The 115,343-nt window shown below is 33.9% G+C and carries 91 protein-coding genes and 1 tRNA gene (1 of these 92 running past the window's edge); 40 read left to right on the forward strand and 52 right to left on the reverse strand.

The window, feature by feature from the left end:
• Positions 1-277: 277 nt before the first annotated feature.
• The 9 genes from EMN46_RS05085 to sufB all read right to left on the reverse strand — a co-directional run bounded on the left by EMN46_RS05085 (position 278) and on the right by sufB (position 9,371).
• Entirely contained in the window at positions 278-1,270 is a 993-nt protein-coding gene (locus EMN46_RS05085; RefSeq protein ID WP_154199600.1) for a GSCFA domain-containing protein, read from the reverse strand.
• A gap of 13 nt (positions 1,271-1,283) precedes the next feature.
• Positions 1,284-2,126 (reverse strand): alpha/beta hydrolase, encoded by an 843-nt coding sequence (locus EMN46_RS05090; protein WP_154199601.1) that lies wholly within the window; start codon positions 2,124-2,126, stop codon positions 1,284-1,286.
• 12 nt (positions 2,127-2,138) lie between these two features.
• Entirely contained in the window at positions 2,139-3,071 is a 933-nt protein-coding gene (gene queG / locus EMN46_RS05095) for a tRNA epoxyqueuosine(34) reductase QueG (RefSeq protein WP_154199602.1), read from the reverse strand.
• Positions 3,072-3,283: 212 nt separating this feature from the next.
• Entirely contained in the window at positions 3,284-3,595 is a 312-nt protein-coding gene (locus EMN46_RS05100) for a metal-sulfur cluster assembly factor (protein ID WP_154199603.1), read from the reverse strand.
• A gap of 56 nt (positions 3,596-3,651) precedes the next feature.
• A complete protein-coding gene (locus EMN46_RS05105; RefSeq protein ID WP_154199604.1) occupies positions 3,652-4,077 on the reverse strand; it encodes a SufE family protein in 426 nt (141 codons plus the stop codon).
• Positions 4,078-4,205: 128 nt separating this feature from the next.
• Complete coding sequence (locus EMN46_RS05110; RefSeq protein WP_154199605.1) at positions 4,206-5,438, reverse strand: aminotransferase class V-fold PLP-dependent enzyme; 1,233 nt, start codon at positions 5,436-5,438, stop codon at positions 4,206-4,208.
• A 124-nt stretch (positions 5,439-5,562) separates the two neighbouring features.
• On the reverse strand, positions 5,563-6,918 hold the full coding sequence (gene sufD / locus EMN46_RS05115) for a Fe-S cluster assembly protein SufD (protein WP_154199606.1): 1,356 nt from the start codon (positions 6,916-6,918) through the stop codon (positions 5,563-5,565).
• 203 nt (positions 6,919-7,121) lie between these two features.
• On the reverse strand, positions 7,122-7,874 hold the full coding sequence (gene sufC / locus EMN46_RS05120) for a Fe-S cluster assembly ATPase SufC (protein WP_154199607.1): 753 nt from the start codon (positions 7,872-7,874) through the stop codon (positions 7,122-7,124).
• A 45-nt stretch (positions 7,875-7,919) separates the two neighbouring features.
• Positions 7,920-9,371, reverse strand: a complete 1,452-nt coding sequence (gene sufB / locus EMN46_RS05125; RefSeq protein WP_154199608.1) for a Fe-S cluster assembly protein SufB — start codon at positions 9,369-9,371, stop codon at positions 7,920-7,922.
• A gap of 475 nt (positions 9,372-9,846) precedes the next feature.
• Here sufB and EMN46_RS05130 point away from each other — a divergent pair, with 475 nt between their 5' ends.
• Positions 9,847-9,999: a hypothetical protein gene (locus EMN46_RS05130; RefSeq protein WP_154199609.1), complete on the forward strand. Its 153-nt coding sequence runs from the start codon at positions 9,847-9,849 to the stop codon at positions 9,997-9,999.
• A 334-nt stretch (positions 10,000-10,333) separates the two neighbouring features.
• On the opposite strand, the gene EMN46_RS05135 is transcribed toward EMN46_RS05130, so the two are convergent.
• Complete coding sequence (locus tag EMN46_RS05135; RefSeq protein WP_154199610.1) at positions 10,334-11,575, reverse strand: ammonium transporter; 1,242 nt, start codon at positions 11,573-11,575, stop codon at positions 10,334-10,336.
• Positions 11,576-11,610: 35 nt separating this feature from the next.
• Entirely contained in the window at positions 11,611-11,958 is a 348-nt protein-coding gene (locus EMN46_RS05140; protein WP_154199611.1) for a P-II family nitrogen regulator, read from the reverse strand.
• 748 nt (positions 11,959-12,706) lie between these two features.
• On the opposite strand from EMN46_RS05140, the gene EMN46_RS05145 reads away from it, so the two are divergent.
• From EMN46_RS05145 to thiL, 7 genes are all read left to right on the forward strand, one after another.
• Positions 12,707-13,432, forward strand: coding sequence for a carboxypeptidase-like regulatory domain-containing protein (locus EMN46_RS05145; protein ID WP_154199612.1), 726 nt, complete (start codon positions 12,707-12,709; stop codon positions 13,430-13,432).
• On the forward strand, positions 13,429-13,755 hold the full coding sequence (locus tag EMN46_RS05150; protein ID WP_154199613.1) for a hypothetical protein: 327 nt from the start codon (positions 13,429-13,431) through the stop codon (positions 13,753-13,755). The genes EMN46_RS05145 and EMN46_RS05150 overlap by 4 nt, the downstream gene beginning before the upstream one ends.
• Before the next feature lie 107 nt (positions 13,756-13,862).
• The gene (locus EMN46_RS05155) at positions 13,863-15,269 is read left to right on the forward strand and encodes a carboxypeptidase-like regulatory domain-containing protein (protein ID WP_154199614.1); all 1,407 of its coding nucleotides are present in this window, start codon (positions 13,863-13,865) and stop codon (positions 15,267-15,269) included.
• Between the two features lie 88 nt (positions 15,270-15,357).
• Positions 15,358-16,755 carry a carboxypeptidase-like regulatory domain-containing protein gene (locus tag EMN46_RS05160; RefSeq protein WP_154199615.1) on the forward strand — a complete coding sequence of 466 codons (1,398 nt, stop codon included), beginning with the start codon at positions 15,358-15,360 and terminating at the stop codon, positions 16,753-16,755.
• Positions 16,756-16,799: 44 nt separating this feature from the next.
• Positions 16,800-17,564, forward strand: a complete 765-nt coding sequence (locus EMN46_RS05165) for a hypothetical protein (RefSeq protein WP_154199616.1) — start codon at positions 16,800-16,802, stop codon at positions 17,562-17,564.
• 24 nt (positions 17,565-17,588) lie between these two features.
• The gene (locus tag EMN46_RS05170) at positions 17,589-18,125 is read left to right on the forward strand and encodes a TlpA disulfide reductase family protein (protein WP_154199617.1); all 537 of its coding nucleotides are present in this window, start codon (positions 17,589-17,591) and stop codon (positions 18,123-18,125) included.
• Between the two features lie 98 nt (positions 18,126-18,223).
• Positions 18,224-19,267, forward strand: coding sequence for a thiamine-phosphate kinase (gene thiL / locus EMN46_RS05175; RefSeq protein ID WP_154199618.1), 1,044 nt, complete (start codon positions 18,224-18,226; stop codon positions 19,265-19,267).
• Between the two features lie 295 nt (positions 19,268-19,562).
• Here thiL and lpxA read toward each other — a convergent pair whose 3' ends face one another.
• The 4 genes from lpxA to EMN46_RS05195 form a co-directional block, all read right to left on the reverse strand.
• A complete protein-coding gene (lpxA, locus tag EMN46_RS05180) occupies positions 19,563-20,345 on the reverse strand; it encodes an acyl-ACP--UDP-N-acetylglucosamine O-acyltransferase (RefSeq protein ID WP_154199619.1) in 783 nt (260 codons plus the stop codon).
• A gap of 90 nt (positions 20,346-20,435) precedes the next feature.
• On the reverse strand, positions 20,436-21,827 hold the full coding sequence (locus EMN46_RS05185) for a bifunctional UDP-3-O-[3-hydroxymyristoyl] N-acetylglucosamine deacetylase/3-hydroxyacyl-ACP dehydratase (protein WP_154199620.1): 1,392 nt from the start codon (positions 21,825-21,827) through the stop codon (positions 20,436-20,438).
• Positions 21,828-21,881: 54 nt separating this feature from the next.
• A complete protein-coding gene (lpxD, locus tag EMN46_RS05190) occupies positions 21,882-22,916 on the reverse strand; it encodes a UDP-3-O-(3-hydroxymyristoyl)glucosamine N-acyltransferase (RefSeq protein ID WP_154199621.1) in 1,035 nt (344 codons plus the stop codon).
• A 331-nt stretch (positions 22,917-23,247) separates the two neighbouring features.
• Complete coding sequence (locus tag EMN46_RS05195; RefSeq protein ID WP_154199622.1) at positions 23,248-24,495, reverse strand: HD domain-containing protein; 1,248 nt, start codon at positions 24,493-24,495, stop codon at positions 23,248-23,250.
• Positions 24,496-24,837: 342 nt separating this feature from the next.
• On the opposite strand from EMN46_RS05195, the gene rimP reads away from it, so the two are divergent.
• From rimP to infB, 3 genes are all read left to right on the forward strand, one after another.
• Positions 24,838-25,302, forward strand: a complete 465-nt coding sequence (gene rimP, locus EMN46_RS05200) for a ribosome assembly cofactor RimP (protein ID WP_154199623.1) — start codon at positions 24,838-24,840, stop codon at positions 25,300-25,302.
• A gap of 20 nt (positions 25,303-25,322) precedes the next feature.
• Positions 25,323-26,561 carry a transcription termination factor NusA gene (gene nusA, locus EMN46_RS05205; RefSeq protein ID WP_229130280.1) on the forward strand — a complete coding sequence of 413 codons (1,239 nt, stop codon included), beginning with the start codon at positions 25,323-25,325 and terminating at the stop codon, positions 26,559-26,561.
• A gap of 62 nt (positions 26,562-26,623) precedes the next feature.
• Entirely contained in the window at positions 26,624-29,665 is a 3,042-nt protein-coding gene (infB, locus tag EMN46_RS05210) for a translation initiation factor IF-2 (protein WP_154199625.1), read from the forward strand.
• Positions 29,666-29,943: 278 nt separating this feature from the next.
• On the opposite strand, the gene gcvH is transcribed toward infB, so the two are convergent.
• From gcvH to EMN46_RS05265, 11 genes are all read right to left on the reverse strand, one after another.
• On the reverse strand, positions 29,944-30,318 hold the full coding sequence (gene gcvH, locus EMN46_RS05215; protein WP_154199626.1) for a glycine cleavage system protein GcvH: 375 nt from the start codon (positions 30,316-30,318) through the stop codon (positions 29,944-29,946).
• 115 nt (positions 30,319-30,433) lie between these two features.
• Entirely contained in the window at positions 30,434-37,939 is a 7,506-nt protein-coding gene (gene sprA, locus EMN46_RS05220; RefSeq protein WP_154199627.1) for a cell surface protein SprA, read from the reverse strand.
• Positions 37,940-37,967: 28 nt separating this feature from the next.
• Positions 37,968-38,549, reverse strand: coding sequence for a Holliday junction branch migration protein RuvA (gene ruvA / locus EMN46_RS05225; protein ID WP_154199628.1), 582 nt, complete (start codon positions 38,547-38,549; stop codon positions 37,968-37,970).
• A gap of 40 nt (positions 38,550-38,589) precedes the next feature.
• A complete protein-coding gene (pdxA, locus tag EMN46_RS05230; protein ID WP_154199629.1) occupies positions 38,590-39,669 on the reverse strand; it encodes a 4-hydroxythreonine-4-phosphate dehydrogenase PdxA in 1,080 nt (359 codons plus the stop codon).
• 204 nt (positions 39,670-39,873) lie between these two features.
• Positions 39,874-40,254: a hypothetical protein gene (locus tag EMN46_RS05235; protein WP_154199630.1), complete on the reverse strand. Its 381-nt coding sequence runs from the start codon at positions 40,252-40,254 to the stop codon at positions 39,874-39,876.
• A gap of 45 nt (positions 40,255-40,299) precedes the next feature.
• Positions 40,300-41,316 (reverse strand): DUF4837 family protein, encoded by a 1,017-nt coding sequence (locus tag EMN46_RS05240; protein ID WP_154199631.1) that lies wholly within the window; start codon positions 41,314-41,316, stop codon positions 40,300-40,302.
• A gap of 58 nt (positions 41,317-41,374) precedes the next feature.
• Positions 41,375-42,682, reverse strand: coding sequence for a lytic transglycosylase domain-containing protein (locus EMN46_RS05245; RefSeq protein ID WP_154199632.1), 1,308 nt, complete (start codon positions 42,680-42,682; stop codon positions 41,375-41,377).
• 189 nt (positions 42,683-42,871) lie between these two features.
• Positions 42,872-43,072, reverse strand: a complete 201-nt coding sequence (locus EMN46_RS05250) for a twin-arginine translocase TatA/TatE family subunit (protein ID WP_154199633.1) — start codon at positions 43,070-43,072, stop codon at positions 42,872-42,874.
• 88 nt (positions 43,073-43,160) lie between these two features.
• Positions 43,161-44,504, reverse strand: coding sequence for an RIP metalloprotease RseP (rseP, locus tag EMN46_RS05255; RefSeq protein WP_154199634.1), 1,344 nt, complete (start codon positions 44,502-44,504; stop codon positions 43,161-43,163).
• A gap of 83 nt (positions 44,505-44,587) precedes the next feature.
• Positions 44,588-45,736, reverse strand: coding sequence for a 1-deoxy-D-xylulose-5-phosphate reductoisomerase (locus EMN46_RS05260; protein ID WP_154199635.1), 1,149 nt, complete (start codon positions 45,734-45,736; stop codon positions 44,588-44,590).
• Positions 45,737-45,791: 55 nt separating this feature from the next.
• Complete coding sequence (locus EMN46_RS05265; protein WP_154199636.1) at positions 45,792-46,664, reverse strand: M23 family metallopeptidase; 873 nt, start codon at positions 46,662-46,664, stop codon at positions 45,792-45,794.
• Positions 46,665-46,913: 249 nt separating this feature from the next.
• On the opposite strand from EMN46_RS05265, the gene EMN46_RS05270 reads away from it, so the two are divergent.
• From EMN46_RS05270 to EMN46_RS05280, 3 genes are all read left to right on the forward strand, one after another.
• Positions 46,914-47,246 (forward strand): hypothetical protein, encoded by a 333-nt coding sequence (locus EMN46_RS05270; RefSeq protein ID WP_154199637.1) that lies wholly within the window; start codon positions 46,914-46,916, stop codon positions 47,244-47,246.
• Between the two features lie 272 nt (positions 47,247-47,518).
• Positions 47,519-49,957: a TonB-dependent receptor gene (locus EMN46_RS05275; RefSeq protein WP_154199638.1), complete on the forward strand. Its 2,439-nt coding sequence runs from the start codon at positions 47,519-47,521 to the stop codon at positions 49,955-49,957.
• A gap of 140 nt (positions 49,958-50,097) precedes the next feature.
• Positions 50,098-50,853 carry a DUF4197 domain-containing protein gene (locus EMN46_RS05280; RefSeq protein WP_154199639.1) on the forward strand — a complete coding sequence of 252 codons (756 nt, stop codon included), beginning with the start codon at positions 50,098-50,100 and terminating at the stop codon, positions 50,851-50,853.
• Positions 50,854-50,921: 68 nt separating this feature from the next.
• On the opposite strand, the gene EMN46_RS19615 is transcribed toward EMN46_RS05280, so the two are convergent.
• Entirely contained in the window at positions 50,922-53,168 is a 2,247-nt protein-coding gene (locus tag EMN46_RS19615) for a hypothetical protein (protein ID WP_195715188.1), read from the reverse strand.
• A 59-nt stretch (positions 53,169-53,227) separates the two neighbouring features.
• A complete protein-coding gene (locus tag EMN46_RS05290) occupies positions 53,228-55,954 on the reverse strand; it encodes a TonB-dependent receptor (RefSeq protein WP_154199640.1) in 2,727 nt (908 codons plus the stop codon).
• A gap of 583 nt (positions 55,955-56,537) precedes the next feature.
• Between EMN46_RS05290 and EMN46_RS05295 the strand changes: the two genes are divergently transcribed.
• The 3 genes from EMN46_RS05295 to EMN46_RS05305 all read left to right on the forward strand — a co-directional run bounded on the left by EMN46_RS05295 (position 56,538) and on the right by EMN46_RS05305 (position 58,425).
• On the forward strand, positions 56,538-56,909 hold the full coding sequence (locus tag EMN46_RS05295; RefSeq protein ID WP_195715189.1) for a carboxypeptidase-like regulatory domain-containing protein: 372 nt from the start codon (positions 56,538-56,540) through the stop codon (positions 56,907-56,909).
• 9 nt (positions 56,910-56,918) lie between these two features.
• On the forward strand, positions 56,919-57,386 hold the full coding sequence (locus EMN46_RS05300; protein WP_229130281.1) for a toxin-antitoxin system YwqK family antitoxin: 468 nt from the start codon (positions 56,919-56,921) through the stop codon (positions 57,384-57,386).
• A 151-nt stretch (positions 57,387-57,537) separates the two neighbouring features.
• Positions 57,538-58,425, forward strand: coding sequence for a hypothetical protein (locus EMN46_RS05305; protein ID WP_154199642.1), 888 nt, complete (start codon positions 57,538-57,540; stop codon positions 58,423-58,425).
• An 82-nt stretch (positions 58,426-58,507) separates the two neighbouring features.
• Here the strand turns inward: EMN46_RS05305 and EMN46_RS05310 are convergent, their stop codons facing one another.
• The 4 genes from EMN46_RS05310 to EMN46_RS05325 form a co-directional block, all read right to left on the reverse strand.
• A complete protein-coding gene (locus EMN46_RS05310; RefSeq protein ID WP_195715190.1) occupies positions 58,508-59,212 on the reverse strand; it encodes an LrgB family protein in 705 nt (234 codons plus the stop codon).
• A complete protein-coding gene (locus EMN46_RS05315) occupies positions 59,212-59,547 on the reverse strand; it encodes a CidA/LrgA family protein (RefSeq protein ID WP_154199644.1) in 336 nt (111 codons plus the stop codon). Before EMN46_RS05315 ends, EMN46_RS05310 begins: the two co-directional genes overlap by 1 nt.
• Positions 59,548-59,652: 105 nt before the next feature.
• Positions 59,653-60,111, reverse strand: a complete 459-nt coding sequence (locus EMN46_RS05320) for a hypothetical protein (protein WP_154199645.1) — start codon at positions 60,109-60,111, stop codon at positions 59,653-59,655.
• A 41-nt stretch (positions 60,112-60,152) separates the two neighbouring features.
• Positions 60,153-61,052: a hypothetical protein gene (locus EMN46_RS05325; RefSeq protein ID WP_154199646.1), complete on the reverse strand. Its 900-nt coding sequence runs from the start codon at positions 61,050-61,052 to the stop codon at positions 60,153-60,155.
• Positions 61,053-61,622: 570 nt separating this feature from the next.
• Here EMN46_RS05325 and EMN46_RS05330 point away from each other — a divergent pair.
• Together EMN46_RS05330 and gltX are read left to right on the forward strand one after the other, a co-directional pair.
• Positions 61,623-62,579 carry an SPOR domain-containing protein gene (locus tag EMN46_RS05330; RefSeq protein WP_154199647.1) on the forward strand — a complete coding sequence of 319 codons (957 nt, stop codon included), beginning with the start codon at positions 61,623-61,625 and terminating at the stop codon, positions 62,577-62,579.
• Positions 62,580-62,785: 206 nt separating this feature from the next.
• A complete protein-coding gene (gene gltX, locus EMN46_RS05335) occupies positions 62,786-64,312 on the forward strand; it encodes a glutamate--tRNA ligase (protein ID WP_154199648.1) in 1,527 nt (508 codons plus the stop codon).
• Between the two features lie 72 nt (positions 64,313-64,384).
• Here the strand turns inward: gltX and EMN46_RS05340 are convergent, their stop codons facing one another.
• From EMN46_RS05340 to EMN46_RS05355, 4 genes are all read right to left on the reverse strand, one after another.
• A complete protein-coding gene (locus EMN46_RS05340) occupies positions 64,385-65,011 on the reverse strand; it encodes a lipoprotein signal peptidase (protein ID WP_154199649.1) in 627 nt (208 codons plus the stop codon).
• A 165-nt stretch (positions 65,012-65,176) separates the two neighbouring features.
• Positions 65,177-65,554 carry a TraR/DksA C4-type zinc finger protein gene (locus EMN46_RS05345; RefSeq protein WP_154199650.1) on the reverse strand — a complete coding sequence of 126 codons (378 nt, stop codon included), beginning with the start codon at positions 65,552-65,554 and terminating at the stop codon, positions 65,177-65,179.
• A 38-nt stretch (positions 65,555-65,592) separates the two neighbouring features.
• On the reverse strand, positions 65,593-69,033 hold the full coding sequence (ileS, locus tag EMN46_RS05350) for an isoleucine--tRNA ligase (RefSeq protein ID WP_154199651.1): 3,441 nt from the start codon (positions 69,031-69,033) through the stop codon (positions 65,593-65,595).
• Positions 69,034-69,423: 390 nt separating this feature from the next.
• Positions 69,424-69,861, reverse strand: a complete 438-nt coding sequence (locus EMN46_RS05355; protein WP_154199652.1) for a hypothetical protein — start codon at positions 69,859-69,861, stop codon at positions 69,424-69,426.
• Positions 69,862-70,261: 400 nt separating this feature from the next.
• On the opposite strand from EMN46_RS05355, the gene EMN46_RS05360 reads away from it, so the two are divergent.
• Positions 70,262-70,672: an OsmC family protein gene (locus EMN46_RS05360; RefSeq protein ID WP_154199653.1), complete on the forward strand. Its 411-nt coding sequence runs from the start codon at positions 70,262-70,264 to the stop codon at positions 70,670-70,672.
• Positions 70,673-70,749: 77 nt separating this feature from the next.
• Entirely contained in the window at positions 70,750-71,763 is a 1,014-nt protein-coding gene (locus tag EMN46_RS05365) for an NAD-dependent epimerase/dehydratase family protein (RefSeq protein ID WP_154199654.1), read from the forward strand.
• A gap of 58 nt (positions 71,764-71,821) precedes the next feature.
• Here the strand turns inward: EMN46_RS05365 and EMN46_RS05370 are convergent, their stop codons facing one another.
• On the reverse strand, positions 71,822-72,235 hold the full coding sequence (locus tag EMN46_RS05370) for a DM13 domain-containing protein (RefSeq protein ID WP_154199655.1): 414 nt from the start codon (positions 72,233-72,235) through the stop codon (positions 71,822-71,824).
• A 277-nt stretch (positions 72,236-72,512) separates the two neighbouring features.
• Between EMN46_RS05370 and EMN46_RS05375 the strand changes: the two genes are divergently transcribed.
• Positions 72,513-74,054: a YjjI family glycine radical enzyme gene (locus tag EMN46_RS05375; RefSeq protein WP_154199656.1), complete on the forward strand. Its 1,542-nt coding sequence runs from the start codon at positions 72,513-72,515 to the stop codon at positions 74,052-74,054.
• Positions 74,029-74,886: a YjjW family glycine radical enzyme activase gene (locus tag EMN46_RS05380; RefSeq protein WP_154199657.1), complete on the forward strand. Its 858-nt coding sequence runs from the start codon at positions 74,029-74,031 to the stop codon at positions 74,884-74,886. The genes EMN46_RS05375 and EMN46_RS05380 overlap by 26 nt, the downstream gene beginning before the upstream one ends.
• Positions 74,887-74,901: 15 nt before the next feature.
• Here EMN46_RS05380 and rnhA read toward each other — a convergent pair whose 3' ends face one another.
• The 4 genes from rnhA to EMN46_RS05400 form a co-directional block, all read right to left on the reverse strand.
• Positions 74,902-75,357, reverse strand: coding sequence for a ribonuclease HI (rnhA, locus tag EMN46_RS05385; protein WP_154199658.1), 456 nt, complete (start codon positions 75,355-75,357; stop codon positions 74,902-74,904).
• Positions 75,358-75,501: 144 nt separating this feature from the next.
• Complete coding sequence (locus EMN46_RS05390) at positions 75,502-77,682, reverse strand: S46 family peptidase (protein WP_154199659.1); 2,181 nt, start codon at positions 77,680-77,682, stop codon at positions 75,502-75,504.
• 327 nt (positions 77,683-78,009) lie between these two features.
• The gene (locus tag EMN46_RS05395) at positions 78,010-78,612 is read right to left on the reverse strand and encodes a ribonuclease HII (protein WP_154199660.1); all 603 of its coding nucleotides are present in this window, start codon (positions 78,610-78,612) and stop codon (positions 78,010-78,012) included.
• Positions 78,613-78,745: 133 nt separating this feature from the next.
• Positions 78,746-79,420: a DUF4956 domain-containing protein gene (locus EMN46_RS05400; protein WP_154199661.1), complete on the reverse strand. Its 675-nt coding sequence runs from the start codon at positions 79,418-79,420 to the stop codon at positions 78,746-78,748.
• Between the two features lie 297 nt (positions 79,421-79,717).
• Here EMN46_RS05400 and EMN46_RS05405 point away from each other — a divergent pair, with 297 nt between their 5' ends.
• Both EMN46_RS05405 and EMN46_RS05410 read left to right on the forward strand, forming a co-directional pair.
• Entirely contained in the window at positions 79,718-80,170 is a 453-nt protein-coding gene (locus EMN46_RS05405) for a DUF4268 domain-containing protein (RefSeq protein ID WP_154199662.1), read from the forward strand.
• Positions 80,171-80,224: 54 nt separating this feature from the next.
• Positions 80,225-80,806: a HutD family protein gene (locus EMN46_RS05410; protein ID WP_154199663.1), complete on the forward strand. Its 582-nt coding sequence runs from the start codon at positions 80,225-80,227 to the stop codon at positions 80,804-80,806.
• Between the two features lie 62 nt (positions 80,807-80,868).
• On the opposite strand, the gene EMN46_RS05415 is transcribed toward EMN46_RS05410, so the two are convergent.
• From EMN46_RS05415 to EMN46_RS05425, 3 genes are all read right to left on the reverse strand, one after another.
• Positions 80,869-81,216, reverse strand: coding sequence for a rhodanese-like domain-containing protein (locus tag EMN46_RS05415; RefSeq protein WP_154199664.1), 348 nt, complete (start codon positions 81,214-81,216; stop codon positions 80,869-80,871).
• 245 nt (positions 81,217-81,461) lie between these two features.
• The gene (locus tag EMN46_RS05420) at positions 81,462-81,785 is read right to left on the reverse strand and encodes a cupin domain-containing protein (RefSeq protein ID WP_154199665.1); all 324 of its coding nucleotides are present in this window, start codon (positions 81,783-81,785) and stop codon (positions 81,462-81,464) included.
• A 107-nt stretch (positions 81,786-81,892) separates the two neighbouring features.
• Positions 81,893-82,081, reverse strand: coding sequence for a ferredoxin (locus EMN46_RS05425; RefSeq protein ID WP_154199666.1), 189 nt, complete (start codon positions 82,079-82,081; stop codon positions 81,893-81,895).
• Positions 82,082-82,627: 546 nt separating this feature from the next.
• Here EMN46_RS05425 and EMN46_RS05430 point away from each other — a divergent pair.
• The 3 genes from EMN46_RS05430 to EMN46_RS05440 all read left to right on the forward strand — a co-directional run bounded on the left by EMN46_RS05430 (position 82,628) and on the right by EMN46_RS05440 (position 93,085).
• Positions 82,628-90,661: a T9SS type A sorting domain-containing protein gene (locus EMN46_RS05430; protein ID WP_154199667.1), complete on the forward strand. Its 8,034-nt coding sequence runs from the start codon at positions 82,628-82,630 to the stop codon at positions 90,659-90,661.
• A gap of 208 nt (positions 90,662-90,869) precedes the next feature.
• Positions 90,870-91,421, forward strand: a complete 552-nt coding sequence (locus tag EMN46_RS05435; RefSeq protein WP_154199668.1) for a helix-turn-helix domain-containing protein — start codon at positions 90,870-90,872, stop codon at positions 91,419-91,421.
• An 8-nt stretch (positions 91,422-91,429) separates the two neighbouring features.
• Positions 91,430-93,085, forward strand: a complete 1,656-nt coding sequence (locus EMN46_RS05440) for an AMP-binding protein (protein WP_154199669.1) — start codon at positions 91,430-91,432, stop codon at positions 93,083-93,085.
• 531 nt (positions 93,086-93,616) lie between these two features.
• Here EMN46_RS05440 and EMN46_RS05445 read toward each other — a convergent pair.
• The 3 genes from EMN46_RS05445 to EMN46_RS05455 are packed head-to-tail and all read right to left on the reverse strand — an operon-like array spanning position 93,617 to position 95,116.
• Positions 93,617-94,057, reverse strand: a complete 441-nt coding sequence (locus tag EMN46_RS05445; RefSeq protein ID WP_154199670.1) for a hypothetical protein — start codon at positions 94,055-94,057, stop codon at positions 93,617-93,619.
• On the reverse strand, positions 94,050-94,502 hold the full coding sequence (locus EMN46_RS05450) for a helix-turn-helix transcriptional regulator (protein WP_154199671.1): 453 nt from the start codon (positions 94,500-94,502) through the stop codon (positions 94,050-94,052). Before EMN46_RS05450 ends, EMN46_RS05445 begins: the two co-directional genes overlap by 8 nt.
• 5 nt (positions 94,503-94,507) lie before the next feature.
• Positions 94,508-95,116, reverse strand: coding sequence for a hypothetical protein (locus EMN46_RS05455; RefSeq protein WP_154199672.1), 609 nt, complete (start codon positions 95,114-95,116; stop codon positions 94,508-94,510).
• A 924-nt stretch (positions 95,117-96,040) separates the two neighbouring features.
• On the opposite strand from EMN46_RS05455, the gene EMN46_RS05460 reads away from it, so the two are divergent.
• The 8 genes from EMN46_RS05460 (at position 96,041) to EMN46_RS05495 (ending at position 104,325) form a co-directional block, all read left to right on the forward strand.
• Positions 96,041-97,357, forward strand: coding sequence for a tyrosine-type recombinase/integrase (locus EMN46_RS05460; protein ID WP_154199673.1), 1,317 nt, complete (start codon positions 96,041-96,043; stop codon positions 97,355-97,357).
• A 24-nt stretch (positions 97,358-97,381) separates the two neighbouring features.
• Complete coding sequence (locus EMN46_RS05465; protein ID WP_154199674.1) at positions 97,382-98,341, forward strand: hypothetical protein; 960 nt, start codon at positions 97,382-97,384, stop codon at positions 98,339-98,341.
• A 126-nt stretch (positions 98,342-98,467) separates the two neighbouring features.
• Positions 98,468-98,761: a helix-turn-helix domain-containing protein gene (locus EMN46_RS20385; RefSeq protein ID WP_154199675.1), complete on the forward strand. Its 294-nt coding sequence runs from the start codon at positions 98,468-98,470 to the stop codon at positions 98,759-98,761.
• Between the two features lie 145 nt (positions 98,762-98,906).
• Complete coding sequence (locus EMN46_RS05475; protein WP_154199676.1) at positions 98,907-99,503, forward strand: hypothetical protein; 597 nt, start codon at positions 98,907-98,909, stop codon at positions 99,501-99,503.
• Positions 99,493-100,155: a hypothetical protein gene (locus EMN46_RS05480; protein WP_154199677.1), complete on the forward strand. Its 663-nt coding sequence runs from the start codon at positions 99,493-99,495 to the stop codon at positions 100,153-100,155. The genes EMN46_RS05475 and EMN46_RS05480 overlap by 11 nt, the downstream gene beginning before the upstream one ends.
• Positions 100,156-100,887: 732 nt before the next feature.
• On the forward strand, positions 100,888-101,511 hold the full coding sequence (locus EMN46_RS05485) for a tetratricopeptide repeat protein (RefSeq protein ID WP_154199678.1): 624 nt from the start codon (positions 100,888-100,890) through the stop codon (positions 101,509-101,511).
• Between the two features lie 139 nt (positions 101,512-101,650).
• Positions 101,651-103,159 (forward strand): class I SAM-dependent DNA methyltransferase, encoded by a 1,509-nt coding sequence (locus tag EMN46_RS05490; RefSeq protein WP_154199679.1) that lies wholly within the window; start codon positions 101,651-101,653, stop codon positions 103,157-103,159.
• Positions 103,156-104,325 carry a restriction endonuclease subunit S gene (locus tag EMN46_RS05495; RefSeq protein ID WP_154199680.1) on the forward strand — a complete coding sequence of 390 codons (1,170 nt, stop codon included), beginning with the start codon at positions 103,156-103,158 and terminating at the stop codon, positions 104,323-104,325. Before EMN46_RS05490 ends, EMN46_RS05495 begins: the two co-directional genes overlap by 4 nt.
• A 78-nt stretch (positions 104,326-104,403) precedes the next feature.
• Here EMN46_RS05495 and EMN46_RS05500 read toward each other — a convergent pair whose 3' ends face one another.
• Complete coding sequence (locus EMN46_RS05500) at positions 104,404-105,480, reverse strand: endonuclease NucS domain-containing protein (RefSeq protein ID WP_154199681.1); 1,077 nt, start codon at positions 105,478-105,480, stop codon at positions 104,404-104,406.
• A 74-nt stretch (positions 105,481-105,554) separates the two neighbouring features.
• Here EMN46_RS05500 and EMN46_RS05505 point away from each other — a divergent pair, with 74 nt between their 5' ends.
• The 3 genes from EMN46_RS05505 (at position 105,555) to EMN46_RS05515 (ending at position 111,081) form a co-directional block, all read left to right on the forward strand.
• Positions 105,555-109,004 (forward strand): DEAD/DEAH box helicase family protein, encoded by a 3,450-nt coding sequence (locus tag EMN46_RS05505; RefSeq protein ID WP_154199682.1) that lies wholly within the window; start codon positions 105,555-105,557, stop codon positions 109,002-109,004.
• 54 nt (positions 109,005-109,058) lie between these two features.
• Positions 109,059-109,673: a hypothetical protein gene (locus EMN46_RS05510; RefSeq protein ID WP_154199683.1), complete on the forward strand. Its 615-nt coding sequence runs from the start codon at positions 109,059-109,061 to the stop codon at positions 109,671-109,673.
• Positions 109,674-109,770: 97 nt separating this feature from the next.
• Positions 109,771-111,081 (forward strand): SIR2 family protein, encoded by a 1,311-nt coding sequence (locus EMN46_RS05515; protein ID WP_154199684.1) that lies wholly within the window; start codon positions 109,771-109,773, stop codon positions 111,079-111,081.
• Positions 111,082-111,319: 238 nt separating this feature from the next.
• On the opposite strand, the gene EMN46_RS05520 is transcribed toward EMN46_RS05515, so the two are convergent.
• The 3 genes from EMN46_RS05520 to folB form a co-directional block, all read right to left on the reverse strand.
• Positions 111,320-112,021: a hypothetical protein gene (locus tag EMN46_RS05520; protein ID WP_154199685.1), complete on the reverse strand. Its 702-nt coding sequence runs from the start codon at positions 112,019-112,021 to the stop codon at positions 111,320-111,322.
• 367 nt (positions 112,022-112,388) lie between these two features.
• Positions 112,389-112,459: transfer RNA gene (locus tag EMN46_RS05525), tRNA-Cys, on the reverse strand.
• Between the two features lie 118 nt (positions 112,460-112,577).
• Positions 112,578-112,931 (reverse strand): dihydroneopterin aldolase, encoded by a 354-nt coding sequence (gene folB, locus EMN46_RS05530; protein WP_154199686.1) that lies wholly within the window; start codon positions 112,929-112,931, stop codon positions 112,578-112,580.
• A gap of 249 nt (positions 112,932-113,180) precedes the next feature.
• Here folB and EMN46_RS05535 point away from each other — a divergent pair, with 249 nt between their 5' ends.
• Positions 113,181-114,893 carry a glutamine--tRNA ligase/YqeY domain fusion protein gene (locus tag EMN46_RS05535; RefSeq protein ID WP_229130282.1) on the forward strand — a complete coding sequence of 571 codons (1,713 nt, stop codon included), beginning with the start codon at positions 113,181-113,183 and terminating at the stop codon, positions 114,891-114,893.
• A 422-nt stretch (positions 114,894-115,315) separates the two neighbouring features.
• Here the strand turns inward: EMN46_RS05535 and EMN46_RS05540 are convergent, their stop codons facing one another.
• Positions 115,316-115,343, reverse strand: the 3' end of a protein-coding gene (locus EMN46_RS05540) for an adenosylcobalamin-dependent ribonucleoside-diphosphate reductase (RefSeq protein WP_154199687.1). The gene runs 2,525 nt beyond the window's last position; the window shows 28 of its 2,553 coding nt (coding positions 2,526-2,553); its start codon lies off the right edge, out of view — the gene reads right to left on this strand; its stop codon occupies positions 115,316-115,318.

Consider the following 115,343-nt stretch of genomic DNA (forward strand, 5'->3'; position numbering starts at 1 on the left):
TAAGAACTTTAATTCTAAATCTACAAATCTTTTTTCGTTTATTTTTTAATTGTTTTTATCGGGTCACCCCAACGTTTTCAATACTTACAAACGATTCAAAGACCTTGCCTCTCTCTTAAAGCGAGTGCAAATATAGGGTTTTTATTTCTACACTTCCTAATGCGAAGTGAAAGTTTTTTACATTTTAATACTAATGCACTAATAAACACCATGCTCTATCTGAAAAAAAAGAGTCGGACAAGTAAGTTACAATATAAAAAGGAGAAAATCCATACCCTTAGATGAGTTTCCTTTCTAAGCTAACAATTAAATCATCTAAGTTGATACTTGGATTTAATATTAAGAATTCCTGAATTTTGGCTAAACTAGTTCTAATAAAAGTTTGATGGGAATCCGATTTCACATTAAAAGGTCTATGATTAGAGGCTAAGATAAATTTTTCAATCTGTTTTTGAACTTGTGTAGATTCTTCTGATATATAGATATCCGAAAAACGTTGCCAGATATATTTTAGAGCAACATCACTTAAGTGTAACATATCCTCAGAATAAAAACGATAATCTCGCAGCTCATCCATCACAATTTCATAAGATGGAAAATACATTACCTGATCGAACAATTCAATCAACTGATCGATTGCTAATAAAAGAGTAGCCTTGCTCAATTGATTTCCATTAGCACCATCTTTCCAATGACGAATTGGACTCACAGTGAATATGATCTTAATTTTTGGATTAAAAATTAACAACTCAACGATCAAGTCTTTATATATAGAAACAATTTCATCGACATTTAATCTATAGCGGTTAAAACCCTTAGCTGGCAACTTGTGACAATTAGATACGACATTGCCAGAACTCAACAACTCATACACCCATGAGGTACCAAATGTGATAAATAAAAAATCAGCTTCCTTCAGATTTTTTGAACTCGCCCTTATCCCCTCATTAATACCAGATAGACATTGAGATAAATCGCTATTAGAAAATTTACTGTGATGATTAAAACTAAACCACAAATCATTCTGAAAATTCAAATCATCTTCAAACAACTCACGTTCTTCCATTAACATACGCAAACTACTAGATATACTTATGGGATTATAAATAACTCCAAATGGATTAACATCAACCTGATATTTGAATGATTTTAACTTAGCACCAATATTTTCAACAAAACAAGAGCCCAACATCATCGCATTCTGCTGATACCCAAATTTAAATTCAGATCGAGGAATATTCACTTTTGTTCTAAACAAATCGTCGTTCATAGCAATCGTCGTATTATGATGAAGAAATTACATTCTTATGAATCCAAGATAAAATTAAATCAAAAACCTGATCCTTACAAAATTCATTATGCAATTCATGATAAGCTCCTTCGAATATATGTAGATGACATAAAGGACCAGCATTAGCAGCAAATTTTTGGCTTGCAATGTGAGATGTAATTTGATCGGAACCTCCATGTAATAACAATAAGTTCTTTTTAACAGGCACCAACGTGTTTAAAAGATCGTATCCTGCCTGATAAGCTTGACTAAACAAACGAAAGGAAATCCAAGGTTGAACAAGTGGATCGTTTATATAACTCTCAGAAATGAGCTTATCGTGAGTAATTAAGTCTCCATTGAGTTTCGTTTTTAAACTAAAATTTGGAATTAAATACGCTAGAAGTTTAATCAGAGGTATAACAAATTTTGACGGAGAATTCTGTGCAATCAGCCATGGAGATGATGAAATGACAGCTTTATATCGACCATTTCTTTTATGTAGATGAGTTAAAACTTCACCGCCTCCCATACTATGCCCGTAAAGAATAGTTGGGATATTTGGGAAACGATGCTCACACTCTAACAATAATAAATCAACATCGTCGAGGAAAGCATCATATGAAGGAATAACTCCTCGCTTGCCTTCTGACTGACCGTGACCTCGTTGATCAAAAGCAAGAACAGCAATATTTTTGTCTACAAATCTTTCTGCCCAATTAGCATATCGTGAACTATGCTCACCAATTCCATGTACCAAACAAATAATACAGTCGGGCGTTTGAGCGGGACTCCACACTTGATAGAACAAGTTAATATCGTCCGATGTTTTAATTAATGCCGTTTGATGAGTCATACAAATACGTTTTTATTTTTTAAGAAAATCTAAATTCCGTTTTAAGCCTTTAAATTTAGTTCTTTTAACCGCCGAATTCTTAAATAAGCTTCCAAATTGATGTGCATCCATTGCAAACCAGTCTTCTTTTGATAAAGACAGTATCTCTGGATTTGGCTTGAAAGCCTCAACAGAATGTGACTTAGCCATACGATTCCAAGGACAAACGTCTTGGCAAATATCACAACCAAACACTCGGTTTTCGAATTGACCTGCCATTTCTTCGGGAATTTCACCTTTTAATTCGATTGTAAAATATGAAATACACTTACTGCCATTTACGACTCTAGGAGAAACGATAGCATTGGTTGGACATGAGCGAATACAGCGATTGCAACCGCCACAAAAGTCGGGATACTCTTCTGTATTATAGTCCAAGGGCATATCGATAAGCAATTCGCCCAAAAACATAAATGAACCAAATTTTCTATTAAGAAGTAATGAATTTTTTCCAATCCATCCCAATCCTGCTTTTCGAGCCCAAGCATGTTCCAATATGGGAGCCGAATCGACAAAGGCACGGCCTTGTGTTTCACCAATTTCTTCGTTTATATATGCCAACAAAGCATTCAACTTCTCTTTTATCACAAAGTGATAATCTTTACCATAGGCATATTTTGCCAATACGGGAGCTTCAGAATCTTCTTGCTTATTATCAGGAAAATAATTAAGCGCAACCATCACTATGGATTTAGTATTTTCTACCAATAGTCGTGGATCGAGGCGCTTCTCAATATTATTAGCCATATACCCCATCTCACCATTATAGTCTTTATCTAACCAATCGGTAAAACGTTCTTTTTCTTCGGAGAGGAAGTCGGCTTTGGTAATACCGCAAAGATCAAAGCCAAGTTCTATGGCTTTATCTTTTATCAGTTGAGATTTTGCATTTAAAGAGAGATTCATATAGCTAAGGTAGTGATTACTATTTTCAAAAATAGAGGATTCACATAATTACAAAATTATCAAAATTTACAGACGAGCCAGTAGACAAATGGTTCTTCTCATTCGCGAGATGTATAAATATTCAATTTTATGAGGTAAACTTTCGGCATATATATTCATCAGACAAAATAATTCGGAATAAAAAAAGGACTGTAAAAACAGTCCTTTATATATTATAGAAAACCCAATTCGAGTTTTGCGTCTTCAGTCATCATATCCTTGTCCCAAGGTGGGTCAAAAGTTAAAACGACAGTCACATCGTTAATTTGTGGTAAAGCCTTAACTTTTTCATTCACTTCCTCAAGAATTTGATCGGCCATTGGACAGTTAGGTGCTGTTAAAGTCATTAAAACTTTCACCTCATCATCTTCGTAAACGTCAACTTCATATATTAATCCCAAATCGTAAACATTCACAGGGATTTCTGGATCGTAAATGGTTTTTAAGATCTCTACGATAATTTCTTCGGTTTGCTTTCTACTCATTACATTGTATTTTGAGTCCGCCTGAAGCGGATTAAAAATTAAAGAATAAATCGATATTAATTATTCATCTTTTGGTTGAATGCTAAGCCGTACATTTTAATTTGTTTTACCATTGCAACCAATCCATTTGAACGTGTTGGTGACAAATGCTGTTTTAATCCAATTTCATCGATGAAATGTAAATCTGCATTCATTATTGCCTCAGGAGTCTGATTATTGAATACTCGTATTAACAAGGCAGCAATTCCTTTTACAATAATTGCATCACTATCAGCCTCTATTTTCACAACGCCATCTTCTAACTTGGCATTAAACCAAACTTTAGATTGACACCCTTTAATTAGGTTTTGATCTGTTTGATATTGGGACTCTAACCCCGAAAGATCTGTTCCCAATTCAATTAAGTATGCATATTTATCCATCCAGTCATCAAAACCAACGAATTCTTCAATAATCTCTTCTTGTATTTCTTTTATGGTCATCTTTTTATAGATATGATATTTAAGATATTAGTTTTTGAGATTCACAGCAGATTATTCTGTCATATTTCTCATTTCTAAAGTCTAACTCTCGATTTCGCAGACAAAGTTATAATTATTTAGATAAAATCTTAAACTGTTTTAGCGCCAAACATTTTACAAACTTTTTCAATTCCTGCGATAAGCACATCAATTTCTTCTTTTGTATTATAAAAAGCAAAGGATGCACGTACAGTTCCTTCGATACCAAAATGCGTCATTACCGGTTCTGCACAATGTGTACCTGTTCTCACTGCAATTCCCATTTGATCGAGCAACATACCCATATCATAAAAATGGATTCCTTCAACTAAGAAAGAAATAAGAGACGATTTATGTTTTGCCGTTCCGTAAATCTTCATATTTGGAATAGCCTGAAATTTCTCAGTCGCGTAATCTAATAATTCTTGTTCATAAGCATCAATCACATCTAAACCAATAGCCTCAACATAGTCGATAGCTGCACCAAGTCCAATTTCAGCAATATAGTTTGGTGTTCCTGCTTCGAACTTAAATGGCAATTCGTTATAGGTGGTTTTCTCAAAAGTCACCTCTTGAATCATCTCACCTCCACCTTGCCAAGGTGGCATTTCATTTAAATATTTTTCTTTACCATATAAGACTCCAATACCTGTTGGACCATACAATTTATGCCCCGAGAATACAAGAAAATCTGCATCAAGAGCTTGAACATCGATTTTTTTATGCTGTACCGATTGTGCTGCATCTATAAGAACAGGCACATTTTTTGAGTGAGCAAAATCTATAATCTCTTTAATAGGGTTGGTCGTTCCTAATGCATTTGAGATATGATTAACAGCAAGAATTTTTGTACGATCAGTAATCAATTCAGGCAATTTCTCAAGCATCAACTCTCCATTGTCGTTGAAAGGTAAAACTTTTAGAATTGCTTTCTTTCGCTGACAGAGCATTTGCCAAGGCACTATATTTGAATGATGTTCCATTTCCGAAACAAGCACCTCATCACCTTCAGAAATATAACATTCCCCAAATGAATTGGCAACTAAATTGACACTTTCGGTTGTTCCCCTAGTGAAAATTACTTCGTGAGAATGTTCAGCATTAATAAATTTCTGAACTTTAATACGAGCATTCTCGGCTCCCTCGGTCGATTTATTACTTAAATAATGAACACCACGATGAATATTCGAGTTGTACTTATTGTAATACTCCAACATCACATCAGTTACCTGAGTTGGTGTTTGCGAGGTAGCTGCATTATCGAAATACACCAATGATTTTCCATATATCTTTTCAGATAGAATTAGAAAATCGTGACGTATTTTATTTATATCTATTGTCATTGACAAAAGGTTAAAATTGTTTTATTGCTAAATTGTTACACTGTTAAATTGCTACATTGTTCAAATTGGTAGATTGTTAACAATTCAACAATTTATCCATTTAACAACTCAATCATCTATCAATTTATTGGTGACAAGCAATTGCACATGTACTACACTTAGAAATCTTACCTCTTAATCGTTTCTCAACTAATTCATCGATACGATCTTTAAGAGCATCAATTCTAATTTTTTCGATAATCTCGTGCGCAAAAGCAAACATTAACATCATTCGAGCTTCTTCCTCGTGAATACCACGAGCACGAAGGTAAAATAAAGCATCATCATCCATTTGACCAACAGTAGCACCATGACTACATTTCACATCATCCGCATCGATAACCAACTGAGGTTTGGTGTTGATAACAGCATCGTTGGATAATAATAGATTATTATTTCGCTGATAAGCCTCTGTTTTTTGTGCATCACGACGAACATGAATCTTTCCTGTAAAAGCAGCCGTTGCCTCATCACCCATTACACCTTTAAAGTGCTCGTTACTCACACAATTAGGTTTAGCATGATCTGCAAAAGTGAAATTATCAACATGTTGATTACGATCCATCAAATACATACCGTAGGTATTATTTTCGCAATGCTCACCATCAAATATAGTGTAGTGATTGTTACGAATAATTCCACCGTATAATGATAAGATATTACTCAAAACATTTGAATTTGCTTCCTGACGGATAAACACCGAATTAAGAATTGCGGCATTCAAATGCTGATTTTGTATTGTATATAAATCGAAAATAGCATTCTTAGCGACATTAATTTCGCTTACTGTATTCGATAAGTATTTGTGCTCTGTTAAAGTATGATCGCAGAAGATTAGTTTAACCTGAGCATTTTCTTCAACAACAACTAAATTACGCTGAGTTGCCATTAAATCACGATCGGAACGTAATAGGTTAATAACCTGAATAGGCTTTTCAACAACTACATTTTTAGGAACGTAAATAAAAATACCATCTTTGGCTAAAGCTGTGTTTAACGCAACCAAACCTTCTTCGTTTGGCTTAGCATATTTCCCGTAATGCTTCTCGAATATTTCGCTATGCTTTTCAGCTGCTTCTTGCAGACTACAAACAATAACACCTTCAGGAATATCTAATTTTCTATTCTGATTGTAATACCATCCGTTAGAAAGCAATACCAAATTGGTATCTAGCTCTGGAACGTCGCAATAAAATAACTTATTTAAGTCACCCATTACAGTTCTGTATTGCAGATCGACCGTATAAGGATGATCGAAAACAGGAACTAAATTTGTGTACTTATAATTTTCGTTGGCAAGAGTTGGAACACCTAGCTTTTTGAATTGCTCAAATGCTTCCTCTCTTTTTGTATTCATGAATTTTGAAGATTTGTCGTCGAGAAGAGATTTCCCCTGCTTAAACAAATCTAAAAAATCATTATTTATAGTATCTATTGACATGATTATTTCAAATTGATAGATTGATAAATTGTTGCATTGCAAGTTTGTTATATTGTTGCATTGCTAAATTGCTGCATTACTCAATGACTACATTGATAAACTGCTAGATGGCTATATTGTTAGTCTATTACAAGACTTAATATTAAGGACGAAATAATGTTACCGTTCAACCATTAAACAATTTAACTTTATAAACAATCTAACTATTTCACTAACTCTTCCTTAATCCAATCGTACCCTTTTGCTTCCAATTCAAGAGCTAACTCTTTACCGGCAGTTTTTACAATACGTCCATCGAATAATACATGAACAACATCTGGTACAATATAATCAAGCAAACGCTGATAGTGAGTAATCACGATAGTTGAATTTTCGGGAGTCTTCAATTTATTAACACCATTGGCAACTACACGAAGTGCATCAATATCCAAACCTGAATCAGTCTCATCCAATATAGCTAACTTAGGTTCAAGCATCGCCATTTGGAAAATTTCATTTTTCTTTTTCTCTCCACCAGAGAAACCTTCGTTCACTGAACGGTTAGTTAGCTTCGAATCGATCTCAACTAAGGCTTTTTTATCTCGCATTAATTTTAAGAAATCGGAAGCTTTTAAAGGCTCCAAACCCTTATACTTACGATGCTCGTTTACAGCTGTTTTCATAAAGTTAACAGTTGAAACACCTGGAATTTCTATTGGATATTGAAAGCCAAGAAAGATACCTTCTCTAGCACGATCTTCTGGAGCTAAATCCAATAAATCCTTACCTTCGAATATAACCTCACCTTTAGTTACTTCAAACAATTCGCGTCCTGCTAATACTGCAGCTAATGTACTTTTACCTGCGCCATTAGGTCCCATGATAGCATGAACTTCACCTGGCTTTATTTCAAGATTAACCCCTTTTAGGATTTCTTTTCCGTTTATTGATGCGTGTAAATCTTTTATACTTAACATTGTTGTCTTTTTTCCGGTTATCAGTTATCAAATATCTGTTGTCGGTTATCCGACAGAGCCTTCGAGGCTAATTGCCAATAGTTTTTGTGCTTCAACAGCAAATTCCATAGGCATTTTATTAATCACCTCTTTAGCGTAACCATTAACAATTAAGCCAATAGCATCTTCAGTTGAGATACCTCGCTGGTTACAATAAAAGATCTGATCTTCACCAATTTTTGAGGTGGTTGCCTCGTGTTCAACTTTCGCCGATTTATTATGAACTTCCAAATATGGATAAGTATGTGCGCCACACTTATCGCCCAATAGAAGCGAATCACATTGTGAGAAATTTCGAGCGCCTTCGCAGTTCTTAACCACTTTTACCAATCCTCGGTAAGAGTTGTTCGATTTTCCTGCCGAAATACCTTTCGAAATAATGGTTGACTTGGTATTATTACCGATATGGATCATTTTAGTTCCTGTATCGGCTTGTTGGTGGTGATTAGTTACAGCTACTGAGTAAAACTCACTTGATGAACCATCGCCTTTTAATATTGAAGAAGGATATTTCCAAGTTACAGCAGAACCCGTTTCAACCTGAGCCCACATCAATTTAGAATTAACACCTTCGCAAATACCACGTTTGGTTACAAAATTGTAAATACCTCCAAGACCTTCTTTGTTTCCAGGATACCAGTTCTGAACCGTTGAATATTTCACTTCTGAATTATCTTTTACGATAATTTCAACAATTGCAGCATGTAGTTGGTTCTCGTCACGCATTGGTGCCGTACAACCCTCAAGGTAACTAACGTATGATTCGTCTTCGCAAACAATCAAAGTACGCTCGAACTGACCTGTGTTTTCAGCATTAATACGGAAATAAGTAGATAATTCCATTGGACAACGAACGCCTTTTGGAATATAAACGAAAGATCCGTCGGAGAATACTGCCGAGTTAAGAGCCGCAAAAAAGTTATCACGATAGGAAACAACAGATCCCATATACTTCTGAATCAAATCAGGATGATCTTGAACAGCATCGCTGAAAGAGCAGAAAATAATGCCTTTTTCAGCTAACACCTCTTTAAATGTCGTTTTTACCGATGAAGAGTCCATTACGACATCAACGGCAACATTAGATAGCAGTTTTTGCTCATCCAATGGAATACCAAGCTTATCGAAAGTCGCACGGATTTCAGGATCAACATCATCCATACTTTCCAGCTTCGCTTTTTGTACGGGAGCTGCATAGAAAATGATTTCCTGATAATCGATTGGTGGAATATCCAAATGTGCCCATTCAGGCATTTTTAAGGTCAACCAATGACGGTAAGCATTCAATCGGAATTCTAACATAAATTCCGGTTCATTTTTCTTAGACGAAATCAGACGAATAACATCTTCATTCAAACCCTTTGCAATAGAATCTGTATCGATATCACTCGAAAAACCATATTTGTAGTCACTTTGCGTAACTTCGTCCAATATCTTGTCTTGTTCTTCTTTAGCCATATATCTTATCTATATAGTAGTTAGTCCTGAGCTACTCGGCACATGATACAGAGCTTAAACACGCTTCATTCATTTACTCATTCACCCTTTAACTAACTCACAAATCTTTGTTCCTTTTTCCCTGCAAATATAAAGAAAGTATTTAGATATCTATATGTTAGACGCACAATAAAACACCACAAAGTCTTTTTCTTGATGTCATATCGAAAAACACTGAACTAACAAGAAGTAAGGAAGCTAAAAAGTAAAGACAACTGTTTCATAATTTTATCGATATTTATGCATCTGTTTTAAAAGTAATGCAAACTTCCTAATCCTTCTTTTTAAAGTCATAATTATTCAAAAAAATTTCTTCCATTTCTGTACTCCTCTTTAACTCTCAAAACACCACTAACAACAGCACAAACAACAAGTATTTTACTATTTTGATAAATCCCGCCCAATACTAAAGACATGAAACACAACAACTCCAAAAATGAAATTCGAGATTGAAGCAAGCGTTAAAAATAACTCAAAACTCCAACTCTATCCTGGATTATCGGCCGTTGCCGAAATGATTCTTGACAAAAGAGACAGTGTCCTGACTGTAAAAGAACGCAACCTGATTTTTAAAAACGATAGTATCTAAGTTGAACTACTGGACGAGAATCATAAAATAAATAAACATTTAGTAGAAGTAGGACTATCCGACGGTTTAAGAATTGAAATTACAGCAGGTTTAAATACAGATGATCATGTGAGAGTACAAAACAATTAGTTCCTTCTAGTTCGATAAAAATACACCTCCCAATAAGAGCAAGTACCATCTATCTAATTAAAAACACCAATTCTATTACACCGCAAACAGAGTTCTCACCATTACTGCTAAAAAGACCTCAACAATCACAATAGCCAATATACAAAAATGGCAAGGAACAACTAGTGAACCTTGCCATTTACAAGAAACGAGTTTAATGAAAAACCTATTGGTAAGCTTTTTCTCCATGCTCATAAACATCAAGACCTTCTTCCTCGATACGAGCAGATACTCTTAATCCTATTGTTTTATCTAATATTTTGAATATTACATACGCTGTTCCCATTGCCCATGCGGCTACTGCAACAACTCCTAGTGCTTGAATTCCTAGTAGACTGAAACCTCCACCATAGAATACGCCACCATCTGTTGCAAAAAATCCTACTAAAATTGTTCCTAAAGCTCCGTTAACTCCATGCACGGTTACTGCACCTACTGGATCATCAACTCGTAAAACTTTGTCGAAGAACTCAACACCAAACACAAGTGCTGCCCCTGCAAGTAAACCAATAATAATAGCACCAGTTGGCGATACAATATCACAACCAGCTGTAATAGCTACTAAGCCCGCTAATGAACCATTTAAACTAAGAGAAAGAGTAGGTCGTTTGTATCTCATCCAACTAATTAATAATGCTGATATTGTACCCGCAGCTGCTGATAAATTTGTTGTCATAAAAATATGAGCTATAGCAGTGGTATTTGCTGTACCATTAGCAGCTAACTGTGATCCTGCATTAAAACCAAACCATCCAAACCAAAGTATAAATACACCAAGAGCGGCGAAAGTAAGGTTGTGACCAGGAATCGCATTCACTTTTCCATTGTATTTCCCTATTCTAGGTCCAATTATGGCTGCACCAACAAGTCCCATCCATGCGCCTACCGAGTGAACTACGGTTGAACCTGCAAAGTCGTGAAAGCCAAGTTCACTTAACCATCCGCCACCCCAAATCCAGTGTCCGGATATGGGATAAACAATAGCTGTTGTAACAACACTAAATAGAACATATGCCTTAAATTCTGTACGCTCTGCAACTGCCCCAGATACAATAGTCGCGGCTGTGGCTGCAAAAACGGTTTGGAACATTAAAAAGGATAAGTCAATATCAGGTCTTACATCTTCCATAAATGGAAGTTTACCAATTAGTCCACCAATATCTGTTCCAAACATTAAAGCGTAACCAATTAGAAAAAATGTAATAGATCCCACAGCAAAATCCACAAGATTTTTCATCAGAATATTAGCTGTATTTTTTGATCGGGTAAAACCAGCCTCAGCCATAGCAAAGCCTGGTTGCATAAACATAACAAGTGCTGTTGCTATTAGTACCCAGACAATATCGAGTGAATGGCCCGTTTCGGTAACGGCTGTGGCCAACGTATTTAAAGTAAGTGTTTCTTCCATAATAAATAATTTTAATTGTAAAAATTAATTGCTGATTACTCTTCGTCATATAATGAACGATCTCCAGAATCTCCTGTTCTAATGCGGTAAGCATCCTCAACAGCGTAAACGAAGATTCTACCATCGCCAATTTCACCCGTGAAAGCATTTTCACGAATACTTACAACACAGCTATCAACATATCTATCACGTACAATAAAAGAAACCAATGTTCTTTCAATGCTACTGGTGTCATAGGTTACACCACGATAAATTCTTTCTTCTACTGATTTACCTACACCTCTAACGTCCCAGAATGATAGGTAATCAATTCCGACATCGTGAAGGCCTTTTTTCACTTCTTCAAATTTTGTTTTACGGATAATTGCTTCGATCTTTTTCATAAACTAAATGTTTTTGTCGTTTCTCAAATCAGATTCTTTTCCTTTTGTCAGCTTAAAACACCGAGATATCCCAAATAAAAGAATCTCGGATTTTGGATATAAACTAGGCGTAAATTCAACTATTGTCGAAAAATTGAAGAGAGTAATAGTTCCATTTTTACTTCGAAATTTAAAATGGTTTTATTTCGAAGACCTGAATAATAGTTTCGCATAGGGGAAAATTTAGGTTTTATATAATAGTTAGTCATAGTGGTTCTTTTTAATCTCAGCGTGTCTTAAAAAGGGGGTGTATGTTTAAAAAATGTGTTTTTTTTTAAGCATACCCCCTTATTCTTACATGCCAACACCGTAAAAGTATAAAATAAATTGGAATAACAATAAAAAATAGGGGGTAGTTGACTTAAAAATGATGTTTTTAACGCCTACAACGATTTCGAAAGGGGGGCGCAAAATTTAAAAGTGCTTTTTATTTATTCGACCCCCTAATTTAGATATGGGGTGTTAATGTAAATAATGCTGATATAATTAAGTTTTTGTATTGTCACGAAACAAACAACCGAACAGACCTTACGAGATAAATAAAATAATGTCGCTGCAGAAAATATTAATAATATTACATAACTTAGTACTAATGTTAACACAACTAACATTTAAACCATACATTTTAAACTAATTACACATTAGACGTCAACTTTTATTATGCATTAATGAGAAAACATCCACTCACAAAATCAATGAAAATATACTTATGAAATGTATACTAACAGCCAGTATAGGACTTCTTCTGAGTCTATCAGCATACAGTCAGACCTATATTGTAGAGGGCAGTGTTCGCAATCAGGATAAGGAGCCTATTCCCTATTGTAGTGTTTATATTAAGAACAAGCCACAGGCGGGAAGTATTACGAATAAAGATGGACGGTATTATATCAAGAGTAATGTTCAACCTGATTCGATCGTTTTTTCGCACATACAATACGAAACCAAAACTGCTAGCTTTGAAACTCATGAAACAAATACAATCCTCCAACAGAAAGTGAATCACATATCTGAGGTGAGTGTGAAAGCTCTTTCTGCAAAAGGCATTATGATGGCATTTTACAAACGGTTTAAAGAAAATCATTCTATAGAGCCAGTGAGGTATAAGGCTTTTACCCGAATTATTTCTATACACAAAGACGAATTGTATCTGATGGAAGAATATTACTTAGATCTCTATCAAAAGAAAACGCACAACACAGAATTCAATATTATAAAATGCCGAGCCAAGCCATTTTCAAAATATGGTCGTAAAATTTTTAAAAATTATCGTTTGATTTCACTTTCTAAAATGAGATCTGACAATATTTTTAAATACCGTGAAGACATACTTGTAAAAAGCAAATTGAAGAATTACAATTTAAAACTCAAAGGATACACCAGTATCAACCAGAGAGAAGCCTATATCATGGAATTTGAAAATAAAAAAACATGAGAGACAAAGGCAGACTGATCATCGACAGGGAAAATTTCGGTCTCGCTTCAGCTGAATTCTATGATAAAAAAATCACTTTATTCTTCAAAAACAAGCAATGGTATATCAACAACGTGATAACAGAATTTACAAGTATGACAGGTAACTGTAGCAAAAGAATCAGCATTTATGAATTACAAGATAAAACCATAAAGTTAGAAGAAAAAAGTCCTATTATGGTCGAAAAAATAAAAGAATTCCTTAGTGATTTCAATGATGAATTTTGGAAAGACTTCACTCACATCCCTTTGGATTCGGTTTATTTAAAGCAAATAAAATACTAAATATTTATAAACCCCTGAAAATCTAACATACTCAACCAGCATTCTCATTATTAACAATTAAGTCTACATAAAACTATATAACCACATAACTGACAACTCCAAACGATATGAATAAAGCCATCTTCAATACAGCATTCCTCTTGCTAATTTCACTGACAGTTACACAGGCACAAGTTCAAATCAACTCAAGAATTATCGATCAAAAAAGTAAAGCTCCCATTTCCTATGCCAATATATCCATAGCTAAAACGACTAAGGGTACTATGAGCAACAAGGACGGACAGTTCGAATTGTTTGTTGAAAATCCGCAAGCCGACACAAGAATACAAATCAGCAGTTTGGGTTATCAATCCCTTTTGCTCAATATCGACGAAATCACCAATGCGAAAACCATCGAACTAAAAGCCATTGCCTACGATCTATCGGAAGTGAAAGTAAATGCCAGCAGGTTGATGAGCGATCCTAAAAAGATACTAAAAGCCTGCATGAAAGCAGCACCCAGCTTTCGTCCCGACAAGCCCTACATAAACAAAGGCTTTTTGCGACAAAGCCACCTGCTAAACAAAAAGTATGTGAAACTGATAGAAGCAGCTCTATTTACCTACGCTACACCTGAAGAGCCCAAGCTTAAGGTTCATATTCTTGAGAAAAGAAACACTTACGACAACAGAGAAATTGATGCGGAAGCACTCGGCTTTTTTAAAAACTGGGAACACATGCGTCAAAACAAAGCACACAGACAAGCGAAAACCTACAAACCCAACAAAGAAGAGTTGCAAAAGCTGATTCGGGAAACTGATGAAAAGAGAAATTCAATCAGTAAACTTAGAAGATTGGAAACTGCCTATCAGCCGAAACTAGGTGATATGTGGCACAGCTTACATGACCTATACAAAAGCGATTTTCATCAATTCAAGCTCGATACAATTCTCGACCTAAATGGTGAAGCCATCTACAAAATAAAGATGTTACCAACAGCCAAAGAACTAAAAAATGGCATTTTTATTAGACTGGGATATTTACTTATCTCTGCAAAAGACTTCGCATTGTATGAAATAAAGTATGGGAAGGTACAAAACCCCAATAAGAACGGATTGATGATAACTGGATTTGCAAATACGTTCAAATCTAACTTCACATTAAAATACAAACGCCAGAAGGGAAAATTATACCCTTCTTATTATAAAATATTCAAGCGCGATTTCACAGGAATCTCTTCATCAATTATTGAAGGACAGATCAAACAAAAAAAATATCCCCGTATTTCAAAAGAACTCTTATTCACCGAAATCATCGAAGAGCCCAATCAGATTACACAGATGCTTCCCGAGAAATGGAATGACAAATTGTATATCCCTTCGGAGTATCATCCTGAGTTTTGGAAAAACTACAGCATACTGCTCGAAACCAAAAATGAAGCGAAACTGCGTGAAGATTTGGAGAGCGATATCGACATGAAACAACAATTCAGCAAATCGGCTGATAGTATTAGAATTAATCAAGTGAATAATTAGTCATTCTTGTAAACATTCGAATAAATCAATACGCTGAATCAAAATTTGAGAACAAATTTAAGCCCTTTTTAAAAATCTAAACCCAATAATGAAAAAGATCATACTAAATACAATCCTTCTACTCCTAATAAGCATCAGCTGCTTTGCAAACACAATAGTAAAAGGAAAACTAACAGGCTGTAATAAAAACCCAATTCCTTATGCCAATCTTGTGATAAAAAACACAACAATAGGTACGATTAGCAATCTTGATGGTTATTTCAGTATCAACATCCCTGATGAATACGAAGAGAGTTCTTTAGTGTTTTCATCCATTGGTTTTAAAACAAAGGAAATTAGAATTAAGACATTTGAGAAGAAAGATATTTGTGAAATAGAGCTTGAAATAGCTACGGTAAACTTAGATGAAGTCACAATTAAGGTAAAAGCAACCAATGCCAATGAAATTGTACAAAAGGCTTTCGATCATTACGAAGATAATTTCCCGACTAGCCCTTTTATAGGCAAAGCTTTTTTACGACACACCGAGAAAACAAAAACGAAATACAAATGGTTGGTCGATGCGGCTATTGAGGTTTATGATCCTGGATTTAATCAGCCTTCGAAAGAAATAAAACTTAATATCAAAGAAATTAAAAGAAGCATAGATAATCGAAGTTTGGATACAGCCGACATCTATTGTTTTTATTTAAGTCAAGTTAAGAACATATCCTTAAAAAAATCAGTAAAACGAAAAGACAATCTAGCAGATGAAGATCCCAAAGAGATTGAAAAGGCTATCCATTTTCAAGATAATCGATTGAGTAATCCTCGTGGTTTATTTTCAGGAGGAGTAAATGTGATTCGATACTACAAACAAAAGGATGCCATTTTCGATAAAAGAATCCTTAAAAAGCACAACTTCAAAATAGATACTGTACTATCTTATAATTCTGATGACATCTATAAAATAAAAATCACCCCAAAATCCCCATTGGTCAAGCTAAATAAACATATTGGAAAATTCCGTTTCCCAATAGGCTGGATCTATATACGGGCAAAAGATTATGCAATTATAGAACTGGAATACACACTCATTCGTAGCAAAAAAGGAGAAATATTCACTAGTCTGTATGGTTCGAAAATAGCATCCTCATTTCACATTAAATATATTGAAATTAATGGGAAAATGTATCCCAAGCATATCACATTAAATACACCAAAAGCCAATAATCTATTTAAACTAATGACAAATACCGTCCATGGTGCAAAAACAAATCCTGAAGATTATTACTACGAGAAACAGGAAATCATCTTTAACGAAATTGTAACTGACAATGCCATTTTAACTAAAAGCTTAGAAAAACCCTGGAATTCTAACTTGTTTACCCCTCGTCCGTACAATTCCGAGTTCTGGGATAAATATTCGAGCATGGTTGAGACTGAGGCTCAAAAGATATTCCGAGAAGCATTAGAAAAAGAACTCTCTAATAAAAATCGGAATTAAGCGATACAAAACCTAGCACAAGAAATCCTAAAAAAAATAAAACCATGAACAGATTTATTCAATCCATTTTAAAGACTAAAACGCTTTTTATTTTCTTCTCTGTACTTATCATCGCGTTTCTTGCAGATTTCACGTACCTCGAATACATAAATACTGAGGAAATCAATAGCGCATATCAACACGAAAAACAAGTAGAACAAGAAGCAGTGGTCTATAACGATTACGAGGATTTAATGACAGATGATTTTAAAGATGATCTTGCTGAAATAGATCTCGATGAAGTTGAGGATACAGAAACAGGTTCAGCCTATTGGGACGACATTTATTTTAACATCACTTATGTCGTGGTTCCACTAACAGCAGGATGTCTTGCGTTCTGTTTTCTGATCTTTATCGGTTTCCGTTTCACGGACGCATATTCCAAAATTTCCTTTGGAGATTTGTTTAAATCGATCCTCTTTGCCTATCTCATTTTTCCCCTAATGGATTTATTGGGGTCTATCTGGTTTGGATTGATACAAACCGATTATCAGATAGGAGATCTACGAAATGTGTATGGTTCTCTCAACCCATCTGTTCAGAGTTTCATCGAATCACCCAAAGAATACCAGTGGTACAATTATTTATTATCAGATATGAATCTTCAATCCCTCATCTTTGTGCTACTTATACCTCTCTTTCTAAAGGGCATCACTGGATACAAATACACCACTCTTTTAAAAAAAATGTGGATCCCCTTTATCGGATATTTTATTATATACTATATCCTATCCCCATATAAAGACTATTTAATGCTCATATTCGATTAAAGAGATAACATAAAAACACGCAAAATGAACAGAAAAACAGCCATACTAAGCATAGCAGTCATATTAGTAATTCTAATTGGAGTTGTTATAAAAACTCAGCAAATAAAAAGAGAGAATGAATTAGCTGAAGAAACAAAGGTAGAACTAACTCAAATACCTAAATTCAATTTTCAAGACACCTTAGGCAGACCTTTTACGCAAGCTAATTTACAAATAGGTAAACCAACACTAGTCATTCACTTTGGTAATTTTTGTCCTTACTGTCATAAGGAAACCAAAATTATCTCCCACTATTTTGGAGAATATGAAGATTTTCAATTAGTCTTTGTGACTAAAGACAAAAAGCCAAACATTATAGCCTTTATGGAGAAAAATAAACTAACCAATAAGTCAAACATCACTGTACTAAGATATGAAAACAATGAATTTGAAGAAGCATTCGGATCGAAATCATTGCCCTGTGTTTTTATTTTTAACAAACAATTTCAGCTCATAAAACATTTCGATGGAGCAGTTACAGCACGTACATTGATAAAATACACACGTGCTGCAAAAATCTAATAAAATAAACGGGATGTTCTCCATATAACAAGTCTTACCCATTCCTATTTTTTTCTCTACCTTTGCAAACAAATTCTAAATTTAGAAATCAGCGTATTATGCAGGAAAATAAGAATCAAGGAACCGATATATCTACTTTAGGTGAATTTGGTCTAATCAGACACCTAAGTGAAAATGTAAAACTAACTCAAGAAACTACTCATAAAGGTATTGGTGATGATGCTGCAGTATTAAACCAAACGGGTAAAAAAACAATTGTTACAACCGATCTTTTGGTTGAGGGTATCCACTTTGATTTGATGTACACACCACTTCGTCATCTGGGTTATAAAGCGATTGTTGTCAATCTTTCGGACGTTTATGCCATGAATGCTGAACCTAAGCAGGTAACTGTTTCTTTGGCTATTTCGAAACGTTTCACCGTAGAAGCTATCGACGAAATTTACGAAGGCATCAATATGGCTTGCGAAAAATACAATGTCGACTTAGTTGGTGGGGATACCACATCATCACTTACTGGTCTTTGCATTTCGATTACTGCCATTGGCGAAGCTGATGAAAATCAGATTACTTACAGAAGCGGTGCAAAAGTAAACGACTTAATTTGTGTTTCTGGCGATCTTGGAGCAGCTTATGCAGGTCTTCAACTTTTAGATAGAGAAAAGCGTATTTTTGATAACAATCCTGAAATTCAACCTGACTTAACAGGACACGATTACATACTTGAACGTCAGCTAAAACCAGAAGCTCGAAAAGATATTTTTGAAAGTTTACAAGACGCCAAAATCGTTCCTACTTCAATGATAGATATATCCGATGGCTTATCATCGGAATTATTCCATATTTGTAAGGCATCTGAAGTTGGTTGCCAAATTTACGAAGAGAAAATCCCCATCGATTTTGAGACACACAAAATGGCTGAAGAGTTAAATATGAACTATTCTATATTTGCTCTTAATGGTGGTGAAGATTACGAATTGCTTTTCACAGTACCTCTTGACAAACATGAAGAAATCGAGAAAATGGCCGACGTTAAAATAATTGGTCATATTTGCGATGCAAGCAAGGGAAAACACATGATTACTCGTGATAACAACGAGTTTGCTCTTCAAGCTCAAGGTTGGACAAACTTTACGGAGTAAATAAAAAAAGAGTGAAAGAGTGAAAAATAGCACCACTCCTTACTACGTTCATTTAAAGATATAATGATAGGCAGTTTCGAAAGAATCTGCCTATTTTATTTGCAAGAAATTACAAACCAATCAAATTTAATCTATAAATAAATTCACCCCTTACGGGATACATAAACCGCTATACAACAAACGCCCGTTTCACGGACGCTTACTCAAATTCAGCCTCTTCGAGGCAAATAAAAACAAAAAAGCGCTTGTTTCAATTAAGAAACAAGCGCTTTTTCTATATCTTATAAATAAGGTGCTACTCTGGGAAATACCCACGCATAATACCTCGTTTAGAATTCTTAACGAAAAGGATAATTTCATCACGCTCTGGCGATGCAAACATTTCAGCTTCAATTGCCTCAATTGCTGCATGATTATTCATTCCTTTTTGGTAAAGGTAACGGTACACATCCTGAATTTCACGAATTTTCTCGTTAGAATACTCACGACGACGTAAACCAATTGAATTTACACCTACATACGAAACAGGCTCGCGAGCCGCTTTCACAAATGGAGGAATATCTTTACGAACCAAAGATCCACCTGAAACCATAACATGAGCACCAATATGAACAAACTGATGTACAGCTACAAGACCACTTAAGATAGCGAAATCGTCAATCACAACCTCACCAGCAATTTGAGTTGCATTACCAATAATAATATTGTTACCCAATACACTATCGTGAGCAATGTGTGAATAAGCCATTAATAAACAGTTATCACCCACTACAGTTTTACCTTTTGCAACTGTTCCTCTATTAATAGTTACACATTCGCGAATAGTTGTATTATTTCCAATTTCAACGGTCGTTTTTTCGCCACGAAATTTCATATCTTGAGGTACAGCACCAATAACAGCACCAGGAAATACAGTACAGTTTTTTCCAATACGTGTTCCTTCTAAAATCGTTGCATTTGAACCAATACGCGTTCCTTCTTCAATCACTACATTTTTATCGATAGTAACAAAAGGCTCAATAACCACATTATCGGCAATTTTTGCCTCTGGATGTACGTAAGCTAAGGGTTGCTTCATTTTATATTTTTTATTTACACATCGGAAGAATAAGCACAAAAACCTTAGTCTTCTTTCCGATAGATGAAAATTTATATTCTATTTCTAAAACTACTTTTTCTTGGCAATTTGAGCTACAAATTCACCTTCAGCTACAACAGTATTCCCCACATATGCTACACCTCTCATGTTAGCAATACCACGACGAATAGGTGACAAGAAAGCCAATTTGAAAATTAGGGTATCACCAGGCATAACCTTTTTTCTAAACTTAATATTATTTTGAGTCAAGAAGTAAGTTCCATAATTCTCTGGATCATCAACCTGATTTAAAACAAGAATACCACCACATTGCGCCATAGCCTCAACCATAAGTACACCTGGCATTACAGGTTCTCCTGGAAAGTGACCAACAAAATACGGTTCATTCATAGAAACATTCTTAACCCCGACTATACTATCGCTTTGAATATCTATAATCTTGTCAACCAATAAAAACGGAGGACGATGTGGTAATAATTTCATTACCCCAATAATATCTAAAACAGGCTCTTTATTAGGATCGTAAGCCGGTACTGAATCTTTTCCCATCTCTTTTTTAATTCTACTGATTAATATTTTAGCCATCTCTGTATTAGACCCATGACCCGGGCAGGTTGCAATCACTCTACCCTTTATAAATTTACCACAAAGTGCCAAATCACCCATTACATCAAGCAATTTGTGACGTGCACATTCGTTATCAAAATACAAATCGACATTACTTAAAACACCTTCTTTTACTTCAACACTTTCGTGATTGAATAAAGCAGCAATACGATCTAATTCTTCTTGTTCCATAGGTTGATCCATAATAACAATTGCGTTATCGAGATCACCACCTTTTACAAGATTATTATTCAACAGGAATTCTAGTTCACGAACAAAAACGAAAGTACGACAGGTCGAAATTTCATCTTTATATTCGCTCAAGCCATTCATGCTTGCAAACTGGTTTCGAAGAACCTTTGAGTCGTAAGCAACCATTACATTTACATTAAAGTCAGCATCAGGAAGAATAACTAATTCAACACCTTTTGCTTCATCTTTGTAAACAATCTTATCCTTAACAACAAAGTATTCGCGAATTGCATCTTGTTCTACAATTCCAACTTCCTCAATACCTTCAACGTAGAATTTCGCACTACCATCCAAAATAGGAGGTTCAGAAGAACTAAGCTCTATCATACAGTTATCAACACCACAACCGTACAAAGCTGAAAGAGCATGCTCAATTGTTTGAACTTTACACTCTCCTTTTTGCAATACGGTTCCTCTCGATGTATCTACAACATATTTGGCACTCGCTTTAATTACAGGCTGTCCCTCAAGGTCAATTCTTTTTAATTGATACCCGTGATTCTCTGGAGCTGGTAGAAATTTAATTGAAACCTCTACTCCTGTATGTAAACCTTTCCCTGTAAGGGAAAATTCTTTTGCTAAAGTTCTTTGTTTATCAGCCATTATACTAATTCAATACTCTTATTCCTATTCTAGAGAATTCGATCCTCAAATAACTTATTTTTTCAGTTCCTTCAACTCCTTCTCCATTGTCATGATTTGCTCACGCATTTTAGGAAGGTTTTTGAATAACACATATGATTTTTGGTAAGGACCAAATTCAAAAGCCGGAGACCCTTGAATAACCATACCTACTTTTTTAATGCTTTTTCCAACACCAGATTGTGCTGCAATTTTAACTTCATCAGCAATTGACATGTGCCCTGCAAATCCAACCTGGCCACCAATCATACAATTTTTTCCAATTTTACTTGAACCTGCAACACCTGTTTGAGCTGCAATAACTGTATTCTCATCAATTTCGACATTATGAGCTACCTGAATTAGATTATCCAACTTCACTCCCTTACGGATAAATGTTGATCCCATTGTAGCTCTATCAACGCAAGTGTTTGCCCCAATTTCTACGTGATCTTCAATAACTACATTACCAACTTGTGGTACTTTCTTATAATCGTTTGCCGATGATGGAGCGAATCCAAAACCGTCACCACCTATAACTACACCCGAATGGAAAATACATTCCGCTCCAATTTCACAACCAGCGTATACTTTTACACCTGAGTTTAAAACCGTATTATCACCAATTGTCACATTATCACCAACATAAACATGAGGAAACAATTGCACATTTTTGCCAAGCTTCACATTACTACCTACATAAGCAAAAGCACCAATATAAACTTGTTCGCCAACGGTTGCAGTTTTACTCACAAAAGAGGGTTGTTCAATACCTACGTGTTTAGGCTTACTTTGCTCATACATTTCTAACAACTGGGCTAAAGCCTGATAAGCATCTTCAACACGAATTAAAGTCGCTGCAATTTTCTTATCAGCTACAAAATCTTTGTTTACTAAAACGATAGACGATTTAGTTTCATAAATATAATGAACATATTTAGGATTCGCTAAAAACGATAATGTTCCGAACTCTCCTTCTTCAATTTTGGATACATTATTTACTGAAACAGCACCGTCACCTTCGACTTCACCATTCAGAAACTCTGCAATATCATTTGCTGTAAAATTCATCTTTGTATTTTATAAACGCCTTATAAATAAACAAATACAGAGTATTTGTAATGAAGAATCATAATACTTCAATTTATAAATCACATGATTTAAAATCAAAAATAAAACTCAACATAATATCGACTTGTAATTAATTCCTCAAGTCCATTTTATATGGCAAAATTTACGCAAATCTAATAAATATTTTAAGCCTATAAAAATTTAGCCCATAAAGCCATGAACAATCACCCCAATATATATGAATTAGTTAGGTTCAAATTTTATTATAATCAAGCAATAAATAGACATGCATTTTTAAAACAAAAGCTAATAATAGTCCTAAAAATAGGCTTTACAGAGAATCTTTAAATTTTGGATAACAGATATAGTATTTCTTAACCGTTTTAGAAAGCACCGAAATATTTAACATATCAGATGCCTTACTAATATCCTGTTGACTACCATCTTTAGATAAAATATTAATTCTATCATCGTCCTTACTATATGCATTATTAGATATAGAGCTCTTAACCACTAAATAATTTAAAGCATGATTAGAACAGCCCAACTTGTTTTTAACTTGTTTTCGAATATTTGCAACATATTCTTTAGCAAAAGGTTTTTTACCAATTTCAATTTTAAATAGATGTCTATCTTTTATGGCTTTGCACAAATATGCAAGAACCTTATCAGAATGATTAGTCCAAACTTTAATTGAAACCATGATATCATTATCATCTAAGTCGGCAAAAACTTCAAGCGAATCTTTGTCTCCAACAACTTTATCCTTGCTTTTAAATTGTTCCATACCAACCTTATTATATAAAAAATAACGCAGAGCTGGTGTCCCAAATAATTCTTCACCTCTATCGGACAAATACTTAGCTCTTTTTAGAATACCCACCAACATTTCCTCAGCAGCCAAACTCGTTTTATGCAAGTAAACTTGCCAATACATCAATCTTCGTGCAATAAGAAATTTCTCAATAGAATAAATCCCCTTTGCTTCAACAGCAAGATTTCCATTAACAACATCGAGCATTTTAATTATTCGAGTCGATCCAATCGCACCCTCACTTACTCCTGTAAAAAAACTATCCCTTCTTAAATAATCTAAACGATCCATATCAAGCTGACTGGAAACAAGTTGATGCAAAAATGGCTTGTGATATTCATTTTTAAAAATCTGGATTGCTAAATCTAACCTCCCATCAAACTCCGTATTTAAACGTTCCATAAATAACTCAGACAAACATTCATGGTTTATACCATCGACAATACTATACTCTAAAGCGTGAGAAAAAGGCCCATGTCCAATATCATGCAACAAAATAGCCGTTTTTACAGCTTCAGATTCTTCTGGGCTTATATCTACACCCTTAGCCTGAAGCGATTCTAAAGCCATTTGGGTTAAGTGAGTCGCTCCTAAAACATGCTGAAAACGATTATGAATTGCCCCTGGAAAAACCAAAAAGGTCATACCTAATTGCTTAATACGCCTTAGTCGTTGAATAAAAGAATGTTCTACGAGTTCATAAGGAAGTCCTGACGGAATATCAATAAAACCATGAATAGGATCACTAAGTACTTTATGTTTCATTTCCTTTTAGTTTAAATTTAATCAAGTGACATAAATCTGCCTAGGAATTTCTTCTCAACCAATTATGCTATACTTCACTTTCCCAATACAAATAAGCAGCACAAACATATTTGTGTCATGTTATAAACAAATGTAATAAAAAGAGACATAAGCCATCTCATTTGAACTCAAAACACAACTTTTGAACTTAAGAAAAACTCATTAACAATTAGAAAACAATAATTTAGACACCTCTCATTTGCATATTAAAACAAATATATCTAATTTCGCAGCGAAAAGTAACATTTCACACGTGCTTTAGGGGACAATAAAGTCCCCTATTTTATTGAAAACAACTCCTTTATGATTGACAAAAAAACAATCCAGGAAATTATTGAAAAAGAGATCGAAAATAGCGATCTTTACTTGGTTGAAATTAAGGTTTCTTCGGACAATACTATTTCTGTGATGATTGACAGTTTAGCAGGGGTTCCGATCATTAAATGCATTGAATTGAGCCGTGCTATTGAAGGTCAATTAGATCGAGAGGTTGAAGATTTTGAATTATCAGTTTCTTCAGCAGGAATAGGACAAACTTTTCAAGTCGTACAACAATATCACAAAAATGTAGGGAAAGAAGTTGAAGTCCTTACAACAGAAGGCAATAAATTTACCGGCAAACTATTAATTGTTGGTGAAAATGGAATAGAAATAGAAGTTGAGGAATTAGTCAAAGTAGAAGGAAAGAAAAAGAAGCAGTTGAATACAAAAACGCTAGCTTTCGACTTTGATCAAATAAAATCAACAAAAGATATAATTACTTTTTAACAAGTGAATCGCTGAGTCATATGAATCTTATTGAAACTTTTTCAGAATTTAAAGAGTTAAAAAACATCGATCGTGCTACAATGATGAGTGTTTTGGAAGATGTATTCCGAAACCTTTTGTTGAAGAACTACGGTACTGATGAAAACTTTGACATCATCATTAACCCTGACAAGGGTGATTTAGAAATCTGGAGAAATCGTGTCGTAGTTAAAGATGGAGAGGTTGAAGATTCCAATCTTCAGATTCCATTATTGGAAGCTAAGAAAATTGACACAGACTATGAACTTGGTGAGGAAGTAACTGATGAAGTTAAATTCTTAGATTTTGGACGACGTTCAATTCTAACACTTCGTCAAAACCTTTCTGCTCGTATTATGGAGCTTGAAAAAGATAATATTTTCAACACCTATAAAGATCGTATAGGTGAGATTATCACTGGTGAAGTTTATCAGATTTGGAAAAAAGAGATTCTTGTTATCGATGATGAAGGTAATGAGTTGATTATGCCTAAGGCAGAACAAATACCTTCTGATTACTTCCGCAAAGGAGAAAACATAAGAGCTGTTATTGTTAGTGTAGAAGTAAAAAACAATAATCCTCTTATTATTATATCTAGAACATCTACAGTATTCCTTAAGCGCTTATTTGAACTTGAGGTTCCTGAGATTTTTGATGGCTTGATTACAATCAAAAACATAGTTCGTACTCCTGGAGAGAGAGCAAAAGTAGCCGTAGAATCTTACGATGAGCGTATTGATCCAGTTGGTGCTTGTGTGGGTATGAAAGGATCGAGAATTCATGGTATCGTACGTGAATTGAAAAACGAGAATATCGATGTTATTAATTATACAGAAAATACATCATTGTATATTTCTCGTGCTCTTAACCCAGCTAAAGTAAACTCGGTTAAAATTAATGATGAAACAAACAGAGCTGAAGTATACTTAAATCCAGAAGAAGTATCATTAGCTATTGGTAAAGGCGGTTTAAATATTAAACTTGCTGGTCAACTTACAGGATACGAAATCGACGTTTATCGCGAGAAAGTAGCCAATGAAGTTGAAGGTGATGAAGATGTAAACTTATCAGAATTTGGTGATGAGATTGAAACTTGGATCATCGAAGAATTTAAGAAAATAGGTTGCGACACTGCCCGTTCTGTGTTGGAACTTACTGCAGAGGAATTAGAAAAGAGAACAGATCTTGAAATTGAGACTATTGAAGAAGTTTTAAATATTTTGAATTCAGAATTTGAATAATCAGTTTTAATCCTCAATAATTTTAGTTTAAGATACAGACATTTAACAGTTAACTTCAGAATATGACAAAAGTCAATAACAACATAAGACTTAGTAAACTAGCTCGAGAATTCAACGTAGGTATTACTACTATCGTAGAATTTTTAAATAAAAAAGGGATTGAAATCGATTCAAACCCTAATAATAAAGTGTCCGGTGAAACCTACAATATTCTTGCAAAAGAGTATAGTTCAGATTTGAATCTGAAAAAGGAATCCGAAAAAGTAAATCTGAAGAGCACAAGAGAGAAAAAAGAACCTGTATATCTAGAAGGTTCTGAACCTGTAGTGCAAGAAAAAACTGAAAAAGTAGCTAAAGAAGAAGTGCCAAAAAGTACAGTAAAAGTAGTTGGCAAAATCGATTTAGAAGCTGTATCAAAACCTAGAAAAAAAGAAGAAGCGAAGGTAAAAGAGCCAAAAGTTGAGAAAGAGACTGTGAAGAAAGAAAAGGCTCCTGTATCTAAAGACAAAGTTGCTACACCTAAGGCTGAATCTAAAGAAAAAACTAAACAACCTTCGGAAGCTAGTGCCGAAGAACAATCTGTTAAAATGGAATCGCCTAAAAAAGAAGAAGCAAAGTCTGAAGCAAAATCTTCTGACAAAAAAGACGAATTTAAAGTCATCGGGAAAATTGATTTGAATGCAATGAATCAAAGAACTCGACCTGCTAAGAAAACTAAAGCAGAGAAAGATGTTGAAAGAAAGGAGAAACAGAAAACAGTTACTCCTCCAACTAAAAAACATGTTGGAAAATCTAAACCAACTACAGCTCCTAATCCAGCTCCAGTTGCAGATACAACTCCAACTCCTGCTCCAGCTCCAACAGCTGAAGTTAAACCTGAGAAAAAAGAAGATGAGATTTTCAAAGCATCGACTCTAAAATTAACTGGGCCTAAAGTGCTTGGAAAAATTGAGTTGCCTACTGAGAAGAAAACATCTCATGCTGATAAAGATAAAGCCAAAAATCAACGTAAGAAACGTAAGCGTATTAAGAAAGATGGCGAGAAAGTAAATGTTGCTGCTCAAAAAGGAACTAATCGACCTAGAGGTACAGGTGCTGGCGCTGCAAGAGCTGCTGCCACTGGTAGTACAAGTGGAAAACCACGTAGAGACTCTAAATTTAATAAGCTGAAAAGAAAACCAGCTGTAAAACGAGAGGTTACTGAGGAAGATGTTCAAAAGCAAATTAAAGACACTTTAGCTAGATTAACATCTAAGGGTGGAAAAACAAAGAAATCGAAACACCGTCGCGATAAACGTGACATGGTAAGTGTTAGACAGCAAGAGATTGAAGATAAGAAAGAAGCTGAAAAGAACACTATTAAGCTTACTGAATTTGTTACGGTAAGTGAACTTGCTTCGATGATGGAGGTTACTGCAACCCAAATTATTGGAACATGTATGGGACTTGGTCTTTTTGTATCAATCAATCAACGATTAGATGCTGAGACAATTTCAGTAGTTGCTGATGAGTTTGGTTTTGAAGCCGAATTCGTAAGTGTTGAAATTCAAGAGTCAATTGAAGAAGAAGTTGATAGCGAAGAAGATTTAATTTCTAGAGCTCCTATTGTTACCGTAATGGGTCACGTTGACCATGGTAAAACTTCATTACTTGACTACGTACGTCATGCGAACGTAATTAAAGGTGAAGCAGGGGGGATTACTCAGCATATTGGAGCATATAATGTAAAACTTGATGATGGAAGACGTGTTTCTTTCTTAGATACTCCAGGTCACGAAGCCTTTACAGCGATGCGTGCTCGTGGTGCACAAGTAACAGATATTGCAATTATTATTGTAGCTGCTGATGATAACGTGATGCCACAAACAATTGAGGCAATCAATCACGCTAGTGCTGCAGGTGTACCTATTGTGTTTGCGATTAATAAGATCGACAAAGATGGTGCAGATCCAGAAAGAATTAAAAGTGAACTTGCTAATATGAACTACCTAGTTGAAGAATGGGGTGGTAAATATCAATGTCAAGAAATTTCGGCTAAAAACGGTATTAATATCGAAGAGTTACTTGAAAAAGTATTACTAGAAGCTGAGATGCTTGAACTAAAAGCAAATCCAAAGAAACGTGCGATAGGTTCAGTTATTGAATCATCACTAGATAAAGGTAGAGGTTACGTAACAACGTTATTGGTTCAAGCGGGAACTCTAACAGTTGGTGATATTCTACTAGCAGGTAGTTATACTGGTCACGTTAAGGCTATGTTTAACGAGCGTGGTCAAAAAATTGACACAGTTGGTCCTTCTGAACCAGCATTAATCCTTGGTTTAAATGGTGCACCACAAGCGGGTGACAATTTTAACGTAATGGAGAGTGAAAAAGAAGCTCGTGGTATTGCAAATAAACGTGAACAATTACAACGTGAACAAGGTCTTAGAACTCAAAAACATATTACACTTGATGAAATTGGTCGTCGTATTGCAATTGGAAACTTCCAAGAGCTTAACGTGATTGTGAAAGGTGATGTGGATGGTTCTATTGAGGCACTTTCTGATTCATTAATCAAACTATCAACTGAAGAAATTCAAGTTAATGTGATTCATAAAGCCGTTGGACAAATTTCTGAGTCTGATGTTATGCTTGCAACTGCATCGAACGCGATTATTGTTGGTTTCCAAGTTAGACCATCAATTGGAGCTAGAAGAATTGCAGAGAAAGAAGAAATCGATATCAGATTGTACTCAATTATCTACGATGCTATTGAAGAATTAAAAGCAGCAATGGAAGGTATGCTTTCTCCAGATATTAAGGAAGAGATTGTGGCTACTGTTGAGGTTACTGAAACATTCGATATTTCTAAAGTCGGAACAATTGCAGGTTGTATTGTTCGTGATGGTAAGATTAAGCGTAGTTCTAAGATTCGATTAATTCGTGATGGTATTGTTATCTATTCTGGATTACTTGGTTCATTAAAACGTTTCAAAGACGATGTTAAGGAAGTTGCTAAAGGTTATGAATGTGGTTTGAATATCGATAAATTCAACGACATTAAGATTGGTGACATGGTAGAAGCTTTTGAAGAAGTAGAAGTTGCTAAGAAGCTAAAATAATAGCTCAAAACATATTTTTAAAAGAGAGGCTGTTTCAAATGAAACAGCCTCTTTTTTTTGTTCCTTTCACAAAACAAGTAGAACTATAAACTTGTCTCTATCTTTTAAGATTTAAGGTTAATAACAATCTTATAAGACTAAAATAAGCTCCTCTGAGAGACTGAATGATTAAATTCAAGGGATAATTCCCATCTTAAAACTTAAGGCTCATGTTGCGAAAATAAGGGCACAAAAAAAAGCCCTGAAAAATCAGAGCTTTATATATTGTTAGGAAACTATTAAAGTAATTCCTTGTACTGTTCTGCAGTTAATAAATCTTCAATTCCTGAAGCATCTGCAACACTAACTTTAATAATCCAACCTTCACCATAAGGATCTGAGTTTACAAGATCTGGAGTATCTTCTAATTTAGCATTGAATTCCAATACTTCACCTTTTAAAGGCATAAATAGATCAGAAACAGTTTTTACAGCTTCAATAGTTCCAAAAACTTCTTCTTTATCTAAAGACTCACCTTCAGTTTCAACTTCTATAAAAACGATATCACCTAATTCACCTTGAGCAAAATCAGTAACACCAACATAGGCTTCATCACCTTCAATACGAATCCATTCGTGGTCTTTTGTAAACTTTAAATTTTCAGGTACATTCATGACAATTATTGTTTAAGTCTAAATTTTATTTTGATCCAAATTTACATTTTTTTTCGAATTATTACCCCAACTCTTATTTCTAAATAAATTTTTGTTTATGTTATTCGACACAAATCTATTGAGCTAAAGTAAAACGCACACTCACGCCAAATTCTGTTGTTGTAGTAGGGTAAGAAAGAGAAACATATGGTTCGTTAACAATTCTATCGTAATATAAACGTAAATTAAGACGATTACTCAGTACATAATCAGCTGACATTTTAATGGTCACAACTTTCTGTCCCGAGGTTAACTGATCAACTTCATCAACAATCTTTCTAATTATTGTACTATTTTTTCGGATAGATAAGTCACCACGAAGATTTAAACTACTATTAAATTTCTTTTGACCTGAACCAGATCCAATAATTAAACCTAGATTATCGAAACGATACCCCATTCCAAAAACAAACTCACTCGATGCAACTTCAGTTAATTGCGTATTAGAAAGACTTAAAATAAGATTACGGGTTCGTTTAATTTCAAAGGTCGTGGAAAAATTATTCTTCCACATCATATCGATATTAATCAAAGGATTAAACTGTTCATTAATAGAAACTGAATTTGCCTCATAAATAGGAAGAAAATCCCCAATTAAATCAAACTTATCGCTAAAACCATATTCATCGGACGAATAGTCCAAATTATTATTATAAGAACCAATATTATAAGTAGAAGTGTATGAGTGATTCACATTAATAGATTTAAAATAACGCTTAACTAAAGGAATCTTAGATAATCCATCAAATGTGACTCTCCAATTAGGCATCATCTTAGTAATGTTTGGAAACAACTTATTATACTTGCTTCCACCACCGCCATAAGCTTTCAAGAATGCAGGAATAAGCACATCTTGCGAAGTTGAACCATACCCCTCATAGTATCCTTCTTCAGAAGAACTTTCATGATCATCATAATCTAAACCCCAACGTTTTTTTGCCAATCGGAGTGATTCCAATTTTCTGGTAGTTAAAAATTCATCAAAATACTTAGATGAATAATCTCCTGTATTTCCAATACTAAAAAATGCAGATTTCATACTCATAAAAGTCATACTAAAGTTACCCGTTAAGGTTTTATTCTTAGCATCAAAAACGGGTTGATCTAGAGTTGAAGCATCTTCATTATATATATAGAACTCATTTGTATTCTTAGAATAAGTTCTATTTGCATTCAAATTTATTTTTAAGCCTTTTACAAGTTCAATAGTTGATCTAAAAGTGAAATTTTCGGTGTGAGTCATCACATAAGGTGAATTTAAAGTAGGATCAGTAGTAATCCAACCTCTACGAGCTGCATCAGCCGCAAAACCTTTATTCTGAGCACCAACCAAGAAATTGAAACCTGGAGCTTTTGAACCATTAAAGCTTTCGCCTCCAAAGAAATTTGTTTGTGGTAAATAGCCTGGCAAAGTCGTAGAATTAGTTTCAGAGTAACCCAAAGAGATATTCCTAACACTCATTCCTAATCTCAACAAGCCTTCACCAGCTTTTACAAGAATATTATCTTTCTCTAAGACCTTTCCACTTATTCTAACACGAGCATTCTTTAATGATTTTTTTGAAATCACACGGACTCTATTCCCTGATAATGCACGATACTCAACTCTTACTTCTTTTCCTTCGAGATCGTATACTTTTACTGTAACATCCCTGGTTCCCAATTTGTGATAAACAGATTTACCCACATTAGCCTTAAATTCATCAACCTCTCCCTCATAGGTAACCTTCTCAAACTTATCGCTCCTCGTTTTATAACGTCGAGTTCCACTATATTTCTGATTGATTTTCTTTAAAAAGTTAGATGAATTATAAAGATTAACCATATTCATTTGACCATTCAATTGAATATTATTTGAATTTTGAACCGTATTTCCATGATCAAGTGTTTCATCTTCTAATATGGCACCAGCATTCCAATCGTACGATCCCGTGTAACGAGTTGTTAAGGACGTCCATTTTAAAAATGGAATCTTATTTATGGGTACCTTATAAGTAACATTAAAATTGTGATGATACTTTACATTACGTCCACCATCCATTAAATTATTCCATATGGAATCTTTCCAAATATTATAAGCATCTCGGTCTCTATCTTTATCGACAATACCATCTGGTTCATCGATACGAGATGTATTAGTTGCAGAAAAATCGAACTTAAGATTCTTAGTTAGATTGTACTTTAAGTCGTAATAACGATACCAATTAAAGTTTTTATCGTAAGTTGGTGTTATCAATAAATTTGGTTCTTCAATATTTCTAGTCTCAACTTCTCTATAGTATCTCTGTATATCAGAACGTACAGACACCTGAGTTGGCATTAAGTAAAAATTGAAATCACGAAGTAATTGTAAATATGGCGATTTAAATAATTTTGATTTCTTAAGTGGCGAATAATTCTTTGGACGAGAGCTATATGTATAATTCAATACGCCCCGAACATTCTTTTCCAAATCACGCACTTTATTCACATTACGTGAATAGGTTTCATTATACGAATAAGTTGCAGACAGATTTGAAATATCCAATAATTTAGATTTTCCATCTTGTTTCTCAATTCGAACATTGGTTAGATTAAAACTCTTACGTTTAGTATAGTCTTGAGCAATATGCTTAATGGAATCTCGTTCATTCTTATTTGCTGCTTGGTCCAATGCGACATCAAGAGGAATATCTGGATCGAGAGGATTGTACTCTGGATTCGACGTTTCTTCTGAAATAGCATAATACAATGGTATTCTCACTCCTGAATTTTCAGGGAAAAATTTACCTAATTCTAAATTCGCAGTAAAATCATACTGGAAAACATCTTCTTTATTTCTGTCATTTACACCATCTTCAATGCCTCCAAAACCAGAAGTCATTCGACTACCAGCCCAAGTTAAAGTCCCTAAATCAGCCAGCTTAGTTGTTACTCTCAAGTTAGCAGCCCATCCACCATCTTCATCAAAATCAGTCAAACGAAGTTCATTCAACCAAACTTCAACCGCTCGCCTTTCACCATCGTTACCATTATCACCTTCTTGCGGATACTTAATTCCTACCATAACAGTACGAACATTTGCCAAATTTGGATTACCCTTGATACTAATTTTATTGTTTTCAGCAACGGCTTCAGCGTTACTATCAAGTTCATTCACATTTCTGGAATAGACAGTCAATAAATCGGCAGTAGATCCAGCCTCTCGCATCTCAGTGTTTCTCATCTGCTTGATACCTGAGAATAAATCTAATTTAAAGTCAAAACGGTTTTCATCTGGCCATACAATCAATCTATCATCCGAACTTTCATTCGTATAAGAACCGAAGGGTGTCATTTTTAAAGGAATCTCATATTCATAGTAGTTGTTCTGATAATCAGAACCTATTCGAATAAAGACACTTAAATCATCATCATCATTCAACGTTAAACCATCAATATTCTCGGCATGTACATCCATTTTAAGTGTACCATACTTACGAATATCCATATTAAGCGTTTTGTATGCAGCTTTGGCATCGCCTTCCTCTAAATCTGTAACTTTTAACTGTATAGCCTGTTCATTCAATTGTAATAATTGTGGATTACTTGGATCAACAACACGATCGATACCTGGAGGCAACACATAATTCACTGGTTCTTTTTCAGCATTTTCTTCAATATTTACTGCTGAAATTTCAAACTTAGTATCTTCTGGAGATAATGATTCATCAAGACGAAGTGATTGATCATAAGTTCTCCAATCATTACGAACTAAATCCAAACTTGCAAAACGTAAAATAACCTCTTCATCAAAATTCTCCAACATCATTCTCATAAAACGAATAGACGTAAAGTCATTGATATTATCTGATTTATCGTTGTATTTTTCTAATGGAACCTTAAATTGAAACCAATTAACCGTTCCTTTTGTACCATTAGCCAAATCAACAGTACTTTCAACCTTATTCACAATAAAGTTTTTCCCCACCTGCATCTCATTCGGTTCAAGATGCACTTTATATTCGTAGTAAGATTCTGTTTCGCTTAATGTGTTATCATGATTTAAATCCTCTACATCAGGTATAGTCGTTGCCGATGTAGGATATGATTCTGGTGATAAATCAGTGGTTGGAGAGTTTCCATCTGGACCATTAAAATCTTTATATCTATCAAGAATACTAAACTCATTAGCATCATAATCGGAGCCTCTAAAGTAGTGGAAGTTATCACTCGAAGGGTCATTATTAGCATCAGCATATGCCTGTGAACCAGACCCAAGATCTGGAGAGTTTTGAATATCTAAAAGATATTTATCAAAGAATGTTCTTTCATCATCAGTACTTAAACCATCCATCCCGACATCTTGATATTTTCGAGATTCGTTATCATTATCAAAAGCGTTTACTAAAGATTGAACAAGAGGTACACGTCCCCAAACTGTTGTATCAACCAAAACGACATTACTACTTGTTGGTAATCCATTCTCAAAGCTTTTACGTGAATCTCTCAATACATCTTCCGAGATATTACCTAAATCCAGTACAATATCACCACCCTTATGTGTTTGATCGTAAACAAATGGATCCATAAGCCAAAACTCCACATAAGCAATATTTGCCGCCTCAAAATCATTGGTTTCAATCTTACGCATAATACCACCCCAACGTGATTCTGGATTCTTCAATGTTCCATCAGCATTCATACCATCCGAAATACCAGCCTGACCATCTACATCATAATTATAAGGTCCTTTCTCATCAGGATAGTAAGCTAAGTTTAATACGGAAATATTAGTAGGAACACCTGTTTCGGTTTCCTTATTAGGCCAAATTTCTTCTTCGTAAATTTCACGCACAAAGTGATTTGACAATTGTTCTTTATCTGATCTAATATGAGAAGGCGTTGTAGATGTACCTCTATTAAATAGAGGATCGATAATATACCAAGCTAACTTAGCACGGTTATAACCATAAGCCAGATCGTTATTCAATAATCCTTCGGGAAACTCTTCTGGATTATCTTGCGGTGTACTTGCTAAAACCCAAGCATTATAGTTCTTCATGTCTATTGAGGTTTCTGTTCCCTCAAAATCATCAATATATGCTGTTCCCGAACTACCAATCGCTTTATTATGTCCTGGCAATAATTGTGCAAATTCACCTTCAATGGATATTTGAGATGGTTCTTTGGTTTCAATAAACGGAAGTTTATCAACCAAATTCGTTAAGAACATTGATTCTGTTCTATAACTACCATTCAATCCCCAAATTGTATTTGAAATAGGCTCATTACCTATATTTACTTTCTGAGTTAAAGGCTGCTCAGACAAGTGCATTACGGTTGCTCCTAAATTAAAATCATCATTAAATTGATAATCCATTTGGACGCCAAGCAATGTTTTTGTTTGAATATTAAATAACGAATTACTTTCTGATGATATAGAAATAGGTGTTCCCGATTCTAGTAATGCCTGATTAATAATTTTAACACGACCCAAGGTATAGTCAACTGTATAATCGATATTCTCGACAAGTTTAATACCACCAGCTGTTACATCAACCGAACCTGGTTGAACATTAAGTGCATTCAAGGAAATTTCTGATCCTCCAGTAGACTTATAACTTCCCTTTAAAGAATATTTATTTTTTTCAGCTATTTGCTGAGCTTCATTCTGTGTTTCTGAATATAGTTCATCAAAGGCATACTCATCTGCCAAAGCATTATTCGTAATTTTCGATCGCAGATAAGAACCAAAAGGTTCTTTAGCAGGGAAAATAATACGCCCTTTTTGCGAATAAATTGTTAAGGCTTCAATAAAGTCAAACTGTCCATCGGGAGTAGGATCTAATTGTGAATTTAAATTATCGAGATTCAAAAGGCTCAATAAAATTTCATTCTTTCCCGATCCATCAGTATCTATGTAATTTAATTGCGAACCTGCTTGGTCATTCTGATATAAAACATCCAAACGGAAATCTTCAGAATTAACCTGATAAGCACCAATATTATAGATATTCTTCATCATTAACTCCCAGGTTGGAAGCGTTGGATTTAGATTTGTTCCTTTAATTAATTTAAGAATCAACGAATTAGGGGCACTAAGGCTAGTACCTAAAAGCTCACCAACTTGATAAACTTCACCATTTGCAGTATATTGATAAGCTACCGCAACAACTTCGTCAGCATTAAGCGATTGATTCAGAGAAATAAATCCCAAACGACTGTTTAAGGTATATTCTGATTCGCTAAGAAGACGAGCATTTTCAACTTTCTCATAATCTTTACCCGACGAAAAATTGGGTGCCAATGGTGATAATGTGGTTGTAACCTGATTGATATCACGAATATTTCCATATGTCGTGGTCATCTGATCGTAAACATTATTTCTTGTATTAGAAGGATAAACACCTGCTTCAGTCTCGGAGAATAAAGCCGTGTTATGAATATTTGCTTGATTTTCTCCAAGATCTACAAAACCAACAAAGTTTCTGGAATTTTCGAAATTCGAATTTTTATTTGTAATCCAAACTTCAATTTTATTAATTGTTACAGCTGAATTAACTATTGGCAAGTTGGCTAATGCTTCATCGTAATGGTCGTAAAAATACTTTGACAGAAAGAAGTGACGATTAGCTTCGTATTGATCTGCAGAAACTTCGAACTCACTTTTCTGAGCACCATTTTCCATATTAACGACCTTAGTCTCACCTTTTTGTTGAGAAAAAACAGAAGCAACAGATAATTTTCCAAATTGCAATTCGGCTTTAACACCAAACAAGTTTTGGCCTCCAGTAATTAAAGTATTCGAAATTGGCATTGAAACATTACCTGCTTCAATCTTTCTAATAATATTATCTTCCTTTCCATTATACTCCAACTTCATTTGATTCTCAAAATCAAATGTTGCCTCGGTATTGTAATTGACTTCCATCGATAAGATATCTCCTACCTTACCCGACACACTCATTTGAATTTTCTCGTTAAAATCGAAACTTGTTGTCTTTCGTAAATCCTCAGAAATAGTAGGGTTATCGACTTTAGTTGTGCTAATTCCAAAACTTAATTCGGCTGCTCCTTGTGGTTTAAAGGATATATCCAGATTCTCAAACAATTTCCCGAATACTTTAGAGCCTAAAAATGAACGTTGATCAGTACCTCTAACATTTCTATCAGACAAAACACGCTCCATCCAATAATTCCTTAGGTCATCCTGATTTTGTTGTTCTTGAAACTCTTTTTTCGACATTGAAGTTGAATTTCTATAATCCATTCCTCCAATTTGCTTCTTCAATATATACTCCCCCGTTACCGGATCATAAACTATTGTTTTTACAATATTAGATGGGTCTTTTAAGTATAAAGGCGAGTTGACTCTATCACTCTTAAGTTTAGAATCATCTTCATCGTCAAAAGCATAAGGGAGGGTTTCATCCTTTGCACTTTTCTTATTCGCTTTTATAAAAGGAGATTTGGGATTAGAAATTCGTTTTTCACTCTTAACAAGCGTTGAATCTTGCTGCATGACCTCAAACAAACAGGTGTCTGCTTTTAAGGAACTATCATGAAATGAGAATCCTATTACTAATAAAAATGATAATATGTATCGTATCAGTTTTTTCAAGAATGAGGCTTTAAAAAAAAATCAAATGTTATAATTGCTTAAGAGCTAATTTTATAAGCTCTTCAACACTTGATGTCGTATTTGTTTTAATTACTTTATCAAGAACTTTAGCAACTGTATTTTTCGCAAAACCAAGCATCACTAATGCTGATAACGCTTCTTCTCTAATTGTATTGTCTTGAGAGAATACAATTTCACCCAACTCATCTTCTTTACCAATCTTATCTTTAAGTTCAATAATAATTCGTTGAGATGTTTTAGCACCAATCCCCTTTACATCTTGTAAGGTCTTTGAATTATTAGAAAATATAGCTTTTTTAATCTCTTCAGCCGTCAAAGATGAAAGCATTACTCGAGCGGTATTTGCACCAACTCCAGACACAGAAATTAACAAACGAAAAATCTCTCTCTCTTTTAATTCTTTAAATCCGAACAATAAATGCGCATCATCACGAATTACCTGATGCAAAAACAATTGTGTCGATTTATGGCCCGAAAGTTGGGAATAAGTATTCAGTGTAATATTAACATAGTAACCCATGCCGTTATTATCTATAATAACAGCAGTAGGGGTTAATTCATATATATCGCCTTTTATATATTCAAACATGCAGATAAGTTTGGATAAGTATCTTTAAATTAAACAGCTATTATTTAATTAGCTGTCTCTTATTTTGATAATCGTTACTCGGAGCTTTTACTTTCATCGGATCTTTAGTCAATTCTTCATATTGAATTCTATTGCGATAAACATCAATAGCAAGATATAAAGCTTCTTGGAATGATTCTGGTGAAGCAACATTAGTTCCAGCAATACCATAAGCAGTTCCATGAGCTGGTGAAGTTCTTACTTTAGATAAACCGGCCGTAAAATTAACACCTGAATCAAAAGACATAGCTTTAAATGCCGTAAGACCTTGGTCGTGGTACATTGCTAAAGTTGCATCAAATTTAGAACAATCACTCGATCCAAAGAAACCATCAGCAGGATAAGGACCTAATGCCATTACACCACTTTTTCTTGCCTTCTCAATTGCTGGAATAATCACATCTATCTCCTCAGTACCAATCAAACCATGATCACCTGCATGCGGATTTAAACTAAGAACGGCTATTTTAGGTTTACGAATACCAAAATCTTGAATCAATGACTTATTCAAAATATCCAATTTCTCAAGAATCTTTTCTTCGGTAATACTTTCAGGTACCTTAGAAATAGGAATATGTCCTGTTACAACACCCACTCTAAGCTTATCGCTAATCAACAACATTAAAGATTTTCCAGAGTTAATTCTGGATTCTAGATATTCTGTATGTCCTGGGAAAACAAAAGTTTCCGACTGGATATTCTTTTTATTGATTGGAGCGGTAAGCAAAACATCAATATTTCCTTCCTTCAAATCCTTAACAGCTGCTTCTAGAGAAGCCAAAGATGCAACGCCTGCGCTTGTGGTTGATTTTCCTAATTCAACTTTTACATTCTCATCAGTACAATTGATAATATTCACTCTTTTAAAATGAGCATCTTGTGCCGATTTGATATTATTTAAACTAAAGTCTTCAATATTTAAAACTTTTTTGTGATATGCAGCAACTTTAGGAGAACCATAAATAATTGGTGTACAAATCTCCAAAATTCGATTATCCATTAAGGTCTTTATAATAACCTCGTAACCAATTCCATTTATATCACCTTGAGTTATTCCAACTTTTATCTTAGTATCCTTCATCAGTATGTATTTTATATATATCGGTCAGATTATTTTCTTTAAACAAAATTCAAGTGAATTTTCAATAAAACTTCACTGTTAGACTATATCTATCATCGTGTTTAAAAAGACAATCCAAATATGTTTTCACAAAAGTAGTAAGATTAAAGAAAACATCTATTATAATCATATCACTCTATTTTATCACCTAATAATCTAATGAATTTATAATTTATCTTGGTTTTCTTTAAAATAATTTCGAATAAGTACTTTTTTCAACTCTCGCTGAATAATCATTTCAGATAAAAGTTGATGTTTAACCATATCGGGGTACTTCAACTCATTTTTAATGATTTCTTTTTCACTTAAATCTATCTGATACAAGAGTAAAACCAAACGATGATAATCCTGACTAAGCATAAATTCAACGTGTTTATTTACCTGATCAAACAATTCACAATAAGCCCCTTCTGGCTCGCCAGAGAATTCTACCTCAAAACCAAATTGATAAAAATCCTTACTAATTTGAGCCGCAACTTGTTTCAAAATATCAACTTTGTCGCGATATTTCGAAATACTAATGTTATTATAATCTGGTAAATTCACTTATAATTAAATATTCATTTAACATCAGTCAGGCAAAACCTCGACTTATTTCTTTTTTTTCTTCTCAAGATTTTTTATTGGAGTGTATGTATACATAATAGCTTCAAGCTCTCTCAACAGTTCGCGTTTATCTTTATTGGGATTATATACATAAGCATCCATACAAATTACACGATTATTCTCTGCGTCTAAAAATGTTAGATTCACAAATGGACCTCCCATAAAATCACCATTAACTTTCCATAAACCTCTCATCTCTACAGCATAATTATTTAGAAACTCAAAATGTTTAAAGGAAATAGGAAAATTCATTTCTGTTGTCATGTAACTTCCTTTGTTTTGACCTGGAACTAAATCCTTCAACAATGCATTTCTCATCGATAAAATCGAGTTCTTATCAAAAGCCTCTTCTTCAAGGTAATCGTATGTATATATAAACATGCCTTGACTTGTTTGAGGCGTTTCTTTCTTAACCCAGAAAAAATCAGGTTCAATTTTACCAATCTCGTATCCCGATGGAAAAGACAAAGTAAACTGCTTATTTTCCTTTAAATAATCGAATATTTCCTGAACGGGAGCTTTTTTGATAACTCCAATTTTACGATTTCGTTCACCTTTAAGAAAATAGCTCAAAATTTTTGTTCTATTCGCATCAATCACTTCTATCATCTCTTTATTACTAGCAGCCTCAACATACATAAAAGACTGAGTACGTGCGTACATATCATTTTTTATAAGTAATCTCGTTTTCTTTACTGAAGGAGAAATCTTTATTTCTAAAATACTTCGCTGGGTTTTATAAACACTCGTAAAATTTTCATAATTGAGGTGATACAAATCCATTACGGATTCATCCTGGGGCATACCTACTTGAATATCGTTAAAGATTGATTTAATTGAATCACCAACAACACCCTCGTATATTGAATTACTACATAAAACAATTACTTCTCCTGATTGCCCAGTAACTGTAGGCATTAAACCTTTTGTTGTTTTCTTACAAGAACTGATGCTTGTGATAAGAATCAAAATAATAACACTTAATTTTATTGAAGATTTCATTATTAATATTTTAATTAGATTTTTTAAAACTCGTTAAAGTCCTTTATATATTCAACCATTAGAGTACACTATACTCCTTATTTTCAGATCCAAATCCAACATGAGATATTCTATTTGTATCCTCCTTTGGAACCCATACTTTTAGCCTCTGCCCAATATGCAACATATCTCCCGTAAGATTATTCCATTTCTTAATATTCGTACTAGTACATGAATACTGCATCGCAATTTTATGAAAAAACTCACCTGCTTTTACCACGTGAACAATACACTTTTTACCTCTTGTGGACGACATATTGGGTTCTATATCCTGATATAAAATTTTCGATTGATGTTCAGAATATAGTTTCGTTTCTTGTTCTTTAAACGCAAGAGCTATATCAACAGGTAGTGTCAATTTCGCTGGCAACTCAGACTTAGGAATAAAGTCGAGTTTATAAATAGGGTTTAAACGTCTTAGGTCTGAAATAGAAATTCCCAACTCTTTAGAAACAGTCTGCAAAGACAAAGCTTGTTTCACATTAACCTCCGAAAGTTTTAGGTAGGAAAACTTCATCTCATTAGGAACAATATCATGCTCCTTATTGTAGTTCATCACATAATTAACAGCAATAAATGCAGGCACATAAGTTCTGGTTTGCTCTGGTAAATAAGCAGAAATAGCCCAAAAATCAGTCTTTCCACCAGAAGCCTTTATGGCATCACGAACAACACCTGGACCACCATTATATGCAGCGATTGCTAACTGCCAATCACCAAAAATACGATAAAGATATTGTAAGTATTTACAAGCAGCTTCAGTCGATTTCACAGGATCCATTCTCTCATCAACATAAGACGAAATTTTTAGATCGAACATACGACTTGCATGATACATAAACTGCCATAGCCCAGTAGCACCAGATGGCGATTTAGCTTTTGGGTTTAATGCAGATTCTATTACAGCAATATATTTCAACTCAAGGGGTAAATCATATTTATCTAAATACTCTTCAAAAATCGGGAAATATATTTCACTCAAGCCTAGAATCTTAGCGGTTTTCTCACGATACCGTACTGAGTAAACATCTATATAACGTTTAACGATATCATTAAAATCAAGCTGAATTGGACTTGCTTCATTTAATTTTTCAATACGCCAAGAATAATCCTCATTTGTATTAACATGACGATTATTAGGACTAAGTACATCAACATTCAACTCTTTCGTACTGGGCTCATTTTCTAAATAAGTCTCTGATGTCGAATCTGCTTTCTTACTAGACCAACTTTCACTCACCTCTCCACCAGCTTGACTTACAAGAGGAAAACTCAGCAAAACTGCTGTAAATAATAGGGTTTTAATAGCTAATATAGTATATCTCATCGGGAATAATCACTTCAACAATAGGCGTAAATTTTGCCGGAATTAAGATAAGCATTTTATCCGTGTATCAGATCAAAAAACAAGCAATTATATGATAATTATAACAATTCTTAAAAACACACAGATTGACGTATAAATATCTTAAAATATGAGATATAAAAAAAGCAGGTCATAAAACCTGCTTTCTTATTATTTATCTTTCAATTTTTTTTCGTCTTCATCTTTTTCCTTTTCATCGGTATCAGTCGCTTTTTTAAACTCTTTCATACCTTGACCTAAACCTTTCATTAACTCAGGAATTTTTTTACCACCAAACAAAAGTAAAAGAGCAAATACAATAACAATAACTTGCCAAGGACCGACCATGCCGGCAATTACAAAAAGATTCATAAGTCCATTTTTAAGAATTAAATATCACAAATATAACATTTTCATATAAAGTATCAAGACACTCACCTTAAGCACTCATCATTTAGTCTTAATTAAAGGCCTTGATGATATCATTTGCATTGGCAAATATAAGAAGTCCAAATAATAAAATCATTCCTCCAACTTGAGCATATTCCATAAACTTTTCACCTGGCTTACGTCGAGTAATAATCTCGTACAATAAGAACATAACATGACCTCCATCTAATGCTGGAATAGGTAGAATATTCATAATGGCTAAAATAATTGACAAGAAAGCCGTTAAGTTCCAGAATGCATGCCAATCCCACACACCTGGAAAAATACTCGCAATAGTTCCAAAACCACCAAGTGATTTATAACCTTTAGTCTCCGAAGAAAAAATTAACTTGAACTGTTTCAAATAAGATTGTAGCTTATCAACTCCTTTATTTATACCTGCTGGAATAGCTTCTAAAAAGCTATATTTTAGTGTAGCAAATTCAAAATGATTAAAGTGTTTCATTGCAACACCCAACAAAGCATCTTCCCCTAAAACGGTAGAAATTTCTTGAGTTGCTCCATCTCGCTTAACTGTAAGTGCAACAGCTTTTCCCTTTAGTGTTTGAAGGTAAGCTAAATATTCATCTAAAAATTTAAAATCCTTTCCATTTACAAGAAGCAATTCATCACCTTTTTTAAGTCCAGCAGCTTTTGCAACCGACTCTTTAGAAAAACCTGCAACTATAAAAGGTTGCAAAGGCATTCGAGGTGCAATAACAGGGCTCATTGAAAAACCTTTGCTACTCTTATCCAACAAATCGGGAACAAAAGTAGATGGTATTGCAATATCCATCATATGACCATCACGCTCAACCTGCATGGTTTTAGGCGAGTTAAGTAGAATATTAATTAAAATATCAGAATACTTGACTTGCTTTTGATTATCAAGTTCTAAAATTTTATCTCCGTTTTGCAAACCTATACTCTGTGCCAATGAATCACACACATAACCATACTTCACATTTTCAGCAGGTAGATATTCATCTCCCCAAGCGAATAATACAGCTGTATAAATGAAAAAAGCGAGAATAAAATTCACTAAAACCCCACCTAACATAATCAACAGACGCTGATAAGCTGGTTTTGAACGAAATTCATAAGGCTCAGGAGGCAATGCCATTTGTTCCTTATCCATCGACTCATCCATCATGCCTGATATCTTCACATATCCTCCAAGAGGAATCCATCCAATACCATATTCTGTATCTCCCTTTTTGTATTTAAAAAGAGAGAACCCAGGATTAAAAAACATGTAGAATTTCTCTACTCGAGCTCCAAAAAGTTTTGCGAAAGCAAAGTGTCCTAATTCGTGTAAAACCACGAGAATTGACAAACTCAGAAGAAACTGTGATACTTTGATTAATATTTCCATTAAATTTTAATTATCTTATTTATAGGCTCAAAATAATATAGAGCATTATCCTTTATTTAAAAAATCAGGACAAGGTAAGTATTTTATAACAAAGAAGCTGCCAATAATCTCACTTCAGAATCGCTCGCAACATAATCATCGTAAACTGGCTTGGCAATAAAACTAGCTTTTTGCATACACGTTTCAATAATATCACTCATTTGAAGAAAACCAACTTGATCTTTCAAAAAAGCCTCAACCATAACTTCGTTGGCTGCATTAATGATACATGGCATATTTCCCCCCTTATTCATAGCTTCAAAAGCAAGAGCTAAATTCCTGAAATTTTTCGTATCAGCTGGCTCAAAAGTAAGCTTTGGATAATCGAGAAAATTAAATCTATCGAAACTCGTTTTCACACGCTTAGGATAAGTTAGGGCAAATTGAATAGGCACTCTCATATCAGGCAAACCCATTTGAGCTTTCATCGAAGCATCTTCGAACTGAACCAATGAATGAACTATAGATTGTGGATGAACAATCACATCAACCTGCTCTGGTTTAAGATCGAATAACCACTTGGCTTCAATCACCTCGAAGCCCTTGTTCATCATGCTGGCAGAGTCAATGGTGATTTTTGCACCCATGTCCCAATTGGGATGTTTTAAGGCTTGTTTGGAAGTAACCGATTCTAGGAATTTTCTATCTTTCCCTATAAAAGGTCCGCCCGATGCTGTTAGGTAAATTTTCTCAACAGGATTTTCGAATTCGCCAATTAAACACTGAAAAATTGCAGAATGCTCCGAATCAACGGGGTAAATATTAACGCAATTTTCAAGAGCCAATTTTTGAATAATTTCGCCTGCTACAACTAGTGTTTCCTTATTAGCAAGAGCAATATTCTTTTTGGCTTTAATCGCATTAATAGTTGGTAACAATCCGGAATAACCTACCATAGCGGTAACAACGACATCAATAGACGACATGCTAACAACCTGTGCAATAGCATCACTACCTGCATAAACTTTAATATCCTCATCCTTTAAAGCTTCCGATAGTTGTTGATATTTATCCTCACATGCAATTACAACCACATTGGGTTGGAATTTCTTTGCTTGGGCAACCAACAAGTCTACATTTGTATTTGCTGTTAAAACGTCAATAACAAACAAATCTGGGTTTGCTTCAACAACCTCTAGGGTTTGCGTTCCAATAGAACCCGTAGATCCTAAGATTGCAATATGTTTACTCATTAGTTCCTTACTTTTTTTGATTCTGATTATCCTACCAAGTGATTTCCGATAGAATTTAAAATTTGATATAATTTTCAGGATTTAAGGCTTTTCCATTATGCCATAACTCAAAATGCAAATGAGCTCCAGAAGTCAACTCACCTGAATTTCCTAGAATAGCAATAGCTTCACCTGCTCTGACAAACTCGCCTGGTTTTTTCAATAATTCCTGATTGTGCTTATATATTGATACAAGATCTTTTCCATGTTGAATCTGTATCACATAACCTGTATTTAATGTCCACTCCGCAAAAATAACGGTACCATCTAAAACAGCTGAAATTCGCTCATTCTTAGGTCCCACAATATCAACACCATAATGACCTGATTGCGCATCGTAAGGATTTGATATCATCCCTTTCATAGGCGTAAAGAAATGAATACTTGAAATTCCTCTAGCTTTATTTTCTCCAGAGATGGTCAAATTAAATTTTTCTTCAGCTTCATGTTCTTTTCTGAAAATAGAATCTTTCTCAGATTGGGTAAATTGCAAACCCTTATATTTGGGATCAACAATCGAATCGGCTTTCCTCTGAATCGTGTTTTCAAAATCATTCCCTGAAATAACATTCTTTATACCTTGAAAAAATCGATCACGTTTCTCCAATTCTAAAGTTAATGAGTCAACAGAATTCATATTCTGCTCAATGCTCCTACGCATTTTACCATCTGGGTAACCTGGAATATATTCTCGTAAAGGAGTAAAAGCAATTAAAACAGTAATAAGAGCAATCAAAACAATTAAAGAGATACCGGCAACAGTAAATACATTCAATCTAGAAAGGCGGAAAGATAAGGTTTCTTCAAAAGTACTTTCGTTTGAAATAGTTAACCGATATTTATTCCGAAGTTTATTTATGATCTTTTTTTTCTCTTTTTCTTCAGCCATACTTATATTAATTTGATAGACTTACACATCAACAGACTCCGTCAAAATTTAAAAGACAAAGTTATAAGAATTAAGCAAAATATAAGAGAAGCTATTCTAAATTAAAAACAGAAATTAAAAGATGTTTTAAAACACTTCCGCTAATATCACAAGATGTAGGTATTGTTAGGGGGTAAGAAAGCACATACATTTGCCATGTAAAAAAACACATACTGTTTGATGGAATTCTTTAGAAAAATAAAAATTGCTATGTTGATAGTGCTACTTCCTGCAATGCTTGCATTGACTGGGAATGCTATCTTCAATATGCATATCCACAAACGAGTTGATGGCACCACCTATGTTCATGCTCACCCTATGCCAGATGGCGGAGCACAAAAAGGAACAACACATTCTCACACTAATAAAGATTTTTATTCAATTCGACATATAACCAGTTTTATTTATATTGCAATTACAGCTCTATTCCTGAGTCTAATTTTCGCAAAACAACTAAGACTAGTTCATGTTGAATCCATACTTGTAAAACATGGCTTTACAGCCGTTCTTCTGTACAACAGACCTCCTCCTTTCTTGGTTTAAACATCTTGTATTTCAGATACACTCATTCTAAATAGAATTGTCAATGTATTTCCATGCTCTTTTCCTAGATTTAGAGTATAATAAACACGCCTGATAATCAATAGATTAACGTGCACACCTTCTGGATTCCAAAGACAAAACACATTATCAACTTTGTTTTACCGATCAATTTACTGGATATAAAAACCACAAGTTTTATAAGATGTTCAATTCACTATGAACTGAGTATTCGATATGCTTGTGATACATGAACCCAACAAAAAAATAACTAAATGAAACTTATAGCTAAATTAAGCCTAAGCTTATTCTTAATAGTATCCCTAACACTTATTGTTGCTGCAGAAAACAATACAGCAACAATTAAAGGAAGAGTTATAGATATTGCAACCAATAAACCGGTATCCTTTGTAAGTGTTGCTGTTAAAGGCACTTCTATTGGAGCTGTCACCAATTTCGAAGGTGAATTTGAGATAACAAATGTACCAACTGGACATTGCGAAATAATTGCAAGCTGTGTTGGTTATCGTGCAGATACAAAACAATTCGATGTTAAGCTTGGTCAACCCAACAAACTTACTTTTAAAATTAACGAAGATTTTATTGGTCTTGACCAAGTGGTTGTTACTGCTGACAGAAATCAAATTTCAAGAAAAAATGCACCTGTTGTTGTGAACTCAATAGGTTCAAAACTTCTTGAGAATACTGCAGCATCAACTATGGCTGAGGGATTAATGTTCTCTCCAGGTTTACGTGTAGAAAATGACTGCAACAACTGCGGATTCTCTCAAGTTAGAATGAATGGATTAGAAGGTCCTTACACACAAATTTTGATTAACTCTCGCCCTATTTTTAGTGGATTAGCTGGTGTTTATGGTTTGGAACAAATTCCTCCTAGTATGATTCAACGTATTGAAGTTGTTCGTGGTGGTGGATCGGCACTTTTCGGCGGAAATGCCATTGCTGGTACCATTAATATAATCACAAAAGATCCTGTAAATAATTCATTTAAAATAGGCACTAAATATAGTAGTGTTGGTACTGGCGTAAGTGCTAGCGATGAACCAGCAGGTGATATTTCTGTTGATTTCAACGGATCTATTGTTTCTGATGATAATAATTCGGGAATCTTTCTTTTCGGGATGAAACGAAATAAAAAAGCCTGGGATGCCAATAATGATGGTTTTTCTGATATTGTAGAATTAAAGAATTTAAGCGTAGGTTTCAATGCCTTTCATCGCTTAAGCGATTTGTCTAAATTAAGCATGGAATACCATGTTGTTGATGAATATCGTCGTGGTGGTGATCAATTAGATTTACCTGCTCACATGGCTTTAATTGCTGAACAAGTTGAACATGACATTAACTCAGGAAGCATATCGTTAGATCAATTTTTCTCAACCGAAAGAATAAATAAACTTTCAGTTTATGCATCGGCTCAACATATCGATAGAGATTCTTATTATGGTGCAGCCACTTTGAAAGATGATAATGGAATTGATCTTGCAGAACCAATTTACGATAACAGCGCCTATGGGGCAACTGAGGATTTAGCTATTTCAGCAGGAGCACAATTATTTTCCCATTCTGATAAATTTATATTTGCTCCAGCCGATATAACATTAGGCTTTGAGAATGTATACAATAAATTAAAAGATAAGAATCTAGCTTACATAGACTATACGACAAATTCCTTAGTACCAACAAGCATTATTGCCAACCAAAGTTCAAACACGCTTGGAGCTTATGCTCAATCAAAATGGGATTTGGGTTTTGCCACATTCCTTTTAGGTGCGAGAGTAGACTCTTACAAAATTAAAAACAGCGTTGAAGATTCTGAAATCAGCAATACAGTTGTTGTTCCAAGAGCAAACATTTTGTTTAAATTAGACGATGCCATGCAATTACGTTTAAGTTATGCTAAAGGTTATAGAGCTCCACAAATTTTCGACGAAGACTTACATATTGAAGCTTCGGCTGCTCGTCGTGTTATTCACAAATTGGCTGAAGATCTAAAAGAAGAATCTTCAAACTCATATACCGTTTCGTATGATGTAGATAAAAGCTTTGGAAAAATTCAATCCTATCTTTTGGTCGAAGGTTTTTATACCGATTTAGATGACTCATTTGTTAACGAATACAGCGACATTGACGAAGATGGAAATTTGGTAGCATATCGCACAAACTCAGACGGTGCAACTGTAAAAGGTGTCAACCTAGAATTCAAAATTGCTCCATCGTACAAACTCGATTTTCAAATGGGAATGACTTTGCAATCTAGTGAGTATAAGAAGAAGTTTGATCAAGGAGACTTAACAACAATAGAAACAGATAAAATGTTGAGAACACCTAACCAATACGGTTATTTTTCAATGAACTGGAAACCGCTTCACGAATTCACAGCAAGCCTATCTGGCAGCTACACAGGCTCTATGGATATGATTCACTTTGGTGTAGAAAAAGATGCAAACGGTGTTGCTACGGGCGATCAACTTGTGAAAAGTGATGAATTTATGGATATGGGGGTTAACTTAGCTTATCATTTCGACCTGGGTGGTGATGTGAAACTAGAATTCAATTTAGGTATGAAAAACATTTTCAACTCTTTTCAGGATGATTTTGATGAAGGAGCTTATCGAGATGCAAGTTGGGTTTATGGACCACTTAACCCAAGAACAATCTATTTTGGGATAAAATTGGGAAACTTACTATAGAGGTTCCAAACAAAAACATTGGGGATTCTATCGGTTAGAATCGGCGGAGTACAAACTTTAGAGTTTTGCTCCGCTTTATTTTTATAAAAAATCCTGATCTTTTTATAAATTGCAAGGATTACGAATCAATTGGAATGACAATGCTTAAAAAATCTATATTATTACTCAGTGTTCTTTACTTCACATCGTGTGCAGAGCTACAAACCATGGTTAATGAATATGCCACAGAACAAAATGCCCCTTTAACTTCCTTTGATGTTTCTCAAGGACTGAAAGAAGCCCTTCAATTGGGAAGCAAACACGCTTCACAAGTTTTATCGATAAAAGATGGTTTTTATAAGGATGAACTTGTTAAAATATTACTTCCACCCGAGGCGCAAACCATAAGCCAGAATATCAAAAAAATTCCTGGCGGAGAAGATATGATTGATAAAGTTGTGCTCCGACTAAACCGAGCAGCCGAAGATGCTGTAGTTGAAGCTGCACCCATTTTTGCTTCCGCAATTACTGAAATGACTATTCAAGATGCCTTTGGTATTTTAAAGGGTGATAAAAATGCAGCGACACAATATCTTAAAGCTAAAAGCTATTCAAAACTTAAGGATTTATTTATGCCTAAAATAAAAGCTTCACTTGATAAAAAACTGATTGCTAATTTATCAACTAACGAGTCGTGGAATCTTTTAACAAAATCATACAATCAGGTTGCATCTAGCTTTATTGGACAGCTCGCAGATCTAGAAACTGTAAATTCGGGGCTTGATGAATATGTTACCGACAAGGCTTTAGACGCTCTTTTTATAAAAGTAGCCGAAGAAGAATTGAAGATCAGAAATGATCCAGCGGAACGTGTTAGTTCAATTCTAAAACGGGTTTTTAGTCAGCAGGATGACTAAAAAACAAAAGGCAGATCCTGTAGATCTGCCTTTAAAACTCAACCCAACCTAACCTAACCTAACCTAACCTAATTAACTATTACAGTTCCATTATAAGCTGTGTTCAAAGCATCTGATAACCAAGATGGTTTTGAGATTCCAGCTCCAGCACCAGTTGCTTCTGTATTTTCAGTAAAACTAATTCCTGAAGAAGCTTTTTCGTCGTTACCTGTTCCCATATCAACAAAATTCACATTTGTAATTACGATATCACCTGCAGCAATTCTAGCAGCTGCATCAGTATCACTAGATGAAACGTAGAAATAAGCTTGCCCTTTATTATCGGCTAAACCTCCAATTACAACATTATCGATGTTCATTTTACCAGCACCTTCCTTTAAGTAAAATGGTTTTTCGCCCATTCCCGAAACTGTAAGGTTCTTTAGTGTCGCATTGGTCATTGGTGTAGCTGCACCATTATCACCATTATTCGATCCTTCGATTCCTGATTTCGCAGAATTTAAAGACATCCAGTTCATACCTGTTCCTCCCCATCCATCAGCAAAGTCGATTCCATCATCACCACTCTCGTATGATAATAGGTAAGAAGCATTAACAGTTCCACCGAAAAATTCCATTCCGTCGTCACCACCTTTATAAGAAACAACATACTCAACAGTTGTACCTGAACCTACTCCGAAAAGTGAAAGACCATTGAATTCTTTATCATTAGTATATTTATAACCTGTATATTCTAAACGTAGGTAAGAGATTTTACCCGAATTATCATCAGTAACATCGCCACCATAAGCTAAACCAGAAACCTCAGCACCTGCACTACCTGCATTTGATTTATTAGTTGGAGCTTTACCACAAATAACGAGTCCACCCCAAGCTTCAGCTTCGGTTTTCTCACAAGTCATTACAACAGGAGCATCTGCAGTACCATTCACAAATATTTTAGCACCTTGTTCAACAGCGATATAACGAACATCAGTATCTGTAGCAGTTGCTTCAGAAGCAATAATTACAGTTCCTGCTGGAATTGTTAAACTCGCACCTGCCTTAACAATAACTGCACCATTAAGTACATAAATGTTGTTTGCATCTAATGTCATATCAGAAACAACATCACCTTCAAAAGCAACCTTAGCTACAACAGCATCTCCAAATACAGTTGTATTTGCATCAATCGTGTTTAAAGCATCTGATACCCATTCTGGCTTATTAATTCCATTTCCTGCACCTTTTGCTTCAATATTCTCACCAACAGTTAGAATATTAACCGCTTTAGTTTGGCCAGCTTTCATATCAACAAAATTGGCATTTGTAACAACAATATCGCCAGCATTAATTCTTGCAGCAGCATCCGTATCATCGGATGAAACATAAAAGAAAGCTTGTTCTTTCTCAGCAGCTAAACCACCAATTACAATATTATTGATATTCATCATACCAGCACCTTCTTTTAGGAAAAATGGTTTTTCACCAACACCATAAATAGTTACATTCTTAAGTGTTGCATCTGTCATAGGTGTTGCAGCTCCATTGTCTCCATTGTTAGATCCTTCAATACCCGATTTAGCAGAATTCAATGAAACCCAATATTCTCCAACACCAGACCATCCGTCAGCAAAATCGATTCCATCATCACCACTATCAATCGAAACTAAGTGAGATGCATTTACGGTTCCACCAAAGAACTCCATACCATCGTCACCACCTTTATAAGAAACAACATAGTCAACAACAGTTCCAGAACCCACTCCGAACATAGAAAGTCCATTAAACTCTTTTTCGTTTGTGTATTTATAACCTGTGTATTCTAAACGTAAATACTCGATAGCACCCGAGTTATCGTTTGGTTTATCGCCACCATAAGCTAAACCAGAAACCTCAGCTCCTGCACTACCAGCATCCGACTTATTGGTTGGTGCATACCCACAAACAACTAAACCACCCCATGCTTCAGCTTCTTTCAAAACAGATGTCATAACAACTGGAGCCGAAGCAGTACCTTTAATATAAATTTTAGCACCTTGCTCTACTGCTATATATCTTACATCAGCATCGCTTGCCGAAGTTGCAGTTGCTTCAATTCTTGTTCCTGCTGGAATCGTTAAACTACCACCTTTTTTTACAACTACTGCACCTGATAGCTTATAGGTTTTTGATGCATCAAGACTAATCACTTCACCATCTTTAATTTCACCTTTGAAATCCTCAGAGTTGAATTCTCCTTCCGCTTTTGGAATTGGTTTGGAATCATCATCTTTCGAACAACTTGAAAATCCAAGTACCGCAATTGCCAATAAGGCTAATAATAACTTTTTCATTTTCTTTTTTAATTAGATTATAAAATGGATATAATATTTACTTTCTTAAATAATTTATGTTAAAACGTATAACTTAAACCCATGCTCAGGTTCGTACCTTTTTTATAGGATTTAACTAGCCAATCCTGACTAGCATTTTCTTGTATTCTATCAATATCTTGATTAAGAATATTTTTAACCGAAAAGCTTAAACCCAACTGTTTAATTTTCGATTTCAACACAAAATCAAGTGTGTGTACTGCCTTATCAACTCGATTACCTAAACTTGAATATCCAATTAGATTCAAACGATCTGATACATATCCATAAACAAAAGTTGATGTAACTGAATTCTTTCCTTCCTTCCAAGAATATTTATAAGTCAAATCAGCATTTGCAATCATTGGTGCAGCTCCTTGCAATTCCTCCTCATCCTTATTAAAGTTCGCATTGAATTGCCCTTCTGTCTGGTTAATAATTTTGTCAGCATTTAATTCTTGCTTAGTTTCCATTAAAGTCAAATTGGCACTTAAGGATAATTTCTTTGTTGATTTTGCTGTTGAGACTGAAAATAAATCTTTTTTTATTTCGAACTCTAAGCCATATAAGTAAGCCCAATCGCCAGTATTAGCGTAAGTAAATTCGTTACCTGCAGAAGCTCTTACAAATTTGTTTATGGGATCGACGATATATTTACCAAAAGCAGCTACCGAAATAAGTTCACTTGGTTTAGGGAAGAATTCCCATTTAATTTCACCATTGTAATTGGTTGAAGGTGTTAGGTAAGGGTTACCTATTGTCACGTCTGTTATGCCTTCGAAAAGGAATAATGCTGTTTCTTTAAACTGAGGAAGTGTGTATGTAATACCTGTTGCAAATCTTAAGTTCGACTTGTCATTCAAGGCATATTTTAAAGATAAGTTTGGTAGGACTTTCTGTTCTGTAAACTCTTCTTCTCCTTCACCCAAAGATGTTTTATATTCTATTTTCTGATTGACATTCTCTACACGAAAACCGATTAGGGCTAAAAATTTAGAATTAAAATTGTATTCTAAACTTGCAAAACCGGCATTTATTATTTGCTCTCCATCGTAGGTCGAAAGAGTTACAAAATTGTTTGAAAGCACTCGAAGGTCAAAAAGATCATTCTGTAAATTTTGATTATTAAAATAAGCATCCACATCTAAAACATCAACTAACTGATTTGTTTTAATCTTATGATTAAACTGAGTCGATTCAAAGGCTCTATTCTTAAACTTACCTTGGTAACCAAAAGTGATCTTCCCTTTATAGTTAGCATCATCAAAACCATTACCAAATTTATAATCCAAATTCAGATTTACCGCCAACTCATCTTCTGTTAAATCGTGAAAATATCTATTGTTATTTCCTTGATCATTAATAGCAAAAACCTTTTCATAATCATCCTCTCCCTCTAAGGTATTGTGTCTTCTGTCTGGTACAATATTATTCACCGTATTATAAGCAACACCCCAATTTAAATCTAAATTCTTTTTAAGAATATGCTCTCCAAGAAGCTGATTAACAAGAACTGTGTTTCGCTCATACTCTGAACGTCTCACATAAGCACCAACCTCAGCCAAATCGAAAATAGTTCCTCGCAAATTTTTAAGTGATTGCTCAGATGTATTTAATAATATTGAATTATAAAAAATCTTATTGGAAGCCCAATTGTAATTAAGATTCAACATACCCGTTGTTTGAGTATTATAATTAAACTGTTCACCTTTTAAATCGGTTCGTACATAATCACTGCCATTAACTTTTCGTTGTAATAAATCGCTATAGGCATATTCATTCTCGAACGAAAGGCTAGCAAAAACATTTAGATCAGAATTCTCGAACTTAAAACTTTTCCCTCCTGATAAAGAGATATCAATTTTAGGATAAACGGTCTTTTCTTCAGGATTCCAAGTACTTTCAAAATCGTAAACACTTAAATCTTGTGGATAATCAAAATCATCAAAGCCTAATACTCCAGGTCCATCGCCTAAATAAAACTTATCAGCATCGGCTAAACTTAAATTATAACCCGATTTCAAGCCTATCTTTAAAAAACTGTCTCCCGAATGAACTTTAGAGATAACATTGATATTTGCTCCTGCAAAATCACCATTTAAGTAGGCAGTAGAAACCTTCTCTACATCAATAAACTCGATAATATCTGTAGTAAATAAACCTAGATCAATATTTTTCAACTCTGCGTTATTCGAAGGTAAGGGCAAACCATTTAAAGTTGTTGAGTTATAACGATCACCTAAGCCACGAACACTTAAACCTCTATTTCCTTCTTGTTTACTTACACCTGAAATTTTACTGGCTGCCGAAGCAGCATCAGATATACCTTGAATTGCTAACTGCTGAGCACCAATAGATTGTTTCATCACCGATGATTTCTTCTGGTCCATTAACAATACTAAAGCTGATTCTCGCTTAGCCTTAGCAATCACCACTACATCATTCAGTTCAACCGATGAAGCGCCCATTTCAAAATTGATAACTAGTACATCACCTTCACTAGTTTCGATATTTTCTTTAACGACTTTCTCATATGAGATAAAAGAACATACTAGATTAATTGTTCCTACAGGTACATTATTAAGTATATAGTTACCATCAAAATCGGTTACTGTTCCAATTGTTGTTCCTTCCACATAAACCGAAGCTCCTATTAAGGTCTCTCCTAATTTAACGTCTTTCACATTTCCGGTTATGCTTGTTGTTTGAGCAATCGCAGTCAGAAAGAATAAGTTTAATAATATAAGTATGAATACTTGCTTTGTCATTTCGTCTTTAATAAATCTATTTGTATTTCTATTTCTTGTTCACTATGCGATTTTAGACAAGAAAGACGACAATCATGTTAAATTATTCTTAAGTGAAAATCATCAAAACAGAAAGATCATATTAAATACATGTTAGGGGAAAGTGATTTGTTAAGCCAAGCTAAATTTCATGTTAATCGACAAGAGAAGAACCAATGCTACGAACATTCTCAACACAAACAAATGCGGCAAATACAGAGACCATATTAATGTAAAGACACTAAAATTATCAATTTAGACATTGCAATGTGATAGATGGATATTTCTTGTTTTTTATCGTTCAAACACGTTGATCAAACTTACTCAAAGAGGTCTGTATTAAGCATGAATAGGGCTTTTATAAAATCAGACCATAAATATGAGTCTCTATTTTTAACCACTTAATAATTACTTAACACATTGGTAAGTTTATTTTAATCAATCTAGATAAGCATTCATTTACTTTTGGTCATGTAAAACAGAGCAAAATAATTACACCCTGTTTTATTAATTAACAATGCTCAATCAAAAAAGCATAGATATATAAACATTAAATTTTAATATGATGAAAAAAATTGTATTCCTTTTTACAGCATTTCTTATTTTAGGATTAACTTCTCAAGCAAAGAATTTAATAACACCTAATGGTGACAAAAATGTAGAATCATCAGAGATAGCTTCATTAAATACGACTAACCTTTCGGGTATCGTTTTAGACAATGAAACAGGAGAAGCTTTAACTGGAGTTGCCATTCATTTTGAAGGTTCGAATGAAATTGTTTACACCGATTTTGATGGTAATTTTGAAATAAACAACATCGTTCCTGGAAACTACAATATCTTATATAACTATATCTCATATAGTGACAATAAGCTAAAAGATGTTAATGTAAACGGACAGAATAATGTCATCCGTTTGGTTCTAAAAAAAGATTAATTTTTACCGATGAAAAAAAGATTTAGCTTAATCCTTTGTTTCCTAATATGCATGATGGCAAATCAGGTATTCTCTCAATCGATAAAGGAAATTGAAGGACTATATTATAGTGTTGATGGTAATTTATATACAGGAACCTATACCGAATTCTACGAAAATGGGAATAAGAGAATTGAGATGAATTTGCTAGAAGGGAAGCGTAATGGAAAAATCACACTCTTCTTCAAAAATGAAATCAAAAAAGAAGTTCGCTCCTATATGAAAGGCTTAATGGATGGTACCTGGGTTACTTGGAACGATGAATCTACTAAAATTGCAGAAGCACGTTATAAGAGAAACAAGAAACATGGTAAATGGTATATTTGGGATGCACAAGGCGTAAAAAGATACGAGATGGAATATAATGAGGGAGAAAAGATTGGTACTTGGCTAATTTGGGACAAAAATGGCAAACTCATAAAAGAACGAAAATTCTAACAATTTTCTATTGTGGGGAGTTTTAGTAGTGCTCCTTAAGTCGCTTAATCGAAAGATTAGGCGATTTTTTTGCAATTTAAAGCATCCTTGTTCGTTTAAACAGTAAAATCCATTAAATTTGGTGTCACCATAAACGATAAAAGTAATTTAAATGAGCACAGATTTGAATACCGAAAAGAAAGACAAGATTTACAAAATCGTATTAATCTCATTGGGAGTTATCCTACTTACCGTATCTATCCTTTTTCTTAAAACATATAGAGAAAATAGACAGTATATATCAGAAATAAAAATTGAAAAAGCTGATCTAGAAATTGAATTAAGAAGCTTATCTCAAAATTACGATTCACTACAAACAAGTAACGATACTTTAAACCAATTACTTGTTACCGAGAAAGATAAAATTGACGAATTATTAGAGAGAATGCGAGTTTTCAGAAATAATTCATATTTCGAAATCAATAAATACAAAAAAGAAGTTGGAACACTTAAAGGTGTACTACGTAGTTATGTGATTCAAATTGATTCTTTAAACAGCAAGAATAAAGAGTTAAATGCTGAAAATATTCGCGTTAAGAAACAAATTTCTTGGGTAAAAGAGCGTAATGACAAATTGGAGAGCACAACTAAAAATATGAAGGAACTCATATCTAAAGCATCAGCTCTAGAGGCTACAGACATTGAATGTTCACCAATAAACAAAAAAGGTAGAACCGTAAAAAAACTATCAAAAACAGTCAAACTTAAAACAAGTTTCAAACTCAGAAAAAATATAACGATTACTCCAGGACTAAAAACAATCTACATTAGAATTGCTCGTCCTGATGAAGTCATTCTAAGTAATTCCGAAGGTTTATTATTCGAATACGAAAACACACAAATGGCATTTTCTGCCAAACGTGATATTGAATTTGAAGGTAATGAACTTGAAGTATCTATTTTTTGGGATAATGACGATAGCCTAATTAAGGGAGAATACACATTAGATTTATTCTCAGAAGGTGTTCATATCGGAAACTCAAGCTTTATTTTAAAATAAGAAATAGAAGCTAAAATAACATAAATGTCCTATCTCTTAAGTATTGAGGTAGGATATTTTTACATCTGCTAACTACAAGGAACTAGTATAAAAGCAGAAGAAGAAATTTAATTACCCAAGGTGCAAAAATAGCCGTAACAACACCATTCAAGGCCATTCCCAATCCACCAAAAGCACTAAAATCAGGACCTCTTTCACTAATACTAGCTGCACCTAAAGCATGTGAAGTTGCTCCCAAGCTTAATCCTACAGATTTGGGATCATTCACACCTATCAAACTCAAGTATGTTTGTCCGAATATGGCTCCCAGTACGCCAACAATAATTACAAAAGCAACCGTTAAGGATGGAATACCTCCCATTTCCTTCGACACTTCAATTGCTATGGGCATCGTAACTGATTTTGGAGCAAGAGATATCATTGTAACTTTTGAAGCTCCAAATAAATAAGCCGTCATAAATACTGAGATAATTCCTGTTAAACTACCAGCTAACATGGATAAAACAATCTTCCTAAAGTCTGCTTTTATTTCTTCTAAGAAACTATACAAAGCATAACCCAATGCAACTACTGACGGTGCTAACCAGAAACTTATAACCTGAGTATTTCGCTCGTAATCTGCATAAGACGTATCTGTAAAGAGTAAAAATAGAATAACAACTGAAACTGTAATTAAAATTGGATTTAAGAGCGGTGATTTGTACCTCTTCTGTAATTTTTTCGAGAGAATAAACACGATCAAAGTTAGGCACACATGAACCAAAGGTGAATTGATAAGTTCTTTCATTAGGATCTTTTTTTCATGATTAAACCAACTACTGTCATGACCAATAAAGCACTCACAACAATGGCAATAGAGATAGGCAACCATTCTTGACTTAAGACATGGTAATGACACATTAAACCAACTCCTGCAGGAATAAAAAACAAAGCCATATTATTCAACAAAAAATCAGCAACTTCTTTAACATCCCTCGTTTTAATCAGCTTAAACTCCAAAGCTACAACAAGTAGAAGCATTCCTATAATACTCCCAGAAAGTGGTAGATGTGTATAAAAAGAAATCAACTCACCCAATAGCCAAAGTCCTAAAAATATGGCAACTTGTTTTATTAAAATCATATACAAAAGTAGTCTTTTCTTATTCTCTCGAACTCATTTAAATAAAAAATCCACCTTACCAGGTGGATTAATGTATCTTTTAAAAAAATATGATTTATAGTATTCCTATTTAAAGAGTGTACGTGAACCAAAAGCACGAAAACCAACTAACATGGAAACGCATCCACTTTCAGTATCTTCGGGATTTTGATTTTGATCTACAATAACTCGAATAATAAACTCATCGGTACTTTCTACCGAAAAATCCCAAGATTTTGTAAACTCCTCATCTTTATTATCATACAATATATTATACTCAACATCTAAAAGTTGGAATCTTAATTTTCCAAGTTGATTTTCTCCTTCAACCAAAACTCTATATTCCTGATCTGCATAAAACGTTAACTGTAACTCAGCCGTTTCCCCTTCAGACAAAACGGTATTATTTAATTGTCCATTAAAAGTATAAGGGCTCAATAAGGGGATACAATTTTTCTTTGTAAACTCATTACACTGAGAAAAGGCAAAACTTGAAATACAAGATAATGCTATAATTAAAGTGATATATCTGTAAATTTTACTCATCCTTAAGATTATTATTTATCATTAAGACTTATTAAACAACTCTACATTTCAGTAATTAATGTTCGAATTCGATCATTAATAGTCTTCACATCTTTCAATATATAAGGAGGCACTTTAAGCTTCACCTTATTTCCAATAACTGTTTTTCCTTTTTTAGAAATCAATTTGGTTTTACCCGATTTTTCCTGTCCAATTTCCTTAAATTTCTCATCCAATTTCCTCAAATCAGGTAATAAATCTTGAACTCTTCTCTCATTGGAAAATTGTTCCATAAGAGCTAATAAATTCTTCACCGAATAGCGCTGTTCAACAATTAACTTGACCATATCGCTTTGAGGATCTTCAGGATTTAAAATATTGGTTGCCAAATAAAGCGTCTCAATCCAACCACCAAAAATAATCAGAGCAGCTGTACTTCCTCGTTTATTTTCCTTTAGATAACTATCGGAATCGGTAAACATTTCAGTAATAATTCTCAATAAAGAATCTTGATTCTGAAGATTCTTCTCAAGGCGTTTAGAAATTTTACGTTCGCCTTCTTCAGGAATACCCAATTCACGAGTGAATTTTTTAACAACAACCAAAAATTTAGCAGCATCTTGATATTGCTCGTATATACGTATATAACTTAAATCTGCGCCATAAACTCCCATATTTAAAGCCTTATCAGCTTGTGTCAAGTAGTTTTCTGAATTCGAACTCGGATTCAACAGATCTGGATGATAAGGTAAATTCATTTTTTGAATAATACCAGTTACCTCAACAGGAGACGGTACATTATAGAAAATACTCTTAACCTTTTTAAAGCTTTGTGTAGAATCAATAACCTCATGCTTCAAATCAGAAGAACTAGCTTTAGGTTTATTTTGACAGGCTTGCGAAGCAACTGAAAGACCTAACAAAATTAAGAAATAAGACAAACGAAAGCTAATTTTAAGCATAGTAGAATGTATTTTTGACTTTTGACAATATTAACTCAATAAAAATAACCCATTTATCTCAATTTTTCAATTCCTGATCAATATATTTTAAGTATTCGTAAAAGAATAACACGTTTTACCTAGCCATATACATGACATCACAGCTAATTTAAGATGTAAATAAAAATACTTACTAAGCATCACAGTTCACAATAAATCAATTTAAACATATCGTAATTAGATTAAGATTTGATAATTATTTTCATTTCAGAAACCCATTTTATTCAATCTTTAATAGCTGATAATTGACTCAAAAAAAATTAAAACACTAAACCCTATATATTAAAGACACTAAACATAACAATACAAATATTCATGCATACACTAAAAATAAACATCTTTCTACTTGATTATATAACTCTTCATTTACTACAGAATCGGCATTAAAAAATAAAAAAAGCGACATTATTGTTTTTGTTCATAATAATATCAAAAAAACTTTCACTTTTTTACTTTTGATTACTAAGCTTTTAGTATATTTCTGCTGCTAATCAATTTTAATTAGAAGCTAGAATTTTTATCTTTGTTTATATGCTAGAAATATCAAGATATATTAAGGATTTATTATTCATTCACGACTGTGTGATTCTTCCTGGTTTAGGTGGCTTTGTGGCTAACTATACTCCAGCTGAAGAAAATCCACTAACGAATGAAATGCTTCCTCCATCAAAAGCTGTTAGTTTCAACCGAAACCTAAAACAGAACGATGGCTTGCTTATTAACTGTTTATCTGAGTCAGAAAAATTAACTTATACTGAAGCAGAAAGAGCTGTTGAGCTTTATATTGAAGATATTACCGTTCGCTTACGCAGAAGAGAAAAATTTATTTTCGATGGACTTGGCGATTTGTTTTACAACAAACGTCATAAATTACAATTTGAACCTGCTAAAAACATCAATTTTCTAGCCGACCTTTTTGGCATGGAAAGTTTTGAGCTACCAGATCTAATCATTCCTGACACGACACAAATTCGATCTTTAATTATTAAGGAAAATTTTTGGAATCGCTTTACGCTTAAGCATAAACTTTATGCAGCAGTTACTATTCCTTTCCTTTTAGGATTAGCTCTAATTCCTGTGAACCTTAATAATCATCAACATCAGTCTAAAGCTTCATTTAGTATGATGGAGAATACTCCTGATGTTCTAAAAACGAAATCGGCAAAACTTAATAATAAAATTTCACCTGCAAACGAATTGGTAAGCTTTGAACCTAGAATTATCTATGCTAAACCTAAGGCTGAAATTAAAGATAAAACAATAAAAGGAAAATATTACCTCATAGCTGGAAGCTTTGCAAATATCGAAAATGCTCAAATTCTAAAAACAGTCATTGAGGCCAATTCATATCCGGCTAAAATTATTAAGAATAAAAATCTATTTGCAGTTGCTTTAAACAAGTTTAACTCAAAACAAGAAGCTGATCGTTTCCGTAAAAAAGTATTACAGAAAAACCCCAATGCATCTTGTTGGGTTCTACAAAAATAAAACACATCTCGATTAAAATATTTTAAAGAGTTTCCATAGTTGGAGACTCTTTTTTATTTCCATAAAATACGATCTCATAAATTTCTTTAAACAAAAGCTCCTAGTATAGGAAAAGCAAAGACAGATGAAACAATAATTATTATCTTTGTCGAAATATAAATTATTATCCCTGAAATTCAGGAATTAAAATACTTAAGGATAAAATCATGAGCGATAATAAAGTCAGAGTTCGATTTGCCCCTAGTCCAACAGGACCATTACATATGGGAGGTGTGAGAACAGCGCTTTTCAATTATTTATTTGCCCGCAAAAACGGTGGAAAATTCCTATTGCGTATAGAAGATACAGACCAGACACGCTATGTGCCAGGTGCTGAAGATTACATTGCTGAAGCCCTAAATTGGTGTGGTATTAAGATTGATGAAGGCGTAACAGTAGGTGGAGAATATGGTCCTTACCGACAATCGGAAAGAAAACCAATGTATCGCGAATATGCTGAGAAATTAGTTGCCTCTGGAGATGCTTATTATGCTTTCGATACAGCAGAAGAGTTGGATGCTATGCGTCATAAATATGAGGCTGAAAAGAAAACCTTTACATACAATTCTGACACTCGCGAAACCTTAAATAATTCATTGGCTCTAAGTGCTGATGAAGTTCAAGCTAAAATTGAGGCAGGAACACCATATGTTGTTCGTTTTAAAATGCCTGTGAACGAAGAATTACACCTTCATGATGAGATTAGAAAACATGTCGTGTTCAACACATCTGCACTCGACGATAAGGTTCTTTTCAAATCAGATGGCATGCCTACTTACCATTTGGCAAATGTTGTAGATGACTATTTGATGAAAATATCTCACGTCATTCGTGGAGAAGAATGGTTACCATCGATGCCACTTCACGTATTATTATACAGAAAATTAGGCTGGGAAGCACAAATGCCAAAATTTGCTCACCTTCCTTTAATTCTTAAACCTGTAGGAAAAGGTAAGCTTAGCAAACGTGATGGAGATAAACTAGGATTCCCTGTTTTCCCATTACTATGGACAGATCCTAAAACTCAAGATATTTCTTCGGGATACCGTGAGGATGGTTATTTCCCAGAAGCATTTATAAACATGCTTGCCCTTTTAGGTTGGAATCCTGGAACTGAGCAAGAGATTTTTTCTATCGAAGAATTATCTGAAATTTTCTCATTAGAGAGAGTTGGAAAATCAGGTTCTAAATTCGATCCAGAAAAAACAAAATGGTTCAATCATCAATATCTAAAAACTAAATCGGATGAAGAGATTGGCCAGCTTTTCAACAGAGAAGTTCTTGTAAAAAAAGATATTGAAGCTGATGCAGACAAAATAAGTCGAATTTGTGGAATGGTTAAAGAGCGTGTTAACTTTGTCTCTGAAATATGGGATCAAGTGAATTTCTTTTTTGAAACACCCAAGGAATTTGATGCAAAAACAACTAAGAAAGCTTGGAAAGCTGATGCTCCCGAGTTAATGCAAGAGCTTAAAGGTATTTTAAGCAATATATCAGATTTCTCATCAGCAAACACAGAAGAAATCGTTAAAGAGTGGATTACAGCCAAAGAAATTGGATTTGGTAAAGTAATGAACCCATTCCGTTTGGCAATGGTAGGTGCTGGTAAAGGCCCACACATATTCGATATTATTGATATATTGGGTAAGGAAGAAACTTTATCTCGTATCGATTTTGCTTGTGAGACTCTATAAACAGAATTAACTAGATACAAAAATAGCCTTGGAAGAAGTTCCAAGGCTATTTTTATATCTAATAAAGAGAAATTACTCTTTCGTTTTTTTTGATGTTTCGTCTACAAAATACTTTCTCTGAAAAAGTAATATAAAAGCTACCCCAATTGTAATATATGAATCAGCTAGGTTAAAAACAGGTCGAAAAAACACAAAATGTTCACCTCCCCAACCAGGAACCCAAGATGGAAAATTACCATCAATCAAAGGAAAATAGAGCATATCTACAACCTTACCATGAAGGAATGATGAATAAACGCCTCCATCAGGTAAAAAACTTGCCACTTGATAATAACTATCGTTAAAAACCATACCGTAAAAAGCTGAATCGAGAATATTACCCATAGCTCCAGCAAAGATTAATGCAATAGAAAAAATCAAGCCTTTGGGTGCTTTCTTTTTACAAATATCTATTAGATACCAACCTATCCCACAAATAGCAATAATTCGAAAAAGGCTGAGTAAAATCTTTCCCCACTTACCTTCCAACTCCATACCGAATGCCATTCCATTATTCTCGATAAAGTATATTTTGAACCAATCACCAAATATTGGAATATCTTCTCCAAGCATCAGGTGAGTTTTAATCCAAACTTTTAAAACCTGATCGAGTATTAAAAATACAACAATAAGGAGTGCAGACTTTTTTATTAAGGACATACTATTGTTTTAATATTAGAATTTAGCGTAATAAATCGCCAAAAAATATATTTAACTCCCAATACTATATTGAAATTTTGTTTAGTAACTAAGAGTTCCCGAATATAAACAAGAATGATTGGAAGACTTATCTCCCAATCATTTTCTATAAGCTTTATTTTTATTTTAAAGTTGTTTGTTCTTCGCATCAATGCTAAGCGTAGCATGAGGAACAGCGCGCAATCTTTCTTTAGAAATCAAATTTCCAGTCTCACGACAGATACCATAGTTCTTATTTTTAACTCGGACTAAAGCAGATTCCAAATGACCAATGAATTTAGACTGACGCTGTGCCAATCTTCCAGCCTCTTCTTTCGATAAAGTTGAAGCTCCCTCTTCCAAAACTTTAAAAGTTGGCGAAGTATCTTCAGTATCGTTTCCAGTGCTATTAGAAATAACAGCTTTCAAGGTTTCGTAATCTTTTTTAGCTTTTGCAAGTTTTTGAGTAATTAACACTTTGAATTCCTCTAACTCTTCATCGGTATATCGTTTTTTTTCAGTCATAGATTTTAGATTTGATTCTAAAGATAACAAAAAAAGTATTACACACTAAGTTTTTTAATTCGAATATAAGTTTCGATTCCAGCCTCTATTTCTACAGCTTTCGCGTCCTCTCCATCGATTTTTTCAACCAAACTTACTGTTTCAGCAAGCGTTTGACTTCCAATGTAATCTTTGTGAGTTAAAACAGCAGCATTTATCTCATCGTGCATCGCAATTTCTAAGGCAATTTTATCAGTAACATCAAAACCACTATCCTTACGTAAATTTTGAATTCTATTGATAAATTCACGAGCGATACCTTCTTCACGTAATTCTTTAGTTACGTTAACATCAAGAGCAACAGTAAGCTTACCTTCATTGGCAACTAACCATCCTGGTATGTCTTCTGAAATAATCTCAACGTCTTGAAGAGTAAGAACAACATTCTGATCATTCACAACAATAGTAAATTCAGATTCTTTCTCGAATACAACGATGTCCTCTTGAGTCATTTTAGCAATTACACCAGCAATTTGCTTCATGATTTTACCATGCTTAGGTCCAAGCGTCTTAAAGTTTGGTTTAATCTTCTTGATTAATACACCTGAAGTATCAGTAATGAATTCCATTTCTTTCACATTAATTTCAGAAAGAATGATGCCTTTAACAGCTTCCAACTGAGGAATTATAGTTTCGTCTAGAATTGGAATCATAATTTTACTTAATGGCTGACGTACACGGATTTTCACCTTACGACGAAGTCCTAATACCATAGAAGAAATCTTCTGAGCCATATCTTGTCTTTCCTCAAGCGCTTTATCAATAATAGACTCGTCTACTACAGGAAAATCAATTAGGTGTACCGAATTCTCAGTATAATGCTTAGTCACTGAATTCAAGTCTAAGAATAGACGATCCATAAAGAATGGTGCAATTGGAGATCCAAGAATAGAAATCGTCTCAAGACACTTATAAAGTGTTTGATAAGCCGAAATCTTATCTGTATCGTACTCTCCACCCCAATATCTCTTACGACATAAACGAACATACCAGTTAGATAGATTTTCGTTTACAAAATCCTGAATAGCACGACCAGCGCGAGTTGGCTCGTAAGACTCGTAACATGCTTCAACTTCTTTTACCAATGAGTTAAGAAGAGAAAGAATCCAACAATCAATTTCAGGACGTTGCTCCATTGGCACATCAGCTTCTGAATATGTAAATCCATCAACATTAGCATACAATTGGAAGAAACTATACGTATTATAAAGTGTTCCAAAGAATTTACGACGAACTTCTTCAATACCGCTTAAATCAAATTTCAAGTTATCCCATGGCTGAGCATTGGTAATCATATACCAACGTAATGGGTCAGAACCAAATTTTTCTATCGTTTCAAAAGGATCAGCAGCATTACCAAGACGCTTAGACATTTTATTGCCTTTAGCATCTAGTACTAAACCATTGGAAATAATATTCTCGAAAGCAACACTATCGAAACACATGGTTGCAATGGCATGTAGTGTAAAGAACCATCCACGAGTTTGGTCTACACCCTCAGCAATAAACTGAGCAGGGAATTTTTTATCGAAATCCTCTTTGTTCTCAAATGGATAATGTTGCTGTGCATATGGCATTGCTCCAGAATCGAACCACACATCGATAAGGTCAAGTTCACGGAATAATTTTTGTCCCGTTTCACTTACCAATACGATATCGTCAACATACGGACGGTGAAGATCAAACTTCTCGTAATTCTCTTTCGAGTTATCACCTTCTACATATTTCTCAAGCATGTTTTCGCTCATGTATCCTTTTTCGATTGACTTAACAATCTCGCCCTTAAGCTCAGGTACAGAACCAATACATTTCATTTCTTTACGATCTTCGCTTACCCATATAGGTAGTGGCGTTCCCCAGTAACGAGAACGAGAAAGGTTCCAGTCTTGTAAGTTTTCCAACCATTTTCCAAAACGACCTTCACCAGTTGATTTTGGTTTCCAGTTAATTGTTTTGTTGAGTTCGATCATACGATCGCGAACTTTGGTTGTTTCGATAAACCATGAATCCAAAGGATAATATAAAATAGGCTTATCAGTTCTCCAACAATGTGGGTAGTTGTGAACATGCTTCTCTACCTTAAATGCCTGACTTGCTTTTTTCAATTCAACAGCAATATCAACATCCAAAGTCGCATCCTTATCAGTTAAGTTGCTATCAAAAGCATTCTTCACGAAACGACCTGCATATGGAGCATAAAGTTCAACATTTACATTGTTCTTTACGAATTCTTCATCAAGGTCTTCAATTTTAAAGAACTTACCAGTACGGTCAACCATTGGTTGCATTTTACCTTCCTTATCGCGGAAAATAAGTGGCGAAATGCCAGCAGTCTTCGCTACCCTATCATCATCAGCACCAAAAGTAGGAGCAATATGAACGATACCTGTACCATCTTCAATGGTAACAAAATCGGCTAAAATTACACGGAAAGCATCACCTTCAGGTTTCACCCAAGGCATTAACTGCTCGTATTTTACACCTTCAAGATCAGTACCTACACATTCTGAAAGTAACTTATATGGTATTTTCTTGTCTCCAAGTTTATAGTCGCTTAATTCTAAATCTTCAAGTTTTGCATCGAAGAAATTATTAAAAAGAGGTTTAGCAAGAACCACAACACAATCTTTACCTGTGTATGGGTTAAAAGTACGAACACGTACATATTTGATCTTTCCTCCAACAGCTAAAGCTGTATTCGATGGCAAAGTCCAAGGCGTTGTTGTCCAAGCCATGAAATAAGCATCACAGTCGATTCCCTCGAAAAGGAAGTTACTTTTCTCGTTTTTCTCAATTTTAAATAGACCAACAGCCGTTGTATCTTTAACATCCTTATAGCAACCTGGTTGATTCAACTCGTGAGTTGATAATCCTGTTCCTGCTGCAGGAGAAAATGGCTGAATTGTATAACCTTTATACAAGAATCCTTTTTCGAATAATTGCTTAAGCAACCACCACAAAGACTCAATATAACGGTTATCGTAAGTAATATATGGCTCATCCATATTTACCCAATATCCCATTTTAGAAGTCAAATCTTCCCACTCACGTGTATATTTCATCACGTTAGTTCTACAAGCGTTGTTATAATCGTCAACAGAAATTTTCTTACCAATATCCTCTTTAGTAATACCTAATTCCTTCTCAACACCCAACTCAACTGGAAGTCCGTGTGTATCCCAACCTGCTTTACGGTCTACTTTGAAACCCTTAAGCGTCTTATAACGACATACAATATCTTTAAGCGTACGGGCCATTACGTGGTGAATACCAGGCATACCATTTGCTGATGGGGGTCCCTCATAGAATACGAAAGATGGATTTCCTTCACGAGTCTCTAAACTCTTATCGAAAGTTTTGTTTTCTTCCCATTCTTTTAAGATATCTTTATTAATCTGTGAAAGATCTAAATTCTTGTAATCTGGAAATTTTGTGCTCATATTTTTGTTTTGATACTTGACAATTTATACCGTTAACCAACGGACTTTAAAAGGGTGTAAACAACTGAAACAATTCAAATTACACCAATCAAAAATTGTGGCGTAAACTAGATGGTTATCAATTAGAATACAATTCTTCTACTCAAAAGTTCACAAATATAGAAAAAATACAAGACATGATAACGATACAAGACACTTAATCAAAGGAATATGAGTGCACTAATTAGCTTTGAAATAAACAAATATTAAGCTCAAAAGGAAAATAACTTATAATTCGAAATAAGATAAACAGTTTAACTTCCTATTTGAACATTGATAGATGCAAAATACCCCAAACAATTCTTGCTTAGGATATCATTTAACTGAATGTTAATCTATATTATTCGGAATTCAATCCGCAGATTTTTTTTTCTTATCTAGTAAACCAAACAATTTAGCGATAAGAAAAATAACTACCATAAATAGGGTGGTTTGTATAATTTCAGGCCATTCTTTATCCTGCTCTAGAATTAAATCTAATACTTTATATGTTGCAATAAAACAAATGAAGACTATTAATGTAAATAGAATATTTTCCCTCAATTTACTCACTCCAATATTCTTCCAAAATAGAGATATTAAATTAATATCATTTAATTGTTTTTTTTTATTTGAAACCTTAAACAGTTTTAAAATAAACAAAAGTAGAGTAGCTATCCCACCTTGAATCAAAACGAATGTCCACGATTTTTCATCTTCAAACAAAAAATAATAGCTAATTTTCATAAAAACAGTCATAATTGTAAACACAACAATGACAAACAAGATGTTTTCTTTTAGTTTATTCATGATCATATATTTATTAAATTAGATTATTACATATTCTCATCAGATTGTTTCTTCTTATCTGAAAATCCAAATATTTTAGCGATTAGTAGAACAAATGCTATAATTTTAGAAATTCAATTTTAAAGTCTTTTTCTATGTAACATCAACTAAGTTGCATTTGTTGCATGAATCTAGATAGTTTAAAAGATTAATAATATTTTATTTGTTGATTAATACAACTATAACAAGAAGACTTTAAAAAGTGGTGACAACAGATCAATTTATTTTCACAAAAAAAATACAATTGGCAACAAAAATATTCTAAACTATGATGATTTATCTCTTGCTATACTGAGCTCTAAGAGGTTTTTATATCTTTGTAAACAACTTATAACAAACAATAACGATTAATTTTAATATTATGACAACAGTAAAAACAACCTACTTAGGCGATTTAAGAACTGAAAACATTCACTTACAATCAGGAAATAAAATATATACCGATGCGCCTATTGATAACCAAGGTAAAGGTGAAGCATTTTCACCTACCGATTTAATGGCAACTTCATTTGGATCGTGTATTATGACCATTATGGGAATAGTGGCTCGTGATAATAATATTGATATTGTTGGTACAGAGCTAAACATCACAAAAATAATGGCTGCCGATCCTCGTCGTGTTTCCGAAATAGTTGCTGAATTTGTATTCCCAAACAAGCCATATACTGATGAAGAAAAGAAAATTATTGAATCAGTAGCTGGAACAAGTCCTGTACCCTTGAGTGTTAATGCAAATATGACACAAAACATTAAATTGGTTTGGCAACAATAATAGCTTTTTGTAGATTGAAGCCCTATAAATAAAGAATAGGGCTCACATTTCTTCAAACATCTTGCAATTTAACCACTATGATTCTAGTTACAGGAGGTACCGGCTTGGTCGGTTCACATTTACTTTTCGATTTAGTTAAAAAAGGCGTTCCAGTTCGTGCTTTAAAAAGAGAAAACAGCTCTTTGCAGGATATACGTGATTGCTTTGCATACTATTCCGATTCGGCAGATGAACTCTTTGATAAAATTGAATGGGTAAATGGTGATATGCTTGATCCTGATTCTTTGGATGAAGCCCTTAAAGGGATTTCGAATGTCTTCCATTGTGCAGGTCTCGTTTCTTTTAAGAAAGCGGACAAAAAACGCATGAAGAATATCAATGTGGAGGGAACTCGAAATATTGTTGATGCTAGCCTTAATGCTAAGATTAAGAAATTCTGTTTTATAAGTTCCATTTCTGCTCTAGGTTCTTCTGAAGACCCTGGAGATACCGTTACAGAAACAACACCTTGGAGTCCTGAAGATAAACGATCAGATTATTCTAAAAGTAAATTTAATTCGGAGCTCGAAGTTTGGCGAGGCATAGAAGAAGGTCTTGATGCTGTAATTGTGAATCCATCTATTATTCTGGGACCTGGTCATTGGCATAAAGGATCATCTCTTCTATTAACGACTGTGGCTAAGGGTGTAAAATATTTCACCCGTGGAATTACAGGTTATGTTGATGTGAGAGATGTAAGCAAGGCAATGATTCAGCTGATGGACTCCGATATTAAAAACGACCGTTTTCTTCTTAATTCTGAAAACTGTAGTTACGAATTCATCTTCAAAAGTATAGCTAGAGCCTTAAATTTACCTGAACCATACAAATATGCTTCTCCACGATTAACAGAAATAGCTTGGCGATTGGCTTACCTCAAAACAATATTCCTTTTTAAAGAATCTAGTTTCACACGTTCAACTGCTAGATCTTCTCATAATTGCACATACTTTTCTAGTCAGAAAATTAAGGATACATTAAACTTTGAATTTATAAGTGTGGAAGATTGTATCAAGAATATGGCAAAACATTATCCTTTGAATAATATCTGATACTAAAAAAGCCAGATCAAATGATCTGACTTCATATACTTATACTCAATAAAAAAAACTATTTCAATTCTGCATGTCCAAAGCTGACTGAAAAGTCGACACACCAAATAAGCACATACTTATATTTGGTTAAGTCTGTTCCCGATGGAATACTATATTCAAAATCACCTTCTATACCTTTCAAATCTCCCAAGCTCACGTATTCTGAAGCTGCTTTGTCAGTTGACAAATAAACTTCTAACAAAGGACCATTATCTGTTTTAAAATCCGTGAATATGAGGAGTGTTTCATCTTCATTAAGGCTAGCTGTTCCTGTAGTTTCATGAGCATCTGAAACAAAGTTATCTTCTGTAGCTTCCTCACCCAATTTCATCTCCATTTCAAGAGTTTCTTCAAGCTCATCCATTTTATCATCCTCACTTGAGCATGAAACTGCAAGAATAAGGATCAATATCATATACCAATTTTTCATATTTCTATATATTAAGACTTAAAGGTCTTAAATTAGTTAGATTTACTTAAAGACACAAATTTAACTCTCTTTTTAACAAGTCATTAAGAACATGAATGTTGTTTTAGGAGGCTGTTAATCTGATAGCATGTAGAAAGAACAACTCTATATAGAAACAATATCTTCCAACGAAATTATCTTTTAATGTAATGATTTGATGTGTAGAAGGTTTGCAGCTAAAGTCTTTTGACTATTTTTGTAAACTAGATTAAAGAGGAAGAACAGAATAAGAGACGTTATGGAAGATATTAAGAATAGAGTTAGAGAAGTTTTAACTGATGGCTGTTTAGATTACAAACAGAAGAAACATAACTTAGCCTATATTGCTGAAAGCACACAAGCTTACCCTAAAGTATCGGATGAAGCCATGGAAGCCTTAGCTGATAAAAAGATTTGTGACTTGTTTGAAGGTTCTGCACCTTATCGTCCACGCTACATACTTCCTGATTATAAATTGGCTCTTAAAAAAGGTATTAAATACCTTGAACTCGATCCTCCAACTGATTTCGACGAAGCCATTAACTTTCTATCGATTCTCTATAGCTACGTTCCGTCAATAACTGGTTACTCGGTTTATTTGGGAAATATAGATCAACTACTACTTCCATTTGTTGCAGATCTTTCTGAGGAATCAATCTATAAAAAGCTGAAACTATTTTGGCGTTATATCGACAGAACCTTGCCCGATGCTTTTGTACACATCAACATTGGTCCTGAGGACAATATTATTGCTAGAGCCGTATTGAAAGTAGAGCGAGAAGTAAAACAAGTCGTACCCAACTTAACTTTAAAGTACGATACCGAAAAAACATCAGATGCACTCCTAAACGATGCTATAAAAACTGTATTTGAAGTTGCTAAGCCACATATTGCCAATCACAATATGATTACTACTGATTTTAAGGGAGAATATGGCGTTGTAAGTTGTTACAATTCGTTGCCCGAAGGTGGAGGTTCACACACCTTAATTCGTTTGAATCTGAAGAAAATCACAGATCAGCACTCAGGTAATACAGATGCTTTTTTCGCTGAAACATTGCCGAAATATTGCGAGATGACTTTAGATATTATCGAAGCAAGAATAAAATATTTGGTTGAGACTGTGAAATACTTTGAGACCGATTTCTTAGCTCAAGAAGGCATTATTAAGTTGGAGAATTTCTCAGCCATGTTTGGCTTTTACGGACTCGCTGAATGTGTAAATACTTTAATGAAAAATGAAGGTCATGATTTTACTTACGGACATAGCGAAGAAGCCAATCAATTAGGACATCGTATTGTTGAAGAGATGAAACAACATGTTGATGCTAGACCATTACCCTACTGCGAAGCCAATAATGGCAGAGCTTTCATCCATTCACAATCTGGTATTGATATTGATGTGGAAGAAACAGCTGGAGCTCGTATTCCAATCGGGGAAGAACCTGATATTTATTCACACATAAACGCCGTTGCACCTCATCATCATTTAATAAATGGTGGCATTAGCGATATTTTCCATTTCGACGATACAGTTAAGAGAAACCCTCAGGCTGTTCTCGATATTATTAAAGGCGCTTTTAAAAAAGGCATGAGAATGTTCACTTTCAACATAGCGAATAGTGAATTTATTCGAGTAACCGGTTACCTAGTTCGCCGTAGCGATTTAAAAGAATTTCGTGAAGAAGGTTCAAGATATGGTAGCACCTCATTTGCTGCCAACTCAATGGATAATAAGAATGTTGATAAACGAATAGCTAAAAGAGTCAACTCAAATGAACGCACTGCAAGCCAATATTAGTGGTATCATCAAATCGAGTGTGATTGACGGTCCTGGCAACAGAATGGTCATATTCTTTCAGGCTTGTAACCTCAATTGCATGTATTGCCACAATTCACATACCATTGGTTTGTGTAATTTATGTGGTGTATGTGTTCAAGCCTGTCCAACACAAAGTTTGAAGATTGATACGGCCAATAAACGCATTATTCACGATACAGAAACTTGTGTTCATTGTGATACATGTATAAAGGTTTGCCCCGAAAACAGCAGCCCATTCTATAAAAAAATGTCCGTTGAAAACTTGATATCTGAAATATTAGAAGTCAAAGATTTTATATCGGGTATAACCGTTTCAGGTGGTGAAGTTATGCTTCAAGCTGATTTTTTAGTTGAGTTCTTTACAGCCATAAGAAAGTATCCTGAACTCAAGCATTTATCGATTCTAGTGGATTCTAACGGAAATGTAGGTTTAGACAAATGGGATAAAATTCTCGATTTAACCGATGGCTTCATGATCGATATAAAAGCCTATTCGCCTCAAATTCACAAGCAGATAACTGGCTTTTCCAACGAGAAAATTCTAGATTCAATTCAATATCTAGACAAAAAAGGCAAGCTCGATGAATTACGCCTTGTTCTTGTTCCCGATTATAATAATGGAGAAGATGAGATTAATAAGATTTCGACCCTAATAAATAAACTATCACCTGAGGTTCGAAAGGTTCTTATTAAGATGAGAAAACATGGCATTAGAAAAAAATATACCTCACTAAAAGAACCTAACCCTGAAGAAATAAGGAAGGTTCAAAATCGGTTTAAAGAGGCTGTAATATCTGTTTTCACTATTTAATTTGAAAACTAACAATTAGGCTTTGTACCCTACATCATCGGGTAAGTTAGGCTTTTGAGAAGCCACAACTGCAAGTTCATCGGCAAGTTCGTTCCCAGGAATATTGGCATGTCCTTTTACCCAAACGAATTTCACTTGATGTTTGCGATATATTTTTAAAAATCGCATCCACAGGTCTGGATTCTTTTTATCCTTAAATCGCTTTTTCTCCCAACCTAAAACCCATTTTTTCTCAACAGAATCGACCACATATTTTGAATCAGAATATATCGTCACCTCGCAACTCTCTTCTTTAAGCGCCTCTAGTCCAACTATTACAGCCAAAAGCTCCATACGATTATTGGTTGTTCGTTTATATCCTTCAGCCAAAGTTTTACGATGTTTCCCCGAAATGAGAACTGTACCATAACCTCCAGGTCCTGGGTTTCCGCTACAAGCGCCATCGGTATACATGGTTATTTTTCTTGCCATTTTCAGTTTAATTTGTTTTAGGATATAAAATAATAATCAGCCCAAATTTAGTTGATATTAAGATAACAAAAAAGGATGCTTGACCAATCAAGCATCCTTTTGTTTTAAATCATCAATTTAAAACTGATAATATCTTAAGAGCGATTATTTTACAATAGTCATCTCGTCGATTAGATTTTTTGCACCTGCATATTTGTCAATAATGAAAAGTGCGTAACGAATATCAAGATTAATACATCTTTGTAAGTTATCTTCAAAATCAATATCGCCCGACATCGCTTCAGAGTTACCATCAAATGCAGCACCAATTAATTCACCATTTCCATTGATAACAGGAGAACCAGAGTTTCCACCAGTAATATCACTGTTAGTTAAGAAACAAGTATGAAGACTACCATCCTTATCAGCATACTGACCAAAATCTTTATTCTTATATAATTCTTTTAATCTAGCAGGAACATTAAATTCATAACTTGTTGAATCTTCTTTTTCCATCACACCTTTAAGAGTTGTGTAGTATTTATTATAAACACCATCTTTAGGAGAATATCCACCAACTTTACCGTAAGTTAAACGAAGCGTTGAATTGGCATCTGGAGCTAAATTTTGTTTCTTATTGATTTGCATCAAGCCATCAACAAACAAACGTTTCCCTTTTGAAAGACCTTCAGCACCCTTGTTAATTTCATTCGAAAGAACTCTATAAGTTGCAATAATTGAAGTTGCAATTTCGTATCCCATATCGTTAGCTATGGCATCAGCAGTTGGATTCTCTAGAAACTTATTGTAAGATTCTTCGCTAGCAAAAATTGATTTAGAATAAACATCGGCAGCAAATTTAGCGAAGTCGTTATTATACTCTTCAGCAATTACTTTAAAAATATCAGGACGTTTATCAGGCTCAATATTCTCAGCATATTTTGCAAAAAGAGCAGCCAATAACTTTTGATCAGTTGGAAGGTTATAATCTTTGTAGAATGCTTTCGCAGTGCCCTTAAGACCTTCAACAGATCTATCAATTGAAGCTTGATCTAAAGAATCAGCTGATAGTTTTTTCATTAATCCTGTTGATTTATATGCAAACATATACATTTCAGCACCTTGAAGAAGAGCCTCACTTAGATATGACATCTCGTAACGAGACTCTTTACGATCTGTATAAGCTTTCTCAATCATATTAAGAGCATCACCATATTTAGCTGCTCTTTTCTTTTTCTTGTTAGCCCAAGCAGTATATTCAGCTTCAATTTCTTGCTTAGCTCCCATTGTATTCAATTTCTTAAGCGCTTTATTTTGCTCGTTAGAATACTTCCAGTAGTTAGCAGATCCTGCATGCTTAGAAGCATACTGAATACGAACTTTAGGATCTTTCAACATATCTTTCATCATAACATCCAACTTAACTGTACGGATATCGTAACGATTCTTGTTTGTAATATTCATTGTTTCTTCAAGACCAAAAGAAGTTAGGTAACGATTTGTAGTTCCTGGGAAACCCATAATCATTGCAAAATCGTTTTCTTGATTTCCTTTAATAGAAACAGGAAGGTGATGTCTAGGCTTCAATGGAATATTATCAGCTGAATATTTAGCTGGTTTTCCGTTAGCATCAGTATAGATACGGAACATAGAAAAATCAGCCGTATGACGAGGCCACATCCAGTTATCAGTATCACCACCAAATTTACCCATTGCTTGTGGAGGAGCACCAACTAAACGAACATCTTGAAAAATTTCATATACAAAAAGAAAATACTGATTTCCTTCAAACATACCTTTTACACTTGCCTTATATTCTGAATTAGCTTCAGTCTCTTTTACGATTTCTGCAGAAACTTTATTGATCGCTTCAAAACGCTCATCTTCTGTCATTTCATCATTAACAGTAGCTAAAACTCTCTTAGAAACATCTTCCATGCGTACCATGATAGATGCTGTTAAACCTTCGTTTGTTAGCTCTTCACCTTTATTGTAAGCCCAAAAACCATCAGCTAGATAGTCGTGCTCAGTTGTTGAATGAGACTGGATAGAAGGGAAACCACAATGGTGATTTGTAAGGAATAAACCTTGATCAGAAATAATTTCACCTGTACAAAAATGACGGAAAGGTCTTCCTTCATTTCCTAAACCAACAATCGCATCTTTCATGCTATTATTGTTGATATCGTAGATGTCTTCTGCGCTTAGTTTAAAGCCCATTTTCTGCATTTCTACAGCATTTTGTTTTTTCAGTAGTGATAAAAGCCACATTCCTTCGTCAGCTTTAGCTATGCTAAAACTCAACAAAAGGCTTAAACACAAAACCAATGATGCTAATTTTCTCATTTCGTTTTAATTTAAAATCAATTACGAAGCTCTTACTTTCAATTGGTAAGGAACTTCAAGATTAATGATTCTTGTTTATAAGTATATCAAAGTATACAAAGTTAATATTATTCCTGAATTAGGAAAAAACAGCATCTAATTACATATTGCGAAATAGAACGCAAACCAAACAATATCAGCCCATTAAGTTGATTTATGGAAAAATGAATTTAGATTAAACTATGAATTTTCTCGATGTATTTACCTTAAAAACAAGAAAAACCACGACTCAACTAAACATAACAAGCTGATATTTCAATAATTATAAAATAGGATGCAGATTTTAACTTATAATTTTAATGAAAGTTGATCTGGTTGAGGACCAAAAGTTTTTCTATGGTGAGGTGTAATACCATATTTAAGAATAGCTAATCGATGTTTTTTTGTCGGATAACCTTTGTTATTATCCCAATCGTAATTAGGGTAATCTTTATGAAGCGCAAGCATTAGATCGTCACGATACGTTTTGGCTAAGATAGAAGCGGCTGCAATAGGTAAATATTTTCCATCACCTTTTATAATACAATGGTGAGGTATATTAGGGTATGAGGTAAAACGATTGCCATCGATTAAAAGTTGTTCGGGTTTTAACTTGAGTTGATCTATAGCTCCATGCATGGCTAAAAAGGAAGCATTGAGAATATTTATTTTATCAATTTCCTCAGGACTCACGATACCTACAGCCCAAGCCAAGGCTTCCTTCTCAATAATTTCTCTTAAAGCATAACGTTTCTTCTCACTCAATTTTTTTGAATCGTCGAGAATAGAATTTTTAAAATCTGGAGGTAAAATAACTGCAGCAGCAAAAACTGGACCTGCTAAACATCCACGACCTGCTTCGTCGCAACCTGCTTCAATTTTATTTTTATCTAAGGATAAAAGTAAACCCATAATTAATCTATATCTGATGATTTAAACTCTATTAAATACAAAGAAAAGCTTTTTAAAAATTGTTGAGAAATGAATCGAGCTTAATATTTAAAATGACTTAAACGTCACTTGGCAAAGAGCTTTTATAAAGAAACTATTCACGTTCAAAACTTTTATCGCTCATTTCAGGATCTGATAAAACGTAAGGACTAACATCTTCTTTATAAAAAATAGTTAGACTAACACTTTTCTTAATTAAATCTATTTTACCCACTTTAAATTTAACAACCACTACGCCTGTTCTATCAAAAACATTTTCGATTAATTCATTTTTCTTGCTTGGATGAATCAAATCCACACGATCAAAAATTAGACTTCTTCTAGCTAAATGGCGTTTCATCCATACATTCTCCATCACCCAAGTCGTTGCCATAAGGCAACAGTTTGTAAAAAGAATAACACTTAGGCTTACCTCCCGACTTGCCAAGGCATTAACAACCGATAATGTTATAATCAGAAAAAGATAGGTCATTTCCCGAATAGGAATCGTATCGGTACGATAACGTATAATCCCAAATATGGCAAATAATCCCAATGCAAAACCTAACTGCAAATCGATACTCCCCAAAAGATAACATAGAAAAAAGATGGTTATTGAGATTAACACATAAGTAAACACATAGGAGCGTTTCCCTGTTGCGCGGAAATAAACAAAAATAATGATGAAAATTGAAGCCAAAAGATTTAACCCAAATCGTAACAATAGATCAATAAAACTACCAGCTTGAATTCCTGTTGATATTTCGGGTAAATTTAAAAATAGATTCATTATTTAACTCTTTTATATATTCTTTAGTGTGTGTAAATATAAGTTAATACCTCTTATTTTCTATCATTCAGTCGCCTTATCGCCCCATTAAAGCTCATTGCTACATATCCAATATTGTTATGTCCAATATTTTTTTACGAGCGACACATCGTCACGATAGAATTAAACGAAGTCTAATTATCTCCAAAGCAATTTATAATAAGCTTGAAGATAACATTATTTTTTATCCCTCGAGAAGACTTAATATCTGAAGATATCCTTAATTTTGTACGCATCAGTTACTATAATCGATATAGCATGTATACAAAAGAAGAAGCTAAAGCAATGAAAGTTCAATTTTGGGGCGGGTTCAAACCCTACTCAAAAAAGAGAGGACGTAAGATGACATCTTGGGTTATGAAGGGAACACAGATTAAAGAGGTTCAACTTAAGTTCGATTTAAACGCAGAAGGTGCTTTTGTGATGCTACAAATAGACAGCAAACTCGATGCTACCAGATTAGCTGTTTTTGAACGTTTCGAAAAATATAAGCCTGTAATTAATGAAACCTGTGGATCAGATTTAATCTGGGAAAAACACTATTTTATTAAAGGTTTTAAAGAGGTTAGCGTTCTTTATTATCAGCTTAAAGATGTTTCAATCCTAAACAAAGATGATTGGGATAAATGTTACAAATTCTTTTTCAATCAGATGACTTTACTGGAAGAAGCTTTTTTAGATGTAAAAGAGGTTATTATGTATAGAGATTAATTCGTTATCTATTCAAACTGAAACCTATTCGTAAAATCGTAAGCCTTTAACACTATGTCATATTCCATAATAAGAGCAGATAAGTTTAAAACCATAAACTGGTCGGGAGGAATTAGTACTCAATTGTACATTTACCCCGAAACATCAGACTATGCGCTTAGAAATTTCGATTTCAGATTAAGTTCAGCTAAAGTTGAGGTCGAAAAATCAGATTTCACAGCCTTACCTAGTGTTTCGAGAAAAATTATGATTCTTGATGGCGAAATAGAGATCTCACACAAAAACCACTACACCAAAAAACTACAACAATTTGATGTTGATGAATTCGAAGGTGATTGGCAAACCTCATCGATAGGTATTTGTACCGATTTTAATTTAATGACTCGTGGAAATACGAAAGGTCAATTAAGTTCAATCTCTCTCCTCAAAAATAAAACAACAAACTTTGAAGTTTCTAAGGAATATTCAAAAGTGATTGTTTATCTCTATTCGGGTAAAATCACATTCCTTTTTGAAACAGAAGAGGTCATTTTAAATCAAGGTGAACTATTAATTCTAGATCAAATTATGATGAAAAATATGAAACTGACAGCAGTAGAGAATAGCAAACTGATTGTGTCGGAAATTTCAATATAGATTCACTGTAAGGATAAAATACAAAAGGATATCCAATTGTGGATACCCTTTCTAAATATTCTTTAAGCTATAATCGATTCAGCAACTTCTTTTTTCCATCGTGTAAATCCTCCTTTTAAATAAGCAACTTTAAAGAATCCACCTTTTTTAAGATAATTTCTAACCTGCTTGCCTTCGAGTCCTTCATGACAAAAAACAACAAGATCTTTATTTTTAGGTAATGTTCCCATTTTTTCAGGTATTTGCCCAATTGGAATGTGAAGCGCATTTTCTATTCCCCCCTGAGCTAACTCATGTGATTCCCGAATATCGATAAGAAGAATATCCTCACGCTTTTTCATCTCACTGACTAGTTCCGAAGGTGTATAACTTGTTTTTGGTGCATTATTATCGTTAAAAAAAACTCCCATAATATATCGTTTTAAATTAAACTCTATTCAATCTTCTCAAATCATTTTTTAATCTTTCTTATTGGTATAACAAATATATAAAAATAAGAATGTCATTAAAATTATGTGGACAAAACTTAGAGCATAATTGCAAAATTTAAGAAATTTTAAGAGCCTCTTTCATGATCTAAAACAATATTCACCACGAGAAAACCCATCTGCGAATTTTCACAGATGGGTTTTTATTTTTCTAATTACACCTTTATCTATATTACAGATTTCATCATTTTCATCACAAGAATTCGTAAAACAGAATCACTTTCGTTTCTCCATCCGTGACCGCAATTTGCAGGACTCTCAATTAAGGTATTAGCCTCAACTTCTTTGCTTTTGTCACCTATCTCAACAATTCCCTTTCCTTCCAGAACCAAAAATCGAACATCAAGAGGCGCTGCATGTTTTACAATGGTATCACCTGGCTTCAAAGTTAGATGTACCATCATCATATACTCATCTTGATGAAATTTTCTGGCTTCAACACCATGTCCGTTTATAAACGCTTCAGTTTCAAATATATTCTTTATCTCCATGATTTTCTAATTTAACTTGGTTTCAAACTACGATCTACAAATATCGACCTTCATAATTGGCTTTCAGTACCGTATTTCACAAGTACTTATTGTATGCCAACAGTATCCTATTCGTATTTTATGACCTCAACCGGACAAGCATCGGTAGCAGCTTTTATTCCTGACGCATACTCATTAAAATCAACATTCAATTTCACGTGAGACACATCGTCTACAACAAAAACTTCTGGACAAATCTCCTCACACATACCGCAGGCAATACAACCATCTTCAATCCAAACTTTAGCTATCGTCATTTTTACTCCTTTTTATACGCCAGCTTCATGATTTGTTCACTAGCTAGCGATTTTGATTTTCTCTTTATTTTTTTTGATCTTTAACAAAGATCTAGTTTCAAAATCAATAAAAGAGTACCATTTGTTACACCGTGGAGAAATATCGAAATTAGATCTACGAAAAAAAACATATGTAAACTTCACAAATGGGTTTTAATTGAAGTCTTTCACATCTCTAAATCAAACATAAAGCTATGCTAAATAAAAGCACCCTTTTAAAGTAAATCAAGATATTCTTTGTACACTACTGAACCCTAATATCTTGATAAATACCGTTCATAATCAACTAGTAGCATAAGGTATCCTAACGAGATTCAATAAAATAAGCATATATTGAATGTATTAACAAAAAAAAACTATCTGGATTTAATTTAAATTATCTTATGGATTAAACTTGACAGGTTTGACAACCTATAAATTGAAATAAGCACCGTATATTTATGTCTAATAGATATATCTCATAATGAAATGATATAGCTAGTTCATTTTAAATCTAAAATATAGAATATGATTAAAATTTTTACTCTTTTATTCTTCTTTTTTGTGTCTGTTACACTAAGCGCTCAAAACATAAACATTCCCGATGCTAATTTTAAAAAGGCATTAGTAGAGAATACTGCAATTAATACCGATGGCGATGCTGAGATTTCGGAAAGTGAAGCGGCGGCTTTTACGGGTAGTATTAATCTATATGATAGTAATGTATCAGATCTTACCGGCCTAGAATATTTTATCAATATCAAAGAATTGGATTGCTCAGACAATCAATTAATCAACTTAGATGTAAGCAAAAACACTTCACTCACCTACCTCTACTGTTCCGATAGCCAAATAAGCAGTTTGGATGTAAGCAAAAACACATTACTTTTTAATTTGGAGTGTGCAAACAATCAATTAAGCAGTTTAGATCTCAACTATAACTTAGACCTTACCTACTTAAATTTTAGTGACAATCAAATATCCAGCCTAGATATTAGTAAGAACACAAAACTGGAGAGCCTAACCTGCAAAAAGAATCAGCTAAGTAGTTTAGATATCAGTAATAATGGGAAAATAACCTTTTTGAGCTGTTCCTCTAATCAAATAACTAGTCTGGATCTTACTAAGCAAAACTTGCTAACAACTATAGAGTGTAATAATAATCAACTAACAAACTTAAACCTGAGTACCAATACTACGCTTACTTATTTATATTGCACAAACAATCAGCTAAGTAGTTTGGATGTAAGTAATAACACTGAACTTCTTGACTTAAATTGCTCAAACAATGAATTAAGCACTCTAGATATTAGCAAAAATACGAAGCTTTCATTTCTGTTGTGTCCAAACAACAAGTTTACTTTCTCAGAACTCAGTAAAATCAAAAATTACTATTCCAACCTTAATTATACCTCCACAAAAAAAATATTTTCGACTCAGAATGAGGCTAAGGATTTTGAGATCGATTATTCTTCAGAATCTCTATTTGCTGGCAATGAAACAAATTTTATCTGGTATAACTCCGCAAATGAAGAAATTGGAGATAATATCATACAAAAAGTAAGTTCTGGAATTTACAAATTCTTAAAATCGGGTGTTTATTACTGCAAAATGGATAATGAAATACTTCCTGGAGCACAACTAACAACAGAATCAATTACCATTGATAAAATAATAAACATTCCCGATGCCAACTTTAAAAAAGCATTGGTCGATAATGCAGCTATTAATACAAATGGTGATAGCGAGATTTCGGAAAGTGAGGCGGCGGCTTTTACGGGTGGAATTTATGTAAATGAACTAAATATATCTGATTTAGCAGGAATTGAATATTTTATAAACATTAAGAGCTTAATTTGCTCATACAATAAGCTAACAACTCTAGACCTTAGTAATAATATTCAACTAACAGACCTTGGATGTAGCGACTGTAATTTGAAAAATTTAGATGTAAGTAGCAATACTTCCCTTAATTCTCTTAGCTGTAAGAATAATCTTTTGCAGAGTATCGATTTAAGTAAGAATACTCTTATTACAAACCTTTATTGCAACAATAATCAGTTAACAAGTCTAAACCTTAGTAACAATACAGCAATTGAACGTCTTTCTTGTTACAACAATCAATTAACAGTACTAGATCTTGGTGAAAATGCTGTAATTTCTAAACTAGATTGCTACAATAATAAATTAGCTAATTTAAATTTGACGAAGAATACAGCTATTACAAAGCTTAATTGCAGCGACAATCAATTAACTAATATTGATCTAGGTGAAAATATAACAATCACAGACCTTAATTGTTACAACAATCAATTAACTAGTTTAGACCTAAGTAAGAATAACTCTATTACTAAACTTTATTGTAATAACAACAAATTAATTAATATTGATCTAGGTGAAAATATAACAATCACAGACCTTAATTGTTACAACAATCTATTGGTCAACTTAGATTTAAGTGAGAATACTGCAATTACAAAACTTCGTTGCTACCATAATCAGTTAACTAAGCTAGACATAAGTAAAAATACAGCTATTACAGAATTTTCTTGCCAAGAAAATCAATTAACCAATTTAGATCTGACAAATAATACAGCTATTACACATCTATATTGTTACTCTAATCAATTGACCAATTTAGATTTGACAAATAATACGGCCATTACAGACATTAATTGCAGAAGCAATCAATTAACCAACTTAGATCTGAGTAATAATACTGCAATTAACGACATTGAGTGTAATTATAATAAATTTCCTCTTTCCGAGATCAACAAAATCAAAGCTCATATTACAGACCTTGCTTACATTTCCGATCAAACAATATTCGAACCACTTACCAAGGTGGTTGGCAACACTATTGATTACACTATGGAACAAGTATTTAATGGTACTAACACAAGTTTTAGATGGTACAATAGTTCTGATGAAACGGTTGATGAGTCTTTTGTGAAAGAAACAGATACAAAGGGTATTTTCGAATTTTTACAGAAAGGAACTTATTATTGTACAATGGCAAATGCAACACTCACCACTTCCGAACTAAAAACAGAAAATATTACAGTAACAGCTGATGATTTTATTAATTTCCCCGATGCCAACTTTAAAAAAGCATTAGTAGAGAATACTGTAATTAATACTAATGGTGATGAAGAAATTTCGGAAGCTGAAGCTGTAGCCTATTCAGGTAGTATTTATGTTAATAGTTTAAATATATCAAATTTAACGGGAATTGAAAATTTTGTCAATATTACAATTTTACAGTGTGAAGACAACCAACTAAACAATTTAGATATAAGTCAAAATACAGCCTTAACAAGTATAAATTGTCGCTCTAACCAACTTACAACTTTAGATTTAAGCAAAAACATAGCCTTATCTAGTATAAAATGTAACTCAAACCAACTTACAACTTTAGATTTAAGTAACATTACGAATTTAACTCTTCTAGAATGTTACAGTAACCAACTTACACATTTAGACATAAGCAAAAATAACGCCTTAACAAAGTTATCGTGCAGTACAAATGAACTTACGGCTTTAGATGTGAGTCAAAATACGGCTTTAACTAGTTTAGGTTGCTCCACAAACAAACTTGAAACTTTAAATGTGAGTCAAAATACGGCCTTAACTAGTTTTAATTGCGACAATAATAAACTTGAGACTTTAGATGTGAGCCAAAATAAGGCTTTAACTAGTTTAGTTTGCTCCACGAATAAACTTGAGATTTTAGATATTAGTCAAAATACAGCTTTAACAATTCTATATTGCTACCAAAACGAGCTTAAGCTTTTAAATTTGAACCAAAATATTACTTTAACAGATTTATATTGCCAAGATAATCAACTCACCCAATTAGATCTTAGTAAGAATACGGATCTACTTCGCTTATATTGCTCGGGAAATCAACTTACCCAATTAAATGTTAGCAAAAACAAGGCAATTACGTTCTTTGAATGCGACTCTAATCAATTAACAAGTTTAGACTTGAACGATAATACCGCAATTATAGCCCTTCGTTGCAACAACAATCAATTAACAGGTTTAGACCTAAAAAATAACACCGCAATTAATTATTTATGGTGTAACGATAATCAATTCCCTTTTTCCGAATTATTAAAGGTTAAAGAACAATACCAAGACCTAAATTATCAATATTCGAAAACTATATTTTCGAAACTTGAAAAAACTGTGGGTAATCAAATAGACTATTCGTCAGAAGTATTGATTAGTGGCAATGAAACTTCTTTTAAATGGTATAGAGATAATGCTGAGCTAACGGATGAGGACTTACAGGAAGATGGAAATGGAACATTTACCTTTTTAAAAGAAGGTGCATATTATTGTGAAATGACCAATGCAAGCTTTCCTGACTTAACTCTACAAACTAATACAATTACTGTTTATAGTAATAATGCCATAAATATAGTCGATGTCAACTTTAAAAAAGCATTGGTCGATAATAGCTTGATCAACCTAGATGGAGACTCTGAAATCTCAGAATATGAAGCAGTCGCTTTTAAAGACGAAATCAAAGTAAATAGTTTAAATATATCTGACTTAACGGGTATCGAACACTTCATTAATATCACCAAACTAGAATGTTCAGGTAATCAATTAACAGATTTAGATGTTAGCAACAATAAAGAACTAATTAGCTTAAATTGTGCTAGCAACCAATTAACAAGTTTAGATTTAGAAAACAACACAAAACTGACAGATCTTAATTGTTTTTACAATGATTTGTCAAGTTTAAATTTAAGCTCAAACATCATCGACTTGTATTGTCATACAAATAAGTTTCCCTTTTCAGAATTATTTAAAATCAAACAAAAGTATTCTGAACTAGCTTATGGACAGTCTAAGAAGTTATTTTTTGAACAGAATAACAAAGTTGGTTTTAAATTAGACTATTCTTCTGAAGTTTTAATTGATGGAAATAACACAAGCTTTACTTGGTATAAAGGCTTTGGAGAAGCAACTACAAATGAAGATATTATTGAGGAAGATACAGGAGTGTTTAAATTCTTAACAGAAGGAAATTATTATTGCGAAATGACTAACGCAAGCTTTCCTAACTTAACACTTAAAACAAATAAGATTAACATTTCTCAACCTGTTTTTATTAATATCCCTGATGCCAACTTTAAAAAAGCATTGGTCGATAATACTGAAATAAACACCAATGGAGATACAGAAATATCTGTAGATGAAGCTACTCTTACCACAAGCCTATCTTTGAATTCTAAAAACATATCTGATCTTACAGGAATAGGATATTTTTCACGTTTAAAATCATTAAGCGTATATAACAATCAGCTAAAAAGTTTAGACCTAAGCAACAATACAGCTATTACATATCTTAATTGCGCATACAATCAATTGATTAGCTTGGATCTGACAAACAACACAGCTATTACATATCTTGATTGCGATAATAACCGATTCCTTTTATCTGAATTATTTAAAATAAAGGAGCAATACAGCGAATTGAGTTATACCTCTACTAATAAAATATTTTCGCCTAGAGAGGAGACTGATACTTTTGAGGTAGATTATTCAACAGAAGCCCTGATAAATGGTACTGAAACCGTTTTTATATGGTACGATATAGATAATAATGTAGTGGATGAAACCTTTGTAAGCAAAACCTCTGATGGTATCTATAAAATCCTTAAGCAAGGTATTTATTACTGTAAGCTGACAAATGAGCTGTTACCTGAAATAGAACTAACTACTGAATCTGTTACCATTAACAACAATAATAGCATTGAAATTCCCGATGCTAATTTTAAAAAGGCATTGGTCGATAATACTGAAATAAACACCAATGGGGATACTGAGATTTCTGAATTGGAAGCTATACTTACTACAAGCCTAAATTTACGTTCTAAGAATATAGTTGATCTAACAGGAATAGAATACTTCTCACGTTTAAAATCATTAAATATATATAATAACCAATTAACTAGTCTAGATTTAACCAACAATACAGCTATTACAAATCTTGATTGCGACGGAAATAATTTAACTAGTTTAGATTTAACCAACAATATAGCTATTACAAACCTTGATTGCAGAAACAATCAATTTACAAGTCTGGATTTAACAAATAACACAACTATTACAAGCCTTTACTGCCAAAACAATCAACTAACTAGCTTAGATTTAACAAATAACACAACTATTACAAGTCTTACTTGCTCTGATAATCAATTGACCAGTTTAGATCTGACAAACAACACAGCTATTACGAGTCTTAAGTGCAAAAACAACAAATTTCCTTTTTCTGAATTACAAAAAATCAAGACTAATTATAGCGAATTAAGTTATATATCTTCGAAAAAATTATTTTCGCCTATAGAGAAAGCTGATGCTTTTGATATAGATTATTCGGATGAAGCTTTAATAGATGGAACAGCAACTGTGTTTACATGGTACGCTATTAATGATAAGATAGTTGATGAAACTGTTGTAAGTAAAACGGGTAATGGAATATACAAATTCCTAAAGCAAGGCATTTATTATTGCAAAATGACAAATGAGACTTTCCCTGAGGCAGAACTAACAACTGAATCTGTTACCATTAACAACAATAATATAATCGAAATTCCCGATGCTAATTTTAAAAAGGCATTGGTCGATAATACGTCAATAAACACCAATGAAGATACTGAAATTTCTGATTTTGAAGCATTACTTACTACAAGCCTAGATTTAGGCTCTAAGAATATAGCTGATCTCACAAGCATAGAATACTTTACAAACTTAATATCATTAAGTGTATATAACAATCAGCTAAAAAGTTTAGACTTAAACAAGAATACAGCAATTACAAGCCTTAATTGCGGATACAATCAATTGATTAGCTTGGATCTGACAAACATTACATCTATTACAAAACTTTATTGCTATTATAATGACTTGACAAGCTTAGATTTGACAAATAACACAGCTATTGCAAGTCTTAATTGCGACGGGAATAATTTAACTAGTTTAGATTTAACCAACAACACAGCTATTACATCCCTTGATTGCCAAAACAATCAACTAACTAGCTTAGATTTGACAAATAACACAGCTATTACATCCCTTGATTGCGGCAGCAATCAATTAACAAGTTTAGATTTAACCAACAATACAGCTATTGCAAGTCTTAATTGCGGCAGCAATCAATTAACAAGTTTAGATTTAACCAACAATACAGCTATTGCAAGTCTTAATTGCAACAACAACAAATTCCCTTTTTCTGAATTACAAAAAATAAAAGAACGTTATTCAGAACTAGCCTATGATTCAAACAAGCGGCTATTTTCAGCAATAAACGAAATTATAAATTATCAAATAGATTATTCATCAGAGGTATTGATTGATGGAAATTTAACTTCTTTTAAATGGTATAGAGAGAATTCAGAGGTAAGTGCTGAGGACTTACAGGAAGATGGAAATGGCATGTTCACCTTTTTGAAAGATGGTGCTTATTATTGTGAAATGACCAATGCAAGCTTTCCAAATTTAACACTCAAAACCAATACAATTAGCATTTATAACAATGATATAGTCAATATACCTGATGCGAATTTCAAAAAAGCCTTAGTAGAAAATACTCTATTAAATCTTGATGGTGATAATGAGATATCGGAATATGAAGCAGCTACATATAAAGAAGAGTTAAATGTTAGTAACAAAAGTATCTCAGACCTTACAGGAGTAGCTTATTTCACAAGTATCACAAAACTGACATGTAACTACAATCAGATTAGTAGCATGGATCTCAGTGAAAACTCTCAACTTAAGGAGTTGGATTGTTCTCACAATAAATTAACCGATCTTAATATATATTCAAATTCATCACTGAACACTCTTAATTGCTCATACAATGAGTTATCTGATCTATCGCTAAGTGAATATAACAATTACAGACTGATTAAATTAAATATTGATCAAAACCATTTGCCACTTTCTAATCTAAATAAGATTAAGGCAATAAATCCTAAACTGATAGAAGTAGATAAACTATCAGCTGATTATATGTCAAGACAATTTGATGTTTTTGATGAAGTTAATGAAGAAATAGACTATGAACTTAATTACTCAGAAGAATCTTTGTTTAATGAAAAAGAAACAACTTTTAGATGGACTACTGATTACGGAATGACAGAAGTAAACGACGAGAGTACCATTCAGAAAGTGAAAACTGGAGTGTTTAAATTCTTAAAATCTGGAACCTACCATTGTGAAATGACCAACGAAGAATTCCCTGATATCATTATTACTACCAAAAGTGTGATTATAACAGAAATTGTAACTGGAATAGAAGATGTTTTAGAGTCGACAACTCAAATTTACCCAAACCCTGTTGAGACTGAAATGGTAATCAAATTTAGCAACAGCGAAGAAAAGACCATTCGTATATTTGATCTTCAAGGTCGATTAAAATTACAAATGGAGACTTCATCTACTTCTGAACGCTTAAACCTTTCAAACTTTAAAAGTGGAATGTACTTAATGAGAGTTCAAACTAAAAGTGAATCATCAACTTTTAAGATTATTAAGAAATAAGGCTTAAAATCAAATTTCACAACACAAGAATGGCCAACAATTATTTGTTGGCCATTTTTCAATAACTTAAAACCCATCTACTCAATAGATATTCAACATATTAATAAAAACAAACTCTTTAAATGCGATTACCATAGTAAAAACAACAAACCTTGCATTTTGAAATCATTTTTCTTTCCTTGCACTATAACCAAAAAAAACCACAAAAATGAACGAACAAATTCGTCAAATAGCGAAGCGTTTACAAGGCTTAAGAGAAGCGCTTGAATTCACTCTCGAAGAAGCTGCAGATGTTTGCCATACCACTGTCGATAATTATTTAAAATATGAAAGTGGGAATGTTGATATTCCAGTAAGTGTGCTTCATAATATTTCGAAGCATTACAATATAGAGCTTACGACATTGTTTGCCGGAGAAGAGCCTCATGTATTTAAATATGCCATTACCAGAAAAGGAACAGGTGTAAGCGTTAAGAGACGAGATGCCTATCATTACGAGTCTCTCGCGTCTAGTTTTGTAGGAAGAAAAGCAGAACCTTTTATTGTTACTGTTGAGCCAAGCACTCACGAGCAACAGCCTAGTACGCATATTGGACAGGAATTCAATCTAGTGCTTGAAGGTGAAATGGAACTTTGTTTAAACGATAAAAAGATTCTATTGCTCGAAGGTGATACGATTTACTTCAACTCAGAACTTCCTCACAGTATGAGAGCGGTTAATAATATTAGATGCAAGTTCCTTGCAGTCATTACTAAATAAGACATTTAATGCAATTATATAAAAAATACCTCGTTCAGTCAGAATTTAGTTCGACGGACGATTTTATGGCAAATTTCAAGATTAAAGTACCTGAGAATTTTAATTTTGCTTACGACATTGTTGACGAATATGCGAAATTAGAACCTAATAAAGTTGCTATTATATGGACAAATGATGAAGGAAAACACGTAGATGTTACTTATAAAGAACTAAAAAGAAAAAGTGATGAAGCAGCCTCCTATTTGCAAGAAACAGGCATTGGCCATGGAGATAAAGTCATGTTGATTTTGATGCGTCGATTGGAGTTTTGGTATGCAATTATTGCACTACATAAAATTGGTGCTGTGGCTATTCCTGCTACTCATTTATTAACCAAGAAAGATATTGTTTATAGATGTGCAGCTGCAAGTATTAAAGCCATTATAGCGGTTAACGATAAACAAGTGATGGATCATGTTGATCAGGCAAGAAACGATTGTAAAACCTTAGAGCATTGCATCGCAACTGGATTAGATGTTCCTAGTAATTGGGAAAATTGGGAAAATGGAATCGCAAAGGCTCCATCTTTTACCGGACCAAAAAAGGCAAGCGTAATTGAAGATATCTCTCTCTTGTATTTTACATCAGGAACCACGGGAGATCCTAAAATGGTGGCTCATAATTTTGCTTATCCACTTGGACATATTATTACAGCAAAGTTTTGGCACAACGTAAAAGAAGATGGCGTACATCTTACTGTTGCTGATACGGGTTGGGGAAAAGCTGTTTGGGGAAAACTCTACGGACAAATGATGGCTGGTTGTTCTGTGTTTATCTACGATCATAAAAAATTCACGCCATGCGATCTATTGGCTATGATTTCTAAATACAAAGTAACATCCTTTTGTGCACCGCCAACCATTTATCGCTTTATGATAAAAGAGGACGTATCCTCCTACGATCTTTCCTCTTTAGAATATTGCACAACAGCTGGCGAGGCTCTTAGCCCGAAGGTTTTCGATACCTTCAAAAATTTAACGGGCATCATGCTAATGGAGGCATTCGGACAGACCGAAACAACACTTCAAATTGGTACTTATCCTTGGATGACACCAAAAGCTGGATCCATGGGAATACCATCGCCAATGTATAAGGTTGAGCTTCATAAACCCGACGGAACTTTATGTGAGGTTGGTGAACAAGGCCAAATTGTGATTAATATAAAAGATGGAAAACCCCTAGGGTTATTTACGGAATACTATCTTGATCAAGAAAAAACAGCAGAAGTACTCTACGGTGGTTTTTACCATACAGGAGACATTGCATGGTGTGACGAAGATGGTTATTACTGGTTTGTTGGTCGTGCCGACGATGTAATTAAAAGTTCAGGTTACAGAATTGGTCCATTCGAGGTAGAAAGTGCCTTGATGACTCACCCTTCGGTTGTTGAATGTGCCATTACTGGAGTGCCAGATGATGTACGCGGACAGGTTGTAAAAGCTACAATCGTATTAAGCAAAGAGTACGCACCAGGAAACGAGGAGTTAATTAAGGAGATTCAAAATTACATGAAAAAAGTAACAGCTCCTTACAAATATCCTCGTATCATTGAGTTTGTTGAGGCTCTTCCAAAAACCATTAGTGGTAAAATTAGAAGAGTCGAATTAAGAAATAAAAAGGCGTAAATGGTATTTGTGGAATAGGTAGATTTCGCAAGGCAAAAAGATCCCTTAAATAACAAGATAGAAATATCTATTAAAAAAACGCTATCAAAAACATCAACTAATTTTTAAGGAAAGTTCAAGAATAAACTCATATATGGGTCTATTCTTGAACTTTTAAACTTATATATCTGAAATGATACGACTATTAAAGATATTTAAGAGAATCGTGTCGAAGATATATTAAATATAAGATGAAAATATTATCTTTAAATTTAATGTCTACCAAATTTATCAAAAGAAAAATATAACCAAAATATGTCTTATGTGCAAAATTCAGATACGTGAGTAGAATAAGAAATGTCTAGTAGGGAATAGATTATAGTTATTATTAGATTTCACCTTAGCCCAAACAGCGATATCCTAGCCTATAATGGGTACTTTTCTAAATTTGGAACTTAAGTTAAAGAAGGCAAATTGAGGACAAAAAAAAAACTCCTTTAATCATCATTAATTATTAAAAGGTTTCTTAAATTCAATTTATATCTAGAAGTATTAAGTTAATTCAACATCTTCTTGTATTAACTTGGTAACATTTATTGTTGGTAGCAAAAACTTATTAAAATCGGTGTTTTCAGTTTTACTATGTAAAACCCCTCTTACTGTTCCAATAGTTAAAACAACCAAATGTGAAGCAAAGCCCTTAGGAATTATCATTTTATCATTATCAGATGAGAATTTTGACCATGCAGTTTCTTCAATTTTAAAGTGATTCGCTATTTCAATGATTAAAAAAGGTTTATCATGCTGTTCATACTGAACCATTACATGTGAAGCAATGAGCTTATTTTCAAAATCCAATCCAAACTTGAGTTCAATAGACATACCAATCCCTTCCTCTGAACCATCATAACTATCTTTAATAACAGCAAACTGTTCAGTAGTTATCTTATTCAACTGAAAACCAACACTTTCCTTTTTACTTATATTAGGCATATTGTAAGCAGTTTTGATTTCGTTCACTCTGAAAAACATCTACATTACTTTCAAGAAGCAATTTCATTTTAGGCATTTCTACTTTATTATTATAGAAACCTACTAAAGTAGATTCTTTTTTAAGCTTGAAGGATTTAGAAATTACTTTGCTATCCTTAGTAGCAAAAATTAACTTTATATCCAAAGCATCTTCTAAACCTGAAATTGTTTGTAATGTGAGATTTTCTTTACCCTTAACAATTTTATTAATTTGTTGTGGAGAAACACCAACAATCTCGGCCAGTTGAGTTTGCTTTATTTTTTTTTCTTTAAGTGTTTTTAAAACAATTACTGCAATCTTTTGCGAATGTTTTAACCAAGATTTATTTTTTTGACGTTCTTTAGCTTCTTCAATCCATTTTGATTCACTGGAAGCTAATTTATTTAACTTGTTTATATTTGCCATAATAATTATAATTCGCAGAATTCAACTAACTCTACATTTGTAATTATATCTTTGTCAATTAAAAAATTCTTTACTTGTTCCAATTTTTCAAGTTCTTTTTTCAAATGGTCTCTTTCATCCATCTTTTGAACTAATTTTATTGCACCACCAGTTACAACAAATACATTTTTTTCTATTCTAATAGCATATATTCGTAACCAACTTTTATGTTGCGAACCATAAACTTTACTTTCTTGAAAATCTGGTATTGGATATATCTTTTCATCCCTTTTATTTAAAGGTTTAAATAAAGTTTGTAAATTTCTAGTATCATCTGTTTTCCCTAATTCAGAAATTTCTAAAAATGTTTGCTCAAGCTTTTCTGCTTCATCAATAGTTTGAAAAATAGCATCTTCAATTGATATGGAATTATAAAACTCTTTCTTTAAATCTGAATTGTGCTTATCGAAAAAAGCATGCAAGTATTCAGTGTCTGCCCAATTATTAAATAATCTACGGAATTCATCTTTTGAAGATTGGTCATCTTCTAATTCATTATTCTCAAATTCGTCATATTCATTATTATATTTAATAGCATACAGACTACCTTTTCTAATTGTTTCTATTACAAACATACAACATTATTTATTTAAATCAACCCACAAGTTGATTTTCCTGTTTTTTTTAACATTTATTACTATACACAACCTCATTATCCATAGATATTACTATAATATTTATAGACAGATGCTAAAGAAATTAGTGCATATATCACAAACAAATATTTTTTGTGGTTGAATTAGTAGTTATCAATAATAGAATAACAAAAATATTTTCACATTTACTTCTACCATAAATTCTACATTATTAATTGCATAACAAGTCACAAAAGTTTAAAACTAGATGATAATAAAAGACCATTGATAATCTTTTATTTTAAAAAACCAGTATAGATTTAGAATCGATAATACTTATACTCTCGATCCTCTTCCAATTTTCTAATAACAATGAAATTTCATTGTACATCAAAATTAACAAAATAAACAAGATTACAAATAATTAAGATAATAATAAACATCATAACATTAACAGAACACACTAAACCTCAAACGATAGTGATATTAAAACCTCTAAATAAACATAAACTATGTAATGAAAGTCGTTGACATTAATTATTGAATAGAGTTATTTAAATTTTGATGATATAGATGACGATAACCCAAATGAGAAATACATTTTCCTCGATGAATTTTATAGGATAAAAATTCGATTTCAACAGTTTTTCAAAAATGCAGGAATCATATGTAGAAATCCATGGCACGAAAAAACCCATCCGTGAATTTCACAGATGGGTTTTAGTTGAGGTCTCTGGCGGACCTATTTTTGTTTGTTTCTAGAAATAACCACATGTTTCCTTTTCCACAAACACACTATAAACACTGACCTTTAGACAAATAAAGATAAGTTAAGACAAATTAAGATCAAAATTATTCGTCTACCGATTGGTCTACAAGAAATATTTTGCGTAAATTTATTTCAGATTAACAGATAGACGTACAATGGCAATTTCAGTTACTTTCATATTACGTGATCCTCAAAATGGAATAAGTCCCTCCAAGCAAAAAGAGACACTTGTCTATATGCATGCAAGGTTCGGTTATTATGAGGCCACCTCAGCAGGTAAAAAGTATGCACGTCTCATATTTTCGACTGAAGAGAAAGTAAAACCTCATTGTTGGAACCCAATTACGCACAGAGCCAAAGGTAAAAGTGCTTTTGATTTCGAAAACTTCAATATCAATCTAGAGAATCTAGAGCAAACAGTTAGAATACTCTATCGTAAGATGAGAATGGAACATGAACTAATTACTCCAAGGAGCTTAAAAAAGAGGCTTACAATGGAGCTATCAGAGGATGATCCTAATATTGATTATTCGAAAGATCTCAATAACTATATCCAAAAATTTATTGATGATATTGAAAATGGTATCCGATTAAATAATAAAGGAGAAAGGTACAAGCCAGGAACAACCAAAAACTACAAAGGCTTTCAAGTTCAATTCAACCTTTATCAAAAAGAGAGACAGATCAGACTTAATTTCAACAACATTGATCTTGACTTTTATAACGACTTCATCAACTACTTTAATAAGAAAGATTATTCGATCAATACGGTCGGCAGGCATTTGAAAACAGTCAAAGCCATCATGAGAGCTTCCAGAGAAGAAGGACTACATCAAAACATAGTAATAGACGATCGAAGATTCAAAACACTTAAAACAAGGGTTCAGAACATTTATCTAACCGAAGACGAAATTAAAACTATAGCTAACCTGGATTTATCACAAGACAAAGAACTCGATGAAACACGTGATGTCTTTCTAATAGGATATTATACAGCTCAACGCTTCTCTGACTATTCTCAAATTAGAAAGGAAAATATCCATCAACTTGATAATGGAAAAAAAACCATCGTTCTGACTCAAATCAAAACTGGTACACGTGTTGTCATTCCAATTAAACCCGATTTAATGACAATACTGAAGAAGTACAACTACAAGCTACCTAAAATTTATGAATCAAAGTTTAATGATAGAATTAAGAAGGTTGTAGAGAAAGCAGAGATCAATGAGATCATTCAAATTGAAGGAATCAAAGGAGGTCTCAAGGTAAAGACTAATAAACCCAAATATAAATTCGTCTCTTCCCATACGGCTCGTAGGTCAGCAATCTCCCAGCTAGTTTTATTAAAAGTTGACATCGTAGAAATAATGGCTATCTCAGGACATAAATCCCCCACCGAATTGATGAATTATGTTAAATTAGAAAGTGAACTTACAGCTGGAAATCTAACCAATAATCCTTTCTTTCAATAAATAAACCCTACACTATATCTCCCAATGACAAATAAAAAACTACCCTCTCAAAACCATGAAAACAAAGCAACAAAAGCTATTGAATCACTAAAAGAGACTCTCTCAACAATAAGTGAAGATGATAGTAAGATGAATAATGTTAAAAAGCTTAGCCACACCCTTAAAGCTCTCAAACTGAAAGGTAAAGCAACCGACACAAAACCTAAAACTTTTCAGGAAATTCTTGATCTAGTTCCCAAACAATCACTAACGCAAAAACAGATATCACACAGCATACAAAATGCACTTGTAATTGTTGGTAAAAATAGCCAACCCAAGACAACGCTCAAAATGCTAGAAAGCATCAAGCTATCATTTACTAGTATGATAGATAAATGGGTAAATGAATGCAAGCCAATATTCTATTCATATGAAATAGGATATCATTACAAAGATGGCAGCCCAGCACCATTACCATCCAATGAGATTAACATCAACAACTCTTTGCTCAAAGACTACACAGCATTAGATTTATTGTATAAGGAGATCGAAAATGAAATCTCTAAAACAAAAAGAACAGTTCAGATATTATACCCTAAGAAGGGTATCTCAAACCAACCTCTTGAAAAAACCACTAAAGAAAAAACCCTGTGGGAACTAACAAGTGATAGAAAAACTAAAATCATCCTTTCCTGTGCATCCATTTCACAAGCTGCATTTGAAGGTAATAAAATCATCGAAGGTACACTTCCAAATCTCAAATTTAACATTCCAGAGCCAGGTAAACCTCTTATGTGCATACAGGCCTTTTTCTATAGATTATATGAACTTGAAATTCTTTCTAAATCTTCTGGTTACAGTGGAAAAGACCTAGTCTGTGTATTCCAAAATACTTTCACAGAACCAATCATAAACCCCGACTCACTAAGACCATTGCTAACAGGAGTATATTTAAAGTCTATAGATCCTAATTTTCTTAAATACTACGAAGTAATCAAGCTATAAAAACATCTACCATTAACTATTAATAATCTTTCAAAAGTTTCAAATATCACTAAGTTGAAACTTCTGAAAGCTTCGTCTGTACATCTTTTCTGAAATTTGGTTATTGAAAACTAAATAAAACCAATCATGAAAAAGATTTATCTAGAATCAGTTTCTGTTAGCGAACTAATAGAAACCATCAGGAACCTCATCAAAGAGAATATTCCTGCCCCAATCCCTAATTTCCCTAAAAGGTACATCTCAAGAACTCAAGCTGCTGAGATACTCGGTGTGAGTCTCCCAACTTTGGACAAGCACTCTAGGTCAGGCTTATTAAAGTCTTATCGTATAGGTCGAAGAAAAATGTTTCGATTAGACCAAGTAGAGAGCTGTCTTGAGGAGGTAGCTTCATTAAGAAGTGGAAGGAGGGATTATGTGTAAAGGTTGGATTAAGCTACATCGATCCTTCTATGAGCACGAAATCTTCATCAAAGCTCCTCATTACAGGGAGATCTTCATCTATCTCATAGTTAATGCTAATCACAAAGATAATATATGCTCAGGGACTCTTATTCGAAGAGGACAATTGCATACTTCATATAAAAATATTCGTGATGCTTTACAATGGTTCGTTGGAAATGAAGAGATGAAATATACCAAAAGGTGTGTGGCATCTGTAATGAAGTATCTACGCCTTAGAGGAATGGTTGAAACATTCAAAACAACACGTGGAATCATTGTAACTATCTGTAATTATGACAGATACCAAAAGGAGGGTTCCAGCACGGTTCCAGCTGAGTTCCAAGCAGGTTCCAGCACGGTTCCAGCTGAGTTCCAAGCAGGTTCCACTATAAACAAGAATGAGAAGAATGAAAAGAATGAAAACAATGGTAAGAATAATATAGCTCCTCAAGAGGGAGATATAGTTAAAGATAAAAGTCATGTATCCTTTAAACCGCCTTCACTAGCAGATACACAAAGCTTCTTTACTACAAATGGAAGCTCAATAGAAGCTGCTGAGGACTTTATCAACTTCTACGAATCGAAAGGCTGGTTAGTAGGTAAAACAAAGATGAAAAAGTGGGAAGCTGCCGCTAGAGGCTGGATAAAAAGAAGCAGTCAGGCTGAGCAATCCAACATTTCTAAATCAAACTATTTAAAACACGATCATGATGAATTTTAAAGAAATATTGTCGAATAGTCAAGAAGAGCTTATTGCTCTAGAAAACATAGCTAAGCAGAAAAGACCATACTTTAGTGAATTAACTGAAGATGAATACTTAAAATTATTTAAGGTTGAAGTGCAAGCAGCTTTATTACGGCGTAATAAAAGATGTGAGTTTATATTTGATGAAAGTAACAAAAATGCAATACAGCAATTATACTACTATCTTGTAGGTTCAAGCCACTTTAATGGAGATCTTCAAAAGGGGGTACTGTTATTAGGTTCGGTTGGATCAGGTAAAACCATAATTATGGAGACCTTTTGTGGCTTATTCAATGCTATAAGCTTTCAAAAGAAAATAAAATCTATTAAAGCTAGAGAACTATGGCAAACTGTAAAAGGGCTTCCAGAACAATTTAAATACTTTGAAAAAAGACCTCTCTACATTGATGATATTGGCAAAGAACCCAAAATGGTTAAGAACTTTGGTAATGAAATAAACCCAATGGCAGAACTTACGAGTCTAAGATATGATCAAGGCGCATTTACATTCGCCACAGGAAATTATAGCTTAGAAACTCTTAAAAAGTTCTATGGTGAAACAATTACTGATAGAATGAAAGAGATGTTCAATATAATGATTCTTCCTGGAGGAAGTCGTCGAAAATAAAGCCAAGTTATGAAGTTTAACCTATAAGTATAGGTTAGCAAAATACAGTAAAATTCATCCAAGTGTACAAAGCTCGTACACAGTTTAATAAAACACTAAATACCAATACACTTAGCTGGCCAGCTAATATTTTAACGATACTTATTAACTAAAGCAGAACATTAACTTTAATCAATATCTTATGTTTTCCCAAACGTGGAAATATGCCTAATATGTACAAATTTAACTCATAAAAGTCAGTCTCTTTCACCTCAACAATGGACAATTATTTAGCTCAATCGTTGATTGTTAAATATTTAAACATGTACAAACCTGAATATATACTGACTTTTTAGGGTACACAGCACAGAGTAACACAGAAAAAGCTCATTCTAGCTTGATTTTAATCCAATTTTCAGTGCTTTTATCAGGTATTTGATATCAAGTTTACTCAGTTGTGTACATCCAATGTACAGTATACTTGTCATGTCTAATAAGCTTATAATACAGTAGATAGGTGAGGTGGTTGTTTTGATGAGAGACATGACCTTACTCTCTAATGCTTCCTTAACGTACAATTTGAGCACTTAGGACTAAAACATGTGAAATTGATGCACGATCGATTAAACCTTGGAGATAGAGCGGCAGACCTGATTTCAAATAATTGGTTATTAGAAATAGATTTAAAACTAAAAAACATAATTTAGAAGAATCTTAGGCGTAAAGGAAATGAAAACCCAAATAAATTATAAAATGAAACGTATTAATATTTTGTTTTTTTTCATAATGATTACAATCAGTGCATTTAGTCAGACAAAATTAGATTCTATAAAACGATGTGCAGAACAAGGGAGCTCAAGGGCTCAATGCAATCTTGCTATTACGTATAATAACAGTGCTATTGATAATAATAATAGTCAAAATAAAGCTTTCTGTGAAAGGCAGGCTTTGTATTGGTTTAGAAAGAGTGCAGAACAAGGAAATGCAGATGCTCAATTCGGCCTTGGTCTTATATATCTTCAAGGTAGGGGAGTTCTATTGGACAAAAAAGAAGCTGTATGTTGGTTTAAAAAGAGCGCAGAACGAGAAGACCTAAGTGCTCAATATCGCCTTGGTCTTATGTATTCTAATGGTGATGGAATTTTAACAAATAAGAAGAAGGCTGCATATTGGTATAAAAAGAGTGCAGAACAAGGATGTATAGCTGCTCAATTCGACCTTGCTATTATGTATTTAAATGGTGACGGAATTTTAACGAATAAAAAAAGGGCTGCATATTGGATAAAAAAAATCTATGAAGAAACGGTCGACATAAAATGGAAGAGAATAAGAGCCAAAAAACTATGGGAAAAATATGAATTGTGGAAATACGAATAACATTTTATTAATTCAGATGAATACACGTTGGATCTGAAGGTCAAAAATTGATCTGAATATCACCCCTCATTTAGATTGCTTCTTCCTCTCAAAAGATTACTTTTGTTTCTCACATTAAGAATAACAACACACAAAATATATGCTTACAGGCCCAATTAAAAATGAAGTTGACAAGCTTTGGGAAGCCTTTTGGACAGGTGGAATTGCCAACCCATTAACAGTAATAGAACAGATTACATACCTTTTGTTTGTACGTCACTTAGATGAAATTCAGATAGGACAAGATAACAGAAAGAACCTTTTAGGTATCGAAGATAATAGTCCTGTTTTTGATGCATCACAGCAAGATTTACGTTGGGGGAACTTTAGCAATAGAGAGCCTGAAACCATGTTTAACCTATTTACTAAAGTAGGTGGTGTTTTCGATCACATGAAAGAGATTGGTAATAAAGATGGTGTGTTTGCTCAGTTTATGAAGGGTGCAACCTTTATGATTCCAACTCCTAAACTATTGGATCAGGTGGTGCAGATGGTTGGAAAGATTAAGATGGACGATCGTGATACAAAGGGTGATTTGTACGAATACCTTTTGGGTAAGATTGCTACAGCTGGTCGTAATGGACAGTTTAGAACACCTCGTCACATTATTAAAATGATGGTGGAGTTAATGGAGCCTGGTAAGGAAGAAATTATTTGTGACCCAAGTGCAGGAACAGCTGGCTTTTTAGTTGCAGCAGGTGAATATATGCACGAACATCATACTGATTGGTTTATGGATCAACCCTTCCTAAAGCACTTTAACGAAGGTATGTTTAATGGGACTGAGTTCGATGCGACTATGATTCGTATTGCAGCCATGAACCTACAGTTGCATGGTATTGAAAAACCTGACCTAAACTTTAAGGATTCTTTGAGTGAGGCTAATGCTGACCAAAAAGAAAAGTACACCATGATATTGGCTAACCCTCCTTTTAAGGGTAGTTTAGATTACGATGGTGTAGAAGCTTCCTTACTGAAAACGGTGAAGACTAAGAAGACTGAACTGCTCTTTTTGGCTTTGATGTTACGTATGATGAAGACAGGTGGACGTTGTGCTGTGATTATTCCTGATGGTGTTTTATTTGGAGCATCTAAGGCTCACAAGCAGATTCGTTCTGAGATAATTGAGAACCATAAGTTAGAAGCTGTTATTTCTATGCCTAGTGGTGTATTTAAACCCTATGCAGGGGTAAGTACGGCTATCATGATATTTACTAAAACGAACTCAGGAGGAACGGATAAGGTTTGGTTTTACGATATGAAAGCTGATGGTTTCAGTTTAGATGATAAACGTAACCCATTGGTTGAAGAGCTATTCTCTACTGAGAAGCAAGATGATGAGTTTCATGCCAAATGTAACATGCCTGATATCATTTCACGATATAAGAATCTTGATGCTGAGGGCGGACGTAAACGGACAGAACAATCCTTTTTTGTACCATTTGATGAGATAAAAGCTAACGATTGGGACTTGTCTATTAATAAATACAAAGAGATTGTTTACGAAGAGGTAAAATACGATGCTCCTTTAGATATTGTTGCTGACATACGTCAATTGGATCAGGAAAGAACTGAGGCATTGACTAAATTAGAGGAGATGCTGAAATGAGTTGGGAAAATTCAACAATTGGAGAGGTATCACAATTGGTAAAAACGGGTAAGACACCTCCATCGAAAGAAGCCAAATATTTTAAGGATGAAATTAATTGGTATAATCCAGGTGATTTTAATAATGGTAAATTACTAGCATATTCAAAAAGGAGAATTTCTGCTTGTGCATTAGATGATAATAAAGCAGTTGAATATCCTGAAAATTCGTTGTTAATTACCTGTATTGGTGATATCGGTAAAGTAGGTATATCAAGAGAGAAATGTTCTTCAAACCAACAGATAACAGCTATCTTACCCAAAAAGCAAATTGATGTTGATTTCTTATATTATTGGGTAGTAGCTAATAAAAGAACATTTGAAAATGTTGCTAATAGTGCAGTTGTTCCAATTTTAAATAATAAAGGCTTAAGGTGTTTAAAATTTAGTTACCCTCCACTTTCAGAACAAAAGCGCATAGCTGCCATTTTGGATGAGGCAGATCGTTTGCGCCAAAAGGACAAGCAACTCATCGAAAAATACAATGAGTTGAGCCAATCGGTGTTCTTGGAACTATTTGGGGATCCTTTTAATAATCAAAATAATTTCGAAAAAGGTACAATTAGAGATTTGGTCTCAGAAGTGAAATATGGAACGAGTTCAAAAGCAGAGGAAGATGGGGAATATCCATATTTAAGAATGAATAATATTACTTATTCAGGGCACATGGATTTTGCCAAAATGAAATATATCAATCTAACAGAAAAAGATAAGCCTAAATATTTAGTGCAAAAAGGTGATCTGCTTTTTAATAGGACAAATAGTAAAGAACTTGTAGGTAAGACTGCTGTTTACAATCTTGACAAACCAATGGCAATTGCTGGTTATTTGATTAGAGTTCGTGCAAATGAAAAAGCAAATACAATTTACATTTCAGGATATTTAAATTCTGTACATGGCAAAATGATTTTGAATAATATGTGTAAGAGTATTGTTGGCATGGCAAATATTAATGCTCAAGAATTACAAGACATTAAAATTCTTGTTCCTCCAATTTCACTACAAAGCAAATTCGTTACGATCATCACTGAAATAGAGCAACAAAAAGCACAAGCCGAAAAGAGTTTAGCCAAGAGTGAGGATTTGTTTAATTCTTTACTGCAACGAGCTTTTAAGGGGGAGTTGTAAGGGATAAGATACTTTGTAATAGAACATACGAGAAGAGCCCTCACAATCAAGTGGAGGCTCTTTTTATACGTTGTATAATTATTTGAAAATTGAAAGTAACTGTTCACAATTTGCCTTTTGTTTCTTTTTCAATCTTCGATTCTTTACTATATCATTTAGCATTACACGAATGGTACTGTCATCGAGGTAACGGAATAAGCCCATGTTCCATGCAATTCGATCAGGATTATTCTTATTTCGGTAATAATTCCAATATTTAGGGCGATACGTCTCATCAAAAATTACAGCTGTATTTTTATCACAGGCAATAACCTCAAAAGGATCGTCACCATCCTTTGTCTCCAAATTATTGATTTGAGCAATAGCAAAAATAAATCGCTCGTTTTCAGGTTCACCTTGGGCTCGTGATGTGAATACAGCAATTTTGCCCATTTTAGCTCCTAAACATCTCCGTGGTTCATTATCACTCTTGGGTCCATGATTATGTCCTGGATAAAATTGCAACTCTTGTAAAGCAATGGAATCGTGACATGGGAAGTGTTTTTCGTCAAGCTGACCAGAATAATATTTACTTTGGCAATTATTTTTAAAGCTCTTTTGAATGCCACACCAAGTTCGATGCTCACAATTGTATAAAGCTGTGTCAGGGGAACAGACTCCTGACCAATTATTGTCATTGTAACTAACTTTGAAGGCAATATTTCCATCTATGGGGTTTCTAGATGAAAGTGGTGTCGAGACAATTTGATCAGGAATCTCAAAAGAAGCAGTATGAATTTGTTCTTTGGATTGATTGCCAATAAGTTTTAATAAACTTTTAATCTTTGTTGTACTAAATTCTAGGTATTCAATCCCAAAATGCTCAAAAGATAACTTTAAGGAGGCAGGGATAATTGGAGCTGCCATCACTATTCTTGGGTTCTCATTGTCAAGAATTCCATAATACTCTATCAGTTGTCCAACATCTTCTCGTGTAACTGCATTCCTTTTCAGTTCTACAACCATTTTACGTTTGTTCTTATCTTCAAAAAATAGATCGGCTCTCCTGCCATTTTTAAAAATATATTGTCTTCCAAGTAAGCTTAAGCCAGGTTCAATTAGCCTCTCATGAAAGATTTCAAATACGTCTTCAATTTGCTTTTCAAGTAGTTTCATAATATCAAATTAAGGTTAGACAGTACAATTTAACTAAAAATTGTATATTCGTAGTTATAAACTTTTCATAATCCATGCATAGCAACTTCTCTTTCCTCCAAGGTGAATGGGCAACCATTTTTAAACATGTTCAAAAGGCAGAACAACGTGTTAAAACGGAACCCATATCAGCTGCGTTTTATTGTCGTCTGACTCTTGAAACAACAGTCAACCAAATTTACCAAGAGAACTTCTTAGATCGCCCCTATAACGCTGATTTATATAGTATGATGAATCAGGATGAGTTTCGCCACTTGATGGATGATGCTTGCTTTTCTGGTGTGTTTATGCATACTCGTAGAATAGGAAATAGAGCCAGTCATGGAGAGCGTATTGAGTCGAAAGAAGCTTTGGTTGCCTTGCGTTACCTTTACGACTTTTTAAAGTGGTTTGCTCTTCGTTACAACGTGAGCACACCTAGTTTACCTGATCGTTTCGATGAGAACCTTATACCTAAAGTTGGTGAAAAGGAGCGTAAGCAAATAGAAATTCAAAATGAAAATGAACGTTTGCTCGAAGAGTTAGATCATCTGCAAAAGAAACAACACAAGGAGAGAGAAAAGCAACAGGAAGCTCAAAAAGATGATCAAGCACGTTATGAGGCTTTCATTAATGAGAAGCAAGAAAAAATTGCTCAACTTGAGGCACAACAAAAAACTAGAGATTTTACGACATTAGGACGTGAGTTCACTGAAGCAGAGACTCGAATTTACCTGATTGATGAGGCACTTAAAGAAGCAGGTTGGAACAACTTTAGAGAAGGTTATGATATTGAATTTCCCGTACAAGGTATGCCCATAACAGGAGATAATCCTAAGGGGAATGGCTTTGCTGATTATGTACTTTGGGATGATAATGGCTTGCCTTTGGCAGTTGTTGAGGCTAAACGAAGTAGTAACGCATCAGAGTATGGAAAGGTTCAAGCTAAATTGTACGCAGATTGCTTAGAGAAGATGAAGGGACAACGTCCTATTATTTTTTATACCAATGGGTACGATAGTAAAATATGGGATGATACCTTTTACAATCCTCGAGAGATATATGGTTTCTTAACCAAAGAAGAATTGCATTGGCGTATTCAACAACGTGATACTAGAAAAGATCTTCGTAACTATTCCATGAACCCTAAAATAGCAGATCGTTATTATCAGGAAGCTGCATGGAAACGTGTTGCAGAAGACTTTGTAAAGACATCTCCTCAAACTAAAACGACAACAGGAGGTAAGCATACAGCACTTCTTGTTATGGCAACAGGTAGTGGTAAAACACGTACTGCTGCATCAATGGTCGAAATACTTTTTAAGGCTAATTGGGTAAAGCGTGTTCTCTTTTTAGCAGATCGTAATGCCTTGGTCAGACAAGCAAAAAATAGTTTTGGTGAGCACTTAAAAGACTTGACATCAATCGACCTAACTAAGGAGAAGGAAGATGATGGTACACGACTTGTTTTTAGTACGTATCAAACCATGATAGGACGAATTGATAGTGCTCGTAACGATGGCAAGCGCATGTATGGTGTTGGTCACTTCGATTTGATTATTATCGATGAGGCGCATCGTTCTGTTTACAACAAATACAAATCAATCTTTGATTATTTCGATGCTCACATCATTGGCTTAACAGCTACACCAAAGGGTGAGATCGACCACAATACTTATGAGCTTTTTGGTTGTCCCGAAAGTGACCCAACCTTTGAATATGAACTAAAGGCTGCGGTTAATGACAATTATTTAGTTCCACCTAAAAAGTTTGAATTAAGCACCAAGTTTCTGCGTGAAGGAATTAAATACAAGGAGCTCTCAGAAGCAGATAAAAAGAAGTATGAGGAGACTTTCCTCGATGAAGAAACAGGTTTGTTTCCTGAAGAGATTCGTAACTCAGCTCTCTCAAGATGGTTGTTCAATCGTAATACGGTGAATGAGATATTAAAGGGCTTGATGAATAATGGTCTTAAAATTGAAGGTGGCGACAAAATAGGTCGAACCATCATTTTTGCAGCCAACCAAGACCATGCTGAATTTATAGTGAAATGTTTCAATGAACTTTACCCTGAGTATTCAGGTGCAAATTTTATAGATGTTATTCACAATAAGGTGTCTCATGCTCAAAGCCTAATTGAAAGCTTTTGCGATCATGATAAGGAGTGTATTCCACAAATAGCTGTTTCAGTTGATATGTTGGATACAGGTATCGATGCACCTAGGGTTCTGAACCTTGTGTTCTTTAAAATGGTACGATCGTATTCTAAGTTTTGGCAAATGATTGGTCGTGGTACACGTTTGTGTCCTGATGTTTTTGCACCAGGAGAAGACAAGAAAGAGTTCTACATTTTTGATACCTGTCAGAACTTCGAGTTCTTCGAGGCTAATCCTGAAGGAGCCAATACAAATATGGTGAAGCCTGTTAGTCAACAAATCTTTGAAGCAAGACTTCATGTGAGTCAGATGTTAGCACAAACAGGTGAAGATGAGAATATAGAACTAGCAAATAAACATATCGATATTCTGCATAAGCAGATTGAATGTTTAGATCGTAATCGTTTCTTGGTACAGATGAACCAGAGATATGTTGACGAGTATGTGAACAGAGAACGTTGGAACAATATTAGTAATGACGATATTCACAAGATAGAAGAGCATTTAAGTAAGTTACCTCTTCCTGAGAAAACAGATGAGTCGGCTCGACGATTCGATTTAATGACCTTGAAGATGCAAATGGCATACCTTATGGAATTGTCAAGCAAGAGAGGCTTTGTCAACAACATGACTCATATAGCAACTCTCCTGAGTAAGAAGTACACTATCCCTCAGGTAGTGCATAGAAAGGCGCTGATTGAGTCTATGAAAGAGGACGAGTTCTATGATGGATTGAAACAAACTAAGCTAGAACAGGTTCGTGAAGAGGTGAGAGACTTACTTAAGTACCTTGATAGAACAGATAAGAAAATCGTATATACCAATATTAAGGATGAGGATTCTATTTTTGAGGAAGGCAAAATTGTCTATGCTGAGTCAAGTGAGACCTATAAAAGTAGAGTGGAACGTTTCGTTAGAGAGCACAAAAATAATATTACTATCAGTAAACTAAATACCAATAAGCCTATTACTAAAGCAGAGGTAGCTGAATTGGAACGTTTGATGTTTAATGGATCTGAAATAGGTTCAAAAGAAGACTTCGAAAAGAACTATGGAGAACAACCTTTAGGTAAGTTTATACGTGGTATTGTTGGTTTAGATGTGAATGCTGCTAAGCAAGCTTTTGCTGACTTCTTAAGCAACGGACAGCTCAATGCTGACCAAATTACCTTCATTAATACCATCATCAACTACTTGGCTGTAAATGGCACTATTGATAAAGCTATGCTCGACAAAGCACCTTTCAACGAAAAGCACCATCAGGGCATCTTCGGACTGTTCCCTGACCCTGCAAAAATCACTCGCATCGTCTCGATTATTGATCAGGTGAATGCGAATGTTGTGGCTTAAGGATGGAGTAAGTCCTACTTTTTTTGCAAAAAAAGTAATAACACTAATAATATAATGAATATATCAGAACCTTTAAGAGTTATTGTAGAGTTAGATAATAAATTAGTTGAATCAAATGAATATATTCCATTGATTGTAACTAGTGTGATAACTATATTAATAGCAGTGTTAACGTCGTGGTTAATGCGAAAAAATGAGTTGGCTAAGATTAAATCAGATCAAGATAATTTAAGTAGACAAATTGATTCAGATTTTAAAAGAATATTCTTGGCAATAGAATCTGATAACTATAGAGAACTTTACAACAGAAAACTGGAGGCTCTAAAGAAAATTAAAGCTTTACAATTTACGATAATTGAAACGACGACTGCAGAAGGTGAATCGTATAGCTCGTTGGATGAGTACCTCCAATGTTTTGATTTTGGATCTCTTAAATTAGGGTTGTATGAGTTGATACTTGAATATTCATGCATATTTAATAATTCAATTGTTGACAAAATGAAATCAGTTTATAACGATGTTGATTTTACGCAAGCGAACTATGATCCAGATTCATCTCATTGGAGAGAGTTCGATGAGAGAGTTAGTGCAGATTTCATCACATTAGTTGATTTAGTTAGTAAAGACTTAAATATCGATTACAAGGACCTTAAGCAGAAGATAAAGTAAGCATTAATAGATAATTATAGAATCCTGTCTCAAGTTGAATTGATGGGTAATTTCTTGAGTAAATAATTTTATTTGTTGAGATATAACGAATCATATTATGCCTAAAAACATTAGAGTGAACAAGGGTGATAATAAAAAGGTAACCATTTTGTTGGGAGCAGGAGCAACTTTCCCTTGGGAAGGACCGTCCTCAGAGGACATTAGGAAGCGTATTATAGATACAAAAGCCTTTGTAATTAAAAGTGGAAATAGAACTGTTGGAGAATATATATTTAGCCAGTTAGAGACTTACTATGGAATGTCTCAAGAGGTTAATTTTGAAACCTTTTTAGCAGTATTAGAAAGTATAGTAGATTATTTGTTTTCAGCCTCAGCAAAAGGAGCTACGTCTCCATTATTTGTTTCATCATTTCCAGCAATATTTAACTTAAATGATTTTGTGGAAGAAGTGAAGGATACTAATATCATTAATGAAAAGCTGTTAGAAGCTTCAGGATTTCCAGATTCTGGTATTGAATCCACAATGTCATATGAAGAACTGAACACGTCGCAAAGACATTACATTGACCTACAGTATTTTACAAACATGTACAATTACTATATGGAGATTGTATCCAAATGTATTGCAGATTACACATACAATCTTGATAAAAAGAAGTTTCAGGTACAATCAGATCATTTCAGAACTTATATAAGTTCATGGATCGAGAAAGGCTATACTTTACGTATTTATACTACAAACTACGACCGTTTGATACCTGAGTTGTTAAAGGATAAGTATGATGTCTTTAATGGCTTTACAACGGGTCATACTGATGTTTACGAGCAGGCTTATGCATATAACACAAAGGTGATTCATGAAGATAGGATGTTATTGAATTATTATAACCTACATGGTTGTTTAAATTGGCGCTCAAGCAGAGCATTAGATAATCTTTATAATTTTGAATGTACTCCAAATCAAGTGCATCATGGGGTAGAATTTGTTGGAATGGAACGTACTAATCCTGGACAAGAAGTAGTTAAAACAAATATTGTAACAGGGTATAATAAATTACAGCATACTTCGATAGAACCTTTAAATCTATTTTTTAATTCATTCGCTAATGATTGTTACAGTTCAGAATTAATTGTTTCTGTGGGATTCTCTTATTCTGATTTTTATATTGGAAGAATTATAGCCAATGCATTGAATAAATTTGGGGCAAAACTTCTTCATGTCACTTATGCTAAGAATGCATCAGAGGTTGATGACAGAAGAGAATGGCATAATATTAATCAGACATTGTTTGATAGTAAGGCATATATTAAAAGAATAGATGATAAGGACGATTCTGTTCAAATCAAATGTGAAGGAAACGATCACTTAATCTTCATAAAGGGATTTGAAGAGTTTCTAAACCAATAAACTATTGTAATTCTAGTAACTACAAATCCCTGATATCTATATAGCAATAGCTACATTCGTAAAGCTCCTCAGGTGGGGTAAGGGGGAAAAAGATACAAACAAGCTGTTTTATTAGTCGATGAAGACGATAGCTGAATTAACTACTAATAAAACCTATTTAAATCTGTTTCACACTTAATAATGGACATAAGCACAATAGACAAACTATAAGAGATACGTATCAAGACACACATTACTTCTATCTCTTAATAGGCTTTAACAACAATCTACTTCTTTTATCATCAAGAGTCCAACTCTTTCGTGATTCTATTATTTCCTGAATATTAGAAAGCCTTGTAAAATATTCATTATAATGCGCCTTATGATTATTCCCTGGCTTGGAATCAATTAAGCCACGAACAATTTCAACAATTTCTTTCAATATTTCAAACCAAGTATCAATTTGAATAACATCTATCATAGACATATATAACAAAGCATCTGGATCATGCTTTAAGTTCTTACTATATAATGGATAGACCCATTGCCCATGTGCAATCTTATTACGGATGTTAGCTTGAATTTTCAAATATTCATCTAATAGGGAGTTAATCCTTTGTTTTTTATTAGGGATTTCAGAACCGTTGTCTCTAAACTTAGAAAAAGCAGTACTAACACACTTTTTCCATTTATTCAGGACATCTCTATCCCTAAGAATTGCTTTCTTTTCTATTTCAGTGAATCCCGAGGGGGTGTGGATAAGCTTAACTAAATATGCTTCTGACCAAGAGCTATATACCATGAGATAAATATTCGTATATAACTTAACAGCATGGTCATCATTTTTCCTTAATGCATTATTAATCTGAGAATTAACTAATCTCCTAGCAGATTCCAATTGACTTACATTCTTACTAAATTTACTATGGAAGGATTGCTCTGCAGTAGTTACATTTGGCATCTAACAATAAATTTACTGTATTACAGGCGGTTGGCAATGAACCGTAGTTGTTCATTCTCAACCGCCCGGAATCGAACCGAGATTTCTTGACTTAACATCAAGCGTGTTTGTCCAAATTACAACTACAGCTGTTACTTAAATATCTTTACTTGCTTTTCAAACCCATACATATCTACTATTCATCAATCCAGTAATATTAGAACTGATGTTCAGTTAAGGTTTGAAACTATAATTTCTAATGTCCTATCATTTTGATTTACTAGTGCCTAAACGATATAAAGTTATCCCGTTAGTACACCGATTGGTCTACAAAAAGAAAAACCAAGCTATAAATCATTGATTTACAGCTTGGTTCAATTCCTAATTGAGGTCTCTGGCGGATTCGAACCGCCGTGGATGGTTTTGCAGACCACTGCCTAGCCACTCGGCCAAGAGACCCTTTTTCTCTTTAAGAGCGATGCAAAGATAAGTAATAAAGAAAATACTTTACAAACTTTTCAAAGCTTTTCTAATATTTATTTTCAAGTCTTCTTGCACACTAAAGATAATCAAAAACTTATCGACTTAAAGTCAAACTAACTTTCTCAATTTGCCCACCCATAGGAGGATTCATTTTTGAAACCTTAACGGTAGCTAACTCCAATTCTGGAAAATTTGCGTAGAGCATATCCAATAATCGTTGAGCCACGTGTTCCAAAAGATGAGATTTAATCTTAAATTCTTTCTGAATCATCTCGTAAGCTCTCTGATAATTGAGTGCATCGGTAATTGCATCGGAGGCAGCTGGTTTTTCAGCATTATACTCCATACGTACATATACGGTAAATTTATTGCCTACCACCTGCTCTTCAACAAAACAGCCATGATAGCCATAAAATTCCAATCCTTCTAATTCTATAATTCCCTTCATGCTTGTAATAATATTTAATGGCGAATATAGGATAAATTTCTAAAAGCTGGATTCTATTTTAGTCTAGTATGCAAATTCATTTATATAGGCACTGATTTATTTCGTGAAAATCTCTACTTTTGTTAGTTCGAACCCTTTATATCTATTTTGAGTCAATAAAACAGCTTATAAAGGGAATAAAAAGATAAAGCAAGGCGAGATTTCAAATAATCTCATGCAATACATGTATCATCTAAATTAGAATGAAGTATGGATAACAAGACTATGAATGAAGAGAATGCTAAAGAAGTAAAATCTCTGAATTTTATCCAGCAGATTATTGAAGAAGATCTGAAAAACAATGTCAATGATGGTAGAATACTCACTCGTTTCCCTCCGGAACCAAACGGTTATCTACACATTGGACATGCAAAAGCAATCTGCCTAAACTTTAGTCTTGCCCAGCAATACCAAGGAAAATGCAACCTACGTTTCGACGATACAAATCCTGTAAAGGAAGACACCGAATATGTAGATTCTATAATGGAAGATATTAAATGGTTAGGGTTTAAATGGCATGGAGAACCTCATTATACATCTGATTATTTTGAGCAACTACACGATTGGGCTGTAAAATTGATTGAAGATGGTAAAGCCTATGTTGACGACCAATCTGCAGCAACTATTGCTGAACAGAAAGGTACACCAACAACTCCAGGTACTGCAAGTCCTTTCCGTAGTCGTTCTGTTGAGGAAAATTTAGATTTATTTGCTCGTATGCGAGCTGGTGAATTTAAAGATGGAGAAAAGGTACTACGTGCTAAAATCGATATGGCTTCACCCAACATGCATATGCGTGATCCGTTGATGTATCGTATTATGCATGCGAATCATCATCGTACTGGTAATACTTGGTGTATTTACCCAATGTACGATTATGCTCATGGCGAATCGGATTATTTAGAGGGAATTACTCACTCTATCTGTACACTAGAATTTGAAGTTCACCGTCCACTTTACGAGTGGTTTGTTTCCAATATTACAGATACTGAATATCAACCAAAGCAACGTGAATTTGCTCGTTTGAATTTGAGCTATACGGTGATGAGTAAGCGTAAGCTTCTTCAATTGGTAACCGAAAAGCACGTATCTGGATGGGACGATCCACGAATGCCAACCATCTCTGGTTTGCGTCGTAGAGGTTATACACCTCATTCTCTTAGACAGTTTGCTGAAACTATTGGTGTCGCTAAACGTAATAACGTGATTGATGTTTCGGTATTGGAACACTGTGTACGTGAAGATTTGAATAAGATAGCACCTCGTGTGATGGCTGTTCTTAACCCAGTAAAATTGGTATTGACCAACTACCCTGAGGGACAAGAAGAATACGTAAGCATCGAAAACAACCCAGAAGATCCAGAAGCGGGTTCTCGTGAAATGCCTTTCTCAAGAGAATTATATATCGAGCGTGAGGACTTTATGGAAGATGCACCTAGAAAATTCTTTAGAATGACTCCAGGTCGCGAAGTACGTCTTAAGGCTGGTTATATTATAATGTGTACTGAAGCTGTGAAAGATGCTGATGGTAACATCACTGAAATTCACGCGACTTACGATCCCTTATCAAAATCAGGTAGTGGTTCTGAAGAAAGTAAACGTAAGGTAAAAGGAACACTTCATTGGGTTTCGATTAAACATGCAGCAAAAGCTGAAGTTAGAATTTACGATCGTTTATTCAACGACGAAGCTCCTGATAGTCACAAAGAAACAGATTTCTTAGAATTTATTAATAAGGATTCTTTACAAGTACTTGACAACTGCTTTGTTGAACCAAGTTTGAAAAATTCTAAAGCTGAAGATCATTTCCAATTTCAACGTTTGGGTTACTTTTCTGCAGATAAGGATAGTACTGCTGATAAATTAATTTTTAACCGTACTGTTTCGCTAAAAGGCGCATTCTTAAAAGGAAAGAAAAAATAGAGATCTACACATCTCATTCTTATATTTAAAATCCGGTCTCACGATCGGATTTTTTTTGTTTAAGCATTTCAATAAAAACAAATTCAAACCACAAATTTCACAGATTTACACAAATTTAAAAAAACAAGTTCATGACTAACATCGGATTGTTTTTGTTTAAGCAAACCACAAAAACTAAATTCAAACCACAAATTTCACTGATTTACACAAATTTTAAAAAACAAGTTCATGACTTACACTTGTTCACATGCTTGTTGCAAGTCCACACCACCTCCCCCAAACACGTTTGGGTACTACTCCTTAAAAAAGGAGGAGAAAGTAAATCACTCTTCGATTCAAGTAACAAATGCAACTGACAGGATTTTAAATAAAAAAAGGACGTTCATTATGAACGTCCTTTCCTATATTATTATTCTAATTGCTTATCCACATTTAGAAGTACCACATGAT

Origin of the sequence: Ancylomarina sp. 16SWW S1-10-2, from assembly GCF_009669305.1 — a bacterium.
Classification (GTDB): Bacteria; Bacteroidota; Bacteroidia; order Bacteroidales; family Marinifilaceae; genus Ancylomarina.

What these genes read in the sequence shown, in the direction of transcription:
- EMN46_RS05085 (WP_154199600.1), bottom strand. Translation starts at nt 1,270, where the DNA reads ATGAACGACGATTTGTTTAGAACAAAAGTGAATATTCCTCGATCTGAA.
- EMN46_RS05090 (WP_154199601.1), bottom strand. Translation starts at nt 2,126, where the DNA reads ATGACTCATCAAACGGCATTAATTAAAACATCGGACGATATTAACTTG.
- queG (WP_154199602.1), bottom strand. Translation starts at nt 3,071, where the DNA reads ATGAATCTCTCTTTAAATGCAAAATCTCAACTGATAAAAGATAAAGCC.
- EMN46_RS05100 (WP_154199603.1), bottom strand. Translation starts at nt 3,595, where the DNA reads ATGAGTAGAAAGCAAACCGAAGAAATTATCGTAGAGATCTTAAAAACC.
- EMN46_RS05105 (WP_154199604.1), bottom strand. Translation starts at nt 4,077, where the DNA reads ATGACCATAAAAGAAATACAAGAAGAGATTATTGAAGAATTCGTTGGT.
- EMN46_RS05110 (WP_154199605.1), bottom strand. Translation starts at nt 5,438, where the DNA reads ATGACAATAGATATAAATAAAATACGTCACGATTTTCTAATTCTATCT.
- sufD (WP_154199606.1), bottom strand. Translation starts at nt 6,918, where the DNA reads ATGTCAATAGATACTATAAATAATGATTTTTTAGATTTGTTTAAGCAG.
- sufC (WP_154199607.1), bottom strand. Translation starts at nt 7,874, where the DNA reads ATGTTAAGTATAAAAGATTTACACGCATCAATAAACGGAAAAGAAATC.
- sufB (WP_154199608.1), bottom strand. Translation starts at nt 9,371, where the DNA reads ATGGCTAAAGAAGAACAAGACAAGATATTGGACGAAGTTACGCAAAGT.
- EMN46_RS05130 (WP_154199609.1), top strand. Translation starts at nt 9,847, where the DNA reads ATGAAATTCGAGATTGAAGCAAGCGTTAAAAATAACTCAAAACTCCAA.
- EMN46_RS05135 (WP_154199610.1), bottom strand. Translation starts at nt 11,575, where the DNA reads ATGGAAGAAACACTTACTTTAAATACGTTGGCCACAGCCGTTACCGAA.
- EMN46_RS05140 (WP_154199611.1), bottom strand. Translation starts at nt 11,958, where the DNA reads ATGAAAAAGATCGAAGCAATTATCCGTAAAACAAAATTTGAAGAAGTG.
- EMN46_RS05145 (WP_154199612.1), top strand. Translation starts at nt 12,707, where the DNA reads ATGAAATGTATACTAACAGCCAGTATAGGACTTCTTCTGAGTCTATCA.
- EMN46_RS05150 (WP_154199613.1), top strand. Translation starts at nt 13,429, where the DNA reads ATGAGAGACAAAGGCAGACTGATCATCGACAGGGAAAATTTCGGTCTC.
- EMN46_RS05155 (WP_154199614.1), top strand. Translation starts at nt 13,863, where the DNA reads ATGAATAAAGCCATCTTCAATACAGCATTCCTCTTGCTAATTTCACTG.
- EMN46_RS05160 (WP_154199615.1), top strand. Translation starts at nt 15,358, where the DNA reads ATGAAAAAGATCATACTAAATACAATCCTTCTACTCCTAATAAGCATC.
- EMN46_RS05165 (WP_154199616.1), top strand. Translation starts at nt 16,800, where the DNA reads ATGAACAGATTTATTCAATCCATTTTAAAGACTAAAACGCTTTTTATT.
- EMN46_RS05170 (WP_154199617.1), top strand. Translation starts at nt 17,589, where the DNA reads ATGAACAGAAAAACAGCCATACTAAGCATAGCAGTCATATTAGTAATT.
- thiL (WP_154199618.1), top strand. Translation starts at nt 18,224, where the DNA reads ATGCAGGAAAATAAGAATCAAGGAACCGATATATCTACTTTAGGTGAA.
- lpxA (WP_154199619.1), bottom strand. Translation starts at nt 20,345, where the DNA reads ATGAAGCAACCCTTAGCTTACGTACATCCAGAGGCAAAAATTGCCGAT.
- EMN46_RS05185 (WP_154199620.1), bottom strand. Translation starts at nt 21,827, where the DNA reads ATGGCTGATAAACAAAGAACTTTAGCAAAAGAATTTTCCCTTACAGGG.
- lpxD (WP_154199621.1), bottom strand. Translation starts at nt 22,916, where the DNA reads ATGAATTTTACAGCAAATGATATTGCAGAGTTTCTGAATGGTGAAGTC.
- EMN46_RS05195 (WP_154199622.1), bottom strand. Translation starts at nt 24,495, where the DNA reads ATGAAACATAAAGTACTTAGTGATCCTATTCATGGTTTTATTGATATT.
- rimP (WP_154199623.1), top strand. Translation starts at nt 24,838, where the DNA reads ATGATTGACAAAAAAACAATCCAGGAAATTATTGAAAAAGAGATCGAA.
- nusA (WP_229130280.1), top strand. Translation starts at nt 25,323, where the DNA reads ATGAATCTTATTGAAACTTTTTCAGAATTTAAAGAGTTAAAAAACATC.
- infB (WP_154199625.1), top strand. Translation starts at nt 26,624, where the DNA reads ATGACAAAAGTCAATAACAACATAAGACTTAGTAAACTAGCTCGAGAA.
- gcvH (WP_154199626.1), bottom strand. Translation starts at nt 30,318, where the DNA reads ATGAATGTACCTGAAAATTTAAAGTTTACAAAAGACCACGAATGGATT.
- ruvA (WP_154199628.1), bottom strand. Translation starts at nt 38,549, where the DNA reads ATGTTTGAATATATAAAAGGCGATATATATGAATTAACCCCTACTGCT.
- pdxA (WP_154199629.1), bottom strand. Translation starts at nt 39,669, where the DNA reads ATGAAGGATACTAAGATAAAAGTTGGAATAACTCAAGGTGATATAAAT.
- EMN46_RS05240 (WP_154199631.1), bottom strand. Translation starts at nt 41,316, where the DNA reads ATGAAATCTTCAATAAAATTAAGTGTTATTATTTTGATTCTTATCACA.
- EMN46_RS05245 (WP_154199632.1), bottom strand. Translation starts at nt 42,682, where the DNA reads ATGAGATATACTATATTAGCTATTAAAACCCTATTATTTACAGCAGTT.
- EMN46_RS05250 (WP_154199633.1), bottom strand. Translation starts at nt 43,072, where the DNA reads ATGAATCTTTTTGTAATTGCCGGCATGGTCGGTCCTTGGCAAGTTATT.
- rseP (WP_154199634.1), bottom strand. Translation starts at nt 44,504, where the DNA reads ATGGAAATATTAATCAAAGTATCACAGTTTCTTCTGAGTTTGTCAATT.
- EMN46_RS05260 (WP_154199635.1), bottom strand. Translation starts at nt 45,736, where the DNA reads ATGAGTAAACATATTGCAATCTTAGGATCTACGGGTTCTATTGGAACG.
- EMN46_RS05265 (WP_154199636.1), bottom strand. Translation starts at nt 46,664, where the DNA reads ATGGCTGAAGAAAAAGAGAAAAAAAAGATCATAAATAAACTTCGGAAT.
- EMN46_RS05270 (WP_154199637.1), top strand. Translation starts at nt 46,914, where the DNA reads ATGTTGATAGTGCTACTTCCTGCAATGCTTGCATTGACTGGGAATGCT.
- EMN46_RS05275 (WP_154199638.1), top strand. Translation starts at nt 47,519, where the DNA reads ATGAAACTTATAGCTAAATTAAGCCTAAGCTTATTCTTAATAGTATCC.
- EMN46_RS05280 (WP_154199639.1), top strand. Translation starts at nt 50,098, where the DNA reads ATGCTTAAAAAATCTATATTATTACTCAGTGTTCTTTACTTCACATCG.
- EMN46_RS19615 (WP_195715188.1), bottom strand. Translation starts at nt 53,168, where the DNA reads ATGAAAAAGTTATTATTAGCCTTATTGGCAATTGCGGTACTTGGATTT.
- EMN46_RS05290 (WP_154199640.1), bottom strand. Translation starts at nt 55,954, where the DNA reads ATGACAAAGCAAGTATTCATACTTATATTATTAAACTTATTCTTTCTG.
- EMN46_RS05295 (WP_195715189.1), top strand. Translation starts at nt 56,538, where the DNA reads ATGAAAAAAATTGTATTCCTTTTTACAGCATTTCTTATTTTAGGATTA.
- EMN46_RS05300 (WP_229130281.1), top strand. Translation starts at nt 56,919, where the DNA reads ATGAAAAAAAGATTTAGCTTAATCCTTTGTTTCCTAATATGCATGATG.
- EMN46_RS05305 (WP_154199642.1), top strand. Translation starts at nt 57,538, where the DNA reads ATGAGCACAGATTTGAATACCGAAAAGAAAGACAAGATTTACAAAATC.
- EMN46_RS05310 (WP_195715190.1), bottom strand. Translation starts at nt 59,212, where the DNA reads ATGAAAGAACTTATCAATTCACCTTTGGTTCATGTGTGCCTAACTTTG.
- EMN46_RS05315 (WP_154199644.1), bottom strand. Translation starts at nt 59,547, where the DNA reads ATGATTTTAATAAAACAAGTTGCCATATTTTTAGGACTTTGGCTATTG.
- EMN46_RS05320 (WP_154199645.1), bottom strand. Translation starts at nt 60,111, where the DNA reads ATGAGTAAAATTTACAGATATATCACTTTAATTATAGCATTATCTTGT.
- EMN46_RS05325 (WP_154199646.1), bottom strand. Translation starts at nt 61,052, where the DNA reads ATGCTTAAAATTAGCTTTCGTTTGTCTTATTTCTTAATTTTGTTAGGT.
- EMN46_RS05330 (WP_154199647.1), top strand. Translation starts at nt 61,623, where the DNA reads ATGCTAGAAATATCAAGATATATTAAGGATTTATTATTCATTCACGAC.
- gltX (WP_154199648.1), top strand. Translation starts at nt 62,786, where the DNA reads ATGAGCGATAATAAAGTCAGAGTTCGATTTGCCCCTAGTCCAACAGGA.
- EMN46_RS05340 (WP_154199649.1), bottom strand. Translation starts at nt 65,011, where the DNA reads ATGTCCTTAATAAAAAAGTCTGCACTCCTTATTGTTGTATTTTTAATA.
- EMN46_RS05345 (WP_154199650.1), bottom strand. Translation starts at nt 65,554, where the DNA reads ATGACTGAAAAAAAACGATATACCGATGAAGAGTTAGAGGAATTCAAA.
- ileS (WP_154199651.1), bottom strand. Translation starts at nt 69,033, where the DNA reads ATGAGCACAAAATTTCCAGATTACAAGAATTTAGATCTTTCACAGATT.
- EMN46_RS05355 (WP_154199652.1), bottom strand. Translation starts at nt 69,861, where the DNA reads ATGAATAAACTAAAAGAAAACATCTTGTTTGTCATTGTTGTGTTTACA.
- EMN46_RS05360 (WP_154199653.1), top strand. Translation starts at nt 70,262, where the DNA reads ATGACAACAGTAAAAACAACCTACTTAGGCGATTTAAGAACTGAAAAC.
- EMN46_RS05365 (WP_154199654.1), top strand. Translation starts at nt 70,750, where the DNA reads ATGATTCTAGTTACAGGAGGTACCGGCTTGGTCGGTTCACATTTACTT.
- EMN46_RS05370 (WP_154199655.1), bottom strand. Translation starts at nt 72,235, where the DNA reads ATGAAAAATTGGTATATGATATTGATCCTTATTCTTGCAGTTTCATGC.
- EMN46_RS05375 (WP_154199656.1), top strand. Translation starts at nt 72,513, where the DNA reads ATGGAAGATATTAAGAATAGAGTTAGAGAAGTTTTAACTGATGGCTGT.
- EMN46_RS05380 (WP_154199657.1), top strand. Translation starts at nt 74,029, where the DNA reads ATGAACGCACTGCAAGCCAATATTAGTGGTATCATCAAATCGAGTGTG.
- rnhA (WP_154199658.1), bottom strand. Translation starts at nt 75,357, where the DNA reads ATGGCAAGAAAAATAACCATGTATACCGATGGCGCTTGTAGCGGAAAC.
- EMN46_RS05390 (WP_154199659.1), bottom strand. Translation starts at nt 77,682, where the DNA reads ATGAGAAAATTAGCATCATTGGTTTTGTGTTTAAGCCTTTTGTTGAGT.
- EMN46_RS05395 (WP_154199660.1), bottom strand. Translation starts at nt 78,612, where the DNA reads ATGGGTTTACTTTTATCCTTAGATAAAAATAAAATTGAAGCAGGTTGC.
- EMN46_RS05400 (WP_154199661.1), bottom strand. Translation starts at nt 79,420, where the DNA reads ATGAATCTATTTTTAAATTTACCCGAAATATCAACAGGAATTCAAGCT.
- EMN46_RS05405 (WP_154199662.1), top strand. Translation starts at nt 79,718, where the DNA reads ATGTATACAAAAGAAGAAGCTAAAGCAATGAAAGTTCAATTTTGGGGC.
- EMN46_RS05410 (WP_154199663.1), top strand. Translation starts at nt 80,225, where the DNA reads ATGTCATATTCCATAATAAGAGCAGATAAGTTTAAAACCATAAACTGG.
- EMN46_RS05415 (WP_154199664.1), bottom strand. Translation starts at nt 81,216, where the DNA reads ATGGGAGTTTTTTTTAACGATAATAATGCACCAAAAACAAGTTATACA.
- EMN46_RS05420 (WP_154199665.1), bottom strand. Translation starts at nt 81,785, where the DNA reads ATGGAGATAAAGAATATATTTGAAACTGAAGCGTTTATAAACGGACAT.
- EMN46_RS05425 (WP_154199666.1), bottom strand. Translation starts at nt 82,081, where the DNA reads ATGACGATAGCTAAAGTTTGGATTGAAGATGGTTGTATTGCCTGCGGT.
- EMN46_RS05430 (WP_154199667.1), top strand. Translation starts at nt 82,628, where the DNA reads ATGATTAAAATTTTTACTCTTTTATTCTTCTTTTTTGTGTCTGTTACA.
- EMN46_RS05435 (WP_154199668.1), top strand. Translation starts at nt 90,870, where the DNA reads ATGAACGAACAAATTCGTCAAATAGCGAAGCGTTTACAAGGCTTAAGA.
- EMN46_RS05440 (WP_154199669.1), top strand. Translation starts at nt 91,430, where the DNA reads ATGCAATTATATAAAAAATACCTCGTTCAGTCAGAATTTAGTTCGACG.
- EMN46_RS05445 (WP_154199670.1), bottom strand. Translation starts at nt 94,057, where the DNA reads ATGCCTAATATAAGTAAAAAGGAAAGTGTTGGTTTTCAGTTGAATAAG.
- EMN46_RS05450 (WP_154199671.1), bottom strand. Translation starts at nt 94,502, where the DNA reads ATGGCAAATATAAACAAGTTAAATAAATTAGCTTCCAGTGAATCAAAA.
- EMN46_RS05455 (WP_154199672.1), bottom strand. Translation starts at nt 95,116, where the DNA reads ATGTTTGTAATAGAAACAATTAGAAAAGGTAGTCTGTATGCTATTAAA.
- EMN46_RS05460 (WP_154199673.1), top strand. Translation starts at nt 96,041, where the DNA reads ATGGCAATTTCAGTTACTTTCATATTACGTGATCCTCAAAATGGAATA.
- EMN46_RS05465 (WP_154199674.1), top strand. Translation starts at nt 97,382, where the DNA reads ATGACAAATAAAAAACTACCCTCTCAAAACCATGAAAACAAAGCAACA.
- EMN46_RS20385 (WP_154199675.1), top strand. Translation starts at nt 98,468, where the DNA reads ATGAAAAAGATTTATCTAGAATCAGTTTCTGTTAGCGAACTAATAGAA.
- EMN46_RS05480 (WP_154199677.1), top strand. Translation starts at nt 99,493, where the DNA reads ATGAATTTTAAAGAAATATTGTCGAATAGTCAAGAAGAGCTTATTGCT.
- EMN46_RS05485 (WP_154199678.1), top strand. Translation starts at nt 100,888, where the DNA reads ATGAAACGTATTAATATTTTGTTTTTTTTCATAATGATTACAATCAGT.
- EMN46_RS05490 (WP_154199679.1), top strand. Translation starts at nt 101,651, where the DNA reads ATGCTTACAGGCCCAATTAAAAATGAAGTTGACAAGCTTTGGGAAGCC.
- EMN46_RS05495 (WP_154199680.1), top strand. Translation starts at nt 103,156, where the DNA reads ATGAGTTGGGAAAATTCAACAATTGGAGAGGTATCACAATTGGTAAAA.
- EMN46_RS05500 (WP_154199681.1), bottom strand. Translation starts at nt 105,480, where the DNA reads ATGAAACTACTTGAAAAGCAAATTGAAGACGTATTTGAAATCTTTCAT.
- EMN46_RS05505 (WP_154199682.1), top strand. Translation starts at nt 105,555, where the DNA reads ATGCATAGCAACTTCTCTTTCCTCCAAGGTGAATGGGCAACCATTTTT.
- EMN46_RS05510 (WP_154199683.1), top strand. Translation starts at nt 109,059, where the DNA reads ATGAATATATCAGAACCTTTAAGAGTTATTGTAGAGTTAGATAATAAA.
- EMN46_RS05515 (WP_154199684.1), top strand. Translation starts at nt 109,771, where the DNA reads ATGCCTAAAAACATTAGAGTGAACAAGGGTGATAATAAAAAGGTAACC.
- EMN46_RS05520 (WP_154199685.1), bottom strand. Translation starts at nt 112,021, where the DNA reads ATGCCAAATGTAACTACTGCAGAGCAATCCTTCCATAGTAAATTTAGT.
- folB (WP_154199686.1), bottom strand. Translation starts at nt 112,931, where the DNA reads ATGAAGGGAATTATAGAATTAGAAGGATTGGAATTTTATGGCTATCAT.
- EMN46_RS05535 (WP_229130282.1), top strand. Translation starts at nt 113,181, where the DNA reads ATGGATAACAAGACTATGAATGAAGAGAATGCTAAAGAAGTAAAATCT.